Genomic DNA, 115,343 nt, shown 5'->3' on the forward strand with positions numbered 1-115,343 from the left:
ATATGTCCAATAACAGTAATATTATCTAACACCGCCCTTTTTCTATAATATAAAATTTAAATTTCTTATATATAAAAGCCTAACAGGCGGAATGCGCACTTCGCAACAATAAAGTTAAGCTTCGCAACCACTCAGGTGAAACGTCAGCTAGCTGACCCTTTGTTCAAAATTGGTTGTAATTATTAGAATTGTACACGATGTATTTATATCATTGAGCAGATAGCAGAAATAATCAAAATAAGATAAAATAATACATAGAAAATTGGCAGATATTTGTTATAATTTTCTATAGCAAGATAAATATAATTGATAGGAGATTGGAATATGAGCAAGATTAACTTTAGGGGAAAAGGTACCTTCACATTAGACCATCCAGATTTGATGAATTATCTCTACTTTCCATTAGCGAATAAGGCAGGTGTTATGAGTAGTATAACGCCGGAACTGGCAGGCGATAATAAGCTGGGTCAAAATACATTTTTATTGTCACCGGTAAGCAGTGAGGATTTGCATAATAATAAATACAGTCGTAATTTTTGGTGTAAAATTAATCATAATACAATTTGGTCTGTAACAGGGAAATCAGCATGGCAGCAGGCAAATAAATTTGCGGAGGATAAAGAACCTTGCCAACTGGAAGCGGGAATGTTGTGGCATAAAATCACCAGAACCTCTGAGGAGTTGGGTGTAAAAGCAAGCATCACCTCCATTGTTCCGGTTGATGAGGATACGGTAGAGCTGATGAAAGTAGAGATTACTAATATCAGTAATGAACCGATTACAATTGAGCCGGTAGCAGCGATACCTTTATATTGCCGTTCTGCGGACAATATCCGAGATCATCGCCACGTAACATCTCTTTTACATCGAATCGAAGTAGGAGAAAAAGGAATAATCGTTAACCCGACTCTGACATTCGATGAAAGAGGGCATAAGGTAAATGAAGTTCTGTACGGCGTCTTTGGTGGTAATGATGAGATTGTTCCGTGTTCCTTCTATCCGACGGTGGATTCTTTTATCGGGGAAGGTGGTACATTTGAAAATCCGAGAGCTTTGCAGACGGATGACATGCCTTCCATGAAACCAGGGGATAAAGTGAATGGGTATGAAGCCCTTGGGGGTCTTGGATTTAATGAAAGTATATTACAGCCTGGTGAAAAGACTGCCTATATCGTCGCACTCGAATATGGAAGCACTAGAGAAGAGCTTCTCTCCATCGCTGAGAAGTATTTGGATGAAAAGGCTTTTGATAGAGCCTACGATAAGCTGGTTGAATATTGGGACAAGCAATTAAATGTAGCATTTGAAACAGGGGACGATCGTTTTGATCAGTGGATGTACTGGGCATCACTTCAACCAATTCTTCGAAGAATCTATGGCTGCTCCTTCCTTCCTCATCACGATTATGGAAAAGGTGGCAGAGGTTGGAGAGATTTATGGCAGGATTGTCTCGCTCTATTAATGATGGAGCCGGATGAGGTTCGCGGACTTTTAAGAGACAACTTCTGCGGAGTACGAATTGACGGTACCAACGCAACAATTATTGGAAAGAAACAAGGAGAGTTCATTGCAGATCGTAATAATATAACCCGTGTTTGGATGGACCATGGAGTGTGGCCGTTAATCACCACGAATTTATATATTCAACAGAGTGGCGATTTGGACTTTTTATTAGAGAAAATTCCTTATTTTAAGGATGCACAAGCGGTTCGTGGTGAAGAAAAGGATACGCTCTGGAAGGATGAGCAGGGCAACACGGTTCTTACCGGACGGCAGGAAGTTTATCTGGGTACAGTACTAGAACACTTATTGGTACAACATCTCACTTCATTTTATGATGTTGGTGAGCATAACCATATTAAGCTGCGCGGAGCAGATTGGAATGATGCACTTGATATGGCGAAGGACAAGGGTGAAAGTGTTGCGTTTACTGCATTCTACGGTAGCAATCTGGAGCTTTTGGCTGATTTGATTGACTCTTTAGCTGTAAAAGGCGTGAAGCATATTACGCTTGCCAAAGAATTAGAGAGACTCTTTGGACAGGAAGAAATGTATGGGGATTATGACAAAAAACAGAGTATATTAAAAGAATACGCAAGACTTGTAAAACACAACCTAACCGGTGAGGTGGTGGAGATGTCCGCCTCCGAGCTAAGTAAAGCATTAAGAGGAATGGGCGGTTATATAAAGCAGCATATTCGTGAGACGGAATGGATTTCTGATAATCAGGATTCTCATTGGTTTAATGGTTATTATGATAATTTGGGTAGACGCGTTGAAGGGGTACATGATTTGGGTGTAAGGATGATGCTAACCAGTCAAGTGTTTACTATTATGTCCGGAACCGCGGATGAAGAACAGGTCAAGATGATATCTAAGGCGGTGGATAAATACCTCTATACGAAAGAAGTCGGTGGATATCGATTGAATACCAATTTTAATGAGATTGATTTAAGCCTCGGAAGAATGTTTGGATTTGCATATGGGCATAAAGAAAACGGCGCTGTATTTTGTCATATGGCAGTAATGTATGCCAATGCTTTGTATTCCAGAGGATTTGCAAAGGAAGGTTATAAAGTACTCAATACGTTATATTCCCACAGTATGGACTTTGATCGCAGTAAGATTTACCCTGGAATACCGGAATATTTCGATGCAAACGGTCGCGGTTTGTACCACTATCTGACGGGAGCAGCAAGCTGGCTTATGTTAACTGTAATCGGTCAGGTATTTGGTATCGCAGGTAAACTGGGTGATATGGTTTTCCAACCAAAACTATTAATGGAGCAGTTTGATGAAAACGGCAAAGCCGGGATTCGTCTGGACTTTGGTGGAAAACATTTTCATATCGTCTATGTAAATGAGCAGAAGTTAGAGTATGGAGAATATGGTATAAGTCACGGAGAAGGTGATGTAGCCGTAACAAAGGATAACAATGATTTTGTGGTAAAACGTGAAGAGATTAGGAAGCTTTCTGATGATAAGGTTCATGAGATACGTATTTATCTTAAATCAGAGTAGGGTTGATAAATGAATTGTAGATTTTTATATAATATCAAGGCATCAAAACATAATTAACTACTGAAATCAAGCCAAGATAGTTGTATTGTCATATCTTGGCTTGATTTTTAAGAATTAAGAAGTTAGTTTTTAAGAATTAGGAAGTTGATTTTTAGGTAATTAATTTTTAGGTGGTTGATTTTAGGAAGTTGATTTTAAGGTGTTGTTTTTAGATAGTTGGTTTTTAGATGATGGAATTAATTATTGATATTTAAATTGGGAGGGTGTACGAATGGATATTGATGTAAAAGAATTTCAAGAAAGCGGCTATAAGCCAATCGTTGATTATATGGAGTGGAGGGTGGCAGTACTAAAGTATTGTGAAGAGTTAGAAATTGATCAGATATCTAATATGCAAAAGCATATGGAGTCGGATGAAGTCTTTGTATTACTGGAAGGAAGCTGCACGCTGTTCTCAGCAGGAGACGGAGAGACACTGGGGGATATTCAGTCTTGGAAGATGGAACCGCTTAAAATCTATAATGTAAAAAAAGGAGTATGGCATACCCATACACTTGCCAAAAATACCAGTGTGCTTATTGTAGAAAATCGAAATACCTGTGATGACAATTCGCCGATTATACAACTGACGGAAAGTAATAAGAAGGAATTGAAAGCTACATATCAAGTGTAGCGTAAATGGGCTGAGCTCAAGGAAAGAGCATGACAATTGTGTACAAGGGTTGAGTACAAGTAAAACGTATAAGAAATAAGTACAAGAAATAAATACAAGAAAAAGTACAAGAAATAAGTACAAGAAATAAGTACAAGAGTTGAATGAAAGAAATAATTATGAAAATGAGCATAAAGATTGAGCACTAAAAAAAGGAAGGTTATAGATATGGATAAAAACATGTTTGATTCTGAGAATCGATTTATTATAAAGGATTATATGAAACAATCCACCTTCTCCAGTTTTTTACCGGGCATAAGCGGGGAAAAAGGCATCCCGATTTGGTGTTTTTATGTAAATCGCGGACAGGCGATTGCAAGCTTTGGAATACAAGATAAGGATCATTCCATTATGGAATTTTACCCGGCACATCAAGCCTACCAACTAGCGAACACATTAGGATTTCGTACATTTCTTAGGGTGGAGGATTACTATTACGAACCATTTCAAAACCCTGACATAGAACATGCGATGTATATCGGAACGAATGAATTGGAGATTGAAGAGAGGAATGCACAAGTTGGATTAAAGACCAATGTACTATATTATACTCTGCCCGAGGAATCGGTGGGTGGCTTGGTACGTGTGCTTCGTATTACAAATCTAGATAACAGATCAAAAAAACTTGAGGTATTGGATGGCATGCCGGCTCTGTTACCTTACGGCGTGAATCTAGAACAGATTAAAACTATGGGTCAAACGGTGAAGGCTTGGATGCAATCGGAAGATAGTAAGGAGGGCGTGCCTTATTTTAGAGCTAGATTCAGTATCAAAGATACTGCGGTTGTAAAACCGATTGAGGGTGGTAACTTTTACTACTCCATAGATCAAGATGGTGTACGATTACCGGTCATCGTCGATCCACGTGTAGTATTTAATCATGATTCTAGCATGATTCATCCTTACGGATTTCAATGTAATTCGCTGCAGGTGCTACTAGAGAAGGAACAGGCTCATACCAATCAGGAACCATGCTGCTTTACCGCAAAGGAGCTGATATTAGAGCCCGGCGAGAGTGTAGTATTCAATAATTTGATAGGACAATGTGAGAGTAAAGATATATTACAACAGTTCATTACTAAGCAAATGCCAAATTCAGAATATTTTATTAAGAAACGGGAGTCAGCGGCCAAACTGACTCAGGAGTTAGGTGATTTGATCAATACGAAGTCTGGTGACCCGGTATTCGATGCTTATTGTCGTCAATCTTATATCGATAATGTATTACGTGGTGGATTCCCAATTCAATGGGGTAAAGATAAAGTGTTTTACATCTATTCCAGAAAGCATGGTGATATAGAGAGGGATTATAATTATTTCTGTATGCAACCGGAATTCTATTCACAGGGAAATGGGAATTATCGTGATATAAACCAAAATAGACGATGTGATTCGTTATTTACCCCTTACGTAAAGGATGAAAATATTAAGCTATTTTACAATTTAATTCAATTGGATGGGTATAATCCATTAATTATTCAAAGAAAAACCTACCGGCTTATGCAGGAGAAGAAGCAAGAATTATTAGAATTGATCGATGATAACAGTTTGATCCTGCTAGGACTGTTAGAAAACAAATCCTTCACTCCGGGGGAGTTACTGGAGTACATCCACACGAATCGCATTGGGCTAAAAGTGAGTGAAGAATTGTTTCTGGATAAGGTAATAAGTCTGTCGGAAGGGTTGAATAACGTCTCCTTTGGCGAAGGATACTGGACGGATCACTGGGTTTATAATTTGGATTTGGTGGAGAGTTATTTGACGGTATATCCGGAAGATAAGTATCGATTATTATTTGAAGATGCAACCTATAGCTATTATGAACCGAAAGTTGTTGTTTTAGAGAGAAGTAAACGATATCAGATAACCGACAAGGGAGTAAGGCAACATCGGTTCCTCGATGTGGAAACTAAGAGTGAAGTCACTCATGAGTTGATCCATACGGAATATGGAAAAGGGGAGGTCTATTACAGCACATTAATGACCAAGCTATTCATATTGGCACTAAATAAGTTTACCACGCTCGATCCCTATGGCCTTGGCATAGAGATGGAGGGAGGACGCCCCGGATGGTATGATGCACTCAATGGATTTCCGGCAATCTTTGGATCCTCCATGACAGAGAGCTACGAACTTCTTCGAATGGTTAGATTTATGAAGAATGTGCTGAGTGAGACCAAGCAAGCAATAAGCATACCGATTGAGGTTGGAGAATTTTATAAGCATATAAATGCTGGACTGAAAAAATACAAAGCATCTCATGATAATGCATTTGAATTATGGAAGTTATTTAATGAAGCGAAAGAACAGTACCGGCAGAAAACGATATTTGGTATTGATGGTACACAGTTTGAGCTCGCTTCCATAGAATTATTGGAAGGACTTGAATCATGGGCAGATTATTTGGAAGAGGCAGTAAGTAAGGCAAAGGAATACAGCAACAATCCTTGTCCAACCTATTTTTATTATGAACTGGATGATTATTATGTGGAAGGTGACTCCATCATTCCGCTTCATTTTACGTTGAGGAATATGCCAATGTTTTTAGAGGGCGGAGTAAAAAGTCTGAAGCTTCAGGAGAATCAGACCGAGAAGAAAAACCTTTACCGATATATTAAGCAAAGTGCTCTATTTGATAAGAAACTATTGATGTATAAGGTGAATGAATCCTTAGCTGAGATGGGGTATGAGCTTGGAAGGGCTAAGGCATTTACTCCGGGTTGGTTGGAAAATGAATCGATCTGGCTTCATATGGAATATAAGTATTTGCTGGAATTGATTAAGAATGAGCTTTATGAAGAATTTATCACAGACTTTAAAACAGCATGTGTACCATTTTTGGATCCGCAGATTTATGGAAGAAGCATATTGGAGAACTCCTCCTTCATAGCAAGCAGCAGTAATCCGGATAAGCAATTACATGGTAAGGGCTTTGTAGCAAGATTGAGCGGTTCAACGGTAGAGATGATTCATATCTGGCAAATTATGATGTTTGGAAAGAAGCCGTTTTCCTATGCTGATAACCAGCTCACTTTGGAATTTGTGCCGTTATTGCCGGAATATCTAATTGGAGAAGACAGAGCAGTGATAGCGACATTCTTAGGGAAAACAAAAGTAGAATACCGTATATCAAACCGCACTAATCTAATCCCGGGCAGCTACAATATATCAGAATACCAAATATATTATAAGGGTAGCAAGGGAAAAGCTATGGTAGTGCAAAGCAGTAGCATACAAGGCCTAGCTGCAGAAGACATCCGTAATGGATTGGTTGAAAGAATTGTTGTAACCATAGAAAATTAAGGGAACGTACTTCATCCAAGCGGGAGCGCGTTGCAGATGTAATAGGTATCTCTTTTCTTGATCAATACCCTAAAGTTATAACAAATATTATTAAACAAATAACCGGTATCCCCACCACAGGATACCGGTTATCGCTTTTTATGCATTTATATAGAAATTTATGAAGTTGACTAAAGTATTTTATTTTCTTCTCAACAAATTTTTGATTTTCTGTCTGAATGGAGTACGAGAGAAGAAATTTTCGCAGTTATAATATTTTTCAGAGGGATCACAATTGGAAGAAAACTTGGAATTATGAGCGTGTACATTAAAGTAAATATTTGTGCTGTCGATATACATATTGGTAATCCTCCTTTATGGTAATTAATGTTATAAGTGCTTTGAAATATCTTTGTTATGTATACATTATATTTAATAATTGACGTGTTGTATATAATCTGATAATCTAAAAATATAAAATTATTTTGTGCTCCCGATACATATATTTGTATTGTTGAAAAATGGGGCTAATGAGAGAAGGTATTGAAATGGCAGTACGATTTTGGGAGCTGTATGAGGAGACAAAAGAACGGTTCCGTCTTAAATTAGTGGCAGGTAAATCAGGTATGGACACAGTTGTGAGTTGGGTTCATATGCTGGAGGATGAAACAATTGTATCAAGATTTCATGGAGAGGAATTGGCTATCACAACCGGTATGAAGGCGAGTCAGCCAAACTGGCTATTAAATCTAGTTAGGGAGATGGCAGTATATGAATGTGCAGGTATCATTATTAATACGGGAATGTATCTGCATGAGATTCCTGAGGAAGTAATTCGTTGGTGTGATGAAAATCGTTTCCCGCTATTGGAGATGCCATGGGAGTTGGCTATCACGAACCTGATTCAGGATTTTTGTACCAGAATTATTGATCAAAAACAATACGAGAAAAAAATTGGCAAGGCATTTCGAGAGATTATACAGGGACATGGAAATATTGCTGAATACAGACAGACGATAGAAGTCAGATATGATGTTAACGGTACATTTCAGATGTTTTATCTGAGTGTTAAAAAACAGATTGAAGAAGAGGTAAACTTTAACCATGCAGTTTATAAACTGGAGAATCTATTCGGTTTTCGTCGTGGTAATAAAAAGATGAATATTTCTTATGGGTTAATTCGAATAGGAGATACTCTGGTGCTGGTTCTTAACAATATGCAAGACAAATACCTGGAGGAATTACCGGATTTAATTCTTCAAAGTTTTACTTACTTTGATAAGAAGCATAGTTTGTTCTTGGGGATAGGACCAAGAGTTCAGGGAATTGATAATCTTTCGATTGGATATAAAAGAGCGAAAACCGCGATGAAGATGGCGACAGTCACAGGCAATAACATTGTAAAATTTGAAGAGATGGGTTTCTTTAAGATATTATTTTCAATTGAAGATGGGGAGATACTAACAAGCTATGCGCAAGAAGTGTTAGGAGTGCTGGAAAAGTATGATCTTTCTCATAACAGCTCTTATATTGATACCTTACGAAGCTATATCAAAAATGACAGAAGTCTGATACGAGTAGCAGAAGATACCTTTACCCATCGTAATACGGTTAATTATCGTATCCAGAATATCAAACGTCTGATTGGAAATGAATTGAAGGATGCAGAAGACATCTTTCCATATCAGGTGGCATTTTACATCCGTGATATGGAAAGGAAAAGTTAGTGATCATCCATTTGCTAAATGGAATTCACTGGTTTCTTTATCATATATATAAATTTCACCGGTTTCTATAATATAATACCACCCGCTTACGGCTAAAGACCCTGCTTGAACTCGCTCTTTAATGTAGGGGAAGGACATAAGGTGCTTTAATTGTTCAATTACATTAGTTTGCTCCATAATCCAATCGATTGCCTCTTCGCATTCATCACCATGTAAGCGAAGGACTTGTTCACGAACTGGTTCAGCTAACTCAAGCCATTTGTGTGTATGGGGGAGATTTTTCAGTTTTTCACCGGGATTTAGTACAGCCCCACAGCCGCCACAGTTGGAGTGGCCGCATACTATGATATTATCAACCTCAAGAGACATAACCGCATACTCGATTGCTGAAGTAGTTGCTACATATTCATCGGTAACACGGTATGGCGGAACGATGTTGGCAATATTTCGAATAATAAACATTTCACCGGGAAGCGTTCCAGTGATTCGGTTCGGATCAATGCGGGAATCACAGCAAGTGATAAATAGAGTGTGTGGCTTTTGTACTTCCTTCAATTGGCTAAAGAGTTCTTTATGTGCTTCAAAATCAGTTCGTCTGAATTTTACGATTCCATCGAGTAATTTTTGCATAAGCTTCTCCTGTTCTTTGGTAAATGTTTATATCTTTGAATCATTATATAGGAAAAGGTGTATCTTGTAAAATGATTCTTACAATGAAGTGTCCGATATCGTTACATATGAATTTTATTATAAGTCAATTAAATGTAATAATTTAGCAGATTGTTAAAAAGTATTTGAATAATAATGCCAGATGATTTATGATATAGACGTTGTGTAATTATCGGGTAATTATGCACATAATATGAGCGCACTTTTTTAGGAAAAAGGAGAAAAACAGTATGAACATTTTAATTACAGGTGGAACAGGTTACATTGGAAGCCATACCGCTATTGTGATGCAGGAGGCAGGTTATAATGTGATTATCGTTGATAATTTGTCTAATTCAAGTCTTGATGCCTTGGATAATATTAAAGCGATAACCGGGATTAAGCCAACATTTTATCAGATTGATGTCTGCAATGAGGGAGAACTTAGTAAGGTCTTTGACCAACATAAAATTGATGCAGTAATTCATTTTGCAGGGCTTAAAGCGGTTGGGGAATCCGTAGAAAAACCATTGCTGTACTTTAGAAACAACATTATCGGTACGTTAAATCTATTGCAGTGTATGCAAAATGCAGGTTGTAAGAAATTGGTTTTCTCTTCGTCGGCAACCGTGTACGGAGATAACGTATCGCCAATGAAAGAGGAATTTAAAAGACATACTACAAATCCGTACGGAGCAGCGAAGCGTCAAATCGAGGAAATCCTTGAGGATATCAGCAAAGCAGATCCGGAGTGGGCAATTACTCTATTAAGATATTTCAATCCGGTAGGCGCACATCAATCCGGCTTAATTGGAGAAAATCCGAACGGTATCCCGAATAATTTGGTGCCATACATAGCGAAGGTTGCCGGAGGCGAATTGGAATACCTGAAAGTATTTGGTGATGATTATGTTACCAAGGACGGAACCGGTATCAGAGATTACATTCATGTTATGGATTTGGCAGAGGGACATCTCTCAGCACTGGAATATCTCTCTAATAACCAAGGTACTCATTCTTTTAATCTCGGAACGGGAATTGGCTATAGTGTATTAGAGATGGTAAAAACATTCAGTGAAGCATGTGGAATTGATATACCATATAAAATCACTCCACGCCGTCCGGGAGATATCGCTATATGTTATGCAGATGTAACAAAGGCTGAGAAATACCTCGGATGGACTGCAAGCAGGGATTTGAAGCAAATGTGTATTGACCATTGGAATTATCAGAAAAATCGTAAGAATAGCTAAATCATAAAAACAGAATTAAGTTAGTTGATGCCAAGCGGGTATATCGTGGATAAATTGCGAAATGCCCGCTTGGTTTATATAACGTGATTTAATATGATATCTAGAATATTGCATAATGAATTCGAATAAATACTAATGTATGGTTATCAAAGAATTCAAATAGAAAGCAGGTTATCAATGAATAAAAAGAATTTCATTTTTAACTTAATATTAACGGTAATCGCTTTCTTGTGCTTCGTATTATGGTATGAGAAATCAGGAAGTGATTCAAGTAAAACAACTGTGAATTTGGAACATAGATATACGATTTATTTAATAACAACGGATAAAGAATATGAATATTGGCAATACATTAACAATGGAGCCGCAGATATGGCAGAATTATCCGGTATGGAGTATAGATGGGAAGCCCCAAAGCAAAGAGATACACAGGAGCAGATTGAAGTGCTAAGGAAAGCGGTAGATGACGGAGCGGATGCTATATTAATTGCAGTAAATGATCCAAGAAAGCTATCAGGACCAATTGAGGATGCGAAGGCTAGAGGGGTTAAATTCGTCTATGTTGATTCTCCTGCTGCTGAGGAAGCGGTTACGACATTAGCGACTGATAATTATACGGCAGGTATGCTTGCCGGAACTAGTATGCTGAAGGAATTAGATAGTAATGGAATTAAAACGGGTGATATTGGGATATTTGGTGTTACACCTGATTATGACATCACGATGGCAAGAGAGCGTGGATTTCGAGATGTGGTTGGTAAAGACGGAAGATTTCGGATACTGGATTCAATATATAAAAATGGTGATCCAAACGATACACAAGTTGCTGCAGAGGAGTTGATTAGAGCAAATAATAATCTGGTAGGTTTATTGGGTACGAATGAGGGTTCGACAGAAGGAATTGGTAAAGCAATTCAAGCTTCAAAAGCGAAAGTAATCGGCATAGGGTTTGATAGAACTCAGCAAAATATTAAACTCTATAGGGATGGAGCCATCACGTCACTGGTATTACAAAATCCTTATACAATGGGATATCTTGGGATGGCAGAGGCAATCGCTTCATTAAAGGGATATGATACCGGACCGCAATATATCAATACAGGTACTAAATTATTGGAAAAAAATTAGTTATGAACTTAAAAATGGCCTCTAAAAAAGATCCGATTGAAGCGTTGTGCTCAGAATAGGATAGCATTGATACTTAATATAATCAGGCATATACTTAATTATATTAAGTTTAGATAGCTGATTACCTACTTATCTAAGCTTGACGAATTAAAATAATTAATGTATTATGAAAGAAAGTTGGCAAAGACGTTTCTTATAGCGTAAGTGCCAACTTTTTTACGTATTAGGAAAAGTTAAATATGCGACAGCGAAGGAGCTATTGTGTATCCGGTTATTGGGTTCACAGTGGCTCCTTCTTTTTAATCAATATATTAATTATGAGGTGATAAGTATGAACCATAAATCGTTCTGTATCAAGCGAGGAACTGGATATAAGGAGATTGTAGTCAATCATTCGGTGTTTAATAAGTTTTACGAATTTGATAAATTGAATGGTCAAGATATCATATCCATTCCGGATGGATGTGTGGATATTGAATTTGTATGGAAGGGAGATCAGATTGAAGCTTTTGTGTGTGGATGCATCCTCAATGGTAAAATTTCCGGAATTGGTAATTATGAAAAATGTTTCGGTATGCGTTTTAATCCGGGTAATATCCCGGAATGCTTTAAAAAAGAGATGAATACAATCATTAACAGCAAACGCAAGCTTTCTGATTTTATGAACATAAAAGAGATGATTTATATATTGTCCCAGAATCTAACGATGGAGGAACGTGTAAACTGTTTTATGAATTACTTTGAGAACCATGTAAAAATAGAACCCAATATCATCGCCACGTTAATTATGAAGAAAGTGAGAGAAGAGTCCGGATTTATAAATGTTACGGATTTGGTGAATACGACCGGATACAGCCACTGCTATATTGATAGGGTATTTAAAAATAATGTAGGAATATCTGTGAAAAAATATGCCAGCATTATAAGACTACAGCAGGCAATCGATATCGTGAAGGAAAACAATGAGCATGAAATATATGAGCGACTAGGCTTTTATGATCAGGCACATTTTATTCACGAGTTCAAAAGATTTACATTAATAACACCATCCGTTTTACATAAGATGAAAGAAATCATGATTGTTTAGGAAAAATAATAAGTGTACACGATTTCCCGCGATGCGGGATTTTGTTGTGCAAGAAAGTAAGGTGAACATAATGCAAATAGTATAAGATTTTCCAATACATACGAAAAGAAGCCTCCTATAATCCACTATATTAATTTTGATCTTGGGAGGTATGATAATGCAAGTTACTGCGAATGGGAATGAACAGGAATAAACATCAGGGAATGAAGGAAACGGAATTAAATTTACCAACAAAGTATAAGATTGGTGTATGATTGAAAAACTATAACGGAATGATAGGAGAATCAGTATGAAGGAATTTATGTTTTCGATACCTCAGAATATCGTGTTTGGAAAAGGCAGTCTGGAGAAGCTGCCTGATTTATTGGAAAAAACAGCACAGGGTAAAGTACTCATTCTTTCTGACCGGGGACTAGAGAAGGTCGGAGCAGTAAAAAAAGTAACGGATATTTTAGATCTGGCAGGAATGAAACACCTAGAGTTTTTAGATATCGAAGCAAACCCATCCATTGAAACGGTGAATGCAGCTCTTGCTTCTTATAAAGAAGGGAAGGCATCCGGAATTATTGCACTGGGCGGAGGAAGTCCGATGGATGTAGCAAAAGCGGTAGGAGTATTGGCTGTATACGGAGGAGAAATATCAGCTTATGAAGGAGCCAATCTAGTACCGGGAAAAATTGCTCCGATTATAGCTATTCCTACAACAGCAGGAACTGGAAGTGAGGTTACGGCATTTGCGGTAATTACAGATAAGGCAAGAAATTATAAGTTAACTGTTTTTAGTTATGAATTAGTACCGAGTTATGCACTACTTGATCCGGACCTTATTATGTCTCTACCTCCATCCGTTGCAGCTGCTACGGGTATGGATGCATTAGTCCATGCGATAGAAGCTTATCTCTCGAAAGCCTCTTCTCCATTTACTGACATGATGGCGGAAAGAGCTATGATGTTAATCGGTAAGAATATACGAAAATTCGTGGCTGATCGCAGTAATGAGGAGGCGGCTTCCTCTATGCTCCTTGCCAGCACATTTGCTGGATTAGCTTTTGCATGGGCAAGATTAGGTGATGTTCATGCGATGGCACATCCGCTTGGAGGATTTTTCAATGTTCCCCACGGAGTGGCGAATGCAATCTTACTTCCAACCGTGTTAGAATTTAATGCGTTGGCGGATAATGGAAGGTATGAAGTAATCTATGATTTTATTAAAGAAGGTAGAGAAAAAATCCTCTACTTTGATCCTTATACATTAATCAGAGAAATTCGTAGACTTCTCAGTGACTTGGGAATTCCGGAAGGATTGAATGCTGTTGGGGTAACTGAGGATAAGATTCCGGAGATGGCAGCCGATGCGATGAAGAGTGGTAATATAGCTGTTAATCCCAGAAAAACTACGATAAAGGATATTGAATTCTTATATCAAAAGGCGATGTAATTTATGATTACAAGATAATCTATGGATAAGATATGAATGCATACTGATTATGTATATTTGAGGAGAGGATTGAACTAAATCATGAATATATTTGACATCTTAGGACCAATAATGGTTGGCCCCTCCAGTTCACATACAGCAGGCGCAGTAAAAATCGGATTTACCTCCAGACAACTTCTGAGAGAAGAAATCCGTTCTGCGGATATCTATTTACATGGCTCATTTCTTGCTACGGGAAAGGGGCATGGAACGGATAAAGCTTTGATTGCGGGTTTGTTGGGTATGAAGCCGGACGATGAAAGAATACCAAGTAGTATGGAAATTGCGACAGAGCGTGGAATGGAGTTTGGATTTTCAGCCATCGAATTAAAGAATGCTCATCCAAATTCTGTATTGCTTAAGTTAAAAGGAGTGCTTGGAACAGAATTAGAGATTGTTGCATCCTCGATCGGTGGGGGACAAATTGTGATCAATCAAATAGACGGACTGGAAGCAAATATCTGTGGCTGCTACCCGACCTTGATTGTTCATAATGTGGATCAGCCGGGACATGTATCAGATGTCACCTCGATGCTCGGCCATAAATCAATTAATATTGCAACGATGCAGCTTTATCGTGATAAACGTGGAGGTAATGCGGTTATGATCGTGGAGTGTGATCAGGAGGTACCACTCGAAGCAATCGGTTGGTTGAGAAAACTTGAGGGTGTTGTGAAGGTCACTTATTTGAGTATGGAGGAAAAAAATGAGTTTTAGATCCCTGAGCGAAATACAGGATTTATGTACAACAAAGGAAAAATCATTCTGGGAAGTTGTTTTAGAAGATGATATGAATGAAAGATTAGCCTCAAAAGAGGATTCATTTGATAAGATGAAAGAGCTTTATTTAAGTATGAAGCATGCTGATCAAGCCTATAATGCTAATCTGAAATCAGAAAGTGGGCTGGTTGGAGGAGATGGTGCAAAGGTTTCACTCGCATTGAAAGAGGGAGTATTGATCAGCGGCTCTTTTATCGGAGAGGTGATGGCTAAGGCACTTAAAATGGGTGAATCTAATGCCTGCATGAAGAAGATTGTTGCCGCTCCGACCGCTGGTTCCTGTGGAGTTATTCCGGCTATTTTATTAACATATGAAGAACAGTATGGTGTAGGACTGGATAAGATGATTGAAGCGATGTATGTTGCTTCCGGCATCGGAGAAGTAATCGCCTACAGGGCTTTCCTTGCAGGAGCAGCCGGAGGATGCCAGGCGGAGATCGGTTCAGCCAGTGCCATGGCAGCCGGTGCCTTGACCTACCTAAACGGTGGCAATGAAGAAAGTATCTGTCATGCAGTAGCGATGTCATTAAAAAATATGCTTGGTTTGGTATGTGATACCGTGGCAGGCTTAGTGGAAGTACCATGTGTTAAGAGAAATGTAGTAGGAGCAGTGAATGCTATATCAAGCGCAGATATGGCGATTGCAGGTGTTCACAGTAAAATTCCGCCGGATGAAGTGATTGATGCAATGCGAGAAGTTGGGGAATCAATGCCGAAAGCATTACGAGAAACCGGGCAGGGAGGGCTGGCAGCTACCCCCACCGGACAAGAAATTGCACTAAAGCTTTTGGATTAACTATATCTTTTTTGAAAGGAACTAAAGATGACAAATACGAAAATACCGAATCGTTATGTGATATTGATATTTGCCGCATGTGTACAGTTTTGTTATGGAATTGCGTATGTTTGGAGTATATTTCAACCATACGCGATTCAAAAATATAATTTAGACACCTCCTCAGCTAATCTGCCCTTTGGTATCATGCTGGGGGTGTTTACCTTCGGTAACCTGGCCGGTGGTTATATGCAAAAGAAGCTTCCGGCGAGGTTACTTATACTCGGGGGAAGTGCAGTGCTCTGTCTTGGTTTGTTTTTGAGTGCTTATGTGCCGGTATCACATCCCTGGTTACTTAACATTACCTATGGATGTATTACCGGTTTTGGATGTGGTGTCGCTTATAATACGATGCTTGCAACGATGCAGAAATGGTTCCCGGACAAGAGAGGTATGGTAACCGGTATTATAATCTGCTCCGCCGGATTATTTGGTCTTATCATGAATCCGATTGCGAACAATATTCTAGAGCAACACGGATTTAAAACCGCAATGGTAACGGTAGCAACAATCTTGTTTGTGATATGCTTTACATTAGCATGGTTTATAAAGACTCCACCAGCCGGATACAAATCAGAGGTGAAACCGAAAAATATTCCTGTGACATCCAAACAATACACGATGGCGATGATGATGAGAACGAAACAGTATTATATCCTAACGATAACTTTTATGCTTGCCGTACCCGCTTACTTTTTGATGAATCCAATGCTAATGTCTTTGGGTAAGGAAAGGGGATTAAGCACCGGAGTCGCATTGTTTGGAGTAATGCTGGTATCCGTATTAAATACAACAGGAAGATTACTAACCCCTTGGCTATCCGATCGAATCGGAAGAAAAAACCTATTACTATTCTTATTTTTGTTCAACATGATGGCAATCGCATTTCTTACTGTAGCAAAGGGAGATCTATTCTTAGTATTTATTTCTTGTATCGCTTTCTCCTATGGAGGATTTATGGGTATGTATCCAACCATCAGCTCGGATTATTTTGGAATGGATAATGCCGGAATGAATTATGGGGTTGTGATGATTGGATATGCTGTAAGTTCAATCGGTTGCCCTTATTTGGTTCGAGCGGTACAGGGTACTTCAATGGGAACAGCATTTTCTTTCGTTATTGCTTCTATTGCAAGTGTAATAGGTTTTATATTGATGATAAGTTTAAAAAAACCTGAGTAAAAAATACATAATATGTTCAAGTTAAAAGAGATAGATGTTTTTCAAGTATTCATGAAAGATATCTATCTCTTTTTATATGTAGCCATAGCTACACTATTCATTGTGAATAGTCATTATAATAAAGTCATAGTTCTAAGACAATTAATAAAATACTTTAAAAATCATAGGAGGATGTGTAAATGAGCGCATTTTTGGGAAAAATCCATTATTGGCTATACAATAAAATATTACTTCAGGAAAAATTAATCGGGGATATCGCAGTACTGGCAAATACAAAGGGCTTTGACGCAAATTCAGTTTTGTCTGAGAGTTATGCAAAATTCGGTTCACTTGCTCAGGGAGAGTTAGAAGAGATAATTGAGCACTCCAATATTCATGGGTGGCTTCAAGAGCAAATTATAAGTGTAGAAAACAGATTAGCTTTTGTTGCTACAGAATTATTGAAGGGTAATGCAGTAGACAAGGGAGAAATCGCAAATCTATTTTATCTGGATGGTCAAGAAAGAGGCAAGGACATCGCATTAAACCAGGGTTCACCGGAGGATTATTTTCAGTTGATATTTGATTATTTGGTAGAAGGAATGCCTTGTGATCGTGTGAATAATATTACTTCAAGTACTGAAACTGAGATGATTTGGGAGACAACCAGAGATCTCCATCAACCATTCTGGGAGAATGCCGGTGGGGAGCTTGCAAGTTTTTATGCTTTTAGAAACGCATGGATTAACGGATTTTTAGCAACAAGCGGATATGAATATCTCAGAACAGATGACGGGATAAATACGATTAGAAAGGTGGGTTAATATGAACGGTATAGCACTTATGGTGGATGAACATAAAGTAATCAAAAGAATGCTTGCAGTAATTCGTAAAGCTTGCTTTGGTGTGATGAACGGTAAAGATATTGACTATGCTGATTTTGAGAAAATGATTGATTTTGTCAGAAGCTATGCTGATAGACACCATCACGGTAAGGAGGAGAAGATATTGTTTAACAAGATGGTGGATGAGATAGGCGGTCCTGCTGAGAAGTTAATCAATTACGGAATGCTTGTAGAGCATGACCTAGGTCGTCTTTTTATCAGAGAGTTGGAAGAAGCTCTTGGTAAAGTAAAGGCAGGAGATCAAGAAGCGAAGCTCGATGTCATTGCGAATGCAATCTCCTATACACATTTATTGCATCGACATATTGATAAAGAAGACGCTGTGGTTTATACCTTTGCAGAAAAACAATTGAAACAGGATACCCTGGACAGGGTGAATAACGAATGTGCTGCATTTGAAGAAGAGATGAAGCTAGAAGATGTCCAGAATAAGTATCTTCGTGTTGTAGAAGAGCTGGAGCAGAAGTATCAATAATATAAATGATGAGGCTATGATGTAATGTAAATATTAACAAGACCATATTTGAATGCTAACATACAAAAAGAAGACACTGATATATAGGTGTCTTCTTTTTGTATGAACTCCTTTCATTATCTGGTAGAAATTCATTTAAAATTGAGACATGATTACAATATTTAGTGGATTTTTACAGTGTGGAATGATAATATTGTTTTATAGGTATGTTGTGGTTTCGGAGGTAATTATATGAAAAAATTAATGCTTTATGTGTGTAGCATGGTATTAATGTTAATGATGGTTTTTGTTATGACCGGATGTACGACAAAAGAGGGTAAGCAAGTTAAAAGTACAGGCAGTAGCAGCGTAAAGCAAGGGAAAAGCACTTCAAAACAAGATAATACCGTGAATGGTCACAACACTTCGGATAACGACAGCCCGGATGCTCTTTTAAAAGAGGATGGTGATACGGATCTCTTAGTCTATAAGAACGTTGCATATGTGAATGCGGCTACAGTAGATTGGGTAACTGATCTGACCTTAGAGAATGATAAAAAGCTTGGTGTAATTACAAGGACAAATGTAACAAAGCAATTTAAAGATTTTGATGCAACGTTATTGGATGTAGGAACCGAGGTTTATTCCGTAAAAGGTAGATCAAACATCGTACTTGCAAATATTAATAACAGGATGGTTCCGTATCTAGCGTATCTGGAAGGGTAATATACTACAAAGGAGACCAAGATGAAAGTATTAGTTCTATTAGCAAAGGGTTTTGAAACAATGGAATTCAGTGTATTTATCGATGTACTGGGATGGGGAAGATTTGATTTTGGTTATGATATTGAGGTGGAGACTTGTGGATATCAGCAAAAAGTAATCAGCACCTTTCACGTACCGGTTCTTGTGGATAAATTAATTGATGAGATCAATGTTGACGATTATGATGCACTTGCTATACCGGGAGGTTACCAGGAATTTGGGTTTTACGAGGAAGCCTATCATGAAAGATTTTTACACCTGATTCAAGAATTTGATGAGAAGAATAAAATAATTGCTTCCGTTTGTGTAGGTTCCCTACCGATAGCAAAAAGCGGAGTCTTGAAGGGTCGCAACGCCACTACCTATCATTTAAGCGGTGGATACAGGCAAAAAGAGCTGGCGTCCTTTGGCGTAAATGTAATCAACCAACCGATTGTGGTCGATCGTAATATTATTACATCCTATTGTCCGGAAACCGCTTCCGGCGTAGCATTTAAACTGCTTGAGACTTTAACATCGAAGGAGAAGATGGAGGTTGTAAAGCGTGCGATGGGATTTCTCACGAATATATAGTAGTAGAAATTAAAAATTAATTAGAAGAATTAGAAGACACCTTATTCGCTTGTGCGTTTATATTAGCGATGGTAAAATGTAGAAACAGTAGCAAAATAAGAAATAACAGGTGGGAATAAAATTGAGTATCAAAAAGCTGGTAGGAACCTTATTAACGTTAAATATTTTACAGTTTTTAATTGGACTCATTATTTGGATAGGTATGGGTAGTTCGTTACTTGGTGAGGTAAATCATTATATCTTCCTAACTATGGGTATGATGCTATTAAGCAGCTTTATTACAATTCTGGGTCTGTATTTTGCCGGGAAATATAAAAATGTTAATATGGAGGAGAGTATTCATGATTTAGAGGAACTGAATACAACACTTCGTGCACAGCGGCATGATTATCTGAATCACATACAAGTTGTTTATGGATTGTTGGAACTGGATGAATATGGGGAAGCAAAGAGCTATCTGGATCCTGTGTTCAAAGATATTATGAAGGTAAGTAAGGCACTAAAAACTGCACAGCCGGCAGTGAATGCTCTCCTTCAATCGAAAATGCAGGCAGCAGAGCAAAAAAATATCGATCTTTATCTTGAAGTTCGATCTGATTTAAAGCATATCACGATGGAGCCCTGGAATTTGTGCAAGATTCTTGCCAATATTATAGATAATGCTATCACGGCATTATCCGTATTAGAAAAAAATAAGAGCATTCATATTGAAATTGGGGAGAATCCGAACGGGTATAACTTCGTGATTTATAATAATGGTCCACAGATACCGGAAGGAATAATAGGTGATATATTTAAACAGGGTGTTACAACGAAGCAAGAAAAGGGACATGGTATGGGGCTTTATATAGTAGACAAAATCGTTCATGAAGAAGGGGGTACCATACAGGTGATGTCCAATTCAAACCGAACAGGTTTTACCGTAACCATTCCTAAAAGAGAAGATATGTATCGCAACTCTTAAAGCATAAATAAGCTAGTGCATATGAAAGGTTTTAAATAATTAATTTAACTATTAGAGATTATCTCTAACAGCACAAGGGAGAATATTATGACACTTTACACGGGAAAATGTATAAGTGAGAGGATATCTATTACGTATTTTCATTAAATCAGTTATAGTAGTATTAAATAAAGTGCTTAACGTTAAGAGTCATAGTTAATAAAAGGTTAACAAAAAAGATTTTGGTTAGGTGCTTGTTTGATAAGAAAGGAGAATGGATATGTTCGGATTGATTGACGGATTTTTGTTGTTGGCAATTCTTTTATTTATTGCCGGATTTATATTGGTTGGAATTGAAATGATAACGCCCGGGTTGCATGCTCCCGGAATCGGTGGTGTTACTTGTCTGATTATTGCAGTATTTTTGGTTGCAGATAATTTTGTGGAAGGAGCAATTATTACTGTAATTGTGCTAGCAGTTCTTGCAATTATGCTAGCTGTTATTTTGGGGTTATTATCACATGGGAAGTTGAAATCACCTATTATATTAAAGGAAGAGCAGAATAAGGATAAGGGATACATAAGTTCCAATGATCTGAATTACTTGCTGGATAAACAAGGGGTTGCAATTACGGATTTAAGACCGAGTGGTGTTGGTAATTTTGATGGAATCGATTTTGACGTGATATCGGAGAGTAAATATATAACGAAGGGTACGAATATTGTGATTTATAAAGTACAAGGTTCAAAGTTGATTGTAAAAGAAAAACATAATTAAAATATAAGTAATTGTATGAAGTTATGAGAAGTATTGTTATGCAATTGCTTAATATAAAAATATGAGAAAGAGGGTATTTATTTATGACGGATTCAACCATTATTTCTTTAGTGATTATTGGTATTATTGGGTTACTAATTATTTTGTTTTTCAGCTTTGTTCCGGTCGGCTTATGGATTTCATCCTTAGCTGCCAATGTAAGAGTTAGCATATTTAATCTGATTGGTATGCGTCTTAGACGAGTTGTTCCTTCCAGAATCGTAATGCCGTTAATTAAGGCAGTAAAGGCAGGCCTTTCACTTAATGTTAACCAGCTTGAAGCACATTATTTGGCTGGTGGTAATGTTGATGGTGTTGTCAATGCATTGATTGCAGCGGAAAGAGCAGATATTGATTTGGCTTTTGAAAAAGCAGCAGCAATTGATTTGGCAGGCCGTGATGTATTTGATGCGGTAAAGATGAGTGTTAATCCTAAGGTAATTGAAACTTCGAATGTATCAGCAGTTGCTAAGGATGGTATTGAATTAATCGTTAAAGCACGAGTAACGGTTCGTGCAAATTTGGAGCGTCTTGTCGGTGGTGCGGGTGAAGCTACAATACTCGCCAGAATCGGTGAAGGTATTGTAACAACGGTTGGTTCTGCACAGGCTCATAAGGAGGTTTTAGAAAACCCGGATGATATCTCTAAACGAGTTTTAAGTAAGGGTCTTGATTCCGGTACTGCTTTTGAAATCCTGTCCATTGATATCGCGGATGTGGATGTAGGTCGTAATATTGGTGCTCAGCTTCAAACTCTTCAGGCAGAAGCGGATAAAAATATTGCACAGGCTAAAGCGGAGGAAAGAAGAGCGATGGCAGTTGCAAGAGAACAGGAAATGCGTGCTTATGTTGTTGAAGCAGAGGCTGAAATACCGAAAGCAATGGCACAGGCACTTAGGGAAGGTCATATCGGAGTGATGGATTATTATGATCTTCAGAATATTAAGGCAGACACCATGATGAGAGAGAAAATATCAGATTCTTCCAAGAAGTCAATTGTAGATAATACAGATAAAAAATAATAGTTTTTTGGATATAGTCAAAGCAAGAAATTGAATTACAATTGTTCTGATGCTTTGGAAGCATCATGGAGGTAAGAATGGATTACAAACAAAGACAGATGTTCGATCAGGCGGGAAGTTATAATAATTCGTCGGATTATAGCCAGCCTAGTATTCAAAATCAGTCTAGTATGCAGAATCAGGGAGCAGCAACTGGGCAAAAGCTGAAGTGGCCGACAATATCAGGAAATTATCCGAATAACAACATAAAACCAAAGCCGCAGGGATACAATCAAAATAATTCCATGCAAGATAGATCAAAACAAGGGAAACCGGCTCAAGGGAAGCCTTACCAGCAGAATGTTCCACGAGAAATGCAGGAGAAGTCAGCCTTGAATACTGTTTCAAACAGTATGAACATCAGGAAGGTTACGCCAAATACGACACCGGATATTATCATTAGTAATGATAGACTACAGGAGGCAATTATTTGGTCTGAAATTCTAGGAAAACCTTTGAGCAAGAGAAAGAAGAGAAGATTTGAATAGCATGAAGGTGATTTTGGTTGAAGATGATGCAGGTATCCGCATTTTGTTACACAAGATAATTGAGCAAAATGATGGTTTTGAAGTTGTAGCCGAAGCAGATAATCTGGCGGATGCTGTCCTGCAATTTACGAAGTTCAAGCCGGAAGTTGTATTCTTGGATATTGAGATCAAAGGAGCTAGCGGTCTGGAATGTGCGAAAATAATTGCAGATCTGGAACCAAAGACAAAAATAGTATTTGCAACTGCTCATGCAGAATATATGTCTGAAGCATTTGAAGTGTATGCCTTTGATTATCTTGTAAAGCCCTTTCCAGTTGAACGGGTAAATCAAACCTTGGGACGCATCAGAGCTCTATCGGAGCCGCTAAAGAATGATGAGCTTGATAAGATTGTTAAATACGAAAAAGGATTGGATAAGTTGTTAGTAAAAGGCAAGGAAAGTATGAGCTTTATTGATATCAAGGATATTATTCTTATTCAGCGTGAGAACAGTACAACAGTAATCTATACGAAGGATGACTCTTTTACAACGTCAGCCAGCCTATCGGAGATTGAAACCAAATTAGATCCCGAACAATTTATGAGAAGTCATAAATCTTATCTCATTAATCTGTCACAAATAAAAAAGATAGAGCCATATGGACGATGGACTTATATTGTAATATTTAAGGATTTAAAAAAAGATGCTTTGATCACAAATGAAAAGTTTGATGAGATAAAAAAGAAATTCTTATAAAAATCCTGTAGTGATATTTGTTTTTATAGTTTATAATAAAGCTCAAACTAACACATAGGGTAGCATGTTCCGTTTTAAAAATAAGAATTCACACGGGAATGTATGCCTTCGGTTGAAAGTACGCTGGTTGAGAAAGGACAGGATTGTTTTATGAAATATAGTTGGAGTACTTTAGTTGTTAAAGATATGCAGGAATCGCTTAAATTTTATCAAGAGGTAGTGGGATTAAAAGAAAATAGAAGATTCACTGGTGGGAAAGGTGTAGAGATCGTATTCTTAGGTGAAGGAGAAACATTAATTGAGCTTATGACTAGCCCCGAACCAAGAGAAATCAATATGGGATCAGACATATCTCTTGGTTTTGAAGTTGATTGTGTAGACCAAAAGATCGAGGAACTTAAAGAAATGGGTGTTGCAATACTAAGCGGTCCATTTCAACCGAATCCACATGTGAAGTTCTTCTATGTACTTGATCCGAATGGCTTGAAGATTCAATTTGTTGAAAATATAAAATAAGTGTACGTCAATAAAAGATGTTGCATTATTAAATTCCAAAAGATGAAGTCAAGTCACTCTTCATCAAAAGGAGTTTTGATTATGCAACATCTTTTTTGGTAAATATGGCACAAAATATGGCTCGGATGAATAGGTATTTGACATTATATGTATAAAATGGTAATCTATAGTAGCAAGCCCGATGGATAAAATAACCAAATAGTATTATGATAGTTGTATTGATTAGTGCCAAATACCCTTATTCGAAGATATTATTATGAATATGTGAATGCTTAAGCTAAGTGCTCTTTTTTGTATAATTAGTGTGCATAAGGCTTATGATTAGATTTTTGACATCCTAACCATATATTATAATACGAGATTGTGATTGAAAGAAGTTATTTTAACAAGGGGGGAGGATCGTGTAATGAATTATGAGATTGAACAGCTCTTACAAGAAATGGGCGCATCCATGGTAGGCTTTGCAAAGATAGAAGGATTATACTCCAAAGAAATAATTGATGTTAATAAAAATGATGATTCTATAGCAGAATTTTATAATATTCCTCATTATCCCAATGGTATTTCTATTGCACTGGCATATCCCAAGGAGATAATAAGAAATATAAGTAAATCACCAACGATGGAATATCATGATGCATATCATGATTTGAATAAACGATTAGACAATATGGCCATAAAATGTGCCGAACACATTAAAAACTTAGGGTATCGTGCGATGGGACAAACGACTACCTTTACAAAACAATATGGTAATTATCGTACAATTATGCCGCACAAAACTGTGGCAATTCATGCAGGTCTTGGATGGATTGGAAGATCTGCCCTCTTTATTACGGAACCATATGGCTCTGCAATTCGTCTAACTTCTGTATTGACGGATGCACCATTAAATACGGCTACTTCCATTATTCAAACAAAATGCGGTAGCTGCATGCTCTGCGTAAAAGCATGTCCAGGAAAAGCGATATCCGGTCGTTTATGGGAACAGGGAATCGATCGGGACGAGATCTTTGATGCAACGGCATGTAGTAGGAAGGCAAAGGAATTATCTGCTCATTATTTAAATAGACAGATTACCTTGTGTGGAAAATGCATAGAGGTGTGTCCATATACAAAGATATATAGTTAGAGATTTCTTGCTAATGAGGAAGTAATAAAGAATCATTAACGAATGTATGTGGGGTGATATAATGATTACAGTGAATGAGATATCAAGAATTCAAAAACACATTATAAATACAAAATTGGAGTTTGAAACCAGCTTTGTAGAAGGAAATTATTATAATAAGCAAACTAGAGATGAAAAGCATCGGGAACAGATTTTGGATAGTTTGAACATAAAGCGTGGGAACAGGATATTGGATCTTGGAACCGGGAATGGTTTTTTGGCATTTGCAATTGCGGCCAGAAATCCTTATTGTCAAATTGTCGGGTTGGATATACTGGAAGAAACATTAAAAAGAAATAATGATAAAGCAAGAGAACTGGAATTATTTAATCTAGAATTTATTACATATGATGGCATGACATTTCCGTTTGAAGAAGATTCCTTTGATGTGATTGTATCTCGTTATGCGATACATCATTTCCCGGATCTTGATTATACATTTCAGGAGATAGGTAGAGTTTTGAAAAAAGGCGGACAATTGTTTATATCTGATCCGTGCCCGAATGAGAATGATACGGATCGGTTCATAGATGATTACATGATGATGAAATCGGATGGCCACATCAAATTATATACTCACGATGAGTTGAATCAAAGAGCACAGCATTTCTTCTTGATAGAGAATGCATCTTTTAAATCCACGTTAAGATTTCCGAGAAAGGATCCAATGCTCTACTCTGATATAATGGATCGATATGATAAGAGGGTTATCGATGGATATAATGTTGAGATATTTAATAATGAAATCTATATTAGTGAGAAAGTAAATAATATATCATTCATTAATTGTAAAGGATTATTTTAATCATAAAGGTTGTTACAGACCAGAATCCAAATTAGAGATAATAGGAATGGATTCGGGGAAGTAATGACCTTTTTTATTTAATTTGTAAATTCCAGAATGGTATAAGATTGGAATGATAGAATAAACAACTAATTCAAATAAAAATGTAAAATACACTTGACATTTGATGTAAAGCGAACTATACTTTAAATGTAAAGTGAACTATACTAATTGAGGAGTGGTAATTTGTTGACGAGAATTCAAGAATTGCGTAAGGAACGAAAAATTACGCAGAATGAATTGGCTGATGTGGTGAATGTTACACGTCAGACAGTGATATCATTAGAAAATGGTAGGTATAAAGCATCGTTGGTTTTAGCACATAAGATTGCACAGTTTTTTGGAGTGACAATCGAAGAAGTATTTATTTTTGATCAGGAGGATGAGAATATATGAACGGAATATTTTGTAGTAGTACAGCCACAACGAATGAAGAATATAAGAAGGTAATTAAAGCAAGAATGACTAGAATGCTTTTTTTGTTCGGGATCGGATGCCTCACTCTTGCGGTGTCTATCTGGGCAAACGAAAGCAAGAAAGCTAATTTAAATGATCAGATGCTTGGGGTTTACACAGGAGTTGGGATAGGACTTATATTTGTCTCAATCTTATTGATGATTAAAAATATGTTGATATTAAAAAATGAAGAGAAGCTGAAAAACAGCAGGTTAGAGAATTCAGATGAGAGAATTCACGAAATCAGTCATAAAGCATTCCGAGTTGCTGGATTTTCTTTATTAGTAGCTATTTATGCTGTGGGATTAATCGGAGGAATATTTTACCCAATTTTAGTTAATGTATTGTTAGGACTGGTGAGCCTCTTCCTACTTGTATATTTAATCGCCTATAAGATTTATGATAGATCCATGTAACAGAATGAGCATAGATTTAACGATTATAAGCTATAGCAGTGTTAAAATAAAAGGCAGTCGAAGTGAATAACTCAAATTAATAATAATTTAAATAGTGTGAAACAAGAACAAATGTATCAATCAGAACATACAAAAATGGAGGAAATATTATGGACAATAAAATCAATAAATATCATCAAATAGGTACGCTAGCTATCGCATTAGGGCTTGTAACAAAAAGAATAACAGCGGTACCGGATTTTGTGCAGGGTTTTTGCATGGGGTTAGGGATAACCCTAATAATAGTTGGCATCTTTGCCTATAAGTACGATATATCAGGTTTGAGGAAATTTAAACTCAATCTGCTCAAAAAAGTGTTTGGCAAGTAGTTGAAACTTCAAGGAATATTTGTTCGGCTTAAAAGTTACTGTCTGTATCCGTTCCTGAAATATTACAGATACAACAATTTATTCCGGTATTCCTTGACATAAAATAGGTTTCAGAATATAATGATGCCAGAAAGCCATGGCGGTTTATACAATTGAATAATAATCATTAATGGTAATGAGGTTCCTAATGCAGATTTTTTATGCGTTAGGGCCTCTTTTTTCTATAACATTTTTAAAAATGCGCTAAAACGCACATGTGTAGTGTTTATGAAAAGTGTAGGTGAATTTATAAACTTACATAATCTGCTAAGAAAATTTGATATATGTACGAAATCCATACTAAATGGCAAGGAGGTAATACTATGGAGTTTATAACCAAGAATGTATCAAGAAATCTCAAAAGAATCCGCAAATCCAGAGAAATGAGCCTGGATGATGTGGCAAAGCAAACCGGAATTAGTAAAAGCATGCTGGGACAAATTGAAAGAGGAGTTTCAACGCCTACCGTGGAGACTTTAGGGAAGATTGTAAGTGGCTTAAGAATATCATTTAATTCGTTAATTAGTTCAGCGAAAAATGATATTATTGTTGTAAATAAAGCCGACCTTGATCCCTCTTACATCAGTAAGGATAAAGACTACAAAGCATATGAATATTTTCCGTATGAAGAGGATCGTACCTTTGAAATCTATATGATGAATCTGGAGGGTGGATCGAGATATGAATCGGATGGTCATGGTGATAATACTTATGAATATCTGACCGTATTATCCGGTATTGTTATTATCATTGTGGATGGCAGGAGCTATACTGTTACGGAAGAGAACTCGATTCGGTTTCCGACGAGCTCGAAGCACACCTATATGAATCCTACGGAGCTTATGACGAAATTCTGCGTGACATTTACCTGGAATTAAATGTTCCGTATTGTAAAAAATTATACAATAAGTCTTACAGTTTAAGTTATTGTGGTTTGGTTATTGACAATATAACGCACGGTTGGTATAATTCGGATAAATTAGTTAATTCACAACAATTGAATCGGTTATAATGGAATAAACAAATGCGTTTAAGAAGAGAAAATCTGCTTAAACGTTTTTTTATTCTAAAGGATTGACTTTGCTATGGATTCAAGTTTGCCAGTATTATGGAAATCAGTTATTATCAGAAAGGAAGGGATATAATGAAAGAAATTACGATGTATATTAAACCCGAGAAGCTAGAGATCGTGAAGGAAGTATTGCAAAAGCATGGCGTTGGTGGTATGTCTGTTATGAGTATTATGGGTTGTGGCATTCAGATGGGCGATACAACTCCGGTGGAGTTTAAGGGACTTCGAACCTCGATTAATTTAATTCCTAAGATTAAGATAGAGGTTATTGTCAAAGATGATCTCGTGGAGGTTATCCTGCTTGATATTCGTGATAAGGTAGCAACCGGTCAGGTCGGTGATGGAAAAGTAATTATTAAGAACGTGGAAGATGTCATGAGAATACGAACCGGTGAACGAGGAAATGATGCAATTTAATAGAAGTAAACATAGATGGCAAGGGTGCTGACTTTTATAGTTAGCACCCTTTTTCTTTCAAAATAAAAACTCTAAAAAGGAGTGATAACAATGACTGGGGAAAAAAAAGCAATTGTAGAAATAAAAAAAGTAAATAAAAAATATGCGGATAATCACGTGGTGCATGATCTAACCCTGGATATTTATGAGGGTGAATTTCTTACAATGCTTGGTCCATCCGGTTGTGGTAAAACAACATTGTTAAGAATGATTGGTGGATTTGAAGAAACATCGGACGGACAGATATTAATTGAGGGGGAGAATGTAGAAGAGAAAGAGCCTTTTGAACGTAATGTAAATACGGTATTCCAAAGCTACGCATTGTTTCCTCACCTTAATATATTCAATAATATTGCATATGGCTTGAAGATGAAAAAGGTAGCTAAGTCAGAGGTTAAGGAGCGAGTTCAGAAAATGTTAGAATTGGTTCAGCTTAATGGATATGACAAGCGATTTCCTAGCCAGCTATCCGGTGGACAAAAGCAAAGAGTTGCGATTGCCAGAGCGTTGATTAATAATCCGAAGGTATTACTCCTTGACGAACCTTTGGGGGCACTTGACTTAAAGTTAAGAAAAGAAATGCAACTGGAGTTAAAAAATCTTCAAAAGAAATTGGGAATTACATTTATCTATGTAACGCACGATCAGGAAGAAGCATTAACGATGAGTGATCGTATCGCAATTATGAATCAAGGTTATTTGGATCAGTTGGATACACCGGAGGGAATTTATGAAAAGCCAAAAACTAAGTTTGTTGCTGATTTCATAGGGGAATCTAATATCTTTGATGCCACCATCCAAACTAAAGATACGGAGAAACTAAAGCTTAGCATTGAAGTAGGTGAAATACTTGGTAGAGCGGAAGAAGGAATGAGTTTTGATTTGGGCGAGATGGTATATGCCTGTGTCAGACCGGAGAATTTAAAGTGGTCAAAAGAACCTGTTGACGGTTTTTCGATACAAGGAATTGTAAAAGAACAGATCTATGTCGGCAATATCATTAAGAGCAATATTGTACTTGGTAACGGACAGATATTGAAACTGAGTAGAATGGATTTGGAGGATATTCCCAAGGTAGGTGAAGTTGTTAACATCTACTGGGAACTGGAGGATGTGGTTTTGATGAAATCTGCAGCCCATATCATTCATAATGTAATTGAAAATGTGAACTTAGGAGGGGTGTAAATGAAGAAAAGCCACGGTTTTCGTAATAAAACACTTCCATTGGTGTCAACGGTTTCACCGGTAACCATATGGCTAATCTTATTGGTTGCAGCACCGCTCCTGTATGTGTTTTATTTAAGCTTTCAGTCAACAGACGGATATAATGTTGTATATAAATTGACGCTGACTAACTATAAGGAACTATTAAATCCCATCTATATGGAGATTTATTCAAACTCCTTTATTCTGGCAGTATTGACCACGGTACTTAGCATTCTCTTCGCTTATCCCTTTGCTTATCATATGGCAAAGGCAGCGAAAAAAAGAAAAGCCTTAATGATGATATTGTTAATGGTACCATTTTGGACCAACTCCTTGATTCGATTAAATGGTTGGAAGACGATTCTTGGAAAGACCGGATTTATCAATTCCGTATTAGTGGATCTTCATATTGTAGATCAACCGTTAGAAATCCTATATACCAGAGGTGCTGTGTTATTAGGTATGGTTTATATCTTATTTCCTTATATGGTTTTGCCGCTTTTTGCTTCGATTGATAAGCTGGACTTCAGCCTCTTGGAAGCATCAAATGATCTCGGAGCCAATAAGGTCAAGACATTTTTCCATGTGACCTTACCGCTTACTTCCCCGGGTATCTTCTCCGGAACGATTCTGGTATTTATCCCTTCCCTCGGTTATTTCTTTGTATCGGATATTATGGGTGGCGGTAAATCACAGTTAATTGGTAACCTGATTGAGAATCAGTTCAAGGCAGCCAATAACTGGCCGTTTGGAGCGGCGCTGTCTATGTTGTTAATTGTATTAATCATAATAATTGTTTCTATTTATAAGAGATGTGGTGGTGATATTAAAGATTTGGGGGTGATGTAAATGAGAAACAGAAAAAAGAAGTTTTGGAAAGGTATATCCGGCATCTACGATGTGCTAATCTATATTTTTCTCTTTCTGCCGATTGCAATCGTAGTATTATTCTCTTTTAATACTTCCAAACGAAATATTGTGTTCGAAGGCTTTACCTTTAAGTGGTATAGCGAATTGTTTCAAAATGATGCACTACTGCAGGCTTATGGCAATACATTGATTGTTGGCTTAAGCAGTACCATCATTGCAACTGTGGTAGGTACGTTGGCCTCCTATGGTATGTCTAAGTACAAGTTCAAAGGGAAGGGGATTATTGATACCCTCCTCTATATCCCAGTTGTTATTCCTGAGATTGTATTAGGTATATCATTGTTAGCAATCTTTAATCTATCACAGATTCCAATGGGTATCCTAACATTGATTATTGCACATGCGACCTTCAGTATTCCATTTGTAGTATTCACGGTGAATGCAAGATTTGCTGGATTTGACCGTTCGGTAGAAGAAGCGGCGATGGATCTGGGTGCGGGTAGAATCAAAACCTTTTTTACCGTAACACTACCAATTATTATGCCGGGTGTAATTTCAGGAGCGTTTTTAGCATTTACTTTATCAATTGATGATATTATCATCAGTTTCTTTACAACGGGACCTGGAAGCAACACCTTCCCGCTTAAGGTTATGGAGCTCACCAAAACCGGTGTCACTCCCGATGTATATGCACTTTCAACCATCGTACTAGTGATTACCATTACACTTGTTGTAATATCTCAAAGAGATTCAAAGAGCACCAAGAAGCGGCAGGCAACTGCTTAATACTTGCAGAACGACAATAAATGATAGCTATTCCCAGAAGAAATCTAAGTTATTAATTAAGGAGGATGGAAAGTATGAGAAGATTGAAAAAGTTATTAGCACTGGCTTTGGTAGGAGTGTTCGTATTATCTTTGACCGCCTGTGGTAATGGTGGTGAGAAAAAAGGAAAATTAAATTTGTTTATGTGGACAGAATATATCCCCGATTCCGTGATTAAGGGATTCGAAAAGGAAAGCGGTATTAAAGTTCAAATGCAGACATATTCCAATAATGAGGAGATGCTAGCGAAGGTTAAAGGAAGCGGCGCCGGAACTTATGATATTGTTTGCCCGAGTGATTATATGGTAGAGAATATGATTTCTCAGGGTTTATTAAAGGAATTGGATAAATCAAAGCTTACTAACTTAAAAAATATTGATCCCACTTATATGAATCCAAGCTATGATCCGGATAACAAACACTCCATTCCATATCTGGGTGGTGCAGGTGTCATCATTTATAATAAGACGAAGGTACCGAAGGATGCGGACTTTACAACTTATAATGAATTATTTAAACCGGCTTATGCAAACTCATTAGTTGTGCTGGATGACTTTAGATCTATTATTGGTGTGACTTCACTTAGCATGGGATATGACATGAATGAAACAGATCCTGATAAACTGGCGAAAGTAAAAGAACGATTAATGACTTTAAAGCCAAATATCAAGAGTTTCGACAGTGATTCACCGAAGACATTAATGATAACGGAAGAAACCTCTGTAGGTTTATTCTGGAGTGGAGAAGCAGCGATCGCATTATCCGAGAATAAGAACTTAGCAGTTTCGTATCCAAAGGAAGGTATGTATTTATTTTTTGATAACTTATGTATAACTAAGGATTCTAAAAATTCAGAAAATGCATATAAATTCCTTGATTATGTTATGAAGGCAGATGTAAATAAAGAAATCGTTACTGAGTTCCCTTATCTGAACCCGAATAAAGCGGGAGCAGCTCTGATGGGTGCGGACTACAAGAATAACCCTGCAATTTCAATTCCGGCAGATGTTATTAGCAAAGGACATTATGTTAAGAATATCGGTAAATCAGTGGATCTCTATAGCGAGATATGGGCTGACTTTACAAAATAGGTATATGGTAATTAGCAATTAGTAAATTATAAAACCCCAAGAATAATGATCATAAATATGATCTGAAAGCGGAAAGGCTAGGTAATAACTATGAGAAACAAAGAGCAGGTAGTAAAGGAATTAAACAAAGTAATCAAGTTTATACACAGCGATGAGTTAACAGATGAGGAGAAGAAGGAGATTACACAGGAAACTGTCGAATATTTCGACACCTATGTAAGCCCTGGATGGTTAAAATACCGTAAATCTGTATCAACCAATGCAGCTGTAGTTGAATGGAAAGATTATGGTGCGTACTGCTCTGGATTATACGGAGAAGAATTCATTGACTGTTTGGGTGGCTTTGGTATCTATACCTGTGGTCATCGAAATGAAGAAATCATTGAGACAGTAAAGGCTCAGCTAGAGCATCAGGCACTCCATTCTCAGGAATTATTAGACCCTCTTCGTGGATATTTAGCGAAAGCGGTTGCAGATATTACACCGGGTGATTTAGAAAAATGCTTCTTTACAAATGGCGGTGCAGAAGCAGTGGAGATGGCATTAAAGTTAGCTAGAATTGCAACCGGAGGTAGATGGTATATCTCTACGGTAGGAGCGTTCCATGGTAAGTCCATGGGAGCGGTATCCATGGGTGGTAAGGGAACCTATCGTATTCCGTACGCACCTATGGTTCAGCAAGTGCAGCATGTTGAGTACGGTAAAGCAGAGGACATCAGAAAAGCGATCAGTAATCTTAAGGCAGTTGGTGAAAGCGTTGCAGCGGTTATCTTAGAACCGATTCAGGGTGAAGCAGGTATCATCATTCCACCTAAGGGATATCTGAAGGAAGTACGTGAAATTTGTGATGAGTATGGCGTAGCATTGATTTTTGATGAGATTCAGACTGGAATGGGTAGAACCGGTACGATGTTCCGTTGTGAAGCAGAGGATGTAGTTCCGGATATTATGACCTATGGTAAAGCATTTGGTGGCGGTATCATGCCAATCACCGGTATTATCTGCAGACCTCATATGTGGACAGAAGAATTGGTGGATAATCCATGGCTTCTTGGTTCTCCTACCTTTGGCGGTAACCCGTTAGCATGCTCCGCAGCACTGGCAACAATCAAGTATATGCTAGAGAATGATATCCCGGGTCAGTGTGCAGAGAAAGGGGAATATCTCTTAAGCGGAATTGAGAAACTAGCTAAGAAGTACCCTACAGTAATTGATGAGGTTCGTGGTATCGGATTAATGATAGGCCTTGAGTTTGTGACAAGTGATGTCGGCTATAGTGTTGCAAAGGGTATGTTCGATAGAAGAGTTTTAACGGCAGGTACCTTAGTGAATGCAAAATGTATTCGTTTTGAGCCTGCAGCAGTAATCACGAAGGAACATATCGACATTATAATTGAGAAATTGGAAGAGGCAATTATCGAAACCAAGGAAGAATATAATTTATAATGATAAGAGGGCTGTTGTAGTATTTATACAGAATCATTGTGTCATAAGATTTGGATGACATACTGCCTTACAACAGCCACCTCCATAACATTTCGCCTGTGACTACTACACACAGGTAATGAGGAAAGGATCATGGACATGGAACAATTTCGATTAAAGACTACAATACAAAGTTACAATTCCTTTCTGGAATTCTATGAATGCTATCAGATTGGCAGTGATGACCTGATTATTACACTGGATTATATTATACAGAAATATTTAATCGGCCAGAAGGATCAGCCAATTATAATTGATTTTGGAAAATATGGTTATGGAGAGCCAAACGATGGAATCGTGGAAGCGATTCTTGCGGATATTAATAATCTTCCTTATAAAAGAGTTATCGCAATCGGCGGAGGGTCTATTCTGGATGTTGCGAAGCTCCTTATACTAAAGAACATATCACCGGTTCAAGATTTATTTGAGAGAAAGCTTGAGATTATCAAGGATAGGGAATTGATTTTAATTCCTACCACCTGCGGTACCGGTAGTGAGGTAACGAATATATCCATCCTTGAGTTACTAAAGAAAAAAACAAAGCTTGGACTTGCAACCGATGAATTATTTGCAGACTATGCAGTGTTAATCCCGGAGCTTTTGGAATCACTACCATTTGGTAGCTTTGGAGCCAGTTCGCTGGATGCATTTATCCATGCGATTGAATCCTATCTCTCTCCGAAGGCAAATGCATTTACTGAGATGTATTCCTTAAAGGCAATGGAATTGATAATTCAAGGCTATCAAAGTATTGTCGCAAAGGGTAAGGAGAGTAAGAATGAATATTTAAAGGATTTTCTGACTGCCTCCACCTATGCAGGAATCGCTTTTGGTAATGCCGGTTGTGCTGCGGTTCATGCTCTTAGTTATCCGCTTGGTTCTGAATTCCATATCGCCCACGGGGAATCTAATTATGCGGTATTCAACGGGGTGTTTCAGCGATATATGAAGCTCAAACCGGAGGGCAAGATCACTATATTGAATAACTTTTTAGCGGAGTGTCTTGGTTGTGAAGTGGATCAGGTTTATCAGGAATTAGAAGTACTATTCAACAGTATACTTGAGAAGAAGTCGTTGAGCGGATATGGGGTCAGCTCAGCGCAGCTAGTAGAGTTTACCGATTCTGTATTGGCAAATCAGGGACGATTATTGGCGAACAATTATGTGGAATTAAAGAGAGAAGATATTTTGGAAATATATCAATCTGTTTATTAGGGTTGGATTTTGGTTTGATGATAAAAGCAGATGAATAGTGAAACCGGAGATAGTAAGAATACTGTCTCCGGTTTTTTGCATTGAAATTGACTACCTATTTGTACTAATATATGGAATAGGGGAACTAAGAAAGTATACTTAAAGCGAAATTCAGCCTGTAGATATTTTTAAAATAAACCAAACTATTTTAATATTATTTCGTATATATATCTGAAGCAGAAAATTGGAAAGGGAGAAGTTGATGCATGTAGATAGCAAGCTAATCAAAAAAATTCAAAAACGGCAAGATAGGGATGCGGCGAATGCGTTGATTACTAAGTATTATCACGAGATTTATATCTATGTGTACAAGCAGGTAACAGACCCTGACCTAGCTGCTGACCTTTGCCAGGATATTTTTATTGCCGTAATAAAAGGGCTTCCCGGATTTCAAGAAAAGAAGGCATCTTTTCGAACTTGGGTGTATCGAATCGCTTCCAATAAGGTGATTGATTATTTTCGAAGTAAATATCATAAAACGATGTTGTTAGAGGAGGATTTTTCGGAAACTTATGTCAGCGGAGAGGAGGATGTGGTTTTGGGTAAGATTCTACAACGAGAAATGCTTCGGGATGTGATGAAAGTAGTAATGAAGTTTAAACAGGATTGGATTACCATCTTTCAGCAAAAGATTTTTATGGATCGATCCTTTGCCTCCATTGCAAGTGATATGAATCTTTCGGAGGGCACCGTGAAAACGAGATACTATGCAATGATACATAAAATCAGAGAGGGGGTAGCAGATGAGAGAACAAAATAAAACGAAATTAACAGCGGAGAATCAGAAAGTATGGCCTTACGATGCAGAGCTAAATCAGGGATTTATATCCATTCAGGTCGATGAAATTCTGGAAAGAAGTCTACCAAAGACGGTGCCACCTCTACATAAGCTGAAAGAAATCTTTGTTGGACCCGGATTACCAACAATATTTTTCAACAGTAGATACTCTATTTTATCCAGTCTATTAATTTATGGAATCATACTGTATCTTACCTATTTGGTAAAGGATCAAGTTCGTAATAACGAATATCTTATATTGATGCTGTTTCCGATTTTACATCTGATTATATTGGCTTTGGCATATTGGTCGGAAGAGCAGGAGGAGATGATCGAGTTCAAACAAAGCTTTCGTTATTCCTTTTCCTATATCATCTCACTGAGAATGTTCTATCTCAGCATTGCTTCTGCAATGGTAAATTTGTTAGTGCTACCAATGGTCTTTCCGGTGGAAAACTTCATAAAAATAGGGTTGATCGGAACCAGTAGTGTGTTTATGTTTTCCTGTTTGTCCCTGTATCTATGCGATAGGAGGAAGAACTATTATCAAATCATTATCCTGTTGTTTTCTTGGTGCTTATTGTGTGGAATTGAGTCAAGGCTAGGTAAAGATTTCAATCATGTTGTATTCGATGTGATGCCCATCGCAGTTCATGGGGTGATAGCAGTGATCTGTTTTTTTGGATTTATAGTATTTATCAGAAAGGTGGAATTAAAGAATGCTTACGCTTACTAATATTAGTAAAAAATACGGTGATACTTTGGCAGTTACCAATGTTAATCTCTCCATGGAAAATGGTTTATATGGGATGTTGGCACCCAATGGTGCAGGAAAGACTACGTTAATTCGAATGATAACCACGTTAATTCACCCTACCACAGGCGATATCACTTATGATGGGGAAGACATCTGGGAGATGGGAGCTAGATACAGAACATTGGTAGGCTATTTGCCGCAACATTTCGGTTACTATAAAAATTATTCTCCGATGCAGTATCTGACCTATCTGGCAGCACTGAAGGGCTTACCATCAAAAAGTTTGAAAGAAAAAATAATGGAATTATTAGTATTAGTCGGAATGGATGAAGTATCAAAGAAAAAGATGCGGAAATTCTCCGGTGGTATGCTTCAACGAATCGGAATTGCTCAGGCAATGCTAAATGATCCTAAAATCCTTATTCTCGATGAACCCACTGCAGGACTTGATCCAAAAGAACGAGTACGTTTTCGAAATATTATCTCCACGCTCTCCAAAGACCGGATCGTTATTCTATCAACCCACATCGTTTCGGACATTGAATCCATTGCCAATCAGGTCATCTTAATCAAGGATCAGAATTTATACAAGATGGATCAGGTACCGAAGATTTGTGAAGCATACCAAAATTGCATCTATGAGAAGCATGTTTCCAATGAAGAGTACGAAACATTTGAACAAAAGTATGTGATTTTATCGGTACGTCAGGAAAGAGAAGGAATTATGGTGCGTTTTTATTCAAAGGACAAGTTTGATGATCTAAGTGTAACCTCCTGTGAACCGAATTTGGAAGATGTTTTCCTAATAGAATACGCTTAGAATAGGAGGGGGTAAGGATGAGGATGTTGTGGGAAGAGTGCAAAAAGATAGTGGATCGAAGATCAATACTTGTAATTGCACTGTTTACGGGACTGTATCTATTTTTATATAGTGTCTTATATATCGCTGGATATCCGGAAGATAGTGCTGAAAGAGTTGCAGATTTATCCATCCATAAGACATTAGTAGACAAAATAGGTGGTAAAGTGGCAACGTGGCAAGAGGTTAATGCTGTTCTGGATGAGATATATAAAACAGATAAGAAAAAGCTGGATCAGTTGATTCAGGCGAATGATGTATTTAAAAAAAATGGAATTCATACCTATAAACAATTTAAGCATTGGAATCATAATGAAGCTGGTAAAGAAGCAAATGAAGAGATTAACAAATTAGTCTTCGAAACGGGAATGGATGAGGCGTTTCGAATTCAGACTATTGATAATATGAGAGAGAACTTTAAAATAATTCCGTATTTAAGTGGATCCAAAAAAGAGGCATCTAAAAATGTGAAGGAATGGTTTTCCGCGATGAGTTCTCCACGAGTAGGGGATTCGTTTGCTGTCAAGCGGATGGAAAGTTTATTTAATGTAGAGGAGATGACACTTCTTCCAAGTGAAATAATACGTTATATATCATTTGATATTCCTACCATGGGAATCCTGATGATAATCAGTTGTATGTTATTAATCATACCTTATCAGATCAAAGAAAGAAGCAGCAGGGTACGGAGTTTGCAGGCATCATCCATAGTCGGTCGCAGGATATGGAGAATCCAGATGGGGGCTTCCGTTTTGTCCGCGTTTGTGGTGTGCTTTTTTCAAAGTTTAATTTACTTCGGAATTATGCTACGTAAAGGCGTAGGGGAGTTCCTTGATTTTCCTGTCAATGGAAACGGGAATATTTATATTTGGGTTTCGACTAATTTGGGAGGATATTTTGCACTTACCTTTTTTCTGCTCACACTCTTAGCCTTGGGTTGTACTTCACTGTATTTTGTTTTATCAAGAGTTGCTACAAATTATGTATTTGGATTTGTAGTTGCAATTGGGCCAACCATAGGATTCATATATTTGTGTAGCACGCAGTTTAGGCTGTTTCTCTGGATACGTTCGAGAACCTATCATCTTCTGATTCCAATGGGGATTATTCTGGGGATGGTACTGTCTGGAGTAGTTGCGTGCATTATCATGTCATACCGGGATCAAAGAAGGGATGTATCAGAATGATAATAAAAGAAGAGAGTCAGAAACTAATGAAGCATCCTGTATTTTGGGTACTGCTTGTGATATTTCTGATTATTAATCTGTTGTTAGTGTATGAAAATACCCATGGCATGAAAAAAGATCTGAACGAGATACAAAACAGCCTCCAAAAGTCATCGGATCATAAGGATGAACTTGCAATATATAACCAGTCGCTTTACGAAAAATTATACAAAAGTCTTGATATGGTTCAAATCAAAAATTTGAAGGAGCAGCTTTCTAAATATAATCCAAAGGGTAGCTATGGTCGATTCATTGACAATAACTATAAATTATTGAATCAAAGAGTTGAAGAAATTAAGAAAAGCGGAGAAACAAAGGCTCTCTTTTATCCAGGAGAATATTATAAGGTGCATAAAAACTTATATAATAATATTCTTTATAACGTTTTTCTTGAAATGCTGTTTTTTGTGGTGGTAGGGATGTTGTTTTTAATGGATTATGAAAGACTTAATAAAACAGAAGATCTTGTTTATTCCGCTAATCAAGGAAAGAAAATTCAATTACTAAAAATGTATATGGGAGGAGGCTTTGGACTTGGCTTTGGATGCCTCTTGCTTCTTCTGACGTTACTTGCTTTTTTCTCTCAGATATCCTTCCGATCATTTTGGAATACTTCCATATCTGCTCCTTTGGTAGCCAATGTTCGGGGAGTTTTATATTATCCGTTCATCACCTATGATAAGATGACGGTCGCTAGTTATCTTTTCTGGACCATTGCAGCAGGTCTGGCCTTCATTATCGGGATAGGAATTTTGGTTGGTTGTATTCAATTGATCGTTCACAATAGTTATCTTTCAATCGTAATCATGGGGTTTTTAATGATGGGAGGAGTAGGGCTAGCTTATTCTGTGTCCACCCGAACCTGGCTGGATGTTTTGATCGACTTGAACCCTTCGTCCATGCTTCGCCGCTGTGGTGGATGGTTTATAGAAAATGATTTGTCACTTAGCTTTCGAGGTAATGAACTTCTTGCAGTTGTGCTTTTACTGTTTTTTGTTGCTGTAAGTTATGTGTTTTCAAGGAGAAAATGGATTGCCGGAGATGTTTAAGTGAGTCAATCTAGTAATTAGGAGTTTACTGTTTGCTTGATTTTATTAAGAAAATAAATGCTGAAACCGGAGATAGTAAGATCTACTTATCTCCGATTTTTTTGTTTAATAGGTTGCTTTCAAGTGCCTATAATGTTCTAATTAAGCGGATTTTTAACAGATGGGCGAGAGTGCCTTTCTTATGGGTTATTCGAATATAATTTTATGTATTTGCTTACTCTATTTCTAATGAATAATATTTCTTTAGTATCGGGATGTGGAATCAACTCTTAAGGTCAATTGGTGGCAAAACGCTGATATTCATATAAAACATATATGATATATAAAAAAATCATACCTAGCCTATTGACATCGATGGAAAATTATAATAATATAAAACATATCAATTTACTAGGAAATATATAAAAGAAATAATGGAGGTAATAAATATGGCAAATATAGCAAAGAATTTAACGGACTTAATTGGTAATACACCTTTATTAGAATTATCAAATTATAATAAGGAGCATGGCTTGGATGCAAAAGTTGTTGCGAAATTAGAATACTTTAATCCGGCCTCCAGTGTAAAAGATCGTATCGGTTTTGCAATGATTAAAGACGCAGAGGAGAAGGGTCTTATTAATAAAGACACTGTTCTCATTGAACCTACAAGTGGTAATACAGGTATTGCACTTGCTTTTGTTGCTGCCGCAAGAGGATATAAATTAATTCTTACTATGCCTGAGACGATGAGCTTGGAGCGTCGTAACTTATTAAAGGCACTCGGTGCTGATTTAGTATTAACACCTGGAGCAGAAGGAATTGGAGGATCTATTAAAAAAGCAGAAGAATTAGCGGAACAAACACCAAACTCCTATATTCTTCAGCAGTTTAAAAATCCTGCAAATCCTTTAATGCATATTAACACCACTGCAGAAGAGATTTGGAGAGATACGGACGGAGAAGTAGATATCTTTATCGCGGGTGTTGGTACCGGCGGTACGGTATCCGGTGTATCGGAAGGACTGAAAAAGAAGAAACCGGGTGTTCAAGTAATCGCAGTAGAGCCATCCGATTCCCCTGTATTATCCGGCGGTAATAAAGGGCCTCATAAGATTCAGGGTATCGGCGCAGGATTTGTTCCGGATAATTATCATAGCGAATTCATTGATGAGATATATCAGGTAAAGAATGAAGAAGCATTCGAGACCTCCAGAAAGCTTGCTAAATCAGAGGGCTTATTAGTTGGTATCTCCTCAGGTGCTGCAGCATATGCGGCAACTCAGATTGCAAAAAGACCGGAGAATAAAGGAAAGACGATTGTCGTTCTTCTACCTGACACAGGAGAAAGATATTTATCCACTACATTATATCAAGACGCATAATAAATGATAAAGTACTAGGGGGATGTTGCAAAATTTGCAGCAGCCCCCACTGTAATATAAAATGGATAGAAGGAGGCAATTTATGAAGATTGCAGTGAACGGAAAAGAAGTTGTTCTTGAAAGTGCACTTTCAGTAAAGGAATTATTAGAGACACAAAAGGTGGAGATGCAGGACTACGTGACAGTACAGCTTAATGAGGAATTTATTAATCGTGAAGATTTCGAAACACTTCTAGTAAAAGAAGGAGATGTAATTGAATTCTTATATTTCATGGGAGGCGGTGCAAGATGAGCTTTACCAATGAACAGATGGAACGTTATTCCCGACACATCATATTAAAAGAGGTTGGGGCAAAAGGACAGACTAAGCTTCTGAATTCCAAAGTGCTGATTATCGGAACAGGCGGACTAGGTGCACCGGCCGCGATGTTCTTGGCAGCTGCCGGAGTTGGAACCATCGGCCTTGTGGACTTTGATGCAGTAGAATTATCAAATCTTCAAAGACAGATTATACACTTGACAAAGGATGTGGGTAAGCCTAAAGTAATATCAGGCAAAGAGACGATTAATGAGATGAACCCGGATGTCAATGTCATTACATATCAGCAGTGGGTAAGTGCCTCCAATATAGTAGATATTATTAAGGATCAAGATTATGATTTTATTATTGACGGTACAGATAACTTCCCGGCTAAATTCTTGATTAATGATGCATGTGTATTGACTGAAAAGCCATTCTCCCATGCAGGTATCATCAGATTTCAGGGACAGACGATGACCTATGTTCCGGGTCAGGGACCCTGCTACCGATGCGTATTTGAGAATCCACCGCCGCCGGATGCAGTTCCTACTTGCAAATCAGCAGGCGTGTTAGGTGTAATGGGTGGTATCATCGGTACAATTCAAGCAACAGAAGCGATTAAATATATCCTGGGAATCGGTGATCTTCTGACCGGACAGCTATTAACCTATGATTCGCTTAAAATGGAATTTAGAAAGGTTAAGTTGCCCAAGAATAAGAAATGTCAGGTTTGCGGAGAGCATCCAACCATAACAGAGCTAATCGATTACGAGCAGGCAGCATGTGATCTGAAATAATAGATAGGCGGTAATCCATATGATCGTTTTAACAAAGCAACAATACAATGAGATAGTAAATCATTCTCTTAGTGGTATGCCGAATGAAGCCTGCGGTTTGTTGGGCGGAGTGACGAAAGATGGTATAAAGCGGGTAAAAAAGATATATTTATTAGAAAATATGGATCGAAGTCCAGAACATTTTTCGATGGATCCAAAGGAGCAGTTCGCTGCAATTAAGGATATAAGACAAAATGGTTGGACATTGCTTGGTAATTTTCATAGTCATCCGGAAACACCTTCCCGTCCATCGGAGGAAGACAAAAGGCTGGCTTTTGATCCGGAATCTAGCTATTTGATTCTATCCTTAATGGAGCAGAATAATCCGATATTAAATAGTTTTCGAATCGCTAATAACAATGTAAATCAAGAAGATTTAAAGATTGAAGGAGAGTAATTATGGCACAGGTTGATTATAAGGAATTAAAAAAAGGCGGATTTATGCGCCAAGTGCAAAAGAATCATTTCGCATTGAGACTCAGAGTAGTTGGTGGCCAACTTCAGGCAGATAAATTACTGAAGGTGTATGAGATTGCCAATAAATACGGAAAAGGCTATATACATATGACTTCCAGACAGAGCCTTGAGATTCCTTATATTAAATTAGAGGATATTGAGATCGTTAAGCAAGAACTCAAGGAAGCTGGTTTACAGCCGGGTGCCTGTGGTCCAAGAGTTAGAACGATTACTTCCTGCCAGGGAAGTGAAATCTGTACAAGTGGTTTAATTGATACCGTCGCTCTTGCAAAAGAGTTTGATGAGAGATATTATGCAAGAGAATTACCTCATAAGTTTAAGCTTGGCATTACAGGCTGCCGCAATAACTGTTTAAAGGCGGAGGAAAATGATATCGGAGTAAAAGGTGGTATGCAGCCGACCTGGAACCAAAGCTTATGTACCTATTGTGGCTTATGTGAGGCGGTTTGTCGTGAAGATGCGATTAAAGTTGATAAGCAGAATAAGGCACTTACTTTTGATGAGTCTTCCTGTAATTATTGCGGTAGATGTGTGAAATCATGTCCTACCGAAGCGTGGGAAGGAAAGAGCGGATTTTTGGTTTACTTCGGAGGGCTGTTCGGAAATCGTATCACAATTGGTAAGCAGCTGTTACCAATCATATTTTCCACAGAGCAGCTTCATGCGATTATTGAGACAACATTACAATTCTTTGAGAAGTATGGTAAACCAAGTGAGCGCTTTGGTAACACTCTAGAGCGTGTCGGTTGGAATCTGCTTCAGGAGGAATTAGATAAAGTAATCTAATTTAGGCACCCAAACCAGTTAATATTAAACAGGAGGTTTCATAAATGAGTGATGTAAAAATCGATGGCATAGTTGATATTACGGATGTTGTTTGCCCAATGACTTTTGTTAAGGCTAAGATTGCGATAGAAGAGCTTGAAGATGGTCAGGTTCTGGAAGTTAAGATGAATGAGGGAGAACCGATAGCAAATGTCCCAAGGAGCTTTAAGGATGAAGGACATAAGATATTGAATGTTAATAATAACGAGGATGGAACCTTTACAATTCTCGTAGAAAAAAGCGGACTCGAATAATCGCAGAATTTATTGTTGGAAGATAAAAGATAATACGATATAATAAGGTCTATGGATAACATAGGCCTTTCTTGCATCACCTTATTCGAAGGTTATTCTTTTTCGTTCGAGGGACGGTGTATGGTATGGGATCATCAATTTCTCATCCGGCTCGCTCATTAGTAGTACCAGTAAGTTTATTAAGCAAGTCTATCAAATGAACATGTGTTATTTATCATACAAGCATTAACTAGAGGTTACTTTGTATCAAAATATTATAAAAACTATATTCTATGGGATAATAATTGGGCAGGAGGAACGTTCGGAGAACACGAGTTGTTCGTTCTGTGATTTGGCGTTGAAAGGAACCTTAACATGACATCAAGGCAAATATATGTAATCGGAGTGAATTATAAAACTACTCCGATTGAAATTAGGGAACAATTCAATATAGATATTCAGGATTATGAAGATACCTTATCGGCGATTAATCAGGTCGAAGGGGTGCAGGAGTGTGCGCTGCTTTCTACCTGTAATAGGACAGAAATACATGTAGTAGCGGAAAAGTCTGTTCGTGATACCAGAAGCATTGAAGAGAAATTCTGTTCCTTAAAGGGAATTGATTTATATCAGGTAAAGAAATACTTCTATGTCTATGAGGGAATGAATGCAATTCATCATATTATTAAGGTGGCTTCCGGTATGGATTCCATGATTCTGGGGGAAGACCAGATTCTTGGTCAGTTTAAGAGAGCATATGAAATTTCTATGAAGCAGGGCAGCAGTAAATCCGTACTGAATACACTCTCAAGACTGGCAATCACTTCTTCAAAGAAGATCAAAACAAGAAATATATATGTAGGGAAAGCACGTTCCGTAGCTGGACGAGCAGTATCGTTTCTTTCTGATTTGTTTGGTGAACAATTGAAGGATAAAAAAGTGTTGATGATCGGTTCGGGAGAGATGGGACAGCTTGTTTTTAAAGAATTGAATGAACTTGGAGCAAACAATATCCTTATGACAAAAAGGAATATGGCTTGTATGAAAGAGAGTCAGAAGTTATGTGGTGATATTACTTATGTAGATTATACAGAGCGTTATCAATATATTGACGAATGTGATATCATAATAAGTGCTACTTCAAGTCCGCATTATACAGTGACGAAGGATGTATTGGATGAAAATATATTAGTTAAAGAAAAAGAGCATATATTTATTGATCTTGCTGTTCCAAGAGACATTGACTCCTCAATCAGGGATGGTAAGCAAATACAGTTATATAATGTGGATGATATGAGCCATCTGGAGAATAAGGATTCAAATCATGAAAAACAGATGGATTTAGAATATATACAAGAGCAAATCGATCTTCATACCGAGGAATTTATCAGGTGGTATCAAAAGCACAATATTTATTCCACAAGGAAGGAGTAGGGCATGTCATCATTTCCGTTGTTTGTTAACTTGAAGAATAAAAAATGTCTCATAGTCGGAGCAGGGATTGTAGCTTACCGGAAAATCGAAATATTGCTTCGTTATGATGCGGATATCCATGTGATTGCGCCGGAAGTGATTGCACCGATCGCTCAGTTTGAGAGTGAAGGAAGGATTCGAATTGAACAAAGGGAATATCTTGATGAGGATGTGCAGGGTGCGTTTTTAGTAATCGCGGCAACTTCCTCCTTGGAGACGAACGCAAAAGCATATGAGGAAGCAGTGAAGCGGAATATCCCTGTTAATGTCGTGGATGATCCGGAGCGCTGCACCTTTTTCTTTCCCTCGGTAATTAAAAGAGGGGATTTAACGGTTGGCATCTCAACGGATGGAAAATATCCGGCGTTATCAAAAAAACTTCGTAAGATGATGGATGAATCCATAACGGAGGAATATTCTGAAATAATAGAACTGCTTGCCCGGTTTCGTGCACAAGTTAGGGAACACATACCGAGTCAGGGTCAGAGAGAACTTGTATTAAAACAGGTAATTGAGGAGTTCTATGTAAACGGTGAAATCACAGGAGAAGCGTTAAATAAACTTCTTTTAAAATATAGAGATGAATTAAAATAGCTGGAGGCAATATCATGGAAAAACGTATCCGGGTTGGTACAAGACAGAGTGCACTTGCGATTGCACAAACAAATATAATAATAGAGCAATTAAAGCACTTAAATCCGGAATTGGAATTTGAGTTAGTCGGAATCAAGACAAAGGGAGATGTCTTGTTAAATACAAAACTTGATTTGATCGGTGGCAAAGGGTTATTTGTGAATGAGATAGAACATGCCTTATTGGAGGACTCCATCGATATGGCGATTCATAGCATGAAGGATATGCCAGCCATAATGCCGGAAGAGCTAGTCATCGCCGCTGTATCCAGGCGGGAAGATCCAAGAGATGTGTTGGTTACAAGAGGTGATGTAACACTACAGAATCTCAAATCAGGGGCTGTGATAGGAACTAGTAGTGCGCGTAGAGAGGTTCAGATATTACAGCTCAGAGAAGATTTAAATATAAAACAACTTCGTGGAAATGTACTAACCAGATTGGATAAGCTGGCGGCAGGAGAATACGATGGGATTATTCTTGCGGCAGCAGGGTTAAACCGCCTAGGTATGGGATATCGTTGCTCTCAGTACCTGGAGGTTCGTGATATGATTCCGTCCATTGGTCAAGGAATCCTTGGTATTCAGACGAAGCGTGGTGGAAAGCTACAAAGCATAATTGAAGAGATTAATAGCCCAGAGGCGATGTTACAGTTAGAGGCAGAACGCAGAATTATGTTAAAATTAGACGGAGGTTGCAGTACACCAATCGCCGCTCATGCACAGATTGAGGGTGACAGAATGATGATATATGGAATGCTAGCGACAACAGATTATGCAAAATGTGTGAAAGCTCAGATCGAGGGTAAGAAGCAGGATGCACTCAGGTTGGGTGAGAATCTGGCAGACCAGTTAAATGATCTGATCAACCAGTGCAATTAGTGGAGGTAATAGGATGCAGGGAAAAGTATATATCATCGGAGCAGGTCCGGGTAATTATAAAATGATGACCATAAAAGCACTGGAATGTATGAAAAAGGCTGATGTGATTGTTCATGATCGTCTGATTGACAGTAAGGTGCTTGGGTTTGCTTCAAAAGAGGCAGAAATGATCAATGTGGGGAAACATCCCACCTATCATCAAGTGCCTCAAAAAGAAATCAATCAAATTATATGCAAACTTGCGAAAGAAGGGAAAAAGGTAGCCAGAGTAAAAGGCGGCGATTCATTTTTGTTCGGAAGAGGAGGAGAAGAGTGTGAATACCTGAGGGAGCATGGCGTTTCCTATGAGGTCGTACCAGGTGTGACATCTTCTATAGCTGTTCCGGCATTTGCAGGAATTCCGGTTACTCATCGTAGCTTCGCTTCCTCCGTGCATATTATAACAGGTCATAAAAGTCCGGAGAATGAGGGAAAAAGCTTTGATTTGGATGCTTTGGCAAAGGTGGAAGGCACGCTCGTGTTCTTAATGGGTGTTAAAAATATTGGGGAGATTTGCACTGGGTTACTTCGATACGGCAAAGAGGAGGATACACCGGTCGCGATTGTAGAAAAAGGTGGTAGTGCTGATCAGAGAGTGATTCGTGGTACATTAAACCGGATTGTGGAGATATCGGAGCAGGAGGAGGTAACATCCCCTGCGGTTATTGTTATTGGATATGTTGCACAATTACATGATAAACTCGCCTGGTTTAATCAAGGAATCCTCGCAGGAAAGCGGATCGTTGTGACAAGACCAAGTCACCAATCCCAGGGACTAGTGGACTCTCTCGAGGATCTTGGCGCTACCGTAATAGAGTATCCGGTGATAAAAATTGAACCTAATGCGGATAAAGAGACACTTTTAAATGTGTTGGATCAAATTAATGACTATCAATGGATCGTGTTTACAAGCGCGAATGGTGTTAATATATTCTTTGATCAGTTGAAACAATGGAAAAAGGATATCAGACTGTTTCAGGGTTTGAAATTCGCCGTCGTTGGTACTGCCACACAAAAAGCTCTAGAAGATCGTGGTATCTATGCGGATTATGTCCCTGAACTGTTTACAACAGCTCATCTTTGTGAAGGTCTTCTGAAGCGGGTAGATAGTAAGGATAAGTTACTATTGTTGCGTTCCGAGATTGCAAGCCGAGATTTATCTGATGGGATTAGGAAGCAGGGAATTGCATTTGACGATGTGCCGGTTTACAAAATAGTGGAGAATAAGCAGGAGCAGTCCGAATTACCGGAATTACTTGAGAAGAATATGATTGATTTCGTTATATTTACAAGTCCGTCTACGGTGAATTCTTTTGTATCGATATTTGGTAAAGAGCGTATCGCAAATATGACTGCTGAATGTGTATGCATTGGACCGGTTACAGCGAAAGCAGCAGAAGAAGTGGGTATGAAGATAGCCGGAGTGGCAGAGGAATATCTGGAAGAAGGAATTGTAAACAAGCTAATAGAATTATCTTAGTGTGAATGATTGAAATGCATAATTCACACTTAAAGTTTGTGCTTGCGAAATCCTCAGCATAAACTAATACAAAGGACATGCATGATAAAATTTTGTATTAAATAAAGTTTTTCTACAAAACAAAATGCACATACCTTAAATCACATCTGTTGGTAGTAGGAGGTTTAATATGGAGATAGAGAAGAGACCACGAAGATTAAGAGCAAATGAAGGGGTACGTAAACTGGTTAGTGAAACAATCATTACACCGGATAATTTTATCTACCCGCTTTTTGTTGTTGAAGGAACCGGAGTAGAACGAGAGATTTCCTCAATGCCGGGAACCTACCATTATTCAGTAGATAAATTATTATTCGAACTGGAAGAAGTCAGTAAGGCAGGTGTTCCTGGGGTTATGCTGTTTGGTGTACCTGAGGAAAAGGACGAACTGGGCAGCGGTGCTTATTGTGAACATGGCATCGTACAACAAGCATTAAGGGAAGCGAAGAAGCGTTTTCCTCAGATGATTTTTACTGCGGATGTGTGTTTGTGTGAATATACCAGCCATGGCCACTGTGGCGTGATCAAGGACGGATATGTCGATAATGACATGACGCTGGACTTGCTGACAAAGGCATCTGTGAGCCTTGCAGAGGCAGGTGCGGATGTGATCGCTCCCTCGGACATGATGGATGGAAGAGTTGGAGCGATTCGTAAAGGCCTAGATTCCCAGGGGTTTATAGATAAAATCATAATGTCTTATAGTGTAAAATATGCCTCTGCTTTCTATGGCCCTTTTCGTGATGCTGCCGGTTCTGCTCCGGCATTCGGAGATAGAAAAACCTATCAGATGGATTATCACGGTAGAAAAGAAGCAATGAAAGAAATAGAACTTGATATCGCAGAGGGCACGGATATTATTATGGTGAAGCCTGCACTTGCATACTTAGACATCATTAAAGAAGCTTCAGAACGTTTTGATTATCCACTTGCAGCTTATCAGGTAAGCGGAGAGTACTGTATGATTAAGGCAGCGGCTCAAAGAGGATGGATTGATGAACAACGAGCAGCTCTCGAGTCCTTAACGGCGATTAAGCGTGCCGGAGCCAATATCATAATCAGCTATTATGCGAAGAATATCAAAGAGTGGATGGACAGGTGAGAATATGGAATTTAATAAATCAAGTGAAATATACAATCAATCTTATCAGATAATACCGGGAGGTGTGAATAGCCCGGTTCGTGCCTGTCAATCAGTGGGACGCACACCACTTATTATAGACAGAGCATCAGGAGCAAGAATTTATGATGTGGATGGCAATGAGTTCATCGATTATATCTGTTCCTGGGGGCCTATGATTCTTGGACATGCACATCCGGAAGTGTTGGAGGCAATCGCAAAGGCGGCATCAAAGGGAATCAGTTTTGGAGCACCAACGAAGAACGAATTGGTATTAGCTGAATTGATTTGTGATGCAGTACCGTCAATCGATATGGTACGCCTTGTGAATTCCGGTACGGAAGCGGCGATGAGCGCAATTCGTCTCGCTAGAGGCTACACAGGAAGAGATCTGATTGTTAAATTTGAGGGTTGTTACCATGGACATAGTGATGGATTATTGGTGAAAGCCGGCTCGGGAGCACTGACCTCTGGAATTCCTGATAGCGCGGGAGTCCCTGCGGACTATTCAAAGAATACTTTAATCGCTACTTATAATGACTGTGAACAAATTACAGAGATATTTAAAAAACACGGAGATCAGTTGGCAGCTGTAATCGTTGAGCCCGTGGCAGCTAATATGGGAGTGGTTTTACCGAATCAAGAGTTCTTACAAAAGCTCCGTGATTTAACAAAGGAGCATGGTGCACTCCTAATCTTTGATGAAGTAATTACCGGTTTTCGTCTATCTTACGGCGGAGCACAGGAGCTGTTCAACATACTTCCCGATATTACCGTACTTGGTAAGATCGTAGGAGGAGGTATGCCAATCGGTGCATATGGTGCAAGCAAAGAGATTATGAGTAAAGTGGCTCCGGTGGGACCGGTATATCAGGCCGGGACTTTATCAGGAAACCCGGTTGCTGTTGCAGCGGGAATCAGCACTTTATCCACACTTAAGAATACAAAGAATATCTATACCAAGTTAAATAAACTAGGGGATAAACTAGAGATCGGATTGAAAGAAGCTGCGAAAAAGCAAGGGCGTAACATTTCAATTAACCGCATTGGATCATTGATGAGCGTATTTTTTCAAAATAATGAAGTGCTCGACTTCAAGTCGGCAGTACAATCTGACGTAAATGCTTATAAGGAATATTATTCACGAATGCTTACCGGAGGAATTTATATCGCTCCGGCACAGTATGAAGCAATGTTTTTGTCTGATGCACATACTGAGGAAGATATAGTAAAGACTATTCAAGCTGCAGATTATGCATTTGGTAGCATGTCGCAAGCATAATTGAGCGTAATGAGGAATTACTCAAAATGAGTGGTGGTTACAATCTCTTTAAAATAACTTAATGGCTTTGAAAAATGCTTATCCTTGTGATAAACAATTTGAAGCTTACGATTTAAATTCATATCTTGTATTGGTAATTCTGTTACTTCCTTCCGGTCGATATGCTCTTTTGCAATACGGTAAGGGAGAACAGCAATTCCGATATTTTCTTTTACTGCATTGATAAGAGCGTAGCTGCTGCAGCTTTCCCACACCGGTTGAATTGGAAAACCGCTTAAGGAAGCGAGCTTATCAAAGGTAATACGAACACCGGCACCCTGTTCTCGCAGTAAGAAGTCTTCCTTTGCAATATCACTTAAATGAAGATTTTTACTTTGGGTTAGGGGATGTTGGTTATTCGCAAGCAGTACAATTCGATCATGGAAAAATACCTCATACGCTAAGTGAGGATCTAGTTCTCTTTCTTCAATCAAAACCATATCTAGTTCATTCTTAAGCAATAAATCCAGTAAATGTCCCGCATTATTAATGGATACCAACACTTTAACATTTGGATATATCTGTCCAAAGCGTTTCACATATTGTTGAATCATAGTTGCGCCTACCGTTATATTTGCTCCGATTTTAATTTTTTCTTTTTTATGAACCCTTTCTTTACTCTTATCAAATACGGATAATATCTGAGAAGCATGTTGATACACTTCATTCCCGGCTTCCGTCGGATAGAGCGTTCTGGGAAAACGATCAAACAGGACCTCTTCATAATACTCCTCCAATTCTTTAATTGCCTGACTGACAGAGGGTTGGGTCATATATAGCTTTTTTGCTGCATTGGTCATATTCCTTTCTTCATAAACGGTAAGAAATATAGTTAGATGTCGCAGTGTCATATTATACCTCCTTGTTTTGATGAATAAATTATTGTATCAAAAGTACTTAACAAATTCAGATTTGCAATATATAGGTAATTACCTATATATATTATAAAATATAACTATTTTACTTATTAATCAATAGACAATACGATAGAAGTAAATAAAAACCATAAATTGGTGCAAAAACAATCAAAGGAGAAGGCAATTATGAAACTGAGCGCAAGAAATCAAGTAAAAGGAACAGTAAAGTCAATTGAAAAGGGGGCGGTAAATGCAATCGTTACGTTGGAAGCAAGCGGAGCTTTGATTAAGGGAACCATTTCACTGGACGCTGTATCGGAACTTAATCTGGCAGTAGGAGTTGAGGCAGTTGCAATCGTAAAAGCAACAGAAGTATTAGTGGGTGTTGGAGAGTTGAAGCTTAGCGCAAGAAATCAGATAGGAGGGAAAGTAACATCAATCAAGGAAGGTGCAGTTAACGGAATTGTTACCATAACAAGTGGCGAGATTGTAATCTCTGCAACCATATCCGTCGAAGCAATCAAAGAATTAGGGTTAACAGTCGGCAGTGATGTAGTAGCTGTAATAAAATCCACTTCAGTCATGTTTGGTGTACTTTAATACATAGAGCCTATGGAGGAGAATACAGTATTAACAGCCCAAGAAGTTGCAGAAATGCTTAAAATAGCCAAGAATACCGTTTACGAATTAATTAAGCGTGGTGAATTAAATGGATACCGTGTGGGAAAGAAGTTAAGAGTGGATCTGCAGGATGTAATTGAATATAAAAATAGTACAAAGGCGAAATTCCATACGCATATTGTACAGGACTTGCCCCATCCTGTTTTACAAACTCAAACAGTTTTAGAGACACAGGTAAATTTAGAAACACAGTCTTTTTCGGAAGCACAAGCGGTTTTAGTAAAACAGCTACCTAATGTTGGTAAGAAAAAGGAGTTGGCAGAAAGTTATCCTCGACCAAAACATTTTATTTCACAAGAGGATACAAGGACGAATGGCTTTATAATCTGTGGGCAGGATGTCATACTGGATATTCTCTCAAGCTATCTGCAAGATCATATGAATCATATACAGGCCGTAAGATCCTATGCAGGGAGCTATAATGGGCTGTATGCACTGTATCATAATGAAGTTCAGCTCGTCACCGTTCATCTTTACGATGGTGAGACGGGAGAATATAATATACCCTATGTAAAGAGAATGGTGCCTGGAATCCCTACCATGATTGTGCATCTTGCAACAAGACAACAGGGCTTTTATGTTGCTAAAGGAAATCCCAAAGGGATACGGAGTTGGGAAGATCTTAAGAGAAAAGATATTACTATGATTAATAGGGAGAGAGGAAGCGGAACCAGAGTGTTGCTCGATGAAAAGCTGAAGTTATTAGGAATACCCGGGAATCAGATAGTGGGTTATAATCTGGAAAGCACCTCCCACCTAACGATTGCGAGTACGGTTGCCAGAGGAGGAGCGGATGTTGGCCTTGGCAATGAAAAATCTGCACTGCAGGTCAGCGGAGTTGATTTTATACCACTACAGACGGAACAGCTTGACTTAGTGTTTAAAAAGGAAGATCTCAATAAACCGGAATTTCAAGCCGTATTGCAAACATTGAATTCCAAGGAATTTCAATCAGAACTGGAAGGGATAGGAGGATACAACATCAGCCGGATAGGAAGCATAATTTCTGAAACTTAAGTTAGAAAGGGCGCCCAGTATAGAAATTATATTTATCTCGATAGATAATGAAGGAATAGCAGGTATATTATAAATAAATTAATAAATAAAGGTGATGCCGATATTTCAAGGTAATAACTTCAGCTCGTATGATGTAGTTACTTAGGAATATCGGTATCACCTTTTATTATGCGATTATATAATAACAGAGTAAATGTTACAGGTGTTTATGATGACTGGTGATGGTTCTAATTAATACTATAATACGCTAAGGAATTTTGTTAAAGTGAGATAATTGTATAAAATGACGGCAATTAATTGAAAATATGGCATTCTTTCTATGATTTGATGCATTGTTTTGAGTAAAAATTATCCTTATACTACCAATAACAAAACATTACATAACGGAACATAACATAACAAAACGTAGTTATAGTCGATTCATAAAGGAAGCTATAACGGGGATGTGATAGCTCTATGGAACGATTAGTGGGTGTCAAACATTTATACGGAACGAATTGTCCCAAATAAATGAAAACAATATATCTTAAGGAGGAAGTAAAATGAAGAAGTATGTTTCAATTCTTATGACGTTAGTATTAACCATCGCTCTTTTATCCGGTTGTGGAGGAAAAGACAGTTCATCGGATGGTGGGAAAACCGATACTACACCTACCGTAGGGCAGCAGGCTTCATCGACTCCCGCACCGACGGTTGCCGATAATAAGACCGGTTCCACTGAAATTTATGTGTTTATCGCTGCAAGTTTGAGTAATGCGATGAAAGAAGTTGCTACAATGTATAACAAAACACAGCCTAATGTTAAAATTACATACAATGCAGATAGTTCCGGTACATTGCTTACGCAGATACAGGAGGGTGCACAATGTGATTTATTCTTTTCAGCAGCGAAGAAGCAAATCGATACATTAAATACGGCCGGTTTAATAGAACCCAACACAACGGTGGATTTATTGAAAAATAAAGTGGTGTTAATTAAACCAAAAGGCGGGAAAACAGCCGTTACAGGTTTTGATAATGTATTCAAAGCGAAGAATATTGCATTAGCAGCCGAGGGCGTTCCGGCAGGCGATTATGCAAGAGACATTTTTACGAATCTGGATATTCTCGATAAAGTAAAGAAGATGGAGATCAACGAAGGTAGTAATGTTACCGCTGTGTTAACCGCTGTTAGTGAAGGAAGTAATGAAGTAGGAGTGGTGTATCAATCGGATGCTGAGTCTATGAAAGATTCTGTAGAAGTAATTGCAACCGCACCGGATTCCAGCTTGACAAAACCGGTACTCTATCCTGTGGCGCAGGTAGTCAATAAAGAGGCAGATGATACACAGAAAAAGGCAGCTAAGGATTTCTTGGCTTTCCTATCAAAGGAAGAAGTCCTAAAGGTATTTGAAAAATACGGTTTTACCATCAATAAGTAATATCACTCAAAGTGTTAAGATTGATAGAACACAAGGAGTGCTTTTATACTAAGGTTTCTTTAATATGGGTAAGGAACCAAAGAAGATTTCTTGGGGAAGGTAGTTAGAAATAGATAGATTATGAACTGGATCTGGCTAAATAATAATGAGAAGAATGATTTGATTTAACTGTGATAGTATTATTACTTAGGGAAGGGGGAGTACACAATGACTAACTTTATTACATCAGTTGATTTTAGCCCATTTTTTATATCAATAAAAACAGGAGTGCTAGCCACAATCATAGCATTTTTTATTGGTATTGCCACAGCCAAGTCAGTAATGAATATGGGGAAAAAGGCAAGATGGGTGATTGATTCGATTATAACATTACCATTAGTACTACCTCCTACCGTAGCAGGTTTCTTTCTTCTATTATTATTTAGTTTAAGAAGACCGTTTGGAACATTTTTATACGTCAACTTTGATATTAAAATCGTTCAAACATGGCCGGGCTGTGTAATTGCAGCATTTGTTATCGCATTTCCTCTTATGTACCGGAATGCCAGGGCGGCCTTTGAACAGGTGGATGTGACGATGATCTATGCAGCTCGAACCTTGGGAATACCAGAATATAAAATCTTCTGGAAATTAATTATCCCATTAGCAGCACCTGGTATCATCTCCGGAACGATACTGACCTTTGCAAGAGCAATCGGGGAATATGGTGCAACCTCAATGTTAGCAGGTAATATCTTAGGAAAAACCAGAACGATGTCTGTTGCGATAGCCTCAGAAGTAGCGGGCGGTAATTATGGAACCGCAGGCCTATGGGTGGTCATCATACTGTCTCTATCCTTTGTTCTAATCCTAATGATTAACATGTTCACAGGAAGAGAAGATAACAGCATAAAAAGATGGGGATAAAAACATTAACGACTCGTGCCAGGTTCAAACTAATATAAAATAAATTTGAAACAAATGTAAAAAATTATTAATGAGTAAAATACTTAGCCATCTTTTAACCCGGGAGTAATAGCGGAAGCTGTTACTCCCGTTTTGAATATGATAAGCACTTACCTAGCGATATTGAGATAAATTCATAGATTATGATCGGAAGTAATAACCGTACGAGAACTTGACTCAAGTACATAAAACGCACAAATATTTATTGTTAGTTTAAAATTATTAAATTGAATCCTATTAATAATATAGTATACGGGCGCCTTTATAACATTGAACGTTTATCACATCAAAGCATCAACCAAAAAGTGTGTGAAATATTAATCCACGAGAGACCGTTTATCGCCGTCGGTTCTTAGGTTGTGGCAGATGGAACATCTGTTACGACCTTATGAACCGCTACGTGCGATAACCGAGTGAGAACGTGTCTCTCATGGATAATAATTCATACACTTTTATTTTGAAACTAGAATGTGATAAATATCGCTACGTTGAAAGGGCGCCCTCCGAAAACCATTATTTTATCAGAATAAATATGTTTCCGGATTCGGTATCTTGACAATGTTCTTGCCAATAATATATTATGAAGTAGTTTGATAAAAAGTTTTGGAGGATTTAACGTGAGTAATTATACCGATGAAATAAAGAAAAGAAGAACATTTGCAATTATATCTCACCCGGATGCGGGTAAGACAACACTGACAGAGAAGCTGCTCTTATACGGAGGGGCAATCAATCTTGCAGGTTCCGTTAAGGGTAAAAAGACAGACCGTCATGCGGTTTCTGACTGGATGGAAATCGAAAAGCAGAGAGGTATCTCCGTTACTTCCTCTGTTATGCAGTTTAATTATGATGATTATTGCATCAATATTTTGGATACCCCGGGGCATCAGGATTTCTCCGAGGATACTTACCGTACTTTGATGGCTGCTGATTCTGCGGTCATGGTAATTGATGCTTCTAAGGGTGTTGAGAACCAGACGGAAAAGCTGTTCAAGGTTTGTGTTATGCGCGGTATTCCAATTTTTACGTTTATTAATAAATTAGATCGTGAGTCAAGAGATACCTTTGAATTACTAGATGAGATCGAATCAGTATTAGGTATTCGTACTTGTCCAATTAACTGGCCAATTGGCTCGGGTAAGAATTTCAAAGGAGTTTATGATAGGGAAACCAAACACATCACCCGTTTTTATGCAGCAAACAACGGCCAGAAAGAAGTGGACACCGTTGAGGTAGAATTAGGTGATTCCAGTTTGGACGATTTGATCGGTAAAGCCAACCATGATATCTTGGCGGAAGAAATTGAATTGATTGATGGAGCAAGCAGTGAGTTTGATTTGGATTTGGTTTTAAGTGGTAAGCTTACACCGGTTTTCTTTGGTTCTGCGTTGACAAACTTTGGTGTGGAGGCATTTTTAAAGAGATATTTATCAATGACTACTTCTCCACTTCCGAGAAAATCCTCCGAAGGCGAAATTGATCCAATGACCAATGAATTTTCTGCCTTTGTTTTTAAGATTCAGGCAAATATGAATAAAGCACATAGAGATCGTATTGCATTCATGAGAATCTGTTCCGGTAAGTTTTCAGCTGGAATGGAAGTAAATCATGTTCAGGGCAATAAAAAAATAAGGTTAAGTCAACCACAGCAGCTGATGGCGCAAGAAAGAACGATTATAGAAGAGGCTTATGCAGGAGATATAATCGGTGTATTTGATCCGGGAATATTCTCAATCGGTGATACGCTATGTTCCACCGATCAGAAATTTGCTTATGAAGGAATTCCAACTTTCTCACCGGAACATTTTGCTAAGATTCGTCAGGTTGATACCATGAAGAGAAAGCAATTTTTAAAGGGTGTATCACAGATTGCACAGGAAGGCGCAATTCAGATCTTCCAGGAATATAATACCGGTATGGAAGAAATTATAGTTGGTGTTGTAGGTACTCTTCAGTTTGATGTATTGAAGTTTAGATTGGAATCGGAATACGGAGTAGAAATACGTATGGAGGTATTACCGTATGAGTATATAAGGTGGATTGAGAACAAGGATATCGATGTGAGCAAACTTAGTGTTTCCTCCGATACCAAGAAAATCAAAGATTTGAAAGGGAATCCTTTGCTACTATTTGTGAATCGCTGGAGTATCCAGATGGCGCAGGATCGTAATAAGGATTTGATTCTGTCTGAATTCGGACGATAAACACTACCCAAGAAAACGATAAAGGACTACAGGATGGGCTTGTTATTACTGATACAAAAGTATAACAGGCTCGTTTTAAAATACTTGCAACTGAACCACAAAAGGCTTATTATTATCTAAAACTGTCGAAAGACGTTATAACAACAAAATGACTTTTTAGCTTAAAGAAAAGGAAGTGCAATATAATGATACAGTGGACAGAAGAATACTCGGTGGGAAATGACACGATTGACGAACAGCATAAAGAACTGATAGCGATTATGAATGAAGTTCTACAGATGATTGAGGATCATGATTTTAGTTATTTCAATATTGTTGAAATTATTACAAGGCTGGAAGAGTATATTAAGATGCACTTTGAATATGAAGAGCATTTGATGGTGAAATCGGATTATCCTGACATTGGGGAACATGCAAGTCAACATAATTATCTTAGATTTAAGGTTTTTAATACCAGCATTCTAGAGATTAATACCCCTCAGGATTTTTATACGGAGATATTATCTGATTTATCGGATTGGCTCATTAACCACATTTTAGTATCAGATAAAAAATTAGTACAATATCTGTCAATAAAACAAGAAGCATAACTAGAAAACCACTTGATTAAGGGAAGGATTAAAAGTTTATGGGGTGTTTAGGTAATTTGATATGGTTTATCTGCGGAGGGTTTATAAGCGGATTAAGCTGGTTATTGATGGGTGTGCTGTGGTGTATCACAATTGTTGGAATACCTGTAGGGCTACAATGTTTTAAATTTGCAGCGTTAAGTTTTTTTCCCTTTGGCCGGGAGGTCAATTATGGAGGGGGCGCCGGTTCGTTTTTACTTAATATCATTTGGATTATTGTTACCGGTTTGCCACTTGCGATAATGCATTTGATTTTCGGAGGTCTGCTATGTCTTACCATCATCGGAATACCATTTGGTTTACAGCATTTTAAATTGGCGAAATTAGCCTTGATGCCATTTGGTGCAACGATAATTTAGAAAAGGGGCGATGTAGTTGAAAACATTGAATTCAGGGATCATAGAAGTTGATCTGCATGGCTTGACGAAACATCAGGCGAAAATCTGTATAGATAGCCAGTTAAAAAAAGCAAATGGCAGCATATACCGAATCAGAATTATTCACGGCTATCACGGTGGTACGGAATTGAAGAATATGATTCTAAAAGATTATAGGAATAATAAAAAAGTAGTTAGGGTTGAAATTGGTTTAAATCCGGGTACTACGGACTTAGTATTAAGAGAATTATAAAGACCACGGAATAGGATTTGTCATTAGGGATTATCAAGATGCCAAATATTATTCCGTGGTCTTTATTCATAGTTCTAGTTCTGTACTTCTGTGATGAATGGATTATGTCGGTATCTCAAACTAATACAGATAATAAGATTTTAATCATTCTCCTTCGTGACACTTCGATAAATTAGCTGAGAAGTGATTATCATTAATGTGATAATAATAATCAATGCACCCATATACTGATATGCGGATACTAACCCAAAACGATCAACCAGATAGCCGCCAATGATGTTTCCTACGATACTTCCTAATCCGGTTTGTACGATGGTGAGTATACTTTGACCTTTGGATTGGTTTTTGGATTTTACTTTCTTACTGATATATACCGCAATGCTGTAATATACGGTCATAAAGGTCAGTCCATGTAAGAATTGAGCAAATATAAGAAACCCGATTCCTCCTGATGTGATGATAAACATACGGATACCTAACAGAAGACTGGATAGAGCGATTAATTTCATAGTGCTAACCTTACGCATTATTTTATTGATCATAAACAATACAGGAATTTCACTTAATGCGGCGCAACAATTTATCAATGCGATCATATCTTCACTGGTACCAAGCTTAAGGGCATAGACACCCATAAAGCTACCGTGAAAGCTTAGTCCTACTTGAGTAATGAAAGCGAACGCTAACATGAAATAAACCTGGTTGGATTCAAATATCTTCAAGAATCCTCGCTTCTTTTCTATTGATGTGACAGACAGTGTTTTGTTTTTATCGACGGATGGTTTTTCATCCTTCGGTAGTCGGGTTACAAAGAATAGCAAAATCATATATCCTAGAAAGCCAAGAAGAAACTGGATATCTGGGTTTTTCTTTACGATTCCCCCAGCTATAATAACTACGATTGCAAATCCAACTGTTCCACCCATTCGTATTATTGAAAAGTCTAAACCGTTCTTTTTCGCAAATCGTAAGGTTATCGCATCATTCAGCGGCACAATTGACGTGCTAAAGATGGCAAGTAGCAAAGCTGCGAAAAAAAAGTTGAAAAAGGAATGCCCGATGTAGTAGCTGAACATGGAAAATGCACTTCCTAATATAACCAAACAGAGGATTAATCTTCGATGACCTGTTTTGTCACTAAGAATTGCCCATAATGGTTGAATAAAGATGGCAACAACCGGGCCAATGGTAAGTAAGATTCCTATTTCAACTGCATCTAGTCCGGCTTTTGAATAGTATGCACTTAAAAAAGGTGTATAAAGGGAAAAGGAAATATAAATGGATGCATTAATCAAAAGTAGCGTAGCGCCTAGTTTGCTCCTGCTGCTTAACTTCATGTTGTAACTCCTTGCTGTTTGATTGAATTTTAAGTTCAGTTTGTATCATACATGAAAATATTATATTTATAAAGACAAATTTATTCTTGAATTTTATTTTTATAATATAATCTAATTGATATAAGATAAACCATTAGTAGAAGTTAATCCTTATATTAAAATATGCATTTTTACATGCTTTATTATAAAGACGGATTGGCAAAATATCAAAGGATGTGAATTGGTAATTTTAAGCGCTTTCTAATCTATTATTAATCTGAGGATATTGTAATTTATGTCAATAATTAGTATAGTAGTTATTGTGAAATATAAATCAAAAAGAAAGAAGTGAATAATTTTATGGTAGATCCAATTGCGTTAATTGCAATAATTGTGGTCGGAGCTTTGGTAGCATTATATTTATTGATTTTTGTTATCTTTGGCTTAAGAGTAATCTCATCTGATCAGGTGGCAGTAGTAGAAAAGTGGTGGAGTTTTAGAGGATCGTTAAAGGATTCTATTATCGCTCTTAACGGAGAAGCCGGTTATGCCCCGTCATTACTCCGTGGTGGTATACATTTTAAATCAGCGTTGATGTATAAGATCCACAAATATCCGCTGATAACAATCCCTCAGGGACAAATTGCTTACATCTTTGCTCGTGATGGTAAGCCGTTAGCACCGACACAAACTTTAGGTGCGGTGGTTGCAGAGGCAAATAACTTTCAGGATGTAACAGGATTTTTAAAAAACGGAGGTCAAAGAGGACCTCAGCGTGGTATTTTAAGAGAAGGTACATATGCAATTAACCTTGCGCAGTTCATCGTCATTACATCGGGTGAAATCAAAGCGATCTTTAACAGCTCAAAGGGTGAACGAGTGGAATTGGTGAGCATGCAGAAGACTTTGCTAGAAAGAAACGCATTCAGCCCCGTAATTATCATGGGTCATGGTGCAGAAGCTAGCGATAACATGGGTATCGTAACCGTACACGACGGCCCATCACTTCAGGATGGTGAAATCATTGCTCCTTATGTTGGTGAGGAACACGCTAGCTTCCAGGATCCCGAAAAATTCCTTGAAATAAATGGTAGACGCGGTAAGCAGATTCAGGTTTTAACAGACGGTACTTACTATATTAACCGTTTATTTGCAACGGTAGAGTTTCGTCCAAAGACGGTAGTTCCGATTGGTTATGTTGGCGTAGTGGTATCCTTCTTCGGAAAAGAAGGTGTGGATACGACCGGTTCAGAATATAAGCATGGTGAATTGGTAGGTGCAGGATGTAAAGGTGTGTTAGAGAAGCCATTGATGCCTGGTAAATATGCATTTAATACGGACGCAGGCAAGGTGGTTCTGGTTCCTACCATTAACATCATCTTGAAATGGAATAAGGATGAAATAGGTTCCCACAAATACGATGAGAACCTGACCGAAGTTGATATTATCACGAAAGATGCATTCGAACCATCCCTACCTTTATCCGTGGTTATGCATATCGATTATAAGCAGGCCCCTTGGGTAATCCAACGTTTTGGTGATATTAATTTGTTGGTTAATCAGTCCCTCGATCCTTTGGTAAGTGCATACTTTAAAGATGTTGCACAAACGAAGACTTTAATAGAGTTGATTCAGGAACGTAGTGAGATTCGTGAAAGAGCATTGGGTGAGATGAAGGAGAAATTTGCTAAATATAACCTTCAATTAGAGGAAGTATTGATTGGTACTCCTAGATCTCAGGTGGCGGATATTCAGATAGAAAATATCCTGACCCAGCTCCGTGAAAGACAGATTGCGGAAGAGAAGAAGGTTACTTACCAGAAGCAGCAATCTGCTGCAGAAAGTGAGAAATCACTTCGTGAAGCACAAGCAGTTGCAGAACAGCAGAGCTACCTCACAAAATCTAAAATCCAGATTGATATTGAACGTAATAGTGGTGCTGCTCTTGCATCCAAGGCAGAACAGGAAGCAAATCAGATTGTCGCATTAGCGAAAGCAAACGCCTCCAGAATCACGCTAGAAGGTGAAGCGGAAGCATCCAAAGAATCCAATGTCGGATTGGCGAAGGCTCGTGCAATCGATGCACAGGTTAAAGCATATGGTGGCGCTGAGTTCCGTGTTATTCAGGAAGTAACAGATAAATTGTCAGATGCAATTAAGAGTGCGAAGGTAGATATTGTACCGAAGACAGTAGTGAATATGGGCAGTAGTGAAAAAGATGGTAACAATAGCAGTACCATTCTTGACACCCTTCTGAAATTCATCACAATGGAGAAGATGGGAGTAAAAATTACCGAAGAACCGGAAGCCTCCTTACAGCTAGTTGCTCCAACGGTTGAAAATTCAGCTGAGGTAGCTGCAACAAACGTACAGGATAGTGAAGTTAAAGAATAAATTGTTGTTTTGTAGGGAGTAAAACCCCACGAACATCATAAGGAAGTTTTAAGAAATACGAAGCAGCCGGGGTTGATAGATGATTAACTCCGGTTGTTTCAATGAGAAGTATTCGATCAGAAAGAAAAAGTAAAGAAAATCACAGTCAACTTAGTTGCAATGGAATTGATAGCGTTAGATGATGGCAGTCAAAATTACGTATCAATGTTCTACAAATGATAAATTATAATTAAAGATGGAGAATTATATGAAAGCAAGAATAATAGTCAGAAGAATCTCGTTATGTTGCCTGTTCACCTCTATATTACTTGGTTTAGTAGCCACACTGCTTCGAATTGGAATATTAGTGTTTATCAGTGTTCCGTTATTAGCAGCATATACTTTACTTTCTGTACTATTTTGGAGATGCCCGTATTGTAAAGAAAGATTGCCGATGAGATTTAATCTGAAAGATGAAGAATATATTAATGATGTTGACGGATATTATATATGTCCACATTGCAATAAACAAGTAGATTAAGTGATATGTAAAATGATGGAATATGGGAATTATATATAGTTTTTGTATCTCTAGAGAAAATAAAGTTAGTCTAAGGCAGGTTGTCGGAAGAAGAGGTGGTAGAGGCATGTTATTTTAAAAAATTTGTACTTTACGTTCACTACTTAGGTGTCTGAGAGAGCAATAAAATCAGATGTGCGATAAATCGCACGAGCGCAAATGTTTGATGAGGAAAATAAAAGGAAAGCTACTGAGTAGGTTTCCTTTTATTAACGAAGAGTTTTTGCGCGTTCTGATTGTATCAAGGGAAGGAAGACACCTTAGTAGTGCTAGTAAAGTACAACGAGTTTAAAATAGCATACCTCTACCTAAACTTCTGCCGACAACCGTCCCTGGAACAACCGACCCTAGAACTATATGTTGACAGTTATGTTAATCCTTGTATAATAAGAATGATAGCAATGACATTACAGCAGATAAGTGATTAGACTTTAAAATCATGTTGACAAATCGGTAGTGCTGCTGTTATTATCTTAGATAATATGGACAAAGGCGTTCCGATACGTGGAAACTTTGTCCTTTTTTGTTTTCATATCTAAAGAATAATCTCATACAAATAAGTAAGGAGTGGTGAAAATGAAACATTATACGAAACAGGAAATTCTAAAAATGGTGAAAGAAGATGACGTTGAGTTCATCCGTTTACAGTTCACGGACATGTTCGGCAATCTAAAGAACGTAGCTATCACTACTGGACAATTGGAAAAAGCATTAAATAACCAATGTATGTTTGACGGATCTTCCATTGAAGGATTTGTAAGAATTGAAGAATCAGATATGTATCTCCATCCTGATTTAGACACTTACGTTACCTTCCCGTGGAGACCGCAGCAGGGAAAAGTAGCTCGCTTTATTTGTGATGTTTATACCACTGACAATAAACCTTTTGAGGGTGATCCCAGACATATCCTTAGAAAAGTAATCGAAGAAGCTGGTGAGATGGGTTACACCTTTGATGTTGGACCTGAATTAGAATTTTTCTTATTTAATATGGAAGAAAATGGTCAACCGACTACTGTGACTTATGAAAAGGCTGGTTACTTTGACCTTGGACCTCTTGATTTTGGTGAAAATGCAAGACGTGATATCGTACTTACCTTAGAGGATATGGGAATCTCAGTGGAAGCATCCCATCATGAGGTAGCACCGGCACAGCATGAGATTGATATCAGATACAGTGATGCATTAACTACCGCGGACAATATCATGACCTTTAAACTGGTAGCTCGTACTATTGCAAAACGCCATGGCCTTCACGCAACCTTTATGCCTAAGCCTAAATTCGGCGTGGATGGTTCCGGAATGCATGTGAATATGTCTCTTAAAAAAGAAGGGAAAAACATCTTTGATGATCCGGATGACAAGTCGGGTCTTAGCAAAGAGGCGTATCATTTTATGGCCGGTATTATGAAGCATGTGAAGAGCATGACTGCAATTTTAAATCCATTGGTTAATTCTTATAAAAGAATTGTTCCTAACTTCGAAGCACCGGTTTATATCGCTTGGTCAGCATCTAATCGTAGTCCATTGATTCGAATTCCTTCCGGTCGTGGTAGCTCTGCTAGAATTGAATTAAGATGCCCGGATCCGTCAGCGAATCCATACTTAACGCTAGCAGTATGCTTGGCAGCAGGACTTGACGGAATTAAAAATCAACTAACTCCTCCGGTAAGTGTCGATAAGAATATATTTGCCCTCTCTGATGAAGAAAAAAGCGAACTTGGTGTAGAACGACTCCCTGCTAACTTAAATGAAGCTGTTATAGAGCTTGAGAAGAGCGATTTTATAAAGAACGTTCTTGGAGAGCATGTAAGTAAGAAATACATCGCAGCAAAGAAGATGGAATATGATAACTATCGTACCCAGGTAACACCTTGGGAAATCGACCAATATTTATATCGTATATAATCCAATCATCTCATAAAATTTCGTTTTGAAAAGGATGGAGGTGGGCAGATGTGTATAGTATTATAGTTGGTTTTCCAAAACAAGAGGATGCCAATAACATTAAAAATGTACTGGTCAGGAATGGTTTTAATTGTAGTGACGCATGTACACTGGGTTCTAAGGTTATCACCATGGCGAATGATCTAGACGAAGGAATTGTTGTATGTGGTTATCGATTTTCCGACATGCATTATAGCGAACTTAATAACTATTTACCAAAAGGCTTTGAAATGCTATTAATAGCATCACCTGAAAAATTAGAATTTTGTCAGGATAGTAATATTGTCTGTTTACCTATGCCGATAAAGACGCATGATCTACTGAATACATTGCAAATGATGTCATATCAGTATCAGCGGAAGAAAAAGAAGGAAAAGGATCGCCCCAAGGAACGATCAGAGGAAGAAAAAGCGTTAATCAGGAAAGCTAAATTAGTATTAATGGATCGAAATAACATGACGGAAGAAGAAGCCCATAGATATCTTCAAAAAACTAGTATGGATAGCGGTACGAATTTGGTTGAAATGTCGGAAATGGTACTAAAGATGTTTTACTCATAATGCGGAAATCTTAAGACTGTTTTGAAGATTAATCATGTCATGGCGTTATCGTCTGATATAATCAATATAATTATGGAGTGCCGGAATAAATTTTTATATCCGGCACTTTTTATTTACTTATGGCGAAGGCGTTCGGTGCGAGAATGCGCCAAGGCACATTTTTTGTTCACCTGTAAATAAAAAATGAGTCTTTACCGTTTGGTAGGTTTTTGATATAATGGCATATAATGATTGGAAATATCGGAAAATGGATTATGGTTGTATTTACAGGGCATCTTAAATAGATGGATGTGTTGAAAGGTTGGTGGCTTAAATGAAATTTACGAAAATGCATGGCTGTGGTAATGACTATGTTTATGTTGATTGTACACAGACAACAATAGATAATATACCGGAGACTTCAATTAAAGTGAGCGATAGACATTTTGGAATCGGATCTGACGGTTTGATTTTAATAAAATCCTCCGATGTGGCAGATTTTTGCATGGATATGTACAATAATGACGGTTCTAGAGGAAAGATGTGCGGTAATGGAATCCGATGTGTTGGAAAATACGTATATGATCATGGCTTAACGAATAAGACCTCCTTAACAATAGAAACCTTAAGTGGAATTAAGGAGCTGGAATTAACAGTAGAAAACGGAAAAGTAGCCTTTGTAACCGTAAATATGGGAAGTCCGATCACGAAGCCTTCCGAGATTCCGGTTATATCGGATAAAGACATTGTAATCAGTGAGCCTATCACAGTCGGTGATGAGAAATATAAGATTACCTGCATTTCAATGGGTAATCCTCATGCAGTAGTATACGTTGAGGATCCATCTAAGCTTGAACTGGAAAAGATCGGCCCAAAATTTGATTTTCATGAGGTTTTTCCTGAGAGAGTCAATACAGAATTTGTAAGAGTGATTGATCGTAATCATATTGAGATGAGAGTATGGGAGCGTGGTTCCGGTGAAACATTAGCTTGTGGTACCGGTGCCTGTGCAAGCGCTATGGCAAGTATTTTAAATGGTTACACCGATAATGAAGTTACTGTGACTTTGCTTGGTGGAGAGTTAAAGATCAGGTATGACAAAGTAAGCAATACAATATTCATGACTGGTCCGGCAACGGAAGTATTTAGTGGCGAGATTAATTTATAATCGAAAAAATTCTTCCAATAATATTTTGTAATTCATAAGAATTAAATAATATATAGATGGAAAGTATGAAGATTGTCCAGAATGATTTTAAGGCTTGATCACATACATTTTCCTGGAAAGGTCTGGTTATTATGTTTAAAATTAACGAAAACTATCTGAAGTTACCCGGAAGCTATTTATTTTCCACAATCGGCAAGAAGGTCAAGGATTATACAGAGGCCCATCCTGAGAATAAGATTATTCGATTGGGAATTGGTGACGTTACGCTTCCGCTTGCTCCGGCAGTTATTGATACACTGCATACCGCAGTTGATGAGATGAGCAAGAAAGAATCTTTCAAAGGATACGCACCTGATCTTGGTTATGAATTTCTTCGTAGTGCGATTGCAAAACATGATTATAAATCAAGAGGCGTTGATATAGCGATTGATGAAATCTTTGTAAGTGATGGAGCTAAGAGTGATTCTGCTAATATTCAGGAGATTTTTGACGAGAACAATAAGATTGCAGTATGCGATCCGGTATATCCTGTGTATGTTGATTCCAATGTTATGGCAGGACGTACTGGAGTATATAGTACAGAGACCGGAAAATGGTCAAACGTAATCTATATGCCTTGTACAAAGGAAAATAATTTTGCTCCTCAGCTTCCAACCGAGCAACCTGATATCATCTATCTTTGCTTCCCGAATAATCCGACCGGTTCCACGATTACGAAAGAGGAATTACAGAAATGGGTTGATTACGCGAATAAAGTGGGAGCTGTTATTATCTACGATGCTGCTTATGAAGCTTATATCTCAGAGGAGAATGTTCCTCATACAATCTATGAGTGTGAAGGAGCAAAAACTTGTGCAATTGAAATTCGCAGTTATTCAAAGAATGCCGGATTTACAGGTACTAGACTAGGATTTACTGTAGTACCTAAGGAATTAAAAAGTGGTGATGTGATGTTAAACAGCCTTTGGGCAAGACGTCACGGTACAAAATTCAATGGAGCTCCTTATATTACCCAGTTAGCTGGCGCTGCTACTTATTCAGAAGAAGGCAGAAAACAGACTATGGAGCAAATCACTTATTATATGAATAATGCAAAGATTATACGTGAAGGGTTACTATCAGCTGGTTATAACGTATCAGGTGGTGTGAATGCTCCATATATTTGGCTGGAGACACCAAAGGGTATGACCTCATGGGATTTCTTTGATTATCTCTTAGCAGATGCGTATGTAGTAGGTACCCCGGGTTCAGGCTTTGGACCAAGTGGTGAAGGATACTTTAGACTAACAGCATTTGGTACTTATGAAAACACATTGGAAGCAATCGATAGAATTAAGAAACTGTAATTGGTATAAAGATTTATTCATAGTATTAAGTAGTAATCAAGGTGACGGATCGATAGACTTAAAATTAAGCTGGAACAAGGAACAACTTTGTTCCGGCTTTTGTTAAAAATTAAATCATATGAAAGAAAGGTTGAATCAATTATGAAAAAAGTAATCCAGATAGAAGGAATGAGCTGTGCTCATTGTCAGGCACGAGTAGAAAAGGTATTAAATGATATAGAAGGTGTTGAGGGAAAAGTGGATCTTAAAAAGAAACAGGCAGTAGTAAATCTAACCTCGGAAGTTTCGGATGACACTTTAACACATGCAGTTACAGAAGCTGGATATGAAGTTGTGTCAATTGCAGAGAAGAAGGGCTTGTTTGGACGCTAAGAGCGTGTATATACTGACTTTTTTTAAGGTAAGATTGATTATAATTACCTATGATGATATACTGAGTTAGAGAAAATTACAATAAGAATTCACATGGAAAATCATCTTTGACGGAATGTGGAATATGAAGATCTACAACACGGCAAATTTGTGCTGAAGCCCAAATTCGCGGGTATTGGCAACATAGAGGAGAATTACTATGATTTACCCAAAGAATCTTGAAAAAGGTTTTCAAATCGGTGTTACAGCAACATCCTCCGGATTTGATACAGAGGTGGATTTAGTTCGACTGGAGAGTGGAATTGCTCATTTTGAGGAACTGGGCTATCCTGTTTTGTTGACTGACAATGTTAGGAAGAATGTGAAAGGTAGGAGCTCAGATGGCCTGACACGTGCCCAGGAACTAATGAGCCTTTATCAGAATAATAATATAAGGGCAATTATTGCAGCAAGCGGTGGAGATTATTTGTTTGAGATGCTTCCTCATATAGATTATACGATTCTTAAGGAGAACCCAAAGTGGATACAAGGGTTTTCTGATACGACGGGGATACTGTTCACCATCACAACCAATCTGGATATAGCTACGTTGTATGCGAATAATTTTAGTTCCTTTGGTATGAAAAACTGGCACAGCTCTTTATGGGATAACATAGAGATATTGAATGGTGAAAATATTACTCAACATAGCTTTGACAATTTTCAAGATGGATTTAAGCCAAGAATCACCGGTTATGAAGAATATGAATTGGAAAAAGAGAGCGAATGGATTAATATAAATCCAAATGATAATAAAAATATCCGAGAACTACAGCTGAACGGAAGAGCAATTGGGGGTTGCTTGGATGTTTTACTGAATCTGGTAGGTACAAGATTTGATAAAACTAGAGATTTCATCGAAAAATATAAACAAGATAAAATACTTTGGTTCTTGGAGAGTTTTGATTTAGGTAGTGAGGCTTTAGTTCGAGGATTATGGCAGTTAAAAGAAGCAGGATGGTTTCAATATGCATCGGGATTTGTATTCGGCAGGCCGGCAATGTATCATTCTGATATGGATATAACCTATCAAGATGCTGTATTATCCGTATTAGGTGAGATGAACCTGCCAATTATCCTAGATGCGGATATTGGACACAAGCCGCCTCAATTTACGATGATAAACGGAGCAATAGCGAATATTTACAGTTTTAACGGAAAGGGAAAAATCGTTTTCGAAAGAAGGTAATCCAATGGAGAAGGATAAGATAAACGAGATAGGTACGAATGGGGATAAAGGTAATCATGATAATTATGAGGATTTAATTGATATCAATCACATTGAGCAAAAACTATCAGAAAGACTGGATGATATCATAAAAGATGATAGTCTGAATATAGTTACCTTGAATGATGATAGAGAAGAAAGTGATTCTGTGAATGCTTCAAAAGAGAGAAAAGACAAGGGAGAGAAAATCCTAAAAAAAGGCTTAGGGAATATAAAAAAGACATGGCAAAACGATGTTCATATTTCGATAGGAAATTTAATTTTTCCGATTTGCTTTCTGATTGGTTCTGTTGTCTACCTTGAGTTGATGACACATCTTTTGATCTATAGAAGCATCAGCCTAAAGATTATTTACCCGATATTGTTTGCAATACCGTTCGGTATCATAATCAGCTTTATTACCGGTTGGTTTAAAACGATTGTTAATAAAATTGTTTTATGGGTACTTACTACTCTGATCTGTTTTGTTTATGGATTGCAATTAGTCTATTATTTCATATTCAAAACCTTCTTCTCCTTTCAAACAATTGGAATGGCAGGAGATGCACTAACTGAATTTGGTGATCAGATAGTTGATGCGATTGTTTCCAATATTGGTGGAATTATATTGGTTTTCATACCATTGTTAATTTTAGCATTTATTATAAACCGATACATTGATTATTCAAAGAGAACACTAAAGCTTCAAGGGATTTTACTCGGAACAAGCGTAGTATTTCATATTGTAGCGGTAGTAGCATTATTTATCTTTGGAAAAGGAGATTATTCGCCCTATGATTTGTATCACAGCGCGGAAGTACCAACCTTGTGTGCGAAGGATCTTGGAATTGCTACGATGACTCGTATTGATGTATCACGTTTGATAATCGGTGATAACAGTGGCTTTACCGATGCGATGAATACGGAGGACGGATCCATCCCTACCGATACACCGGCACCTGATAAATCTCAGGGTAATGGTGCAACACAAGCACCAACGAAGCCTGCATTTGATACCTCACCAAATGTAATGGATTTTGACTTTAAAGCAATGGCAGCTTCTGAGAAAAACAAATCGATGAAACAGCTGGATGAATATTTTGCGTCTGTTACTCCGACAAAGAAGAATAAATATACCGGAATGTTTAAAGGGTATAATTTGATTCAGATAACAGCAGAAGGGTTTTTCCCGGCAGCGGTGAATGAGGAATTGACTCCAACTCTATACAAATTGACACATGAAGGCTTTGTTTTTAATAATTACTATTGTCCGTTATGGCAGACCAGTACTAGTGATGGAGAATTTGCAAATCTGCTGGGTATAATTCCACTTGGTACACGAAGTATGTATCGCGGAAGAAATAATGACTGGCCTCTCAATCTTGCAAAGCAATTTGATAAATTAGGAGTAACCAGTAAAGCATACCACGATCATACTTATACTTATTATCAGAGAAATGAAACACATCCGAATCTTGGATATCAATTCAAAGCAAAAGGGAACGGACTAAAATTGGAACACCCAAACACATGGCCGGAATCCGACGTGGATATGATGAATGCTACGGTTGGGGAGTATGTCAATGATAAGCAGTTCCACGTTTACTATCTATCGGTCAGCGGACATATGAATTATAATTTTTCCGGTAACTATATCTCCTATAAAAATAGAGACTTAGTAAAAGATCTTCCGTATTCGGATTCAGTGAAAGCATATATCTCCTGTCAGATAGAGCTTGATCGTGCGTTAGAAGTTTTGATTAATAAGCTTGAGGAAGCCGGAGTTGCGGATCGTACCGTAATTGCGTTAAGTGCAGATCATTACCCTTATGCATGGGATAAAGATACAATTGATGAAGCAATCGGTCATAAGGTTGAGAAGAATTTCGAGCTTTACAAAAACAACCTGATACTATGGTCAAAAGGAATGAAGGAGAGCGTCGTAGTCGATAAACCTTGCTATAGCCTGGATATCCTACCTACACTATCCAATCTGTTTGGCATTGAATATGATTCAAGGCTCCTAGTAGGGCAGGATATTCTGTCAGATTCACCGCCGCTTGTTATCTTTGCGAACCGTAGCTATATTACAGATAAGATAATGTATAATTCAGAGACCGGTAAGGTAACTGACTTGACAAATGGAGAGCTTCCGAAAGATTATGTGAGCACAATGAATAAGATTGTTAAGAATAAATTCATTGCTTCGGAAAATATATTATCAGAGGATTATTATCGCCATATATTCAAGAATAAGAAATGATAATATTTCGCTTGATTTTAATGGAGTAATGTGCTAATATAAGTCATCAATAGGGATAAATTTCATATCCCAATATAAGATCAGCGAAGAAGGAGACTTTGTTCTACCGAATAACCGATCGACAGGAAGGGTGAGCCACCGACTGAGAGCACACCTAAGGTGATAAGTAGAATACGGAACACTCTGGAGCTCACGAATTGAACGATTAGTAGGTTTGTGCGTTGCACGCGTTAAGTGTAGTAAAGTAGGAGAGTTGTGTTTTGCTCTCAATGCGGGTGGTACCGCGGGAATTAGAATTCTCGTCCCGGATGAATGTTTCAATTGCATTCATTCGGGACTTTTTTTGTGTATAATTCTCTTGTACAGATAAAAATTTCTGAGTGAAACATTGGAACACAGCAGAGAAATGATTAGGAGGAAGCAGTAGAATGGATTTTATAACAGGAATTCAGAAGAATGATACTAGAGAAATCAGTGATATTTTAAGCGGAGACTTAACCGGTACAGTAAAAGTGAATGGTTACATTCATACGATTCGTGACATGGGTGATGTGGCATTTGTCGTATTAAGAAAAAGAGAAGGCCTTGTTCAATGCGTTTATGAAGAAGGTGTTACGGATATTTCCTTAAAGGATTTAAAAGAAGGTATGACCGTAGAAGCAGAGGGAACGTTAAATGCAGAAGAGCGTGCACCGCAAGGCTTCGAGGTTCGTTTGAATAAAGTTACTGTTTTATCTTCCCCAAAGGAAGGCACGATGATGCCTCTTCCAATCTCTAAGTGGAAGCTTAAAACCACCTTAGAGACGAAGCTTAACTATCGTCCGATTTCTTTGAGAAATGTCAGAGAAAGAGCAATTTTTAAGATTCAGGAGGGTATAATCCGCGGATTCCGTGATTTCTTATTCACTCAGGGCTTTACGGAAATCAGAACTCCAAAAATAGTTGCCGGTAATGCAGAGGGTGGAGCAAATGTATTTAAGTTAGAGTACTTTGGTGAAAAGGCATTCCTAGCACAAAGTCCTCAGTTTTACAAACAGACCTTGGTAGGTGTGTATGATAGAGTATTTGAGGCGGCACCGGTATTCCGTGCGGAGAAACATAACACAACCAGACATTTGAACGAATATACAAGTTTAGACTTTGAGATGGGCTATATTAACGGATTTGAAGATATTATGGAGATGGAGACCGAAGTTCTTCGCTATACCTTCAACCTGTTAACAACCCAGTATGCAAAGGAAGTGAAGTTGCTCGATGTAAAAATTCCGGATGTTAGCAAGATTCCTGCTGTACGTTTTGATGAAGCGAAGCAGTTGGTAGCAGAAAAATATAACCGTAAAATTAAAAATCCATATGACTTAGAACCGGAAGAGGAAATCCTAATCGGTAAATACTTCAAAGAAGAGTGTGACAGTGACTTTGTATTCGTTACACACTATCCATCCAAGAAGAGACCGTTCTATGCGATGGATGATCCGTCCGATTCAAAGTTTACATTGAGCTTTGATTTATTATTCAAGGGGATGGAGATTACCACCGGTGGACAGAGAATTCATGACTATGAGATGCAGGTTCAGAAGATGATCGATCGTGGCATGAATCCTGAAGACTTCACCAACTTCCTTATGATCCACAAGCACGGTATGCCACCTCACGGTGGATTGGGAATCGGTTTAGAGCGTTTGACCATGAGACTTCTCGATGAGCAAAACGTACGTGAAACCACATTATTCCCAAGAGATGTATCCCGTCTGGAGCCATAATAAAGGTTTGGTGTTAACTTATTCAGCTATACTTTTAGAGGATAATCAAAAATAAGCATACAACAAAAATAAAGGAAAAACGCATATGATGTGTTTCTTCCGATTAATGAAATCGGAATGATTATAATGAAGCAGTGATACAAATTGCTTTAAGTAATAGAAAGGTGGTACGAAGATGAAAATAACAGAAGAAACAGTACAATATGTTGCCTCCTTAGCGAAGCTTTCCGTCTCTGATGATGAGAAGCAGAAGATTGCGAAGGAACTGGATCGAATTCTTGATTATATTGAAACAATGAATGGTTTGGATACAGAGGGTGTGGAACCGATGTCCCATGTGCTTCCTGTGAAGAATGTATTCCGTGAGGATATTGTTACAAATCAGGATAACCGCGATGAATTGCTTAAGAATGCGCCGAAAAAGAAGGACGGAAGTTTTGTCGTTCCAAAGACAGTAGAATAAAAGTAGTCGCGAAATCTTGTAATTATAAAACCGTTTATGTTCGTTATGAACCGGTTTTAATATTTGAAGGAGGTACCTATGAAAGACATTACAAAGTTATCTGCACTTGAACTTGGTAAGCTAATTAAGGCAAAGGAAATTACCGTTGTCGATGCAGTAAAAGCCCAGTTAGAAGTGATAAAACAAAGAGATTCACAATATAAATGTTATATTACCGTATTAGAGGACGAGGCATATGCACAGGCCGAAGAAGTACAAAAAAGAATTGATGCAGGTGAACTTGAGGATTCTCCTCTTGCCGGTGTTCCGATGGCAGTTAAAGATAATATCAGTACAAAGGGTGTAAAAACTACTTGTGCATCACAGATTCTATATAATTTTGAACCCATCTACGACGCAACCGTTGTAGAAAAATTGAAAAAAGCAGGTGCTGTCATTATCGGTAAGACAAACTTGGACGAGTTCGCAATGGGTAGTACGACGGAGACATCCTTCTTTGGTGAAACCAAGAATCCTTGGGATACCTCCAGAGTTCCGGGTGGTTCCAGCGGTGGTTCTGCAGCAGCGGTAGCCGTAGAAGAAGCATTTTATGCACTTGGTTCTGATACCGGCGGTTCCATCCGTCAGCCTGCAAGCTACTGTGGTGTAACAGGTATCAAGCCTACTTATGGTACCGTATCCCGTTATGGCTTAATCGCATATGCATCTTCCCTTGATCAGATTGGCTCCTTTGGTAGAAATATCTCTGACTGTGCAACAGCACTTGAGGTGATCTCCGGACATGATGATAAGGATTCTACGTCAGCACCGGATAAGAGTTATCAATATACCTCTGCATTAGTAGATGATGTGAAGGGAATGCGCATCGGTATTCCAAAGGATTATCTTGGTGCGGGACTTGATGAAGAAGTAAAGGCGGCAATCTTAAAGGCGGCTGAAGTATACCGTTCAAAGGGTGCAATCGTTGAGGAATTTGACCTGACTGCTGTTGATTTTGCAGTTCCTTCCTATTATGTAATTGCATGTGCGGAAGCAAGCTCCAACCTGTCTCGTTTTGACGGTGTTAAATATGGTTATCGCACTCCAAACTTCGAAGGACTTCAGGATGTATATAAGAAGACCAGAAGTGAAGGTTTTGGTAATGAAGTTAAGAGCAGAATGATGATTGGTGCCTTTGTGTTAAGCTCCGGTTATTATGATGCATTCTATAATAAAGCACTGAAAGTAAGAGCAAAGATAAATGAAGGTTTCCAGAAAGCATTTGAAAAATATGATGTGATTCTTGGACCTGCTGCACCTCAGACAGCTCCTAAACTTGGTGAGAGTTTATCCGATCCGTTAAAAATGTATCTATCCGATATTTATACCGTATCCGTTAACCTTGCAGGACTTCCTGGCGTGACTCTTCCTTGTGCAAGAGATAGCAAAGGTATGCCAATCGGACTTCAATTAATCGGTAAGCATTTTGGTGAAAAGGATATCATTCGTGCAGCTTACAGCTTTGAGCAGGCTGTTCCTTATGAGAGACCGGTAACCATTACTACTGAGGAAGGAAAGGAGGCATAGACATGAAAACATACGAAACCGTCATTGGCTTGGAAGTTCATGTTGAGCTTGCCACCAAATCAAAAATCTTCTGTGGATGTACCACACAATTCGGTGGAGATCCGAATACCCACTGCTGTCCGGTATGTACGGGTATGCCTGGAACACTGCCTGTTCTTAACAAACAGGTTGTGGAATATGCGATGGCAGCAGGCCTTGCATTAAATTGTAATATAACTCAGAAATGTAAATTTGACCGAAAGAATTATTTCTACCCAGATCTTCCAAAGGCTTATCAGATCTCACAGCTCTATCTGCCGATTTGTAGAGATGGTGGAATTGAGATTGAGACAGAAGCAGGTAAAAAGACTGTTCGAATTCATGAAATTCATATGGAAGAGGATGCCGGTAAATTGGTTCATGATCCATGGGAGGATTGTACACTCGTCGATTATAACCGTTGTGGCGTTCCGTTGATCGAAATTGTAAGTGAGCCGGATATGCGTTCTGCAGAAGAAGTTGTTGCTTACCTTGAAAAGCTAAGATTGATTCTTCAATACCTTGGTGTATCTGACTGTAAGATGCAGGAAGGTTCCTTACGTGCGGACATCAACTTATCTGTTCGTGAGATGGGAGCGAAGGAATTCGGTACCAGAACAGAGATGAAGAACATGAACTCCTTTAAAGCAATCGCAAGAGCAATAGAAGGAGAGAGAAAACGTCAAATCGAGTTAATCGAATATGGCAAGAAAGTTATCCAGGAGACCAGACGTTGGGATGATAATAAGGACACCAGCTTCGCGATGCGTTCGAAAGAGGATGCACAGGATTATCGTTACTTCCCGGAACCGGATCTTCCTCCAATCGAGATTAGCGATGAATGGCTTGTAACAGTAAAATCCCGCCAGCCGGAACTTCGAGATGAGAAGATGGTTCGATATGAGAAGGAATTTGACATTCCGGCTTATGATGCATCTATTATCACAGGTTCTAAGCATATGGCTGATCTATTTGAAGATACCGTTGCACTTTGTAATAAACCAAAGGAAGTATCCAATTGGCTAATGGTTGAGACCATGCGTTTACTTAAGGAAAGTGAGATGGAAGCTGAGGAAATTACCTTCACTCCTGCACAGCTTTCTGCTTTGATTAACATGGTGGATGGTAATAAAATCAACCGTACCGTGGCAAAGGAAGTATTCGAAAAGATCTTTAAAGAGAATGTGGATCCTGAGGATTATGTTGAGAAGAACGGCCTTGGCATGGTATCCGATGATGGATTACTTCGTTCCACAATCGAAACCATCATTGCAAACAGCCCTCAATCCGTAGCGGATTATAAGAGTGGTAAGGTGAAGGCGATGGGCTTTATCGTTGGACAGACGATGAAAGAGATGAAGGGGAAAGCAGATCCTGGCATCGTAAATGTAATCGTGAAAGAGCTTCTAGATAAAATGTAATTCAATTTATTATTTACAAAAGAATTGATTAGGTAATCTGATCAACTTAATACAACAGGGCAAGCGACCTCTTGAAAGAAATATACAGATGATTTATCTATATAATTCTTTCAAAAGTAGTTTGCCCTGTGTTTATTTGAAGGAGCTTTTGAAATAAAGGTACTCTTATCCGTTACTTAACTCGAAGTATAAAATTCCATATTGTAACATATTACCCAATCAGTTATAATAATAAGTAAAATTATACATAGTAGGAGGATTATTCCATGGATGATAGAAGAAGGGCAAAGAGAATGCCATTTACTGTCTCGCTAGAAATCAATAACCTATATAAGCAGGACAATGTATTGGTAACAGATCTACAAGCCCCGATCGAGGTAATTAATATCTCAAAAACAGGGCTAGGATTCGTTACAACCAGTGTATTACCGCTTGGTTACTATTTTGATGCGAATATTAATTTGAATAACAATGACAGCGTATTACACTGTGTAATTCAAATTATCAGAAGCCACGCTACGGAAAATGGTGAAACCATGTATGGCTGTTCTTTTGTCGGCATGGCTGATATCCTATCCTTTATATTTGAAGAATACGATATGAAGATTGCAGAAGTTTAGGTTCTTATATCAAAGGTATAACGTTGCGTTGTAATATCGGAGGAGGTTTCTTCAATAAAATCCTTTACAAAATCAGGCTTTGCATAGTCTAGTTCAACCTCAGCATGAATTATATATCCCTTATCTTGAAGTGCTTTTTCAAGGAGGGGTATATTTTTTTGAATAATTTCACTCCCCTCTTTATCTTCTACAGAGAATTTTGCTTGGATATGATTCTGATTCATTTGAATATGGATATTAAGTGAACCGAGGTGGTTCATATCCAAATGCAATAATACGCTTAGACGCTTCGGGTTATCTTTAAGTGCTCGTTTGTTTGTGAACACGTATAGCTCACTATGCATTTGCTGGTCTTTAAACTGCATCGGTAATTGTAAGTAGGTGTATGCTTCATTAAGATGCTTCATAAACTGAAGATTATCACCTAGACTTTTTAGCGCCTCTCCGGTGGGGAGATTCTCGGGTGTGATATTATCCATCCGTAAAAGTTTGTGTAATTGATCAACATCGTCTTGAAGGCTTTGATACAATTCATTTGCCGGAGCCTTCTGAGCGAGCTGATCTGAGGTCAAAGTCCATTTTTGCATAAATGCATTCTCAAGCACCTTACTATATTCCGGGGTATGTAATAGCTTGAAGAGGGCCTTGTTATCTGTATTCGTTAGAAACTGCGATACTTCCTGTAAAAATCTCTTAACCGGTAAAGTTCCGTTTGCAATCTGATCTTTTAACTCCTGACCGAGGGGGGATAAATTAAGGGATTCTAATAATGCAGTCCTTTCCTGGTGCTTAAGTATCGCCGATAGGGGTGTAGATTCAGCAGGGTTCTGTAACGTAGTTAACAGTTTTTCAATTAAAGGAGCTATTGTAGAATCAGCTCCTTCAGGAAGAAGCTGCATCAAGTGACCCAAACTTTCTTGTGTAAAAGAGCCCTCCGTTATCTGCTGAATCAGTGCGGTGATATTTGTGGGAACGCTTGGTGAGGAACTCATTGGACTGTCAGTATTACCGGCGAACTGCTTCAGAATATTGTTTATAACAGACTGCTCTTCGTGGGTTAGCTGATTTACAGCGGGGGTGATTGGTGTTCCCTCTACGACCGGATTTGAGTCCTGATACAAGATGCCAAGTAATTTTCCGTTCATATCAAGTGCATGATTTAGGATTTTCGGATTCGCGTTAACAGAAGAAGGTTCATTCCCGTCGATTGTAAATAACAACTCAGAGACGTTCTTCGTAATTTGATTGATATCATTCATTAACTTTGCCGTTCCGTTCTGATGACTGACAAATTGCTGTATATTTTCCTTTGTTAAGGGAATATTGTTTTTTAACATTAATACCAAGGAAAGTGGGGAAGCCTCACGGTTTTGTAAGGAGGCTTTCATGATTAATTGAATTGTTTGCTTATCAACCCCCATTCGATGGGATAATAGTTCGCTTACTATGGACTTATTTAAAGTAGTTGGTGTGAGTCCTGAGGCTGATAATGCCTTCATAACGGTAGCATCAGGTAGGGATAACCCTTCCGGAGGAAGGTATTTTAGGGTTAATTGATCCGGATTATTCCCGTTCACCTGAAAACTCGCTTCTTGACCGATGGATAATGCAACATTACCGGACAACTTTGCTGATACCACTTGATTGCCTGGCTCTAATTGAATCCGAACCTCGTTGTATCTTTGATCGATGATTCGTCCCTTGATTACTTGGCCATCGTTTAAATTAAGTTGATTTAGTACGGGGTTGGCGGAAGCGGTTGTACCTGTCTTGTTTATGGTAGAAGCGGATCTTACTTCTGATTTCGAACGCTTAATGTCACGTCCGTCTTTATATTGATTTAAGGAAGATTGATTAATATCCATTGAATAACTCCCTTCATTTGTCTATAATTATGTGGTATTTGGTAACTACTATAGAATATATCGACTGTTTGCAAGGATTTATTAATCACGAATTTTTGAGATTCTATGAGAACGGCTGTTATAAAAAACAAGAGAGTTGAAGATAATGATCTGTTTGTTGCAACAAATGAGAAAAATGAGTACAAGTTGAACTTAATAAAGTTAAGTGTAATGTAGTGTAAACCTTATTATCTTAGGTATATTTGGTTAATTAATTAATAAAATAATTATTTTCCCTGTTTTTTGATAAAAATAGGGTTGAAAATATGGAGCGTCTATATTATAATCAACTCATTAAAACAAGGGCGTTTTAGATTACGAAGGGGTAGTCTAGGGTGCTTCTTTTTTATGCTAAAATTGGAAAAAATTATAAATTAATATAAAAGAAAGAGGAGTGTTTATGCAGAACAACATCAGAGAGGAAATAACACAGGTTCCGCAGGGGCTATATGATCCCAGATTTGAGCATGATAACTGCGGTATTGGTGCAGTAGTGCACATGAAGGGTGTGAAAACACATAGTACAGTTGAGAACGCATTAAAAATTGTTGAAAGTTTGGAACATCGAGCAGGTAAGGATGCGAATGGCAAGACTGGTGACGGTGTAGGTATTCTTCTTCAAGTTTCTCATAAGTTTTTTGCTAAGGTAACTAAGCCTTTAGGTATTGAGCTGGGCGCAGAGCGTGATTATGGTGTGGGTATGTTTTTCTTCCCACAGGATGAATTAAGCCGTAATCAGGCAAAGAAGATGTTTGAGATAATCGTTGAGAAAGAAGGACTCAAATTTTTAGGTTGGAGAGTGGTTCCTACTACACCTGAGATTCTTGGTGAGAGAGCAGTTGCCTGTATGCCATATATTATGCAGTGCTTTATTAAGAGACCTGCTAAGGTAGCAAAGGGTGTTGATTTTGACCGTAAGCTATTCATTGTAAGAAGAATATTTGAACAAAGTAATGACAATACCTATGTGGTATCCTTATCCAGCCGAACCATCGTATATAAGGGTATGTTCTTAGTTGACCAGTTAAGACTTTTCTTTGGTGATTTACAGGACGAGGCATATGAGAGCGCAATTGCATTAGTTCACTCCAGATTTTCTACCAATACAAATCCAAGCTGGCAGAGAGCGCATCCGAATCGTGTTATTGTTCATAATGGTGAGATTAACACCATTCGTGGTAATGCGGATAAGATGCTTGCAAGAGAAGAGACTATGCAGTCAGAGCATTTAAAAGGAGAGCTTCATAAAGTGCTTCCTGTTGTAAATACAGAAGGTTCTGACTCTGCGATGCTTGACAATACATTGGAGTTCCTGGTAATGAGTGGTATGGATCTTCCTCATGCAGTTATGATCACAATTCCTGAGCCTTGGAGCAATGATACAGCAATCAGCAGAGAGAAAAGAGACTTCTATCAGTATTATGCAACAATGATGGAGCCTTGGGATGGACCTGCATCCATCCTGTTCTCAGATGGTGATATTATGGGTGCGGTACTTGACCGTAATGGTTTAAGACCTTCCCGTTACTATATAACAAGTGATGACTATTTGATCCTTTCCTCCGAAGTAGGTGTTATGGATGTAGCACCGGATAAGGTAATCAAGAAGGAAAGACTTCGTCCAGGTAAGATGCTCTTAGTGGATACCGTTAAGGGATGCCTGATTGATGATGAAGATTTGAAGACAGATTATGCAAACCGCCGTCCATATGGTGAATGGCTAGACTCTAATCTTGTTCGTTTAAAGGATCTTCACATTCCAAATAAAAAGGTTGTTGAATATAGCGATGAAGAATTAGAAAGATTGCAGAAGGCTTTTGGCTATACCTATGAAGATTATAAGTCAACGATTTTACCGATGGCAAGTTCGGGAATGGAAGCAGTTGCAGCGATGGGTGCTGACTCACCTCTACCGATGCTTTCCAAGAAAAATCCTCCGTTATTCAACTACTTTAGACAGCTCTTTGCACAGGTAACAAATCCTCCGATTGATGCAATTCGTGAAGAAATCGTTACTGCAACCTCCGTATATATCGGAGAGGACGGCAACTTGCTCGAGGAAACTTCAGAAAATTGTAAGGTATTAAAGATTAATAATCCAATCTTAACAAATACTGATTTACTTAAAATTAAGATGATGAAAAAGCCGGGATTTAAGGTAGATGTAATTCCGATGATCTACTATAAGAACACTTCCTTAGAGAAGGCGATTGAGCATATGTGTCTGGAAGCAGATCGTTCTTATAAAGAAGGAGCAAATATTCTTATTCTCTCCGACCGTGGAGTGGATGAGAATCACGTAGCTATTCCTTCCTTATTAGCAGTATCTGCGCTTCAGCAGCACTTGGTTCGTACCAAGAAGAGAACAGCACTTGCTATGATTGTAGAGAGTGCTGAGCCTAGAGATGTTCATCATTTTGCGTGCTTACTCGGTTATGGTGCATGTGCAGTTAACCCATATCTTGCACAGGAAACCATTCATCAGTTAATTAAGAATAACATGCTGGATAAAGATTACTATGCAGCTGTAGATGATTATAATCATGCAATAATCCATGGTATTGTAAAAATTGCTTCCAAGATGGGTATCTCCACAATCCAGTCTTACCAGGGTTCCAAGATATTCGAAGCAATCGGTATCAGTAAGTGTGTAATCGATAAATACTTCACCGGAACTGTAAGCCGTGTGGAAGGAATATCCACGAAAGAAATGGAAGCGACAGTGGATGAACTTCACTCCGAAGCATTTGATCCCCTGGGATTAAATGTTGACCTGACCTTAGACAGTATCGGTTCTCATAAAATGCGTAGCGGTGAGGAGGAGCATCTATACAATCCAAAGACCATCCATCTTCTACAGATGGCTACCCGAACCGGTAATTATGAGACCTTTAAGGAATATACCGAGGAAATCGTGTCGGAACAGCAGAAGGTAAATGTCAGAGGTTTATTTGATATCAATTTCCCGGAACAGGGAATAAGTGTTGATGAGGTAGAAAGTGTTGATGAAATTGTAAAACGCTTCAAAACCGGTGCGATGTCCTATGGTTCCATCTCACAGGAGGCACATGAGGCTTTAGCAATCGCAATGAACCGTCTTGGTGGTAAATCCAACAGCGGTGAGGGCGGTGAAAGCTTAGAGCGTCTTAAGATTGGCGAAGACGGACTGAATAAATGCTCCGCTATTAAACAGGTTGCATCAGGACGTTTTGGTGTAACGAGTGAGTATTTAGTAAGTGCGAAAGAAATTCAGATAAAGATGGCACAGGGTGCAAAGCCTGGTGAAGGCGGACAGCTTCCGGCTCAGAAGGTATATCCTTGGGTTGCGAAGACAAGACACTCCACTCCTGGTGTGGGCTTGATTTCCCCTCCTCCTCATCATGATATTTACTCTATTGAGGACTTGGCGCAATTAATTTATGACCTGAAGAATGCCAATACTAGCGCAAGAATCTCTGTTAAGTTGGTTTCTGAAGCAGGTGTAGGTACTGTAGCAGCCGGTGTTGCAAAAGCAGGTGCGGGTGTAATCCTTATCTCCGGCTTTGACGGTGGTACCGGTGCAGCTCCTAAGAATTCCATCTACAATGCGGGTCTTCCTTGGGAATTAGGTTTGGCAGAAACACATCAGACCTTGATTATGAATGGATTACGTTCCAAGGTTATGATAGAGACAGACGGTAAGTTAATGACCGGACGTGATGTGGTTATCGCAGCACTTCTTGGAGCAGAGGAATTCGGTTTTGCAACGACGCCTTTAATTACATTAGGCTGTGTCATGATGCGTGTATGTAATCTTGATACCTGCCCTGTTGGTGTGGCAACACAGAATCCGGAGCTACGTAAGAACTTCACCGGTAAGCCGGAATACGTTGAGAACTTCATGAAATTTATCGCTCAGGAGCTTCGTGAATACATGGCGAAGCTAGGAATTAAGACGGTAAATGAACTCGTAGGACGTACCGATTTATTAAAAGTTAGAGAAAGTGCTAGTACGGATGAAAGAGCAAAATTAGTTAACTTAGATGCAATCTTGAACAATCCATTCATCGAAAAAGGCGAGGTAGTACATTTTGAAGCAAATCAAATGTATGACTTCCAGTTAGAGAAGACCATTGATGAGAAAGTTCTTCTTAAGAAATTCAAGTTAAATGAAAATAAACCTCAAAAGATTCAAGTTCAGGTTACCAATACAGATCGTACCTTTGGTACCATCTTAGGATCCGAGATTACAAAGAGATTTGCAACAACTTTAAAGGATGATACTTTTGTAATCGAGGCACAGGGTAGCGGTGGACAGAGCTTCGGAGCATTTATTCCGAAGGGAATCACAATAGCATTAGAAGGCGATAGCAATGACTACTTTGGTAAAGGCCTATCCGGTGGTAAGTTGATCGCATTCCCTCCAAAGAATAGTAAGTTTAAAGCGGAAGAAAACATCATTATCGGTAACGTAGCTCTGTACGGAGCAACCAGCGGTAAAGTATATATAAACGGTGTTGCAGGTGAGCGTTTCTGTGTTCGTAACTCCGGTGCAACTGCGGTTGTAGAAGGTGTTGGCGACCATGGTTGTGAGTACATGACAGGTGGTAGAGTAGCGGTACTTGGTAAAACCGGTAAAAACTTCGCAGCAGGGATGAGCGGTGGTATCGCTTACGTTCTTGATGAAGACAGCGATTTATACAAGAAATTGAATAAAGGTCTTGTTTCCTTCGAATCTGTACATGAAAAATATGATGTAATTGAATTAAAAGAAATGATTGAAGAGCACGTAAAATATACAAACTCTGCAAAAGGCAAAGCAATCTTAGAGAATTTCTTTGATTACTTACCAAAATTCAAGAAGATCATTCCTCATGATTACAGACGTATGCTTCAAACCATCGTACAGATGGAAGAGAAGGGATTAAGCAGTGAGCAGGCACAGATCGAAGCATTCTTCGCTAACACTAGAAAATAGTCTTATACAATTTATCAATAAGGACTTATGATACTTCGCAACTACTGAAGGGCGTAAGTGTCAGTAAGAACTTTATCGACAAGTGAGACAAAGGATGTATAATAATGAACGAGTGAAATCGTTCGTTATTATCTCCGATTACTATAAAGGAGGTTAATATGGGTAAACCAACAGGATTTATGGAGTTTAGCAGATTAAATACCAAAGCGGAAGCTCCTAAGGATAGAATTAATCATTTTAATGAATTTCATCAGCCTCTCTCGATGGAGGATAGAAAATGTCAAGGTGCACGTTGTATGGAGTGCGGCGTACCTTTTTGCCAGTCAGGTATGATCATCGGAGGTATGACTTCCGGTTGCCCTCTAAACAATTTGATTCCGGAGTGGAACGACTTATTATTCAGAGGTAATTTAAAGCAGTCTCTTTCACGTCTTCATAAAACTGATAATTTTCCGGAGTTCACCGGAAGAGTGTGCCCGGCTCCATGTGAAGCAGCTTGTACCTGCGGACTCAATGGAAACTCGGTTACAATCAGAGAAAACGAATATGCGATTGTAGAGCATGGCTTTGAAGCAGGATATATCACTGCAAATCCTCCTACAATTCGTACCGGCAAGAAAGTTGCTGTTATTGGTTCCGGTCCTGCAGGGCTTGCTGCAGCAGATCAATTGAATAAGAGAGGTCACTCTATTACAGTATTTGAACGCTCGGATCGTATCGGTGGATTGTTAATGTACGGAATCCCAAATATGAAATTAGAGAAGAACATCATCGACCGTAGAGTGGGTATCATGAAGGAAGAAGGCGTAACATTTGTAACAAATGCAAACGTCGGCGAAAATTATAAAGTTGCAACCCTCACAAAAGAGTACGATAGTATTATTCTTGCATGTGGAGCATCTAACCCAAGAGACATCAAGGTTCCGGGTAGAGATGCAAACGGAATCTATTTTGCGGTAGATTTCTTAAAGGCAGCTACGATGGATCTATTGGAAGCAGGAACTTCATATGTGGGAAATGTAAAAAAATGGACCAATTCCGCAAAAGATAAGAATGTCCTTGTAATCGGTGGCGGTGATACCGGTAATGACTGTGTCGGTACCTCCGTAAGACAGGGAGCAAAATCCGTAATTCAGCTTGAGATGATGCCAAAGCTTCCGGATAAGAGATCAGAGAATAATCCTTGGCCGGAATGGCCAAAGGTTTGCAAAACCGACTACGGCCAGGAAGAGGCAGCAAGTGTATTTGGCAACGATCCACGTCTATATCAGACAACCGTGAAGGAATTTATCGCTGACAAGAAGGGTAATGTAACAAAAGCAGTTCTTGTAAGCCTTGAGAGCAAATTAGACGAAGCTTCCGGTCGTTATATGATGGTTGAGGCTGCCGGTACTGAGAAGGAAATCGATGTTGACCTTGTCCTTATCGCAGCTGGCTTCTTAGGAACTCAGTCCTATGTAGCAAAAGCGTTCAGCGTTGAACTTGACGCAAGAACCAACGTTAAGACTGCAAACGGTCAATACAAGACTAATGTAGATAAAGTATTTGTTGCAGGTGATATGCGCCGTGGACAGTCCTTGGTTGTATGGGCGATCCGTGAAGGTCGTGAAGTAGCTAAGGCTGTTGATACAAGCCTGATGGGTTATAGTAATCTGTAAGGGAATGGTAGTGGATTTAATTGAGTATTTTGGTTATGAAATAATATAGTTAATAATGAATTGTTTTAGCCCCGTATGATAGGATGATGTACACTTATCATACGGGATTTTTGTATGTGATAATAATGTTGTTATTGAGGGAAACTTAAGGTTTATATGTTTGAATTATATGCTATCGATATAAGACAATGATTCAAAAAATAAGAATGGAATCATAAAGAAAAGGCTGTTCGATAAGTGCATAGGCGTAGGAGCGTAGCCTTTTCTGGAATAATATATTTTGATTGAAATAAATACAGGATAAGTGTATAATTTTACCATTGAAAAGGTGATTTGATATAGTTACATTGATGTAAAGGATATGGTTTTTACAAGATATTAAGCAGTATTAATACTGATATGATTGAATGACAAATTGTACTTTTAGACAAAGGAAAGTGGTGAAATCTCTTTGTTGCTTAATTACGGTTTTTAGCCGTTATTTTTTTACGACAATTTACGGAAGATGATTACTTTGGGGCATTCTACATTGATCTTAATAGTGATGTTTTATATTATGAGTTAGAAACATATTAAAAAGTTCAGTCACGGAGGCAAAAGATGAAAACATACAGGATGATTATAATATTCTTGATAACGCTATCAGTATTATCCGGGTGTAATAAAGAAATATCAAATATACATAGCGATATAACACCGAAACCCAGTTCGGTTGAACCGCTGAAAAATAGTGCTTCTTCAATCACTCCAATCAGTCCAACAGTTACGTCAATACCAAAGGATAATGAGTTGAAATGGACATGGTGCATTAACGCGGAGCAATACAGTGACCTGTTCTTTATCGATAAAAGTTTAGTTGCAGCTAAGCAGAAGAATAAAAAATATATCATCCTAGATACCAATGGTAAAATAGCGATTCCGGGTGAATATTCAGAAGTTTCGAGCTTTGAAGAGGGGATATTATCAGTTGACCTCAATGGGAAATCCTTTTTCATTAATAAAAAAGGAGAAAATATCTTTCATAAAGTATACGACTATACGCGCAACTTCAGTGAAGGTCTGGCAGGCATTAAAAAAGATGGTCGTTGGGGATATATCGATAAGTCCGGGAAGGTAGTAATACGGAACCAATTTAGTGATGCCAGAGATTTTAATGAACATAGCGCACCAGTTCAAAAGAATCATAAATGGGGATTGATCGATGAGTCAGGGAAAATTATATCAGATTTCTATTATGATGAAATAAATGATTTTCATAATGGTTACTATGCAGTTAGAAAGAATGGCAAGTGGGGATTTATCAACAAACATGGCAAAGTTATTGCCAAATGCCAATATGCTGAAGTTCAAGATTTTTCTGAAGGATACGCTGCAGTTAAGAATAATGGTAAATGGGGATTTATAAACAACAGCGGAAAGCTATGCATTGATTTAAAATATAATGATGTCGAAAACTTTAGTGAAGGTAAGGCGGCAGTTCAAATTACAAAGGAGAAAGATGATGTGGTTGAATGGGCTTATGTTGATTATGAAGATAACATTGTTATCGATTTTTATCCTTATGATGCAGGTAATGATGCTTCGCCTTTTTTAGGAGAATTCAGGGACGGTTTGGCTTTTGTTCCAAAAACCTTAACCAGTATTATTGATGAGAAAGGGAAAGATGTTTTTATAGGAGACTCTAAATTCTTCATTAATGACAGTTATTACAATAAAGAATATGATGCCATTCCTGGATATGTTTATATTGATGGCGCGATGAAGATTAAAAAATATGGTTTGATGGGTCTAAAAGGCGACCAAAGGTTGGAACCCATATTTGACTATGTCGATGGAATACATGGTGAATATGTAATTGTTGAAAATTTGGTTAATGACGACTATAGATTTGGGTTGATAAAGATTGAGAAAAAGTAGTGGAGAGTTTTGGTAGCAACGGATAGCATGGGAATAAGATATACTATAAGACTTAGTGATTTGACACTTTTATCTGCGAAAGGATATACTTTTTAAAATAATAATGAATCTATACTAAGGCGGATTATCCTGTTATGTGTATCTAACTTATAGGCCATAGCATTAAGTTTATTATATCAAAGTTGAAAGAAAAGGAGAGTATGATATATTTGTACTAAATACATCATATAAGAAAATAAGTGAAGAAATATAGACAATTACTAAAAAGATATAATGATTTGAGACAATATGCAATTACTTTTCCTGGTGATTACTCTGAGAAAATTTCAGTTGAAGTTGGTAAAGTAATGAATGTTCAAGTAGATACAGAATTGATTAACAATATAGCCTCGACAAGACATAGAATGCTAGGAGAAGAAAGTATATGCATATTTAATGATGCTAAAGATGAAAGATGTTTTATCTTACTAGATTGTAATCCAGGCGATTGGATATATTCTATGACTGTAAGATGTACAATAGATAATAGTGAAAAGGTAAGTGAGGTATTGTTGTATTGGTTTAATTATTGCCTTCGGGAAGAGGGACAAGTGAAGCAATTTGATAGACTTGATGATGAGATGTTTAAAGAATCTAGCTTGTTGTTAGATTCTATTAAGCGTCATAGTTTAGATAAAATATAAGCCACAGCATTAAGTTTATTATATCAAAGTTGGAAAGAAAGGAGAAAATGATGTATTTGTTACTTAATACATCATTCAAGAAATAATGAAAAAATATAGCCAATTACTAAAAAGATATAATGATATGAGACAATATTCAATTACTTTTCCAAGTGATTATTCTGAGGAAATTGCAGATGATGTTGGCAAAGTAATGAATATTCAAGTAGATACAGAAATGATACATAAAATAATCTGGACTGATCGAAGTAAGCAAGGTGAAGAAAATATATGCCTTTTTAAAGATACTAAAGATGAAAGATGCTTTATATTACTAGATTGTAATCCATTTGACTGGATATTTTCTATGAGTGTAAGATGTACAATAGATAGCAGTGAAAAGGTAAGTGAGGTAATGTTGTATTGGTTAAATTATTGTCTTCGAGAGGAGAAACAAGTGAGACAATTTGATAGACTTGATGATGATATGTTTAATGACAGTAGTTTTTTGTTAGAAACTATTAAGCGTCATAGCTTAGATAAAATATAGTATAATGTCTACTAAAAAAACAAGGTCGACCAATACTTACGTTTGGCTTACTACTACAACAGATAATGCTAAAGTAGAATTACAAGACATGTATCAATTAACGAATTTTATAAAGGGGTGGTGAGTTTATGAAATATACAAAAACAATTGTAATGGTTGTTTTAATATTTATCGTTTTTATATGCAAAACTAGCTTTTTATACATAAAACAATTCTAAGGTTAAATTGTATATCATGGATAAGTTATAGATTTACATTTATAAGCCCAAATGGGTTGATTCTTCTATCCAACCCCAAAGCTTGTTCAAAACAGCGAAAAAATTCACGTTTTGAACAAGCTTTTATTATTTCATCCATAAAAACTTTCCTAAACGATGATGGTTTTGGTTTGTAACTGGAAACGTTTTGTCAGTATATATAAAAAATAACGATGAACACTAGTAATACTTTAGTAAATATGGTGAGAATTATCCCAAAACGGTAATGATTACTGTTATTATTTTGCCTTGACGATATACGGTTATCGTTATATTATATAGGTGTAATAAAAGATAAGTGCCAATAATGGTAGGCGAAGGAGATATAGTTTCTATATCAATCTGAGAGAAGCACATAGAAGTGCTTTGAGAATCCGGGAGCTGCCGAATTGGCAGAATGGAGGATCGTTATGAAACAAGAATGGTACGATTTTGAACCCGGAAGCTGGATGACGGATGTTAATGTGAGAAGCTTCATTCAACATAATTATACACCCTACGAGGGGGATGATTCGTTTTTGGTAGGACCTACCGAACGAACTACTCAGCTTTGGGAACAAGTAAAGGAATTGATGCAGGAGGAAGCAAAGAAGGGTATTATCGATGCAGAAACCTCAGTTCCATCAACAATTACTGCGTTTGGAGCAGGATATTTGGATAAGGATAAGGAAGTTATCGTAGGCTTCCAGACAGATAAGCCTCTAAAACGTGGTATTATGCCAAATGGTGGTATTCGTGTAGTGAAGAGTGCATTAGATGCTTACGGATATCATTTGGATAAAAAGACGGAACTAATCTATTCCGAAAATCGTAAAACACATAATGATGGTGTGTTTGATGCTTATACTGACGCGATGAAAAAGGCAAGACATACCGGAATTATCACAGGTCTCCCGGATGCGTATGGCCGTGGTAGAATTATCGGTGACTATAGAAGAGTAGCATTATACGGCGTAGATATCCTTATTGAAGACAAGATTCAGGAGAAGAAACTCCTTGAGATTCCAATCTTAGAATCACCGGATATTCGTCTGAGAGAAGAAATCTCTGAGCAGATTAAAGCGTTAAAGGCATTAAAGCAGATGGCTGCTTCTTATGGCTTTGATATCAGCAATCCTGCTAAGAATTCCTTTGAGGCAACACAGTGGACATATTTTGCATATCTTGCAGCAATCAAAGAGCAGGATGGCGCAGCGATGAGTTTAGGTAGAGTATCTTCCTTCCTTGACATATACTATGAGAGAGATTTAAAGAACGGTACAATTACCGAAGAAGAGGTTCAGGAACTGGTAGATCAGTTCGTAATGAAACTTCGTATGGTTCGTTTCTTACGTACCCCTTCCTATAATGACTTATTCTCAGGAGATCCTACTTGGGTTACTGAGTCCATTGGTGGTATGGGTGTGGATGGAAGAACACTTGTTACGAAGAGCAGCTTCCGTATTCTTCATACACTTTATAATTTAGGACCTGCACCGGAACCAAACCTTACCGTTCTTTGGTCTGTATCCCTTCCGGAAGGCTTCAAGGAGTTCTGTGCGAAGGTTTCCATTGACACCAGCTCCATTCAATATGAGAATGATGACATCATGAGAGATGTATGGGGTGATGATTACGGTATCGCTTGCTGTGTATCCGCAATGAGAATCGGTAAGCAGATGCAGTTCTTTGGTGCACGTGCGAACCTTGCAAAGGCATTATTGTATGCGATCAACGGTGGCAAGGATGAGATTTACGGAGAACAGGTAGGACCGATGTTTGCACCGATCACCGGAGATTATCTGGAATACGATGAAGTAATGAAGAAGTTTGATCAGACCATGGATTGGCTCTCCGAATTATATATTAATACTTTGAATGTAATTCACTATATGCATGATAAATATAACTACGAGAATCTTCAGATGGCACTTCATGATATCAATATTCTACGTACCGAAGCGTGTGGTATCGCCGGATTATCTGTAGTGGCAGACTCCTTATCCGCAATTAAGCATGCTAAGGTTAAAGTAATCCGTAACGAAGAAGGTTTAGCGGTAGACTATGCGATCGAGGGAGAGTATCCTGCATACGGTAATAATGATGATCGTGTAGACCAGATCGCTATCGAAATCGTAGAGAGATTTATGAATAAGCTTCGTAAGGTTAAGACCTATCGTAATGCAAAACAGACTTTATCTGTATTAACAATCACTTCAAACGTAGTTTACGGTAAGAAGACAGGAAGTACTCCGGACGGACGTAAGAAGGGTGAGCCTTTCGCACCGGGAGCAAATCCGATGCACGGTAGAGATAAGAAGGGCGCAATTGCTTCTATGGCATCTGTTGCTAAGCTTCCTTATAAGCATGCAGAGGATGGTATCTCTTATACCTTCTCCATCGTACCGAAAGCATTAGGTAAGAATGGTGATGACAGAACGAAGAACCTGGTTGGTCTTATGGATGGCTTCTTCAACAGCAGCGGACATCACATTAATGTTAATGTATTTGATCGTGAAACTTTATTAGATGCTATGGAACATCCGGAAAAATATCCTCAGCTTACGATTCGTGTATCTGGTTATGCAGTAAACTTCATTAGACTGAACAGAGAGCAGCAGCTGGATGTAATAAATAGAACCTTCCATGAGAGATAGGATTTAATGATTAGCATACATGATTAGGAAAAAAATAAGTATCATTTATTACATTCATCATATACATCTGATTATGTATTGTATGGTTAAAAAATTAATAATACAATGGACATTATATAGGTAGCAGAAAGGTTGTGGGATTATGGACATCATTGGTAGAATACATTCCTTAGAAAGCTTTGGCACTGTGGATGGACCGGGAATACGCTTTGTGGTATTTATGCAAGGTTGCCCTCTCCGCTGCCAATTCTGTCATAATCCTGATACCTGGGATACGACAACGGGTACGGAGTACACACCAAAGCAGCTCTTTGATGAGATTATTAAGTACAAATCTTATATGGAATTTTCAGGTGGAGGGGTGACATTTACCGGAGGAGAACCACTTTTACAGGCACATTTTATCCTGGAAGTGTGCAAGTTGCTAAAGGAGGAGAAAATCTCCGTCGCGATTGACACCTCAGGCTATGTATGGAGCTCAGATGTAAAAAAAATTCTTGAATATGCAGATATTGTTCTGCTTGATATTAAGAACTATAATCCCTTTGTATATGAGCAGATTACCGGTGTATCTCTTGCGCCAACTCTTCAGATGCTTGATTATCTGAAGGAGAAGCAGATAAATACCTGGATTCGCTATGTACTAGTACCTGATTTGACTGATAATTTGGATTACATTGAGAAGCTGGCAGATCATCTTCGCTCCTTTGATAATATATCAAAGATTGAACTCCTCCCATTTCATAAAATGGGTGAGTTCAAATGGGAGGAGCTTGGTTTAGAATATAAACTAGTAGATACCAAAGAGCCAACGAAGGATTTAGTATTACAGGTGAAAACAATTCTCGAATCCAGCGGAATCAGTGTTTCAACCAATGTTAGTTGACGAAATATATCATAATATGACTTGTTAGTTATGATTTATACAATATTCCCATTGAAATGAACAGTTTTACTAGAAAATTGTTTCAATGGGAATATTTTATTGGGTAGATTTGATTGCAAATTGTCAAAAAATAATATAAAATAAAGATACTAATTCTTAGATATATAAAATATGTGTTTTACTACGAATATCAATTTTTGTATCAAAGAAAGGTGAAAAAGATGCATATTAAGAGCATTAAAGTTAGGATCTTACTATTATTTTCCCTACTCATCATTGCAATTACTTCCATTACCACTTTCCAAGGGGTATTTACCGGTAGGAATTTATTAAGTAAGAGTGTTGAGAATTCAGTTACATCATTAGCAGAAAACAATGCGAAACTAGTAGAAAGCAGAACAGAGACATCAAAGGTCGAGATCAGCATGCTCGCACAACAGGAAGAAATCCAAACTATGGATTTAGAAAAGCAATTGCCGCTGCTGAAAAGTGAGCTTGGTAAGACAAGCTTTATAGATCTTGCGGTTGTTGATATGAACGGTAAGGCCAGCTATACGGATGGTTCTACTGCGGATCTTGGCGAGCGAGATTATATTCAAAAGGCTTTAAGTGGACAAACAAACATATCGGACGTTATTATCAGTAAGGTAACCGGACAACCAGTCATTATGGTTGCTACACCAATTGAAAGCGAGAATAAAGTAGTAGGAGCTTTGATTGGTAGAAAAGACGGTATGGCATTAAGTGTAATGGCAACTGGTATCAAGTTCGGTAAGAACGGGTATACATATTTAATCAATAGTAAAGGGCAGGTAATCGCTGATAAAAATCATGAAGCGGTAGCGAAACAGTTGAATCCAATCCAGGAGGCAGCTAAGAATTCCGCTTATAAATCATTTGGTTCAGCAACCAAAACCATGATTAGTGATAAGTCATTAAGCCGTGGCGAAGCGAAGTTTCTTACCTTTGTCGATCAGAATAAGAATTCGGTTTATGCCGGATACAGTAAAGTCAAGAGTACAGATTGGATCATCGTTGTAACAGCAATGAAAAAGGAAGCAATAGATCCAATTAATACAATGCAATTTATTATTATTATCACTGTTTTAATTAGCTTAGTAATTACATTGGCTATCGCTTATGTAATAGGAGAGGCGATAACAAGACCAATTAATGCGGTGACAAAAATCTCACAAAGAATTGCAAATCTTGATATTACCGAAAATATTCCCGAGAAATATCAAAAGCGAACCGATGAGAACGGTGTTCTTGCAAGAGCGTTACAAAGTATTGTTGACAGCCTGAGAAACATTGTTGGCGAAATCACCGAATCCTCCACGCAAGTATCTTCAACTGCAAGCCAATTATCCACAGTTGTTCAGCAGTCTGCTTTAGCGGTGGATGAGGTAGCAAAGACCGTGGAAGAGATCGCGAAGGGTGCATCCGATCAGGCAGAGAATACAGAGACTGGATCAGAGCAGGCGATTAAACTTGGTGATATTATCGAAAAGAACAGAGAAGAAGTATTTAGCATGAATAAAGCTTCTGACAAAGTTACTGAAGTTGTTATGGGTGGTTTAAAGGATATTAAACATTTGACTGAGATTTCAGAAGAGAATAATATCGCGACAAAGAATGTATATGATATTATTTTAAAGACGAATGAAAGTGCAGATCAAATCGGTGAAGCAAGTAATCTTATTGCAAATATTGCGGAACAAACGAACCTCTTATCCCTGAATGCATCTATTGAAGCTGCTAGAGCGGGTGAAGCAGGCAAAGGCTTTGCGGTAGTGGCTGCTGAAATTAAAAAGCTTGCTGGCCAGTCTGCTAATTCCACGAACTATATCAATAGTATTGTAACCGAGCTTCAAGCAGTGGTAACAAAAGCGGTTGAGAGCATAGAACGTATCAATGAGATAGCAGGGGAACAGTTAACTAGCGTAGCCAATACAAAGCATAAATACGAAGCTATCATGAAGGCGATGGAAGAGGCTGTGACTGCAATCTCAGGATTAAATGAATCCGAGGAAGAGATGACAAAGTCTAAGAATGATATACTTGATATGCTTCAAACGCTGTCTGCCATTGCAGAAGAAAATGCTGCAAGTACTGAGGAAGCGTCCTCCGCTATGTTAGAGCAAGGAACTTCGATGGAAGAGATGGCACAGTCAAGTGAGAAGTTATCTGACTTGGCTCAAAGCCTGCAATCTATAATTATGAGGTTTAAAGCATAATATGAATGCTTGGTATGGCAGAATTATCAACTTTTGCCTAGTACCAACATAGAATGAATTTAACAAAAACGTATATAATTTTATGTGTAGCAATGATGCATAGGATTATATACGTTTTTTATTTAACTGAGATTTCCGGACAGAAGTTGGAATTTATACTAATAAAATAATTTGCACAAAGGATATAAACTCCCATAATATGAATTAAGAAATTAAGTCCATTTATCAAAAATGGGTAGCGAATGAATGTATAATCGTGTTAGAATAAATTAAAAATTGATTCGGAGATTATTACTTATGAAGATATATTTGATCAGACATGGTCAGACAGATTGGAATGTACAAGGTAGATTTCAAGGGAGAGAAGATATTCCTCTCAATGAAAAAGGGATGGAACAAGCTAAAATATGTGGCGAAGTGCTGCAGGGCACCCGATTTCAAGCTGTTATCTCCAGCCCCCTTAAGCGTGCTAGTAAAACAGCTCAAATCATAGGAAAGTATGTATCAGTGGAGCAGATTATTACGGATGAGGGAATAACAGAACGTGATTTTTCCAAAGTATCCGGTATGACTGCACAGGAACGAGATGCATTTTATGCCTCTGGTGAACCAGATGATAAGGAACCTTGGGATGATCTGTGTGCCAGAATGTTTGCTACGATGAAGACCTATGCGGAACAATACCCTGACCAGAAGATTATTATGATTTCCCATGGAGCCTCCATTAATGCTGTACTATCTGTTCTCAGTCAAGGGAAGACAGGAACCGGTAAGATATTTCTTAAGAATACTTGTATCAATATTATAGATTATAGCAACGGCGAATTTAATTTAGAGGTTTGTAATCTCTCTGCCGATGAATATTTAACGATGAAAAAACAGCAATGCTTGTCTTAATTGGACAGACGTGTCATTCTTTAACTATATTAATAATGTCAGGTGCTTATAATGGAGAGAACTAAAAATAATGTTTATTTTAATTCAGTAAAACTGATATTTCATAATAGTTTATCATTGGTGTTAGGGCAGGGGGTTATATTATTCCTGGGTATTGTCCTTTTTACGCCGTTAATCTCATTTATATATCGTCTTAATTTATCGATCACAGGCTTTCGCCATGTTACGGTCGATAATATTGGGTACTTTTTGATTCATCCGGTAAATCTGATCGCTATCATTCTATTGTTTTATCTCATCGGTCTATTCCTACTCTTTGAGATATATTACCTCATTACCTTTTTTACAATGATTCATATGCGTAGAAAGATACATGTATTAAGTGCATTATCCACTTCTTTCGTAAAAGTATTGTATGGGGTTATAAAAGGTAATTTAAAACTAATTCCGTTGGCATGGATGACAATGGTACTGTTTAACCTTCCCTTGTTTTTCTATACCTTCAGTAAAACCAGATTAATCCGATATACGATTGATGAGATGCCGGATCAATTGTTCTGGTTGATTCTTATATTGATACTTGCAGGATTGTTATACGGAGTATTATTTCGAAAGCCATTTTTATTCCATTACTATTTTTTTGACAAGATGGATTATTCAAAATCAGTAAAGTTAAGTAAGAGTTTTAAGAAGAATAAACCGATACGGACATTTTTCTACTTCTTAGGATGGAATATCTGCATTGTACTGATTGTGCTGATTATATATACCTTCACCATGGCTGTGACGGTGTTTTTTGTATCAAGCACCTTTGATCGAAGGCTTGCGATTGCTTCATTTATATCAATTAATGATAGTTTGAAGATATATCTTAGCATTGTGATTTGCCTTATCAGCACGATAGGCAATATTGCTTTATATACACAGCTCTTCCATCATTATAAGCTGATTCCGGAGGACGCAGAGGGCAATGAAGAATTTTCTGAAAATGTTATTACATCGGTTACCAACCGAAGTGGTAGAACATATAAGGATATTTTGCTTACTACCGCGTCGCTACTTATATTGATTAATTGCTACTTATTTATCAATATGTTGAGAAATGGTTCTCCGCTCGATTATATGAATCTTGACAGCATTAAGGTGACATCTCATAGAGGGTTTTCTCATAGTGTTCCGGAAAATACGCTTCCTGCGATAGAGAAGGCGATAGAGGAGCATGCGGATTATGTGGAAGTGGATGTAAGAATGACGAGGGATGGGGAACTGGTTCTTCTTCATGATACTAATCTGAAACGAACCACCGGATTGAATAAAAGCATATGGGATGTAAACTATGATACAGTCTCTTTACTGGATGCAGGAAGCTGGATGGATCAAAGCTTTGCAGGAACCAGAATTCCGACTTTACGCCAAGTCTTTGAAAAATGCAAAGGAAGAATATTTTTGAATTTGGATTTAAAATACCGTAATCCACAGGAAGGATTGGCTGAGAAGGTAGTAGCATTAATTCAAGAGTATAATATGGAATGGCAATGTGTAGTTTCTTCAACAAGCCTTAATACTCTAGATACAGTGAAAGAATTGGATCCCAAAATTCAGACCGGCTATATCACATATCAGTTATATGCGGGCATAACAGTGAAGGATGATGTTGACTTTTTTAGTATGAAGTCCAATCTGATTACAAAGAGTGTATTGCACTCCATCCATAAAGAAGGAAAGGAGCTTCATGTTTGGACAGTGAATTCCAGGTCAGAACTCGAGAGGCTTCAGAGAATTGGGGTGGATAATATTATCACCGATAATCCCGCTTATGTAAAAGAAGTGTTATATGATGCAGATTCAGACTGGTATTTGACCACGTTATTTAAAGTGATCGTGGAATAAAAACCGGCATTAATAAGTAATATATTCTACGTTTTTCATTCGATAAAAATTTTATTTATATGATTGACTTATAGAACCCGTGGTGTTATAATGACTTTCCGTTTGTTGGAAAAGAATATTTACCACGGGTTTTCTTGGCAAAATCCAAGAAAAAAAGCGTACATCAAGCTACGCCGTCGCTTGGCAAGATATTTGAAAAAATATTACTACCAGGAGGAATTAAAATGAAAGATTTAAACAACGCTACCATTCTGCCGTTGACCGAGAGACAGAAGGAGGAACTGCACCTGCAGGAATGTGTGGAGATAATTGGGAAGAATATTGATGATTATCTTCAGAAGTATCATGAGGCGAATGATGAAACAAAAGAGCTTTATGATAATTATCGGTCGAACAATCCGGAACTTCATAACGATCTTGTTATTGGGCTCGATATGAAATCCATGATGCAAAGAATTTTGAATAAGAATATTCTGGCATTAAAGAAGCCCTACTTTGGAAGAATTGATTATACGGAGCAGGACGACGCTACAAATTATATTCTCTATCTTGGCAAAAACGGAGTGAGAAAGAACACCTCAGAGAATCTGATCATTGACTGGAGGGCACCAATATCCAGCGTATATTATGACAGTGATATCGGAGAAAGCTCCTATACAACACCGTTTGGCGAAGAGATCCCAATTAATCTAAGTCTTAAGCGAACCTATGAATTATCGGAGGGTAAGCTGATTGACTTCTACGATTCCGATGTAATTGCGAATGATGAATTTCTAACAAAATACCTCAGTAAAAATAAAGAGGTAGTATTGGGAGAGATTATCGCAACCATTCAAAAAGAACAAAATCAAATTATACGTGACGTGCCCTGGCATAATGTTGTCGTACAAGGGGTAGCGGGCAGTGGTAAAACTACTGTTGCGATGCACCGTATCTCTTATATTTTGTACAACTATAAGGACAAATTCAGTCCTGATGAATTCTTTATCATCGGAAGTAATAAGATGCTTCTAAATTATATCACCGGTGTTTTGCCTAACCTTGATGTGTACAATGTCAATCATATGACGATGGAGGAGTTTCTCTTAGTATTACTTGATAAGGATTTTGACACAAAGAAGGGTAAATACGAACTTGGCAATAGCTTTTTAAAACTCAGAACGCAATCACAGTCACTTGAGGAAGGAGAGCTAAAGCGATTTAAGGGTTCCATTAATTTCATTAAGGCGCTGGAGCATTTTATGAAGAAATATGAACTGTCTCTGGTAAATCAGCCGACTGTAACTTACGAAAACCAGATATTAATATCTCAGGAGGATGTCATATATTATATGAACTTCTTCACGGATCTTCCTCTACAGGAGAAAATAGATCTCCTGAATAAGCGTTTGGCTCAGAAGGTTGCCTATATTAATGAGGAAAACTATAAGCGTAAGGAAGAGGTTAAGGTTGAGGTAAATAAGTATAAAAACTATTATGGAGTAAGGAATAAAAAATATAACTTGATGGATATTTATCAAGTATTTCTGGAGGATCTTGTACTTCATAATCAGGAGTATCTTGAGTTGGGATTTGATATTGTAAAGCCCCATATCATTCATTTACTTTTAGAAAATCTAAAGCAGAAAAAAATTGATCTGTATGATCTTGGAATGCTGACCTTTATCAAAAAGAGATTAAAACGAACAAAGGATTTTGAATATGTCAGCCATATTATAATCGATGAAGCTCAGGATTTTGGTGTGATGCTATTTTACGTATTTAAACAATTATTCAAGACTTGTACTTATACCATCATGGGGGATGTATCTCAGAATATTCACTATGATACGGGTATGAATGATTGGGAGACACTAAATAATGAGGTGTTTTCACCGGAGAAGGATCGATTCTACCTTCTTGCAAAAAGCTACCGTAATACAGTTGAGATATCAGACTATGCTAGTCGGGTATTAAGAAAATGCACTTTTCAGACTTATGATATTGAACCGATCATTCGACATGGCAATGAGGTTACGGTACAGAAGCTAGAGAATGAAAGCCTTATAGTAGAGAATACCGTTCACATTATCGGGCAGCTGCAACAGAATGGTTACGATACAATAGCAATCATCTGTCGTACTGTCGATGAGACGAATAAAGTAAATGAGTTATTGAAGGATAAGGTAACACTGGGGCAGCTGGGTGAAAATGTAGAGGAGATGACCTTCCAAAACGGTGTTATGGTATTGCCGATTCACATGACGAAAGGACTGGAATTTGATGCAGTAATTATCTGGAATCCGGATGAAAACAGCTATCCCGTTACGGATGCGGATGCCAAGCTATTATATGTGGCGATAACCCGTGCATTGCATGAATTGTTTATCTTATATCAAGGGGAGCTGTCCGGTTTATTATTATAGGATTAGAGTGTTAAAAATCAAATTTCTATGAGTTGTGAAGTCTGGCTTAGGTGTAGTAACTGGTCATATTCGTTACACACCTAAACCAGAATTAAGTGTAAAATTTAATGTATTGTTCAAACTATTAAAAAAATTTCGCATATTACTATTGACAAATTACGTGCTTATGAATATAATAAAAAAGTACTTTTTGATCACCACTTAAAAGAATATGGCGAAGTAGCTCAGTTGGCGAGAGCACGCGGTTCATACCCGCGGTGTCGGCGGTTCAAATCCGTCCTTCGCTACTTAAACAGCAATAATCGATGATTATTGCTGTTTTGTTTTATGCATTTTCATAATTTACTCAAATAAGATATAGCATTACCGCAAGGAATATTCTATAATAACCAACATAAGTAAACAAAATATATAATAGTGGAATAGTTTCATATAAATAAATATAATGGAGGAATAATCATGAGAATCGGTTCCGGTTATGATGTTCATAAATTAGTAGAAAATAGAGAGTTAATCCTTGGAGGAGTTAAGATACCGTATGAGAAGGGGCTGCTTGGACATTCTGATGCGGATGTTTTGATCCATGCTATAATGGACGCACTGCTTGGAGCAGCGGCGCTTGGAGATATCGGAAAGCATTTTCCTGATAATGATGATTCCTATAAAGGAATTTCTAGCATTGAGCTATTAAAGAGAGTGAAAACCTTATTGGATAATAAGCTATATGTAATAGAGAATATTGATGCTACTATTATCGCGCAAAGGCCAAAACTAGCTCCTTTCATACCCGAGATGGTTAGTAATATCGCTTCAGCGTTAGCCATTGAAGAAGACCGCGTAAACGTGAAAGCAACCACGGAAGAAGGCCTTGGATTTACAGGGGAAGGGCTGGGCATTGCGTCCAACGCAATATGTCTATTAGAAAATATGATGAGTTATCAATACGATGTAACCCCTTCAGAAGGTGATAGTAAATGTAGCGGATGTAGTGGGTGCAGTAAGCATTAAGAAAATAACCGTTAACCATACAAAGTCATTCTGTAATATTGTTAAACCTTTAAGAATAATTTTTTGAAAATTACAAATGAATGATAATTCTGTTATCCTAAGATATTATAATATTATCTGTCAGCTTAGAATTATGTTTTTCTTTTTGAATATTAATAAGTTGAATAATAAAAAGTTAAATATTAATAAGATGAAAAAATTGCTAGTTTGGAAATAAAAATATCTTATTTTACACTCTAATAGTTAGAGTAGATAATAGCAAAGGTTTCGTTAAAATAAGTAACCTGTTTGCTATTATTGAATTAAGAGGGAAAGGGTTTTCAAATGAAGCTGCCAGAGGAAAAATTTTTGCTTGAATTTGATAGTATCAAAGAGCAATTGTACCGATTTGCTTATGTATATCTGCGAAACGAAACAGCTGCCTTGGAGGCTGTCGATGAAACGGTTTTTCTTGCCTACAAAAATATTAAAAAACTGAAGTATCCACAATATTTTAAAACATGGATAACTCGGATTCTTATCAATGTATGTAAGAAGGAATTAAAACATATAAAACGAATTACAAACATGGAAGAATTGCCGGAGTTATCATATGAAGAATATGATTCACTTCCGTTGAAAGACGCCATTTCTAAACTACCGGATGAACTTCGTATAATCATTAATCTAAGATATTTTAGTGATTACACAGTCATGGAGACAGCAAAGATTCTAAATTTACCACAAGGAACAGTGGCCACTAGGCAGCGCAAAGCATTGTCCCTATTAAAGTTAGAATTGGAGGTGGATGCATGAATCGTATTGATGAATATAAAGAGTTAAGAGAAGAAATGGAGAAGATTCCATTCGAATTAGAGTACACCGGTACCAAGGCGATTTCCAGGGTTAAAAGTCATAAGAGAAGGAGATTGATATGGAGAACACCGATTATAGCCTTATTTTCCCTATCATTAATCTTTGTTTTAGTGGTTAATATAAGTCCATCGGCTGCATTTGCGATGAGTAAGATACCAATAGTGAAAGAGCTGGTTCAATTTGTATCCTTTGATGAAAGTTTAAAGCGAGCAGTGGAAAATGATTATTATCAGGTGGTCGGTAAAAATCAAACGAAGGATGATGTTACTGCGACGGTAGAATATATAATAGTGGATGGAGGACATCTCTCAATATTTTTTCGTGTGGATGCACCGGTAAAGAAAGGTTACTATGAGTTGAGACTTACCGATTCCTCAGGAACCGAATTGCCTTTACCTATGTCTTATCCTGACATTTATGAATCCGGGAAAATGAATGAAATTAAAGTTGAATTATGGCCGGAGAATTATTCACTTCCTTCTGATATAGAATTGAAGCTCATAGTGAACAAGAATAAGAAGTTCAAAGATGATGGAAGAAATACAATGAAATCAGAGGGTGTGAATGAACCCTTTAATTTTCCTCTCCACATAAAGAAGCAATTCATGGGTACTAAAAAACTTGAGCCAATTAATCAATGGGTAGAGATAAACGGACAGCGGATTTTACTGGATCGGTTAGAAATCTATCCGTCACGTGCCAGATTATTTCTACAATATGATAACAATAACAAAGCGGCAGTACATGACTTGGATATCCAACTTAAAGATAATGAGGGAAAGGTTTATAGTACTCCTGGAGGCTTGGTTAGTCAAAGCACGAATGATCAAAATATCATAACCATGGATTTTGAGAGCAGTTATTTTACGAACACGAAGCAGCTTACTTTGTATATTGATGGTATTGAACTCATCGATAAGATCAAGCGTTATGGAGAGATTGATCCAAAGAATAAATTAATAACAAATCTTCCGAAGGGTGTATCGATTAAATCAATGACTGAGGAAGGCAAGGATCTGAACATTGTATTAAATTATACTGTTGATTATAAGAAGTCTTACAGCTTTTTAGCAATGATGGTTTATCAGGATGAGAAGGGGAACAGCTATACGATGAAGAGTTGTAGTGGTAATACAATAGAAGATAAACAAAAAGCAGAGGCTCGCTTTACCATTCAGAATGACAAGAATCATAAATATAGATTAGAATGGATTTATGCACCTATGGAAAAATTGGAAAAACCCATTACCATTAATCTGAAAAAATAGTAAAATGATAAAATAATGACTGTCACATGAGTGGCAACCAAACTCCAAATTGAAATAATATTGACAAAGTGAATCATCTTGCATAAAATGTATATAGAAAAGATATGTAATAGTTCAAAAGCAATGAACGGGAAAGTAACTCATGTATTAGTATCAGAGATAGAATGTCACCGGCTGAAAGCATTCTTTACGAGGATATGAGGGAAGTGCATCCGGGAGCTTGTTCAGTGAGGTGAATGCTTAGCTGAACACGGTGACAGCCGTTATCTGTGCGAGATGTATATTGATCTTTGATATACAAATAGAGTGGAACCGCGACTTTCACCGCCTCTATATTTTATAGGGGCGGTTTTTTATATATTTATAAATTCTGAAATTCCCTTTATATAAAAGTCTTATTGGTTGGTTCCGCAATATGCACAATGAAGTTTTGCCACGTAATCGATCAGGTGTGGCAGATGAATTATCTTAAGTTGACTACATTAGATTCACACTCAGCAAAATTTAGTCATACTTTTGAAATTGTTCATAACTCTTTTTAAAAAGGAGATATATAGATGGGTATTATAAAATATATCAAGGAAGAGATACAAATTATTAAGGAACGCGATCCGGCTATTAAAACACCATTGGAGGTTTTTTTATATCCCAGTTTTAAAGCCATCCTTCGTTACCGAATTGCACACTATTTATTTGTCAGGAAGCACTATTTTCTAGCGAGATGGTATTCCCAGCGTACAGTTAGAAAGACCGGTATCGAGATTCACCCCGGTGCGACCATTGGAAAAGGCTTGTTCATTGATCATGGCCATGGAGTTGTTATTGGTGAAACAGCAATCGTAGGAGACTATGTGACTTTATATCAAGGAGTTACGCTTGGGGGAACCGGTAAAGAGAAGGGTAAGCGTCATCCCACGGTCGGTAATAATGTTATGATCAGTGCCGGAGCAAAGGTACTTGGTTCCTTCACCATAGGTGAGAATTCTAAGATAGGAGCAGGCTCCGTGGTATTATCTGAAGTACCTCCTAATTCAACTGTTGTCGGTGTTCCGGGAAGAGTAGTTAAGCAGAATAATATGAGAATACCAAGAGAAGAAATGGATCAGATTCATTTTCCCGATCCCATTCAAAAAGAACTTCTTTGTTTACACAATGAAAATATCTGTTTGAGAGCAGAGTTAAAGCGAGTGTGTGAAAAGCTGGATACACTGATTGAAAATGAGAAAAATAGTGAGAAAACAGAAGATAAATTGTAATTCAAATAGTTATGATTGGTAGAAATTGAATAGTTATGATAAAATAGAGTATAAAATAGTAATAGAGTAGATTGAAACAGATAATAGTGTTAATATTATGAATGAATTTATACACATGTAACGATGCAGAACTTACTAAATGGTAGGTTGAAATAAATTAACCGGAGGAATAACGATGAAGATTTATAACACATTGACACAGAAAAAAGATGAGTTCGTACCGATTGAGGAAGGAAAGGTAAGAATGTATGTATGCGGACCAACCGTATATAATTATATTCATATTGGAAATGCCAGACCGGCGATTATATTTGATACGGTTCGCAGATACCTTGAATTTCGCGGCTATGAAGTGAATTATGTCACCAATTTTACTGATGTCGACGATAAAATTATTAAAAAGGCAAATGAAGAGGGTGTAAGCGCGCAAGAAATATCTGAACGCTACATCAAAGAATTTAAAGTAGATACGGAAGCGTTGAATATCAAGGAGGCGACTTATCATCCAAAGGCGACTGAGGAAATTGGTGGAATGGTAGAGATGATCGCAAACCTAATTGAGAAAGGCCATGCTTACGAGAAGAACGGCACCGTATACTTTAAAACAAGAAGTTTTGATGAATATGGAAAATTATCAAAAAAGAAAATAGATGATCTCGAGGCAGGAAGCCGTATTGCAGTTGCGGAAGAAAAGGAAGATCCCATGGATTTCGTGCTTTGGAAACCGAAGAAAGAGGGAGAACCTTACTGGACTTCCCCTTGGAGTGATGGTCGTCCAGGTTGGCATATCGAGTGCTCAGTCATGAGTAAAAAATATCTGGGTGATCAGATTGATATTCATGCCGGTGGAGAGGATTTGGTATTCCCGCATCATGAGAACGAAATTGCACAGAGTGAAGCAGCAAACGGCAAAGAATTTGCAAAATACTGGATGCATAATGCATTTTTGAATATTGATAATAAGAAGATGTCAAAATCAGAAGGTAATTTCTTTACGGTACGTGAAATCTGCCAGCAATTTGAACCTCAGGTAGTGCGTTTCTTTATGCTGAATTCCCACTATCGTAGTCCTTTAAACTTTAGTAAGGATCTAATGGAATCAGCTAAGATTTCATTAACTAGAATCACTACAGCGATTGGTCAGTTGGATCACTTACTATCCAGTGGAGCTCTTTCCAGAGAATTTGTATCCTCTGACGAGCAGGTGTTATTAACCGAGGCGGAAGCGTTAAATACGAAATTTATCAATGCGATGGATGATGACTTTAATACAGCGGATGCAATCGCTGCTATATTCGAGCTTGTTAAATTATCGAATACGAACTGCAAAGGTGACAGCAGTGTGGAGTTTGTGAAAAACCTACGCGATAAAATCGTTAACCTCTGTGATATTCTTGGTGTTGAGACCGAGAAGGAAGAGGAGCTATTAGATGAAGAAATCGAAAAATTAATTGAGGATCGCCAGACGGCTAGAAAGAATAAAGATTTCGCAAAATCAGATGAGATTAGAAATCTGTTGCTGGAAAAAGGGATTGTATTAGAAGATACAAGAGAGGGTGTTAGATGGAAACGGAGCTAAGTAAGAATAAGGCCAACATCGGATTTGCAAGATTTATTAAAGAAAATCTTAACCTACCTGAGACCGACATTAAGACATATTCTCCTTTGACGCTCGCATTTATCGGTGATTCCATCTTTGATCTGGTGATAAGAACGATGGTCGTGGAGAGTGGGAATGCTCCGGTTAATAAGCTGCATCAACGCTGTTCTAAACTTGTTCAAGCAAGTTCTCAAGCAGGCCTATATCATGCCATAAAGGAACAATTAACCGAGGAGGAACTGGGAGTATTTAAAAGAGGGCGTAATGCGAAATCCTTTACATCAGCTAAAAATGCAGGAGTCGTGGAATATCGAACTGCTACCGGACTTGAGGCACTTATGGGATATTTATATTTGACCGATCAGATGGAACGATTGATTGAGCTTATGAAGCCTCATGTGGAAAAATATACAACAAATTCATAATATTTGACACCTTTTGGAACCCTTTCATTCTGGGGTACGTCTAATCAGTAGAGTAATTATTTATTATTTGATGTCATGTATGACAGATTGGAGGGTTTATGAAAGGAATAAAAAGGGTTCAGGGGATTTGTTTATTACTTTTACTGATGTTGGTTTTTACGGCATGCGGTAAGAAGGAGGACGGTAAGAGTAGCGAAATGATGCCAAACACTAGTGCTACTCATAGTGAAGATGCATCAGGAACTGATAATGGGGATGGTTCGTTAAGTTACGGTGACAATCAAGATGCAGACGCTCCTAAGGGTAGTGAGAACGATGCTAAGACGGAGGATAACAAAACTGGTTCTGAGATAAAACCTACAAAGCTCAGTACCACCAAATCGAATGATAAAATTATCTATAAATATAACCTTGAATTAGAGACAAAAGATTTTGATCAATTTCTTGAGGATACGAATAAAAATATCCAGAATATGGGGGGATACATTGAGAATTCTCAAGTTGGTGGAAAAAGCTATAATGAGGATAATGTAACCAGATCCGGTAATATCGTTGCCAGAATCCCAAGTAATAAAGCAATTGAGTTTTTGGCCTATATAAAGAAAGCTGCGAATATAACAAACAGTGAACAAAGCAGTGAAAATGTATCACTCCAATATGTAGATGCACAGAGTAGATTGGATACCTTAAAGATTGAGCAGGATCAATTAAGTGATCTCTTAAAGAATACCAAGGATTTAGATAGTATTGTCACACTGGAGTCCAGATTAACGGATATCCGATATGAGATTGAAAAATATCAAAGCCAATTAAGGGTATTTGATAACCAGGTGGAGTATAGCTATGTTACGCTTAATATTCAGGAGGTTCAACATATATCAAAAGTAGTGGAGAAAAAACCGACTTTCTTCTCAAGAATATCAAATGGATTAAGCGAAAACTTGCGTGATGTTGGGAATGGTTTTCAGTCCTTTATCGTTTGGCTAATTGTAAACCTTCCTTATTTCTTAGTATGGGGAGTTATCATACTAGCGATTACGTTAATTGTACGCGTGATTGTTCGTAAATATTCAAAGAAGCCATTGGAAGTACCAAGATATCCACTACCTCCAAATCAAAATCCGCAATATAATCAAAGACCTGTAAATCAGCCACAACAACCACAACCGCAGCAACCACAACGGCCACAACAACCGCAAAATCCGGTTGCTCCGAATACGAATAATCCAAACCAAACGAATCAAAATCATGATAAATAAAAAATCATAGTAATTAAAAAATCATAAGAATGAAATAAATGGCGTGTAGCAAACAACAATGACTGATTGCTACACGCCATTTTTTATATGTAATCTCAAAAATCACATGGTTTTTATTTGGTATCAATAAGTGAATTTGAAAATGAAATTGGATATGTCTCTGTAGAGATGTAAATCGAATTTATTAAATATGTGAATAATGAAAGAATTAGATAATAAAAGTTTTAGATGTACAGGTGAGTGGCAGGGGGTTCAATTTGTCTGAATTTATAACTTTCCTGGTAATACTAGCTTTCTAACTGGTGCGGTCAATTCTGGGAATCGTTCATGGAGGAACGATTCAGGAGCGAGCGACATGGAAGTCGCTTTGCTCCGACAGAATGCATCGAGCACCAGTTAGAAAGCTTAGAATCACCCGAAAGTTATAACCGGAAAGTCAAATTGAACCCCCTGCCACTGACCGTCCCTAGAACACGATACCTATCCTAGAACACGTAACTATCCCCATTTATAAAGCAATCGAAGTCCATTTCCCTCCGGAAAAGCGTCGATAGCTTGTGATAAAACGGAAGAATTGATCCACAAGCAGGGCAATCCAGGCTCCGTATAATCCAAGTCCGAGAGGAAAGCATAACCCCCAGGTAAGTAAAGGGCGCACGAAAGCAACACTGATTAAAGATACTCCGGCTACAAATCCGGTATCACCGGCTCCTCGTAAGCAACCGTTTAACACAACCTGAGAGGTTTGAAGATGGGTGGTAAAAGCACAAATCATCATAATGTGTGCACCGACGGCTATTACCATCGCTTCCTTTGTGAATAAGGAGATTAGCATGCTTCTTCCACCGATAAATACAAAGAATACAATTGTGGATATAATAAAGGCAATTCTTTGACCTGTTTTTCCGTACATTATAGATAAATCAGGCCTCTTGCCTCCCATATTCTGTCCTACAAGAGCGGATGCAGCGATGGATAAGCCGTCACCAAAGCAGAAGGATAAGCTTAATATATTCATGCATATTAAATGAGTCGCATAAGCAGTTTCCCCTAATCTAGCTACAATAGCTGCATAGGCTAAGAAGCCGAGTCTCATAAATACCTGTTCAACGAAGGCACTTGAGCTTACCTTGGTAATTGGGTTGATTACGGCTTTTTTTATTCCCCACCCCACTTTAGCGTGAAAGGAAAGATATTGATCTTTACGAAACAGGGTAATAAATGAGATGCAAAAAGCAACAAAAGCACCTGTTGTAGTGGCAATAGCGGCTCCCTTTACTTCCAGACGAGGGAAAAAACCGATACCATTGATAAGAAGAACATCCAGAATAATGTTGATAACATTACTTGTGACATTGGTAATTAGTGATATCTTAGTTTTGCCACAGCCTCGTTGTGCAGCGTTAATGGTTAAATTCATGGCTTGGAACGGTATACTGAACATTAATATTTGAAAGAAACTCACGGCGTCACTTAGATAGGACTTTTCAGCGCCGACCATCAACAGAATCGGTTTCGCGAATATGTATCCAAGTATAGACATCATAAGAGATAGGATGAAACTTAGTATAATTCCGGTTCGCAATGTCTGGTTTGCTCCTTTTTGATCTTGCTGGCCTTTACGGCGAGCAACCACAGCGATAATTCCGGTGTTTAAAGAAAATATGGCAGCTAATAATACAAACTTAGGCTGATTCGTAACACCGACTGCAGTAATTGCGCCTTTCCCAAGTGTTCCTACCATGATAGTATCGATTACACCAATCATAGCGACCAATAAAGCCTCCAGTGCTGAGGGCCATGCGATTCGGAAAAAGTTTTGGTATGCATCTTTAGAGGAAGGCAGCTCACCCAATCGTTGATCTTTTTTTAACATTCGGTCTACAGATAGGACGTTAGTTATATTCATATCATCATCTCCAATTCTGATCCTAAGCAGTATAAAGGTGATTATAGCACTATTATTTATGAAATCAATGGGGTAAATGATTTGTTAAAAAAATTATTATTATGGTATACTTTTTACCATTTCTATACATCATAGAATTGATATGAAGTAATTAGCAGTATTTTATTAGTCGATGGGAAGGAAAAGCAGAATTGCCTTTTCGCTTAAAATATGGTAAAATTGCAATTAATAAATACCATTTCTGATAGTGAAAATCAGGTAAGCTTATCCAAACTCAACTTAATCTTAATTCAAATATAAGGAGGCTTACAATATGGAAATTCCAACACCTCACAATGAAGCGAATATGGGCGATATTGCAAAAACCGTTTTAATGCCAGGGGATCCACTAAGAGCAAAATTTATCGCTGAAACCTATCTTGAGGGTGTGAAATGTTTTAATAAAGTGAGAAATATGTTCGGTTATACTGGAACATATCAGGGTAAGCAGGTATCTGTTATGGGTGGTGGTATGGGTATGCCATCCATCGGTATTTACTCCTATGAACTATATCATTTTTATGAAGTGGATCAAATTATTCGTATCGGTTCAGCTGGCGGAATCACGGAGGATGTAAAACTACGGGATATCGTTATAGGAATGGGAGCTTCTACAAACTCTAATTTCGCAGCACAATATAAATTGCCGGGGACATTTGCCCCGATTGCGGATTACGGATTGCTTTGTCAGGCAGTGGAAGCAGCGGAGAAGCTAAATATAAAGACTATTGTCGGAAATATTCTATCTTCTGATACCTTCTATGATGATAATGCGGATTCAATGTCCTTATGGCGGAAGATGAATGTTCTCGCGGTTGAGATGGAGGCTGCTGCATTGTATATGAATGCAGCCAGGGCGAATAAAAAAGCACTCTGTATATTAACTGTATCGGATCATATATTTACAGGGGAATCATTATCTGCAGAGGACAGGCAGCTAACCTTCCGCGATATGATGGAAATCGCATTAGAAATCGCATGATGATAAGAAATACGTGGACTTTGATTACACGAAACTATAATGAAATCTAAGAAAGGAAAAGAAGATGGATAATAATTTAATCTTTGGAAAAGTGGATCATACATTGTTGACTCAGACAGCAACATGGGAGGAAATCAAGGAGATATGTGATGATGCGATGAAGTATGGAGTGGCTTCCGTGTGCATACCTCCGTCCTATGTGGAACAGGTGAAGGAATATGTGGACGGGCAAATGAAGGTGTGTACCGTTATCGGATTCCCGAATGGCTATAGTACAACAGCAGTGAAGGTTTATGAAACAAAGGACGCAATCGCAAATGGTGCAGATGAAATCGATATGGTTGTTAATATTGGGCACATTAAAAATAATAAATTTGATTGTATTCTTGATGAAATCAAGCAGATTAAGGCAGCCTGTGGAAATAAGATTTTAAAAGTAATTATTGAAACTTGCTTACTGACAGAAGAAGAGAAAATTAAGATGTGCGATATCGTAACGAAGGCAGGAGCAGATTTTATAAAGACCTCCACCGGGTTTTCTACTTCAGGAGCAACCTTTGAGGATGTAGCACTATTTGCAAAACATGTGGGAAAAGAGGTTAAGATTAAAGCGGCAGGCGGAATCGCCTCCTTTGATGATGCTCACAAATTCATAGAGCTAGGTGCTTCCAGGCTTGGTACCAGCAGAATAGTAAAGCTTGCTAAAAATGAGCAGGGTTCCGGTTATTAAATACCCCGGTTCTGCATATATTATTTTACTTTATAAACAAGAATGAAATATAGGGAGGTATTGTTTATGAGTGAACAGGATAATAATCAACTTCATGATGAGCAAAAGCACAGCCTGATTCTAAGAGAAAAGGGTGAAATTCAAAAGAAAGAAGGGATTGTCAGCCATTCTGTTGCAAAGAATTTAGTTAGAGATGCAATTGATGCAATGAAGAATTCCTATGCACCTTATTCGCATTTTAATGTAGGCGCGGCGCTTCTTACGAAGAAGCAAAAGGTTTTTAAGGGAGGAAATATTGAGAATGCTTCTTACGGTGCAACAAACTGTGCCGAACGTACTGCATTTTTTAAAGCAATTAGTGAAGGAGAAAGAGAATTCTCCGCAATAGCAATTGTTGGTGGTAAAAATGGATTGATAACGGACTACACTCCTCCATGTGGAATATGTAGACAGGTACTAAGAGAGTTTGTTGATCCTAAGAGTTTTCTGGTGATTTTGGCAAGATCAGAAGAGGAATATGCACTGTTTTTCCTTGAGGAATTATTACCACTGAGTTTTGGCCCTGAAAATTTATAATAATCAATTCTGATTTAAAACCTGTATATAAGTAGGATTTGATAAACTTATATACGGGTTTTTATTTGAAGAATTCTTAACTTAATAGGGTAATGTCAGGCATAAGCATATTTAAGATTATGGAATAAGCTCAAAAATGTTATTTGTTCGAACAAAAATATGAGGAGTGTGAACAGGTTTTTGCTTGTTTCGATGTCTTATATCCTAGTTTTTAAATTGTTTTCATTATATTTTAACATACTAATTATAAGATAAAATTATGAATGATTATGCAGTATTATCGTATTTTTACTTCCATAATAGTTTCCATTATGTTATACTATACGATAGTTCGTTACTAAATCGGAAAGGAATTGAAAAATATGTATTCTTTTGATGACGTAAAATCATATGATCCTGAATTGGCAGAAGCAATATCTCTTGAGGTTGGCAGACAGAACAGCCATATAGAATTGATCGCTTCTGAAAATTTTGTAAGCAAGGCTGTTATGGCAGCAATGGGAAGCCATTTAACTAACAAATACGCAGAGGGTTACCCTGCAAAGAGATATTACGGTGGCTGTGAATTTGTTGATATTGCTGAGAATCTTGCGATAGACAGAGCAAAACAATTATTTGGCTGTACCTACGCCAACGTACAACCTCACTCCGGTGCGCAAGCTAATATGGCTGTATTTTTTGCTTTATTAAAGCCGGGTGATACTGTTCTCGGTATGAATTTGGCTCACGGAGGCCATTTAACACATGGTAGTCCGGTAAACATGAGTGGTAGTTACTTTAAAATTGTACCTTACGGCGTGAATGATCAGGGCTTCATTGATTATGATAGTGTAAGAAAGTTAGCGATAGAGAACAAACCTAAGTTAATCATTGCAGGCGCAAGTGCTTATGCTAGAAAGATTGACTTTAAAATCTTTAGAGAAATTGCAGATGAGGTTGGTGCATTCTTGATGGTGGATATGGCACATATCGCAGGACTTGTAGCCGGTGGTTACCATGAAAGCCCGATTCCTTATGCACATGTTACAACAACAACTACCCATAAGACACTCAGAGGACCAAGAGGTGGTATGATTTTATCCAGCGCTGAATTCGCTGAGGAATATAAACTGAATAAAGCTGTATTCCCTGGTATTCAAGGTGGACCTTTAATGCATGTTATCGCAGCAAAGGCCGTTTGCTTCAAAGAGGCACTTGATCCAAGCTTTAAGGATTATGCTAGAAGAGTAGTAGAGAACGCACAAGCTCTTGCAGCAGGGTTAACGAAAAGAGGTTTTAACCTTGTATCAGGAGGAACCGATAATCACTTAATGCTAGTTGATCTTCAGAACATGGGTGTAACTGGTAAGGACACTGAAAAACTTCTTGATGCAGCGAATATTACCTGTAACAAGAATTCGGTGCCGAATGATCCGGCTTCTCCTTTCGTAACCAGCGGTATTCGTCTTGGTACAGCAGCCGTTACGACCAGAGGAATGAATGTGGAGGATATGGACGTTATTGCGGAAGCGATTTATCTTCTTGTTAAGGATGTCGATGCGAATAAGGCAAAGGCAATGGATATGATTAAGAACTTAACGGACAA

The 115,343-nt window shown here is 37.9% G+C and carries 100 protein-coding genes, 1 tRNA gene and 1 other annotated feature (1 of these 102 cut by a window edge); of the genes, 96 read left to right on the forward strand and 5 right to left on the reverse strand.

All coding sequences use genetic code 11. The features are described 5' to 3' along the window. Positions 1 to 324: 324 nt before the first annotated feature. The 4 genes from AC6IWN_RS03735 to AC6IWN_RS03750 all read left to right on the forward strand — a co-directional run bounded on the left by AC6IWN_RS03735 (position 325) and on the right by AC6IWN_RS03750 (position 8,742). Positions 325 to 3,021 carry a GH36-type glycosyl hydrolase domain-containing protein gene (locus AC6IWN_RS03735; RefSeq protein ID WP_497991029.1) on the forward strand — a complete coding sequence of 899 codons (2,697 nt, stop codon included), beginning with the start codon at positions 325 to 327 and terminating at the stop codon, positions 3,019 to 3,021. Between the two features lie 271 nt (positions 3,022 to 3,292). Then, complete coding sequence (locus AC6IWN_RS03740) at positions 3,293 to 3,694, forward strand: hypothetical protein (RefSeq protein ID WP_497991030.1); 402 nt, start codon at positions 3,293 to 3,295, stop codon at positions 3,692 to 3,694. A 207-nt stretch (positions 3,695 to 3,901) separates the two neighbouring features. Beyond that, positions 3,902 to 7,036: a hypothetical protein gene (locus tag AC6IWN_RS03745; protein WP_497991031.1), complete on the forward strand. Its 3,135-nt coding sequence runs from the start codon at positions 3,902 to 3,904 to the stop codon at positions 7,034 to 7,036. 527 nt (positions 7,037 to 7,563) lie between these two features. After that, positions 7,564 to 8,742, forward strand: a complete 1,179-nt coding sequence (locus AC6IWN_RS03750; RefSeq protein WP_497991032.1) for a PucR family transcriptional regulator — start codon at positions 7,564 to 7,566, stop codon at positions 8,740 to 8,742. 3 nt (positions 8,743 to 8,745) lie between these two features. On the opposite strand, the gene AC6IWN_RS03755 is transcribed toward AC6IWN_RS03750, so the two are convergent. Further along, positions 8,746 to 9,372: a carbonic anhydrase gene (locus AC6IWN_RS03755; protein ID WP_497991033.1), complete on the reverse strand. Its 627-nt coding sequence runs from the start codon at positions 9,370 to 9,372 to the stop codon at positions 8,746 to 8,748. A gap of 269 nt (positions 9,373 to 9,641) precedes the next feature. Here AC6IWN_RS03755 and galE point away from each other — a divergent pair, with 269 nt between their 5' ends. The 47 genes from galE (at position 9,642) to hemL (ending at position 51,571) form a co-directional block, all read left to right on the forward strand. Then, entirely contained in the window at positions 9,642 to 10,643 is a 1,002-nt protein-coding gene (galE, locus tag AC6IWN_RS03760) for a UDP-glucose 4-epimerase GalE (RefSeq protein ID WP_497991034.1), read from the forward strand. A 177-nt stretch (positions 10,644 to 10,820) separates the two neighbouring features. Continuing rightward, positions 10,821 to 11,771, forward strand: a complete 951-nt coding sequence (locus AC6IWN_RS03765; protein WP_497991035.1) for a substrate-binding domain-containing protein — start codon at positions 10,821 to 10,823, stop codon at positions 11,769 to 11,771. Between the two features lie 331 nt (positions 11,772 to 12,102). Beyond that, a complete protein-coding gene (locus tag AC6IWN_RS03770; RefSeq protein ID WP_497991036.1) occupies positions 12,103 to 12,858 on the forward strand; it encodes a helix-turn-helix domain-containing protein in 756 nt (251 codons plus the stop codon). Between the two features lie 289 nt (positions 12,859 to 13,147). Then, positions 13,148 to 14,296 (forward strand): iron-containing alcohol dehydrogenase family protein, encoded by a 1,149-nt coding sequence (locus AC6IWN_RS03775; RefSeq protein WP_497991037.1) that lies wholly within the window; start codon positions 13,148 to 13,150, stop codon positions 14,294 to 14,296. Positions 14,297 to 14,377: 81 nt separating this feature from the next. After that, entirely contained in the window at positions 14,378 to 15,052 is a 675-nt protein-coding gene (gene sdaAB / locus AC6IWN_RS03780; protein WP_497991038.1) for an L-serine ammonia-lyase, iron-sulfur-dependent subunit beta, read from the forward strand. Beyond that, positions 15,042 to 15,911 (forward strand): L-serine ammonia-lyase, iron-sulfur-dependent, subunit alpha, encoded by an 870-nt coding sequence (gene sdaAA / locus AC6IWN_RS03785; RefSeq protein ID WP_497991039.1) that lies wholly within the window; start codon positions 15,042 to 15,044, stop codon positions 15,909 to 15,911. Before sdaAB ends, sdaAA begins: the two co-directional genes overlap by 11 nt. Before the next feature lie 27 nt (positions 15,912 to 15,938). Beyond that, on the forward strand, positions 15,939 to 17,132 hold the full coding sequence (locus tag AC6IWN_RS03790) for an OFA family MFS transporter (RefSeq protein ID WP_497991040.1): 1,194 nt from the start codon (positions 15,939 to 15,941) through the stop codon (positions 17,130 to 17,132). A 179-nt stretch (positions 17,133 to 17,311) separates the two neighbouring features. Then, on the forward strand, positions 17,312 to 17,935 hold the full coding sequence (locus AC6IWN_RS03795; protein WP_497991041.1) for a hypothetical protein: 624 nt from the start codon (positions 17,312 to 17,314) through the stop codon (positions 17,933 to 17,935). 1 nt (position 17,936) lies between these two features. Next, the gene (locus AC6IWN_RS03800; RefSeq protein WP_497991042.1) at positions 17,937 to 18,491 is read left to right on the forward strand and encodes a hemerythrin domain-containing protein; all 555 of its coding nucleotides are present in this window, start codon (positions 17,937 to 17,939) and stop codon (positions 18,489 to 18,491) included. A gap of 231 nt (positions 18,492 to 18,722) precedes the next feature. Further along, entirely contained in the window at positions 18,723 to 19,196 is a 474-nt protein-coding gene (locus AC6IWN_RS03805) for a hypothetical protein (protein ID WP_497991043.1), read from the forward strand. A gap of 21 nt (positions 19,197 to 19,217) precedes the next feature. Beyond that, positions 19,218 to 19,808, forward strand: a complete 591-nt coding sequence (locus AC6IWN_RS03810) for a DJ-1/PfpI family protein (protein WP_497991044.1) — start codon at positions 19,218 to 19,220, stop codon at positions 19,806 to 19,808. Positions 19,809 to 19,929: 121 nt separating this feature from the next. After that, positions 19,930 to 20,772: a sensor histidine kinase gene (locus AC6IWN_RS03815; protein ID WP_497991045.1), complete on the forward strand. Its 843-nt coding sequence runs from the start codon at positions 19,930 to 19,932 to the stop codon at positions 20,770 to 20,772. A 259-nt stretch (positions 20,773 to 21,031) separates the two neighbouring features. Continuing rightward, complete coding sequence (locus tag AC6IWN_RS03820) at positions 21,032 to 21,529, forward strand: NfeD family protein (RefSeq protein ID WP_497991046.1); 498 nt, start codon at positions 21,032 to 21,034, stop codon at positions 21,527 to 21,529. Positions 21,530 to 21,612: 83 nt separating this feature from the next. Continuing rightward, entirely contained in the window at positions 21,613 to 22,590 is a 978-nt protein-coding gene (gene floA, locus AC6IWN_RS03825) for a flotillin-like protein FloA (protein ID WP_497991047.1), read from the forward strand. 77 nt (positions 22,591 to 22,667) lie between these two features. Next, the gene (locus AC6IWN_RS03830) at positions 22,668 to 23,117 is read left to right on the forward strand and encodes a hypothetical protein (protein WP_497991048.1); all 450 of its coding nucleotides are present in this window, start codon (positions 22,668 to 22,670) and stop codon (positions 23,115 to 23,117) included. 1 nt (position 23,118) lies between these two features. Then, on the forward strand, positions 23,119 to 23,853 hold the full coding sequence (locus AC6IWN_RS03835) for a LytR/AlgR family response regulator transcription factor (RefSeq protein WP_497992164.1): 735 nt from the start codon (positions 23,119 to 23,121) through the stop codon (positions 23,851 to 23,853). 150 nt (positions 23,854 to 24,003) lie between these two features. Continuing rightward, positions 24,004 to 24,369 (forward strand): VOC family protein, encoded by a 366-nt coding sequence (locus tag AC6IWN_RS03840; RefSeq protein ID WP_497991049.1) that lies wholly within the window; start codon positions 24,004 to 24,006, stop codon positions 24,367 to 24,369. A 406-nt stretch (positions 24,370 to 24,775) separates the two neighbouring features. After that, a complete protein-coding gene (locus tag AC6IWN_RS03845) occupies positions 24,776 to 25,501 on the forward strand; it encodes a 4Fe-4S double cluster binding domain-containing protein (RefSeq protein WP_497991050.1) in 726 nt (241 codons plus the stop codon). Positions 25,502 to 25,562: 61 nt separating this feature from the next. Next, positions 25,563 to 26,345, forward strand: a complete 783-nt coding sequence (locus AC6IWN_RS03850; RefSeq protein ID WP_497991051.1) for a class I SAM-dependent methyltransferase — start codon at positions 25,563 to 25,565, stop codon at positions 26,343 to 26,345. A gap of 225 nt (positions 26,346 to 26,570) precedes the next feature. Next, positions 26,571 to 26,780 (forward strand): helix-turn-helix transcriptional regulator, encoded by a 210-nt coding sequence (locus tag AC6IWN_RS03855; RefSeq protein WP_497991052.1) that lies wholly within the window; start codon positions 26,571 to 26,573, stop codon positions 26,778 to 26,780. Next, positions 26,777 to 27,256, forward strand: a complete 480-nt coding sequence (locus AC6IWN_RS03860; RefSeq protein ID WP_497991053.1) for a hypothetical protein — start codon at positions 26,777 to 26,779, stop codon at positions 27,254 to 27,256. The genes AC6IWN_RS03855 and AC6IWN_RS03860 overlap by 4 nt, the downstream gene beginning before the upstream one ends. Before the next feature lie 149 nt (positions 27,257 to 27,405). After that, positions 27,406 to 27,624 (forward strand): hypothetical protein, encoded by a 219-nt coding sequence (locus AC6IWN_RS03865; RefSeq protein WP_497991054.1) that lies wholly within the window; start codon positions 27,406 to 27,408, stop codon positions 27,622 to 27,624. A gap of 362 nt (positions 27,625 to 27,986) precedes the next feature. Further along, positions 27,987 to 28,541 carry a helix-turn-helix domain-containing protein gene (locus AC6IWN_RS03870; RefSeq protein ID WP_497991055.1) on the forward strand — a complete coding sequence of 185 codons (555 nt, stop codon included), beginning with the start codon at positions 27,987 to 27,989 and terminating at the stop codon, positions 28,539 to 28,541. 266 nt (positions 28,542 to 28,807) lie between these two features. Next, a complete protein-coding gene (locus AC6IWN_RS03875; protein ID WP_497991056.1) occupies positions 28,808 to 29,152 on the forward strand; it encodes a P-II family nitrogen regulator in 345 nt (114 codons plus the stop codon). A gap of 90 nt (positions 29,153 to 29,242) precedes the next feature. After that, a complete protein-coding gene (locus AC6IWN_RS03880; RefSeq protein ID WP_497991057.1) occupies positions 29,243 to 30,376 on the forward strand; it encodes an ABC transporter ATP-binding protein in 1,134 nt (377 codons plus the stop codon). Continuing rightward, a complete protein-coding gene (locus AC6IWN_RS03885) occupies positions 30,377 to 31,246 on the forward strand; it encodes an ABC transporter permease (RefSeq protein WP_497991058.1) in 870 nt (289 codons plus the stop codon). Beyond that, complete coding sequence (locus tag AC6IWN_RS03890; protein ID WP_497991059.1) at positions 31,247 to 32,053, forward strand: ABC transporter permease; 807 nt, start codon at positions 31,247 to 31,249, stop codon at positions 32,051 to 32,053. A gap of 74 nt (positions 32,054 to 32,127) precedes the next feature. Next, positions 32,128 to 33,183, forward strand: coding sequence for an ABC transporter substrate-binding protein (locus tag AC6IWN_RS03895; protein ID WP_497991060.1), 1,056 nt, complete (start codon positions 32,128 to 32,130; stop codon positions 33,181 to 33,183). A 90-nt stretch (positions 33,184 to 33,273) separates the two neighbouring features. Next, the gene (locus AC6IWN_RS03900) at positions 33,274 to 34,629 is read left to right on the forward strand and encodes a putrescine aminotransferase (protein ID WP_497991061.1); all 1,356 of its coding nucleotides are present in this window, start codon (positions 33,274 to 33,276) and stop codon (positions 34,627 to 34,629) included. Between the two features lie 132 nt (positions 34,630 to 34,761). Further along, positions 34,762 to 35,883, forward strand: a complete 1,122-nt coding sequence (locus AC6IWN_RS03905) for a 4-hydroxybutyrate dehydrogenase (protein ID WP_497991062.1) — start codon at positions 34,762 to 34,764, stop codon at positions 35,881 to 35,883. A gap of 241 nt (positions 35,884 to 36,124) precedes the next feature. After that, positions 36,125 to 36,682 (forward strand): RNA polymerase sigma factor, encoded by a 558-nt coding sequence (locus tag AC6IWN_RS03910; protein ID WP_497991063.1) that lies wholly within the window; start codon positions 36,125 to 36,127, stop codon positions 36,680 to 36,682. Continuing rightward, complete coding sequence (locus AC6IWN_RS03915; RefSeq protein ID WP_497991064.1) at positions 36,666 to 37,436, forward strand: hypothetical protein; 771 nt, start codon at positions 36,666 to 36,668, stop codon at positions 37,434 to 37,436. Before AC6IWN_RS03910 ends, AC6IWN_RS03915 begins: the two co-directional genes overlap by 17 nt. Continuing rightward, on the forward strand, positions 37,420 to 38,277 hold the full coding sequence (locus AC6IWN_RS03920) for an ABC transporter ATP-binding protein (RefSeq protein WP_497991065.1): 858 nt from the start codon (positions 37,420 to 37,422) through the stop codon (positions 38,275 to 38,277). Before AC6IWN_RS03915 ends, AC6IWN_RS03920 begins: the two co-directional genes overlap by 17 nt. Positions 38,278 to 38,294: 17 nt before the next feature. Beyond that, the gene (locus AC6IWN_RS03925; RefSeq protein WP_497991066.1) at positions 38,295 to 39,503 is read left to right on the forward strand and encodes an ABC transporter permease; all 1,209 of its coding nucleotides are present in this window, start codon (positions 38,295 to 38,297) and stop codon (positions 39,501 to 39,503) included. Continuing rightward, positions 39,500 to 40,591, forward strand: a complete 1,092-nt coding sequence (locus AC6IWN_RS03930; protein ID WP_497991067.1) for a hypothetical protein — start codon at positions 39,500 to 39,502, stop codon at positions 40,589 to 40,591. The genes AC6IWN_RS03925 and AC6IWN_RS03930 overlap by 4 nt, the downstream gene beginning before the upstream one ends. Positions 40,592 to 41,019: 428 nt before the next feature. Next, positions 41,020 to 41,955 carry a cysteine synthase A gene (cysK, locus tag AC6IWN_RS03935; RefSeq protein WP_497991068.1) on the forward strand — a complete coding sequence of 312 codons (936 nt, stop codon included), beginning with the start codon at positions 41,020 to 41,022 and terminating at the stop codon, positions 41,953 to 41,955. Between the two features lie 82 nt (positions 41,956 to 42,037). Continuing rightward, complete coding sequence (thiS, locus tag AC6IWN_RS03940; protein WP_497991069.1) at positions 42,038 to 42,247, forward strand: sulfur carrier protein ThiS; 210 nt, start codon at positions 42,038 to 42,040, stop codon at positions 42,245 to 42,247. Further along, on the forward strand, positions 42,244 to 43,053 hold the full coding sequence (locus AC6IWN_RS03945) for a HesA/MoeB/ThiF family protein (protein WP_497991070.1): 810 nt from the start codon (positions 42,244 to 42,246) through the stop codon (positions 43,051 to 43,053). Before thiS ends, AC6IWN_RS03945 begins: the two co-directional genes overlap by 4 nt. 19 nt (positions 43,054 to 43,072) lie before the next feature. Next, the gene (locus AC6IWN_RS03950) at positions 43,073 to 43,489 is read left to right on the forward strand and encodes a M67 family metallopeptidase (protein ID WP_497991071.1); all 417 of its coding nucleotides are present in this window, start codon (positions 43,073 to 43,075) and stop codon (positions 43,487 to 43,489) included. A 2-nt stretch (positions 43,490 to 43,491) separates the two neighbouring features. After that, complete coding sequence (locus tag AC6IWN_RS03955; RefSeq protein WP_497991072.1) at positions 43,492 to 44,355, forward strand: ferredoxin-like domain-containing protein; 864 nt, start codon at positions 43,492 to 43,494, stop codon at positions 44,353 to 44,355. 44 nt (positions 44,356 to 44,399) lie between these two features. Continuing rightward, positions 44,400 to 44,648: a sulfurtransferase TusA family protein gene (locus AC6IWN_RS03960; RefSeq protein WP_497991073.1), complete on the forward strand. Its 249-nt coding sequence runs from the start codon at positions 44,400 to 44,402 to the stop codon at positions 44,646 to 44,648. Between the two features lie 354 nt (positions 44,649 to 45,002). Beyond that, entirely contained in the window at positions 45,003 to 46,061 is a 1,059-nt protein-coding gene (gene hemA, locus AC6IWN_RS03965; protein WP_497991074.1) for a glutamyl-tRNA reductase, read from the forward strand. A 3-nt stretch (positions 46,062 to 46,064) separates the two neighbouring features. After that, positions 46,065 to 46,694 carry a precorrin-2 dehydrogenase/sirohydrochlorin ferrochelatase family protein gene (locus AC6IWN_RS03970; RefSeq protein WP_497991075.1) on the forward strand — a complete coding sequence of 210 codons (630 nt, stop codon included), beginning with the start codon at positions 46,065 to 46,067 and terminating at the stop codon, positions 46,692 to 46,694. Positions 46,695 to 46,708: 14 nt separating this feature from the next. Then, entirely contained in the window at positions 46,709 to 47,611 is a 903-nt protein-coding gene (gene hemC, locus AC6IWN_RS03975) for a hydroxymethylbilane synthase (RefSeq protein ID WP_497991076.1), read from the forward strand. 13 nt (positions 47,612 to 47,624) lie between these two features. Beyond that, positions 47,625 to 49,130: a uroporphyrinogen-III C-methyltransferase gene (cobA, locus tag AC6IWN_RS03980; RefSeq protein ID WP_497991077.1), complete on the forward strand. Its 1,506-nt coding sequence runs from the start codon at positions 47,625 to 47,627 to the stop codon at positions 49,128 to 49,130. A gap of 169 nt (positions 49,131 to 49,299) precedes the next feature. Further along, on the forward strand, positions 49,300 to 50,271 hold the full coding sequence (gene hemB, locus AC6IWN_RS03985) for a porphobilinogen synthase (RefSeq protein WP_497991078.1): 972 nt from the start codon (positions 49,300 to 49,302) through the stop codon (positions 50,269 to 50,271). Between the two features lie 4 nt (positions 50,272 to 50,275). Then, complete coding sequence (gene hemL, locus AC6IWN_RS03990) at positions 50,276 to 51,571, forward strand: glutamate-1-semialdehyde 2,1-aminomutase (RefSeq protein ID WP_497991079.1); 1,296 nt, start codon at positions 50,276 to 50,278, stop codon at positions 51,569 to 51,571. Positions 51,572 to 51,588: 17 nt separating this feature from the next. On the opposite strand, the gene AC6IWN_RS03995 is transcribed toward hemL, so the two are convergent. Next, positions 51,589 to 52,461: a LysR family transcriptional regulator gene (locus AC6IWN_RS03995; RefSeq protein ID WP_497991080.1), complete on the reverse strand. Its 873-nt coding sequence runs from the start codon at positions 52,459 to 52,461 to the stop codon at positions 51,589 to 51,591. Between the two features lie 192 nt (positions 52,462 to 52,653). Between AC6IWN_RS03995 and AC6IWN_RS04000 the strand changes: the two genes are divergently transcribed. The 8 genes from AC6IWN_RS04000 to AC6IWN_RS04035 all read left to right on the forward strand — a co-directional run bounded on the left by AC6IWN_RS04000 (position 52,654) and on the right by AC6IWN_RS04035 (position 59,994). Next, complete coding sequence (locus tag AC6IWN_RS04000; protein ID WP_497991081.1) at positions 52,654 to 53,067, forward strand: TOBE domain-containing protein; 414 nt, start codon at positions 52,654 to 52,656, stop codon at positions 53,065 to 53,067. Positions 53,068 to 53,079: 12 nt separating this feature from the next. Next, positions 53,080 to 54,165, forward strand: coding sequence for a helix-turn-helix transcriptional regulator (locus tag AC6IWN_RS04005; RefSeq protein WP_497991082.1), 1,086 nt, complete (start codon positions 53,080 to 53,082; stop codon positions 54,163 to 54,165). A gap of 542 nt (positions 54,166 to 54,707) precedes the next feature. Then, on the forward strand, positions 54,708 to 55,586 hold the full coding sequence (modA, locus tag AC6IWN_RS04010) for a molybdate ABC transporter substrate-binding protein (RefSeq protein ID WP_497991083.1): 879 nt from the start codon (positions 54,708 to 54,710) through the stop codon (positions 55,584 to 55,586). A 207-nt stretch (positions 55,587 to 55,793) separates the two neighbouring features. Then, positions 55,794 to 56,492 carry a molybdate ABC transporter permease subunit gene (modB, locus tag AC6IWN_RS04015; RefSeq protein WP_497991084.1) on the forward strand — a complete coding sequence of 233 codons (699 nt, stop codon included), beginning with the start codon at positions 55,794 to 55,796 and terminating at the stop codon, positions 56,490 to 56,492. Positions 56,493 to 57,148: 656 nt separating this feature from the next. Beyond that, positions 57,149 to 58,735, forward strand: a complete 1,587-nt coding sequence (locus AC6IWN_RS04020) for a peptide chain release factor 3 (protein ID WP_497991085.1) — start codon at positions 57,149 to 57,151, stop codon at positions 58,733 to 58,735. Between the two features lie 185 nt (positions 58,736 to 58,920). Further along, positions 58,921 to 59,325, forward strand: coding sequence for a bacteriohemerythrin (locus AC6IWN_RS04025; RefSeq protein WP_497991086.1), 405 nt, complete (start codon positions 58,921 to 58,923; stop codon positions 59,323 to 59,325). A gap of 38 nt (positions 59,326 to 59,363) precedes the next feature. Next, positions 59,364 to 59,723: a YccF domain-containing protein gene (locus tag AC6IWN_RS04030; protein WP_497991087.1), complete on the forward strand. Its 360-nt coding sequence runs from the start codon at positions 59,364 to 59,366 to the stop codon at positions 59,721 to 59,723. A 16-nt stretch (positions 59,724 to 59,739) separates the two neighbouring features. Next, positions 59,740 to 59,994 (forward strand): Smr/MutS family protein, encoded by a 255-nt coding sequence (locus tag AC6IWN_RS04035; RefSeq protein WP_497991088.1) that lies wholly within the window; start codon positions 59,740 to 59,742, stop codon positions 59,992 to 59,994. Between the two features lie 140 nt (positions 59,995 to 60,134). Here AC6IWN_RS04035 and AC6IWN_RS04040 read toward each other — a convergent pair whose 3' ends face one another. Then, positions 60,135 to 61,331 (reverse strand): MFS transporter, encoded by a 1,197-nt coding sequence (locus AC6IWN_RS04040; protein ID WP_497991089.1) that lies wholly within the window; start codon positions 61,329 to 61,331, stop codon positions 60,135 to 60,137. Positions 61,332 to 61,670: 339 nt separating this feature from the next. Between AC6IWN_RS04040 and AC6IWN_RS04045 the strand changes: the two genes are divergently transcribed. From AC6IWN_RS04045 to AC6IWN_RS04110, 14 genes are all read left to right on the forward strand, one after another. Then, positions 61,671 to 63,704 (forward strand): SPFH domain-containing protein, encoded by a 2,034-nt coding sequence (locus tag AC6IWN_RS04045; RefSeq protein WP_497991090.1) that lies wholly within the window; start codon positions 61,671 to 61,673, stop codon positions 63,702 to 63,704. Positions 63,705 to 63,951: 247 nt separating this feature from the next. Beyond that, complete coding sequence (locus AC6IWN_RS04050; protein WP_497991091.1) at positions 63,952 to 64,224, forward strand: hypothetical protein; 273 nt, start codon at positions 63,952 to 63,954, stop codon at positions 64,222 to 64,224. A gap of 615 nt (positions 64,225 to 64,839) precedes the next feature. Then, complete coding sequence (gene glnA, locus AC6IWN_RS04055) at positions 64,840 to 66,171, forward strand: type I glutamate--ammonia ligase (RefSeq protein WP_497991092.1); 1,332 nt, start codon at positions 64,840 to 64,842, stop codon at positions 66,169 to 66,171. 50 nt (positions 66,172 to 66,221) lie between these two features. Next, a complete protein-coding gene (locus tag AC6IWN_RS04060) occupies positions 66,222 to 66,770 on the forward strand; it encodes an ANTAR domain-containing response regulator (protein WP_497991093.1) in 549 nt (182 codons plus the stop codon). A 313-nt stretch (positions 66,771 to 67,083) separates the two neighbouring features. Beyond that, positions 67,084 to 67,917 carry a diaminopimelate epimerase gene (gene dapF / locus AC6IWN_RS04065; RefSeq protein WP_497991094.1) on the forward strand — a complete coding sequence of 278 codons (834 nt, stop codon included), beginning with the start codon at positions 67,084 to 67,086 and terminating at the stop codon, positions 67,915 to 67,917. Positions 67,918 to 68,048: 131 nt separating this feature from the next. After that, positions 68,049 to 69,263, forward strand: a complete 1,215-nt coding sequence (locus AC6IWN_RS04070; RefSeq protein WP_497991095.1) for an LL-diaminopimelate aminotransferase — start codon at positions 68,049 to 68,051, stop codon at positions 69,261 to 69,263. 141 nt (positions 69,264 to 69,404) lie between these two features. Beyond that, positions 69,405 to 69,635 carry a heavy-metal-associated domain-containing protein gene (locus tag AC6IWN_RS04075; protein ID WP_497991096.1) on the forward strand — a complete coding sequence of 77 codons (231 nt, stop codon included), beginning with the start codon at positions 69,405 to 69,407 and terminating at the stop codon, positions 69,633 to 69,635. 199 nt (positions 69,636 to 69,834) lie between these two features. Then, positions 69,835 to 70,863 carry a S66 family peptidase gene (locus AC6IWN_RS04080; protein ID WP_497991097.1) on the forward strand — a complete coding sequence of 343 codons (1,029 nt, stop codon included), beginning with the start codon at positions 69,835 to 69,837 and terminating at the stop codon, positions 70,861 to 70,863. A gap of 4 nt (positions 70,864 to 70,867) precedes the next feature. Beyond that, positions 70,868 to 73,144 (forward strand): LTA synthase family protein, encoded by a 2,277-nt coding sequence (locus AC6IWN_RS04085; RefSeq protein WP_497991098.1) that lies wholly within the window; start codon positions 70,868 to 70,870, stop codon positions 73,142 to 73,144. Between the two features lie 428 nt (positions 73,145 to 73,572). After that, positions 73,573 to 74,907 (forward strand): aspartate--tRNA(Asn) ligase, encoded by a 1,335-nt coding sequence (gene aspS, locus AC6IWN_RS04090; protein ID WP_497991099.1) that lies wholly within the window; start codon positions 73,573 to 73,575, stop codon positions 74,905 to 74,907. A gap of 175 nt (positions 74,908 to 75,082) precedes the next feature. Continuing rightward, positions 75,083 to 75,370 carry an Asp-tRNA(Asn)/Glu-tRNA(Gln) amidotransferase subunit GatC gene (gene gatC / locus AC6IWN_RS04095; RefSeq protein WP_497991100.1) on the forward strand — a complete coding sequence of 96 codons (288 nt, stop codon included), beginning with the start codon at positions 75,083 to 75,085 and terminating at the stop codon, positions 75,368 to 75,370. Positions 75,371 to 75,448: 78 nt separating this feature from the next. Beyond that, positions 75,449 to 76,936: an Asp-tRNA(Asn)/Glu-tRNA(Gln) amidotransferase subunit GatA gene (gene gatA, locus AC6IWN_RS04100; protein WP_497991101.1), complete on the forward strand. Its 1,488-nt coding sequence runs from the start codon at positions 75,449 to 75,451 to the stop codon at positions 76,934 to 76,936. 2 nt (positions 76,937 to 76,938) lie between these two features. Further along, a complete protein-coding gene (gene gatB / locus AC6IWN_RS04105) occupies positions 76,939 to 78,375 on the forward strand; it encodes an Asp-tRNA(Asn)/Glu-tRNA(Gln) amidotransferase subunit GatB (protein ID WP_497991102.1) in 1,437 nt (478 codons plus the stop codon). Positions 78,376 to 78,641: 266 nt separating this feature from the next. Continuing rightward, positions 78,642 to 78,995, forward strand: a complete 354-nt coding sequence (locus AC6IWN_RS04110; protein WP_497991103.1) for a PilZ domain-containing protein — start codon at positions 78,642 to 78,644, stop codon at positions 78,993 to 78,995. Here the strand turns inward: AC6IWN_RS04110 and AC6IWN_RS04115 are convergent. Continuing rightward, on the reverse strand, positions 78,992 to 80,860 hold the full coding sequence (locus tag AC6IWN_RS04115) for a flagellar hook-length control protein FliK (protein ID WP_497991104.1): 1,869 nt from the start codon (positions 80,858 to 80,860) through the stop codon (positions 78,992 to 78,994). The genes AC6IWN_RS04110 and AC6IWN_RS04115 overlap by 4 nt on opposite strands. Positions 80,861 to 81,299: 439 nt before the next feature. Here AC6IWN_RS04115 and gltB point away from each other — a divergent pair, with 439 nt between their 5' ends. The 19 genes from gltB to AC6IWN_RS04210 all read left to right on the forward strand — a co-directional run bounded on the left by gltB (position 81,300) and on the right by AC6IWN_RS04210 (position 109,522). Then, positions 81,300 to 85,856 carry a glutamate synthase large subunit gene (gene gltB / locus AC6IWN_RS04120; RefSeq protein ID WP_497991105.1) on the forward strand — a complete coding sequence of 1,519 codons (4,557 nt, stop codon included), beginning with the start codon at positions 81,300 to 81,302 and terminating at the stop codon, positions 85,854 to 85,856. Between the two features lie 158 nt (positions 85,857 to 86,014). After that, positions 86,015 to 87,514: a glutamate synthase subunit beta gene (locus tag AC6IWN_RS04125; RefSeq protein ID WP_497991106.1), complete on the forward strand. Its 1,500-nt coding sequence runs from the start codon at positions 86,015 to 86,017 to the stop codon at positions 87,512 to 87,514. A 600-nt stretch (positions 87,515 to 88,114) separates the two neighbouring features. Continuing rightward, positions 88,115 to 89,431: a WG repeat-containing protein gene (locus AC6IWN_RS04130; RefSeq protein WP_497991107.1), complete on the forward strand. Its 1,317-nt coding sequence runs from the start codon at positions 88,115 to 88,117 to the stop codon at positions 89,429 to 89,431. 239 nt (positions 89,432 to 89,670) lie between these two features. After that, a complete protein-coding gene (locus AC6IWN_RS04135) occupies positions 89,671 to 90,114 on the forward strand; it encodes a hypothetical protein (RefSeq protein WP_497991108.1) in 444 nt (147 codons plus the stop codon). A gap of 124 nt (positions 90,115 to 90,238) precedes the next feature. Further along, a complete protein-coding gene (locus AC6IWN_RS04140; RefSeq protein ID WP_497991109.1) occupies positions 90,239 to 90,643 on the forward strand; it encodes a hypothetical protein in 405 nt (134 codons plus the stop codon). A gap of 667 nt (positions 90,644 to 91,310) precedes the next feature. After that, positions 91,311 to 93,536: a formate C-acetyltransferase gene (gene pflB / locus AC6IWN_RS04145; protein WP_497991110.1), complete on the forward strand. Its 2,226-nt coding sequence runs from the start codon at positions 91,311 to 91,313 to the stop codon at positions 93,534 to 93,536. A gap of 142 nt (positions 93,537 to 93,678) precedes the next feature. Further along, positions 93,679 to 94,422, forward strand: coding sequence for a pyruvate formate-lyase-activating protein (gene pflA / locus AC6IWN_RS04150; protein WP_497991111.1), 744 nt, complete (start codon positions 93,679 to 93,681; stop codon positions 94,420 to 94,422). Positions 94,423 to 94,643: 221 nt separating this feature from the next. After that, entirely contained in the window at positions 94,644 to 96,659 is a 2,016-nt protein-coding gene (locus tag AC6IWN_RS04155) for a methyl-accepting chemotaxis protein (protein ID WP_497991112.1), read from the forward strand. A gap of 297 nt (positions 96,660 to 96,956) precedes the next feature. Next, entirely contained in the window at positions 96,957 to 97,556 is a 600-nt protein-coding gene (locus AC6IWN_RS04160) for a histidine phosphatase family protein (RefSeq protein WP_497991113.1), read from the forward strand. Positions 97,557 to 97,607: 51 nt separating this feature from the next. Then, positions 97,608 to 99,446 (forward strand): glycerophosphodiester phosphodiesterase family protein, encoded by a 1,839-nt coding sequence (locus tag AC6IWN_RS04165; protein ID WP_497991114.1) that lies wholly within the window; start codon positions 97,608 to 97,610, stop codon positions 99,444 to 99,446. Positions 99,447 to 99,670: 224 nt separating this feature from the next. Further along, positions 99,671 to 101,851, forward strand: a complete 2,181-nt coding sequence (locus AC6IWN_RS04170; RefSeq protein WP_497991115.1) for a HelD family protein — start codon at positions 99,671 to 99,673, stop codon at positions 101,849 to 101,851. Between the two features lie 213 nt (positions 101,852 to 102,064). Continuing rightward, positions 102,065 to 102,138: transfer RNA gene (locus AC6IWN_RS04175), tRNA-Met, on the forward strand. A 172-nt stretch (positions 102,139 to 102,310) separates the two neighbouring features. Continuing rightward, a complete protein-coding gene (ispF, locus tag AC6IWN_RS04180; protein WP_497991116.1) occupies positions 102,311 to 102,859 on the forward strand; it encodes a 2-C-methyl-D-erythritol 2,4-cyclodiphosphate synthase in 549 nt (182 codons plus the stop codon). Between the two features lie 324 nt (positions 102,860 to 103,183). Beyond that, entirely contained in the window at positions 103,184 to 103,654 is a 471-nt protein-coding gene (locus tag AC6IWN_RS04185; RefSeq protein WP_497991117.1) for a sigma-70 family RNA polymerase sigma factor, read from the forward strand. Then, a complete protein-coding gene (locus tag AC6IWN_RS04190) occupies positions 103,651 to 104,982 on the forward strand; it encodes a DUF4179 domain-containing protein (RefSeq protein WP_497991118.1) in 1,332 nt (443 codons plus the stop codon). The genes AC6IWN_RS04185 and AC6IWN_RS04190 overlap by 4 nt, the downstream gene beginning before the upstream one ends. A 114-nt stretch (positions 104,983 to 105,096) precedes the next feature. After that, positions 105,097 to 105,317, forward strand: a binding site (T-box leader). A gap of 222 nt (positions 105,318 to 105,539) precedes the next feature. Next, positions 105,540 to 106,238, forward strand: coding sequence for a serine O-acetyltransferase EpsC (gene epsC, locus AC6IWN_RS04195; RefSeq protein ID WP_497991119.1), 699 nt, complete (start codon positions 105,540 to 105,542; stop codon positions 106,236 to 106,238). 175 nt (positions 106,239 to 106,413) lie between these two features. Then, entirely contained in the window at positions 106,414 to 107,817 is a 1,404-nt protein-coding gene (cysS, locus tag AC6IWN_RS04200) for a cysteine--tRNA ligase (protein ID WP_497991120.1), read from the forward strand. Beyond that, the gene (locus tag AC6IWN_RS04205) at positions 107,802 to 108,263 is read left to right on the forward strand and encodes a Mini-ribonuclease 3 (RefSeq protein WP_497991121.1); all 462 of its coding nucleotides are present in this window, start codon (positions 107,802 to 107,804) and stop codon (positions 108,261 to 108,263) included. The genes cysS and AC6IWN_RS04205 overlap by 16 nt, the downstream gene beginning before the upstream one ends. Before the next feature lie 98 nt (positions 108,264 to 108,361). Continuing rightward, positions 108,362 to 109,522 (forward strand): DUF4349 domain-containing protein, encoded by a 1,161-nt coding sequence (locus tag AC6IWN_RS04210; protein ID WP_497991122.1) that lies wholly within the window; start codon positions 108,362 to 108,364, stop codon positions 109,520 to 109,522. Positions 109,523 to 110,030: 508 nt separating this feature from the next. Here the strand turns inward: AC6IWN_RS04210 and AC6IWN_RS04215 are convergent. Continuing rightward, on the reverse strand, positions 110,031 to 111,431 hold the full coding sequence (locus tag AC6IWN_RS04215; RefSeq protein WP_497991123.1) for an MATE family efflux transporter: 1,401 nt from the start codon (positions 111,429 to 111,431) through the stop codon (positions 110,031 to 110,033). Positions 111,432 to 111,744: 313 nt separating this feature from the next. Between AC6IWN_RS04215 and deoD the strand changes: the two genes are divergently transcribed. From deoD to glyA, 4 genes are all read left to right on the forward strand, one after another. Continuing rightward, positions 111,745 to 112,452, forward strand: a complete 708-nt coding sequence (gene deoD, locus AC6IWN_RS04220; protein ID WP_497991124.1) for a purine-nucleoside phosphorylase — start codon at positions 111,745 to 111,747, stop codon at positions 112,450 to 112,452. A 64-nt stretch (positions 112,453 to 112,516) separates the two neighbouring features. Continuing rightward, a complete protein-coding gene (gene deoC / locus AC6IWN_RS04225) occupies positions 112,517 to 113,182 on the forward strand; it encodes a deoxyribose-phosphate aldolase (RefSeq protein ID WP_497991125.1) in 666 nt (221 codons plus the stop codon). A gap of 66 nt (positions 113,183 to 113,248) precedes the next feature. Then, positions 113,249 to 113,758: a cytidine deaminase gene (locus AC6IWN_RS04230; RefSeq protein ID WP_497991126.1), complete on the forward strand. Its 510-nt coding sequence runs from the start codon at positions 113,249 to 113,251 to the stop codon at positions 113,756 to 113,758. A 362-nt stretch (positions 113,759 to 114,120) separates the two neighbouring features. Further along, positions 114,121 to 115,343, forward strand: the 5' portion of a protein-coding gene (gene glyA, locus AC6IWN_RS04235) for a serine hydroxymethyltransferase (protein WP_497991127.1). It continues 16 nt past the right edge of the window; only the first 1,223 of its 1,239 coding nucleotides appear in the window; its start codon is at positions 114,121 to 114,123; the stop codon falls past the right edge of the window.

The sequence above is a fragment of the Variimorphobacter sp. HTMS_6 genome (genome assembly GCF_059717775.1).

Bases quoted from the DNA above. Each gene is read 5' to 3' on its own strand.
- AC6IWN_RS03735 (WP_497991029.1), top strand. From the start codon at position 325: ATGAGCAAGATTAACTTTAGGGGAAAAGGTACCTTCACATTAGACCAT.
- AC6IWN_RS03740 (WP_497991030.1), top strand. From the start codon at position 3,293: ATGGATATTGATGTAAAAGAATTTCAAGAAAGCGGCTATAAGCCAATC.
- AC6IWN_RS03745 (WP_497991031.1), top strand. From the start codon at position 3,902: ATGGATAAAAACATGTTTGATTCTGAGAATCGATTTATTATAAAGGAT.
- AC6IWN_RS03750 (WP_497991032.1), top strand. From the start codon at position 7,564: ATGGCAGTACGATTTTGGGAGCTGTATGAGGAGACAAAAGAACGGTTC.
- AC6IWN_RS03755 (WP_497991033.1), bottom strand. From the start codon at position 9,372: ATGCAAAAATTACTCGATGGAATCGTAAAATTCAGACGAACTGATTTT.
- galE (WP_497991034.1), top strand. From the start codon at position 9,642: ATGAACATTTTAATTACAGGTGGAACAGGTTACATTGGAAGCCATACC.
- AC6IWN_RS03765 (WP_497991035.1), top strand. From the start codon at position 10,821: ATGAATAAAAAGAATTTCATTTTTAACTTAATATTAACGGTAATCGCT.
- AC6IWN_RS03770 (WP_497991036.1), top strand. From the start codon at position 12,103: ATGAACCATAAATCGTTCTGTATCAAGCGAGGAACTGGATATAAGGAG.
- AC6IWN_RS03775 (WP_497991037.1), top strand. From the start codon at position 13,148: ATGAAGGAATTTATGTTTTCGATACCTCAGAATATCGTGTTTGGAAAA.
- sdaAB (WP_497991038.1), top strand. From the start codon at position 14,378: ATGAATATATTTGACATCTTAGGACCAATAATGGTTGGCCCCTCCAGT.
- sdaAA (WP_497991039.1), top strand. From the start codon at position 15,042: ATGAGTTTTAGATCCCTGAGCGAAATACAGGATTTATGTACAACAAAG.
- AC6IWN_RS03790 (WP_497991040.1), top strand. From the start codon at position 15,939: ATGACAAATACGAAAATACCGAATCGTTATGTGATATTGATATTTGCC.
- AC6IWN_RS03795 (WP_497991041.1), top strand. From the start codon at position 17,312: ATGAGCGCATTTTTGGGAAAAATCCATTATTGGCTATACAATAAAATA.
- AC6IWN_RS03800 (WP_497991042.1), top strand. From the start codon at position 17,937: ATGAACGGTATAGCACTTATGGTGGATGAACATAAAGTAATCAAAAGA.
- AC6IWN_RS03805 (WP_497991043.1), top strand. From the start codon at position 18,723: ATGAAAAAATTAATGCTTTATGTGTGTAGCATGGTATTAATGTTAATG.
- AC6IWN_RS03810 (WP_497991044.1), top strand. From the start codon at position 19,218: ATGAAAGTATTAGTTCTATTAGCAAAGGGTTTTGAAACAATGGAATTC.
- AC6IWN_RS03820 (WP_497991046.1), top strand. From the start codon at position 21,032: ATGTTCGGATTGATTGACGGATTTTTGTTGTTGGCAATTCTTTTATTT.
- floA (WP_497991047.1), top strand. From the start codon at position 21,613: ATGACGGATTCAACCATTATTTCTTTAGTGATTATTGGTATTATTGGG.
- AC6IWN_RS03830 (WP_497991048.1), top strand. From the start codon at position 22,668: ATGGATTACAAACAAAGACAGATGTTCGATCAGGCGGGAAGTTATAAT.
- AC6IWN_RS03835 (WP_497992164.1), top strand. From the start codon at position 23,119: ATGAAGGTGATTTTGGTTGAAGATGATGCAGGTATCCGCATTTTGTTA.
- AC6IWN_RS03840 (WP_497991049.1), top strand. From the start codon at position 24,004: ATGAAATATAGTTGGAGTACTTTAGTTGTTAAAGATATGCAGGAATCG.
- AC6IWN_RS03845 (WP_497991050.1), top strand. From the start codon at position 24,776: ATGAATTATGAGATTGAACAGCTCTTACAAGAAATGGGCGCATCCATG.
- AC6IWN_RS03850 (WP_497991051.1), top strand. From the start codon at position 25,563: ATGATTACAGTGAATGAGATATCAAGAATTCAAAAACACATTATAAAT.
- AC6IWN_RS03860 (WP_497991053.1), top strand. From the start codon at position 26,777: ATGAACGGAATATTTTGTAGTAGTACAGCCACAACGAATGAAGAATAT.
- AC6IWN_RS03865 (WP_497991054.1), top strand. From the start codon at position 27,406: ATGGACAATAAAATCAATAAATATCATCAAATAGGTACGCTAGCTATC.
- AC6IWN_RS03870 (WP_497991055.1), top strand. From the start codon at position 27,987: ATGGAGTTTATAACCAAGAATGTATCAAGAAATCTCAAAAGAATCCGC.
- AC6IWN_RS03875 (WP_497991056.1), top strand. From the start codon at position 28,808: ATGAAAGAAATTACGATGTATATTAAACCCGAGAAGCTAGAGATCGTG.
- AC6IWN_RS03880 (WP_497991057.1), top strand. From the start codon at position 29,243: ATGACTGGGGAAAAAAAAGCAATTGTAGAAATAAAAAAAGTAAATAAA.
- AC6IWN_RS03885 (WP_497991058.1), top strand. From the start codon at position 30,377: ATGAAGAAAAGCCACGGTTTTCGTAATAAAACACTTCCATTGGTGTCA.
- AC6IWN_RS03890 (WP_497991059.1), top strand. From the start codon at position 31,247: ATGAGAAACAGAAAAAAGAAGTTTTGGAAAGGTATATCCGGCATCTAC.
- AC6IWN_RS03895 (WP_497991060.1), top strand. From the start codon at position 32,128: ATGAGAAGATTGAAAAAGTTATTAGCACTGGCTTTGGTAGGAGTGTTC.
- AC6IWN_RS03900 (WP_497991061.1), top strand. From the start codon at position 33,274: ATGAGAAACAAAGAGCAGGTAGTAAAGGAATTAAACAAAGTAATCAAG.
- AC6IWN_RS03905 (WP_497991062.1), top strand. From the start codon at position 34,762: ATGGACATGGAACAATTTCGATTAAAGACTACAATACAAAGTTACAAT.
- AC6IWN_RS03910 (WP_497991063.1), top strand. From the start codon at position 36,125: ATGCATGTAGATAGCAAGCTAATCAAAAAAATTCAAAAACGGCAAGAT.
- AC6IWN_RS03915 (WP_497991064.1), top strand. From the start codon at position 36,666: ATGAGAGAACAAAATAAAACGAAATTAACAGCGGAGAATCAGAAAGTA.
- AC6IWN_RS03920 (WP_497991065.1), top strand. From the start codon at position 37,420: ATGCTTACGCTTACTAATATTAGTAAAAAATACGGTGATACTTTGGCA.
- AC6IWN_RS03925 (WP_497991066.1), top strand. From the start codon at position 38,295: ATGAGGATGTTGTGGGAAGAGTGCAAAAAGATAGTGGATCGAAGATCA.
- AC6IWN_RS03930 (WP_497991067.1), top strand. From the start codon at position 39,500: ATGATAATAAAAGAAGAGAGTCAGAAACTAATGAAGCATCCTGTATTT.
- cysK (WP_497991068.1), top strand. From the start codon at position 41,020: ATGGCAAATATAGCAAAGAATTTAACGGACTTAATTGGTAATACACCT.
- thiS (WP_497991069.1), top strand. From the start codon at position 42,038: ATGAAGATTGCAGTGAACGGAAAAGAAGTTGTTCTTGAAAGTGCACTT.
- AC6IWN_RS03945 (WP_497991070.1), top strand. From the start codon at position 42,244: ATGAGCTTTACCAATGAACAGATGGAACGTTATTCCCGACACATCATA.
- AC6IWN_RS03950 (WP_497991071.1), top strand. From the start codon at position 43,073: ATGATCGTTTTAACAAAGCAACAATACAATGAGATAGTAAATCATTCT.
- AC6IWN_RS03955 (WP_497991072.1), top strand. From the start codon at position 43,492: ATGGCACAGGTTGATTATAAGGAATTAAAAAAAGGCGGATTTATGCGC.
- AC6IWN_RS03960 (WP_497991073.1), top strand. From the start codon at position 44,400: ATGAGTGATGTAAAAATCGATGGCATAGTTGATATTACGGATGTTGTT.
- hemA (WP_497991074.1), top strand. From the start codon at position 45,003: ATGACATCAAGGCAAATATATGTAATCGGAGTGAATTATAAAACTACT.
- AC6IWN_RS03970 (WP_497991075.1), top strand. From the start codon at position 46,065: ATGTCATCATTTCCGTTGTTTGTTAACTTGAAGAATAAAAAATGTCTC.
- hemC (WP_497991076.1), top strand. From the start codon at position 46,709: ATGGAAAAACGTATCCGGGTTGGTACAAGACAGAGTGCACTTGCGATT.
- cobA (WP_497991077.1), top strand. From the start codon at position 47,625: ATGCAGGGAAAAGTATATATCATCGGAGCAGGTCCGGGTAATTATAAA.
- hemB (WP_497991078.1), top strand. From the start codon at position 49,300: ATGGAGATAGAGAAGAGACCACGAAGATTAAGAGCAAATGAAGGGGTA.
- hemL (WP_497991079.1), top strand. From the start codon at position 50,276: ATGGAATTTAATAAATCAAGTGAAATATACAATCAATCTTATCAGATA.
- AC6IWN_RS03995 (WP_497991080.1), bottom strand. From the start codon at position 52,461: ATGACACTGCGACATCTAACTATATTTCTTACCGTTTATGAAGAAAGG.
- AC6IWN_RS04000 (WP_497991081.1), top strand. From the start codon at position 52,654: ATGAAACTGAGCGCAAGAAATCAAGTAAAAGGAACAGTAAAGTCAATT.
- AC6IWN_RS04005 (WP_497991082.1), top strand. From the start codon at position 53,080: ATGGAGGAGAATACAGTATTAACAGCCCAAGAAGTTGCAGAAATGCTT.
- modA (WP_497991083.1), top strand. From the start codon at position 54,708: ATGAAGAAGTATGTTTCAATTCTTATGACGTTAGTATTAACCATCGCT.
- modB (WP_497991084.1), top strand. From the start codon at position 55,794: ATGACTAACTTTATTACATCAGTTGATTTTAGCCCATTTTTTATATCA.
- AC6IWN_RS04025 (WP_497991086.1), top strand. From the start codon at position 58,921: ATGATACAGTGGACAGAAGAATACTCGGTGGGAAATGACACGATTGAC.
- AC6IWN_RS04030 (WP_497991087.1), top strand. From the start codon at position 59,364: ATGGGGTGTTTAGGTAATTTGATATGGTTTATCTGCGGAGGGTTTATA.
- AC6IWN_RS04040 (WP_497991089.1), bottom strand. From the start codon at position 61,331: ATGAAGTTAAGCAGCAGGAGCAAACTAGGCGCTACGCTACTTTTGATT.
- AC6IWN_RS04045 (WP_497991090.1), top strand. From the start codon at position 61,671: ATGGTAGATCCAATTGCGTTAATTGCAATAATTGTGGTCGGAGCTTTG.
- AC6IWN_RS04050 (WP_497991091.1), top strand. From the start codon at position 63,952: ATGAAAGCAAGAATAATAGTCAGAAGAATCTCGTTATGTTGCCTGTTC.
- glnA (WP_497991092.1), top strand. From the start codon at position 64,840: ATGAAACATTATACGAAACAGGAAATTCTAAAAATGGTGAAAGAAGAT.
- dapF (WP_497991094.1), top strand. From the start codon at position 67,084: ATGAAATTTACGAAAATGCATGGCTGTGGTAATGACTATGTTTATGTT.
- AC6IWN_RS04070 (WP_497991095.1), top strand. From the start codon at position 68,049: ATGTTTAAAATTAACGAAAACTATCTGAAGTTACCCGGAAGCTATTTA.
- AC6IWN_RS04075 (WP_497991096.1), top strand. From the start codon at position 69,405: ATGAAAAAAGTAATCCAGATAGAAGGAATGAGCTGTGCTCATTGTCAG.
- AC6IWN_RS04080 (WP_497991097.1), top strand. From the start codon at position 69,835: ATGATTTACCCAAAGAATCTTGAAAAAGGTTTTCAAATCGGTGTTACA.
- AC6IWN_RS04085 (WP_497991098.1), top strand. From the start codon at position 70,868: ATGGAGAAGGATAAGATAAACGAGATAGGTACGAATGGGGATAAAGGT.
- aspS (WP_497991099.1), top strand. From the start codon at position 73,573: ATGGATTTTATAACAGGAATTCAGAAGAATGATACTAGAGAAATCAGT.
- gatC (WP_497991100.1), top strand. From the start codon at position 75,083: ATGAAAATAACAGAAGAAACAGTACAATATGTTGCCTCCTTAGCGAAG.
- gatA (WP_497991101.1), top strand. From the start codon at position 75,449: ATGAAAGACATTACAAAGTTATCTGCACTTGAACTTGGTAAGCTAATT.
- gatB (WP_497991102.1), top strand. From the start codon at position 76,939: ATGAAAACATACGAAACCGTCATTGGCTTGGAAGTTCATGTTGAGCTT.
- AC6IWN_RS04110 (WP_497991103.1), top strand. From the start codon at position 78,642: ATGGATGATAGAAGAAGGGCAAAGAGAATGCCATTTACTGTCTCGCTA.
- AC6IWN_RS04115 (WP_497991104.1), bottom strand. From the start codon at position 80,860: ATGGATATTAATCAATCTTCCTTAAATCAATATAAAGACGGACGTGAC.
- gltB (WP_497991105.1), top strand. From the start codon at position 81,300: ATGCAGAACAACATCAGAGAGGAAATAACACAGGTTCCGCAGGGGCTA.
- AC6IWN_RS04125 (WP_497991106.1), top strand. From the start codon at position 86,015: ATGGGTAAACCAACAGGATTTATGGAGTTTAGCAGATTAAATACCAAA.
- AC6IWN_RS04130 (WP_497991107.1), top strand. From the start codon at position 88,115: ATGAAAACATACAGGATGATTATAATATTCTTGATAACGCTATCAGTA.
- AC6IWN_RS04140 (WP_497991109.1), top strand. From the start codon at position 90,239: ATGAGACAATATTCAATTACTTTTCCAAGTGATTATTCTGAGGAAATT.
- pflB (WP_497991110.1), top strand. From the start codon at position 91,311: ATGAAACAAGAATGGTACGATTTTGAACCCGGAAGCTGGATGACGGAT.
- pflA (WP_497991111.1), top strand. From the start codon at position 93,679: ATGGACATCATTGGTAGAATACATTCCTTAGAAAGCTTTGGCACTGTG.
- AC6IWN_RS04155 (WP_497991112.1), top strand. From the start codon at position 94,644: ATGCATATTAAGAGCATTAAAGTTAGGATCTTACTATTATTTTCCCTA.
- AC6IWN_RS04160 (WP_497991113.1), top strand. From the start codon at position 96,957: ATGAAGATATATTTGATCAGACATGGTCAGACAGATTGGAATGTACAA.
- AC6IWN_RS04165 (WP_497991114.1), top strand. From the start codon at position 97,608: ATGGAGAGAACTAAAAATAATGTTTATTTTAATTCAGTAAAACTGATA.
- AC6IWN_RS04170 (WP_497991115.1), top strand. From the start codon at position 99,671: ATGAAAGATTTAAACAACGCTACCATTCTGCCGTTGACCGAGAGACAG.
- ispF (WP_497991116.1), top strand. From the start codon at position 102,311: ATGAGAATCGGTTCCGGTTATGATGTTCATAAATTAGTAGAAAATAGA.
- AC6IWN_RS04185 (WP_497991117.1), top strand. From the start codon at position 103,184: ATGAAGCTGCCAGAGGAAAAATTTTTGCTTGAATTTGATAGTATCAAA.
- AC6IWN_RS04190 (WP_497991118.1), top strand. From the start codon at position 103,651: ATGAATCGTATTGATGAATATAAAGAGTTAAGAGAAGAAATGGAGAAG.
- epsC (WP_497991119.1), top strand. From the start codon at position 105,540: ATGGGTATTATAAAATATATCAAGGAAGAGATACAAATTATTAAGGAA.
- cysS (WP_497991120.1), top strand. From the start codon at position 106,414: ATGAAGATTTATAACACATTGACACAGAAAAAAGATGAGTTCGTACCG.
- AC6IWN_RS04205 (WP_497991121.1), top strand. From the start codon at position 107,802: ATGGAAACGGAGCTAAGTAAGAATAAGGCCAACATCGGATTTGCAAGA.
- AC6IWN_RS04210 (WP_497991122.1), top strand. From the start codon at position 108,362: ATGAAAGGAATAAAAAGGGTTCAGGGGATTTGTTTATTACTTTTACTG.
- AC6IWN_RS04215 (WP_497991123.1), bottom strand. From the start codon at position 111,431: ATGAATATAACTAACGTCCTATCTGTAGACCGAATGTTAAAAAAAGAT.
- deoD (WP_497991124.1), top strand. From the start codon at position 111,745: ATGGAAATTCCAACACCTCACAATGAAGCGAATATGGGCGATATTGCA.
- deoC (WP_497991125.1), top strand. From the start codon at position 112,517: ATGGATAATAATTTAATCTTTGGAAAAGTGGATCATACATTGTTGACT.
- AC6IWN_RS04230 (WP_497991126.1), top strand. From the start codon at position 113,249: ATGAGTGAACAGGATAATAATCAACTTCATGATGAGCAAAAGCACAGC.